The organism is Novosphingobium percolationis (assembly GCF_020179425.1).
GTDB classification, from domain to species: Bacteria; Pseudomonadota; Alphaproteobacteria; order Sphingomonadales; family Sphingomonadaceae; genus Novosphingobium; species Novosphingobium percolationis.
The window spans coordinates 340410-453580 of the sequence record NZ_JAILYM010000001.1; the positions used below are offsets into that span (position 1 = coordinate 340410).

Annotated in this window: 110 protein-coding genes, 3 tRNA genes and 1 riboswitch (2 of these 114 cut by a window edge); of the genes, 51 read left to right on the forward strand and 62 right to left on the reverse strand. The window is 66.5% G+C overall.

Annotated features, from left to right (window positions below; all coding sequences use genetic code 11):
• The 4 genes from K3A84_RS01480 to K3A84_RS01495 all read right to left on the reverse strand — a co-directional run.
• Positions 1–750 carry the 5' portion of a VOC family protein gene (locus K3A84_RS01480; protein WP_225007293.1) on the reverse strand. 321 nt of this gene lie to the left of the window's left edge, so 750 of the gene's 1071 nt are visible here — the first part of the coding sequence; the start codon lies at positions 748–750; the stop codon falls past the left edge of the window.
• Between the two features lie 107 nt (positions 751–857).
• Positions 858–1091, reverse strand: a complete 234-nt coding sequence (locus tag K3A84_RS01485) for a hypothetical protein (RefSeq protein WP_225007294.1) — start codon at positions 1089–1091, stop codon at positions 858–860.
• On the reverse strand, positions 1091–2677 hold the full coding sequence (locus K3A84_RS01490; RefSeq protein WP_263626073.1) for a phytoene desaturase family protein: 1587 nt from the start codon (positions 2675–2677) through the stop codon (positions 1091–1093). Before K3A84_RS01490 ends, K3A84_RS01485 begins: the two co-directional genes overlap by 1 nt.
• A gap of 1 nt (position 2678) precedes the next feature.
• On the reverse strand, positions 2679–3488 hold the full coding sequence (locus K3A84_RS01495) for an SDR family NAD(P)-dependent oxidoreductase (protein ID WP_225007295.1): 810 nt from the start codon (positions 3486–3488) through the stop codon (positions 2679–2681).
• Between the two features lie 106 nt (positions 3489–3594).
• Between K3A84_RS01495 and K3A84_RS01500 the strand changes: the two genes are divergently transcribed.
• A complete protein-coding gene (locus K3A84_RS01500; protein ID WP_225007296.1) occupies positions 3595–4050 on the forward strand; it encodes a winged helix-turn-helix transcriptional regulator in 456 nt (151 codons plus the stop codon).
• Here the strand turns inward: K3A84_RS01500 and K3A84_RS01505 are convergent.
• From K3A84_RS01505 to K3A84_RS01515, 3 genes are read right to left on the reverse strand one after another with little or no spacing between them, the layout of a single operon-like run.
• The gene (locus K3A84_RS01505; protein ID WP_225007297.1) at positions 4035–5015 is read right to left on the reverse strand and encodes a LysR family transcriptional regulator; all 981 of its coding nucleotides are present in this window, start codon (positions 5013–5015) and stop codon (positions 4035–4037) included. The two genes, K3A84_RS01500 and K3A84_RS01505, sit on opposite strands and share 16 nt — an antisense overlap.
• 25 nt (positions 5016–5040) lie before the next feature.
• Positions 5041–5958: an NAD-dependent epimerase/dehydratase family protein gene (locus tag K3A84_RS01510; RefSeq protein WP_225007298.1), complete on the reverse strand. Its 918-nt coding sequence runs from the start codon at positions 5956–5958 to the stop codon at positions 5041–5043.
• Between the two features lie 14 nt (positions 5959–5972).
• The gene (locus tag K3A84_RS01515; RefSeq protein WP_225007299.1) at positions 5973–8369 is read right to left on the reverse strand and encodes a TonB-dependent receptor; all 2397 of its coding nucleotides are present in this window, start codon (positions 8367–8369) and stop codon (positions 5973–5975) included.
• 149 nt (positions 8370–8518) lie between these two features.
• On the opposite strand from K3A84_RS01515, the gene K3A84_RS01520 reads away from it, so the two are divergent.
• From K3A84_RS01520 to K3A84_RS01565, 10 genes are all read left to right on the forward strand, one after another.
• Positions 8519–9658: an FAD-dependent monooxygenase gene (locus K3A84_RS01520; protein ID WP_225007300.1), complete on the forward strand. Its 1140-nt coding sequence runs from the start codon at positions 8519–8521 to the stop codon at positions 9656–9658.
• A 98-nt stretch (positions 9659–9756) separates the two neighbouring features.
• A complete protein-coding gene (locus K3A84_RS01525; protein ID WP_225007301.1) occupies positions 9757–10413 on the forward strand; it encodes a GntR family transcriptional regulator in 657 nt (218 codons plus the stop codon).
• 50 nt (positions 10414–10463) lie between these two features.
• Positions 10464–12194, forward strand: a complete 1731-nt coding sequence (locus tag K3A84_RS01530) for an N-acyl-D-amino-acid deacylase family protein (protein WP_225007302.1) — start codon at positions 10464–10466, stop codon at positions 12192–12194.
• A 103-nt stretch (positions 12195–12297) separates the two neighbouring features.
• Entirely contained in the window at positions 12298–13719 is a 1422-nt protein-coding gene (locus tag K3A84_RS01535) for an aromatic ring-hydroxylating oxygenase subunit alpha (RefSeq protein ID WP_225007303.1), read from the forward strand.
• A 3-nt stretch (positions 13720–13722) separates the two neighbouring features.
• Complete coding sequence (locus K3A84_RS01540; RefSeq protein WP_225007304.1) at positions 13723–14241, forward strand: nuclear transport factor 2 family protein; 519 nt, start codon at positions 13723–13725, stop codon at positions 14239–14241.
• A gap of 85 nt (positions 14242–14326) precedes the next feature.
• Positions 14327–15016 carry a TetR/AcrR family transcriptional regulator gene (locus K3A84_RS01545; RefSeq protein WP_225007305.1) on the forward strand — a complete coding sequence of 230 codons (690 nt, stop codon included), beginning with the start codon at positions 14327–14329 and terminating at the stop codon, positions 15014–15016.
• Positions 15017–15124: 108 nt separating this feature from the next.
• Entirely contained in the window at positions 15125–17344 is a 2220-nt protein-coding gene (locus K3A84_RS01550) for a TonB-dependent receptor (protein ID WP_225007306.1), read from the forward strand.
• Between the two features lie 66 nt (positions 17345–17410).
• Positions 17411–17860 carry a nuclear transport factor 2 family protein gene (locus K3A84_RS01555; RefSeq protein WP_225007307.1) on the forward strand — a complete coding sequence of 150 codons (450 nt, stop codon included), beginning with the start codon at positions 17411–17413 and terminating at the stop codon, positions 17858–17860.
• 30 nt (positions 17861–17890) lie between these two features.
• Positions 17891–19228 carry an aromatic ring-hydroxylating oxygenase subunit alpha gene (locus tag K3A84_RS01560; protein WP_225007308.1) on the forward strand — a complete coding sequence of 446 codons (1338 nt, stop codon included), beginning with the start codon at positions 17891–17893 and terminating at the stop codon, positions 19226–19228.
• Between the two features lie 26 nt (positions 19229–19254).
• On the forward strand, positions 19255–20013 hold the full coding sequence (locus K3A84_RS01565; RefSeq protein WP_225007309.1) for an SDR family oxidoreductase: 759 nt from the start codon (positions 19255–19257) through the stop codon (positions 20011–20013).
• A 41-nt stretch (positions 20014–20054) separates the two neighbouring features.
• On the opposite strand, the gene K3A84_RS01570 is transcribed toward K3A84_RS01565, so the two are convergent.
• The 7 genes from K3A84_RS01570 to K3A84_RS01600 form a co-directional block, all read right to left on the reverse strand.
• The gene (locus K3A84_RS01570) at positions 20055–21734 is read right to left on the reverse strand and encodes an N-acyl-D-amino-acid deacylase family protein (protein WP_225007310.1); all 1680 of its coding nucleotides are present in this window, start codon (positions 21732–21734) and stop codon (positions 20055–20057) included.
• Between the two features lie 21 nt (positions 21735–21755).
• On the reverse strand, positions 21756–22001 hold the full coding sequence (locus K3A84_RS01575; protein WP_225007311.1) for a hypothetical protein: 246 nt from the start codon (positions 21999–22001) through the stop codon (positions 21756–21758).
• A gap of 4 nt (positions 22002–22005) precedes the next feature.
• Positions 22006–22245 carry a hypothetical protein gene (locus tag K3A84_RS01580; protein WP_225007312.1) on the reverse strand — a complete coding sequence of 80 codons (240 nt, stop codon included), beginning with the start codon at positions 22243–22245 and terminating at the stop codon, positions 22006–22008.
• A 135-nt stretch (positions 22246–22380) separates the two neighbouring features.
• Complete coding sequence (locus K3A84_RS01585) at positions 22381–23778, reverse strand: efflux transporter outer membrane subunit (RefSeq protein ID WP_225007313.1); 1398 nt, start codon at positions 23776–23778, stop codon at positions 22381–22383.
• On the reverse strand, positions 23775–24770 hold the full coding sequence (locus K3A84_RS01590) for an HlyD family efflux transporter periplasmic adaptor subunit (protein ID WP_225007314.1): 996 nt from the start codon (positions 24768–24770) through the stop codon (positions 23775–23777). The genes K3A84_RS01585 and K3A84_RS01590 overlap by 4 nt, the downstream gene beginning before the upstream one ends.
• Positions 24767–24988 (reverse strand): DUF1656 domain-containing protein, encoded by a 222-nt coding sequence (locus tag K3A84_RS01595; RefSeq protein ID WP_225007315.1) that lies wholly within the window; start codon positions 24986–24988, stop codon positions 24767–24769. The genes K3A84_RS01590 and K3A84_RS01595 overlap by 4 nt, the downstream gene beginning before the upstream one ends.
• Positions 24985–26940, reverse strand: coding sequence for an FUSC family protein (locus K3A84_RS01600; RefSeq protein WP_225007316.1), 1956 nt, complete (start codon positions 26938–26940; stop codon positions 24985–24987). The genes K3A84_RS01595 and K3A84_RS01600 overlap by 4 nt, the downstream gene beginning before the upstream one ends.
• Positions 26941–27058: 118 nt before the next feature.
• Here K3A84_RS01600 and K3A84_RS01605 point away from each other — a divergent pair, with 118 nt between their 5' ends.
• A complete protein-coding gene (locus tag K3A84_RS01605) occupies positions 27059–27949 on the forward strand; it encodes a LysR family transcriptional regulator (RefSeq protein ID WP_225007317.1) in 891 nt (296 codons plus the stop codon).
• A gap of 1 nt (position 27950) precedes the next feature.
• Here the strand turns inward: K3A84_RS01605 and K3A84_RS01610 are convergent, their stop codons facing one another.
• From K3A84_RS01610 to K3A84_RS01675, 14 genes are all read right to left on the reverse strand, one after another.
• A complete protein-coding gene (locus K3A84_RS01610; protein ID WP_225007318.1) occupies positions 27951–29675 on the reverse strand; it encodes a flavin-containing monooxygenase in 1725 nt (574 codons plus the stop codon).
• 89 nt (positions 29676–29764) lie between these two features.
• The gene (locus tag K3A84_RS01615) at positions 29765–31417 is read right to left on the reverse strand and encodes a GMC family oxidoreductase (protein ID WP_225007319.1); all 1653 of its coding nucleotides are present in this window, start codon (positions 31415–31417) and stop codon (positions 29765–29767) included.
• A gap of 98 nt (positions 31418–31515) precedes the next feature.
• Entirely contained in the window at positions 31516–32376 is an 861-nt protein-coding gene (locus K3A84_RS01620; protein ID WP_225007320.1) for a LysR family transcriptional regulator, read from the reverse strand.
• 1 nt (position 32377) lies between these two features.
• The gene (locus K3A84_RS01625; protein ID WP_225007321.1) at positions 32378–32821 is read right to left on the reverse strand and encodes a hypothetical protein; all 444 of its coding nucleotides are present in this window, start codon (positions 32819–32821) and stop codon (positions 32378–32380) included.
• A 121-nt stretch (positions 32822–32942) separates the two neighbouring features.
• Complete coding sequence (locus K3A84_RS01630) at positions 32943–33455, reverse strand: helix-turn-helix transcriptional regulator (RefSeq protein WP_225007322.1); 513 nt, start codon at positions 33453–33455, stop codon at positions 32943–32945.
• 10 nt (positions 33456–33465) lie between these two features.
• Positions 33466–34095 carry a cytochrome b/b6 domain-containing protein gene (locus tag K3A84_RS01635; RefSeq protein ID WP_225007323.1) on the reverse strand — a complete coding sequence of 210 codons (630 nt, stop codon included), beginning with the start codon at positions 34093–34095 and terminating at the stop codon, positions 33466–33468.
• 152 nt (positions 34096–34247) lie between these two features.
• On the reverse strand, positions 34248–35081 hold the full coding sequence (locus tag K3A84_RS01640) for an AIM24 family protein (protein ID WP_225007324.1): 834 nt from the start codon (positions 35079–35081) through the stop codon (positions 34248–34250).
• A 69-nt stretch (positions 35082–35150) separates the two neighbouring features.
• The gene (locus K3A84_RS01645) at positions 35151–37160 is read right to left on the reverse strand and encodes a putative bifunctional diguanylate cyclase/phosphodiesterase (protein WP_225007325.1); all 2010 of its coding nucleotides are present in this window, start codon (positions 37158–37160) and stop codon (positions 35151–35153) included.
• Positions 37157–37696, reverse strand: a complete 540-nt coding sequence (locus K3A84_RS01650; RefSeq protein ID WP_225007326.1) for a heme NO-binding domain-containing protein — start codon at positions 37694–37696, stop codon at positions 37157–37159. Before K3A84_RS01650 ends, K3A84_RS01645 begins: the two co-directional genes overlap by 4 nt.
• Before the next feature lie 104 nt (positions 37697–37800).
• Entirely contained in the window at positions 37801–38511 is a 711-nt protein-coding gene (locus tag K3A84_RS01655) for a TetR/AcrR family transcriptional regulator (RefSeq protein ID WP_225007327.1), read from the reverse strand.
• Positions 38465–38653, reverse strand: a complete 189-nt coding sequence (locus K3A84_RS01660) for a hypothetical protein (protein WP_225007328.1) — start codon at positions 38651–38653, stop codon at positions 38465–38467. Before K3A84_RS01660 ends, K3A84_RS01655 begins: the two co-directional genes overlap by 47 nt.
• Before the next feature lie 128 nt (positions 38654–38781).
• Positions 38782–40218 carry an efflux transporter outer membrane subunit gene (locus K3A84_RS01665; protein ID WP_225007329.1) on the reverse strand — a complete coding sequence of 479 codons (1437 nt, stop codon included), beginning with the start codon at positions 40216–40218 and terminating at the stop codon, positions 38782–38784.
• The gene (locus K3A84_RS01670; protein WP_225007330.1) at positions 40218–41807 is read right to left on the reverse strand and encodes an MDR family MFS transporter; all 1590 of its coding nucleotides are present in this window, start codon (positions 41805–41807) and stop codon (positions 40218–40220) included. The genes K3A84_RS01665 and K3A84_RS01670 overlap by 1 nt, the downstream gene beginning before the upstream one ends.
• A complete protein-coding gene (locus K3A84_RS01675; RefSeq protein WP_225007331.1) occupies positions 41804–42955 on the reverse strand; it encodes an HlyD family secretion protein in 1152 nt (383 codons plus the stop codon). The genes K3A84_RS01670 and K3A84_RS01675 overlap by 4 nt, the downstream gene beginning before the upstream one ends.
• A 338-nt stretch (positions 42956–43293) precedes the next feature.
• Here K3A84_RS01675 and ahpC point away from each other — a divergent pair, with 338 nt between their 5' ends.
• The 13 genes from ahpC to K3A84_RS01740 all read left to right on the forward strand — a co-directional run bounded on the left by ahpC (position 43294) and on the right by K3A84_RS01740 (position 58042).
• Complete coding sequence (ahpC, locus tag K3A84_RS01680; protein ID WP_225007332.1) at positions 43294–43857, forward strand: alkyl hydroperoxide reductase subunit C; 564 nt, start codon at positions 43294–43296, stop codon at positions 43855–43857.
• Positions 43858–44038: 181 nt separating this feature from the next.
• Entirely contained in the window at positions 44039–45598 is a 1560-nt protein-coding gene (gene ahpF, locus K3A84_RS01685; RefSeq protein WP_225007333.1) for an alkyl hydroperoxide reductase subunit F, read from the forward strand.
• Positions 45599–45741: 143 nt separating this feature from the next.
• Positions 45742–47679 (forward strand): glycoside hydrolase family 3 protein, encoded by a 1938-nt coding sequence (locus tag K3A84_RS01690; protein WP_225007334.1) that lies wholly within the window; start codon positions 45742–45744, stop codon positions 47677–47679.
• Between the two features lie 81 nt (positions 47680–47760).
• Positions 47761–49230, forward strand: coding sequence for a helicase HerA domain-containing protein (locus K3A84_RS01695; RefSeq protein WP_225007335.1), 1470 nt, complete (start codon positions 47761–47763; stop codon positions 49228–49230).
• A gap of 197 nt (positions 49231–49427) precedes the next feature.
• Positions 49428–49808, forward strand: a complete 381-nt coding sequence (locus K3A84_RS01700; RefSeq protein WP_225007336.1) for a c-type cytochrome — start codon at positions 49428–49430, stop codon at positions 49806–49808.
• A 99-nt stretch (positions 49809–49907) separates the two neighbouring features.
• The gene (locus K3A84_RS01705; protein WP_225007337.1) at positions 49908–51155 is read left to right on the forward strand and encodes a CaiB/BaiF CoA transferase family protein; all 1248 of its coding nucleotides are present in this window, start codon (positions 49908–49910) and stop codon (positions 51153–51155) included.
• Positions 51156–51316: 161 nt separating this feature from the next.
• Positions 51317–52765, forward strand: a complete 1449-nt coding sequence (gene zwf / locus K3A84_RS01710; RefSeq protein ID WP_225007338.1) for a glucose-6-phosphate dehydrogenase — start codon at positions 51317–51319, stop codon at positions 52763–52765.
• Positions 52758–53378 carry a 6-phosphogluconolactonase gene (locus tag K3A84_RS01715; protein ID WP_225007339.1) on the forward strand — a complete coding sequence of 207 codons (621 nt, stop codon included), beginning with the start codon at positions 52758–52760 and terminating at the stop codon, positions 53376–53378. The genes zwf and K3A84_RS01715 overlap by 8 nt, the downstream gene beginning before the upstream one ends.
• Complete coding sequence (gene edd, locus K3A84_RS01720; protein ID WP_225007340.1) at positions 53375–55198, forward strand: phosphogluconate dehydratase; 1824 nt, start codon at positions 53375–53377, stop codon at positions 55196–55198. The genes K3A84_RS01715 and edd overlap by 4 nt, the downstream gene beginning before the upstream one ends.
• Before the next feature lie 57 nt (positions 55199–55255).
• On the forward strand, positions 55256–56224 hold the full coding sequence (locus K3A84_RS01725) for a glucokinase (protein WP_225007341.1): 969 nt from the start codon (positions 55256–55258) through the stop codon (positions 56222–56224).
• An 89-nt stretch (positions 56225–56313) separates the two neighbouring features.
• Positions 56314–57105: an enoyl-CoA hydratase-related protein gene (locus K3A84_RS01730; RefSeq protein ID WP_225007342.1), complete on the forward strand. Its 792-nt coding sequence runs from the start codon at positions 56314–56316 to the stop codon at positions 57103–57105.
• Positions 57106–57201: 96 nt separating this feature from the next.
• Positions 57202–57573 carry a tRNA-binding protein gene (locus tag K3A84_RS01735; RefSeq protein WP_225007343.1) on the forward strand — a complete coding sequence of 124 codons (372 nt, stop codon included), beginning with the start codon at positions 57202–57204 and terminating at the stop codon, positions 57571–57573.
• A gap of 37 nt (positions 57574–57610) precedes the next feature.
• Positions 57611–58042, forward strand: coding sequence for a DUF488 domain-containing protein (locus K3A84_RS01740; protein ID WP_225008111.1), 432 nt, complete (start codon positions 57611–57613; stop codon positions 58040–58042).
• Here K3A84_RS01740 and aroB read toward each other — a convergent pair.
• Positions 58039–59145, reverse strand: coding sequence for a 3-dehydroquinate synthase (gene aroB / locus K3A84_RS01745; protein ID WP_225007344.1), 1107 nt, complete (start codon positions 59143–59145; stop codon positions 58039–58041). The genes K3A84_RS01740 and aroB overlap by 4 nt on opposite strands.
• Positions 59136–59741 (reverse strand): shikimate kinase, encoded by a 606-nt coding sequence (locus K3A84_RS01750; protein ID WP_225007345.1) that lies wholly within the window; start codon positions 59739–59741, stop codon positions 59136–59138. Before K3A84_RS01750 ends, aroB begins: the two co-directional genes overlap by 10 nt.
• Before the next feature lie 244 nt (positions 59742–59985).
• Between K3A84_RS01750 and K3A84_RS01755 the strand changes: the two genes are divergently transcribed.
• The 4 genes from K3A84_RS01755 to K3A84_RS01770 all read left to right on the forward strand — a co-directional run bounded on the left by K3A84_RS01755 (position 59986) and on the right by K3A84_RS01770 (position 65293).
• Positions 59986–61872 carry a hypothetical protein gene (locus tag K3A84_RS01755; protein ID WP_225008112.1) on the forward strand — a complete coding sequence of 629 codons (1887 nt, stop codon included), beginning with the start codon at positions 59986–59988 and terminating at the stop codon, positions 61870–61872.
• 10 nt (positions 61873–61882) lie between these two features.
• A complete protein-coding gene (locus tag K3A84_RS01760) occupies positions 61883–62761 on the forward strand; it encodes a tyrosine recombinase (protein WP_225007346.1) in 879 nt (292 codons plus the stop codon).
• Between the two features lie 32 nt (positions 62762–62793).
• The gene (locus tag K3A84_RS01765; protein WP_225007347.1) at positions 62794–63738 is read left to right on the forward strand and encodes an acetyl-CoA carboxylase carboxyltransferase subunit alpha; all 945 of its coding nucleotides are present in this window, start codon (positions 62794–62796) and stop codon (positions 63736–63738) included.
• 76 nt (positions 63739–63814) lie between these two features.
• Entirely contained in the window at positions 63815–65293 is a 1479-nt protein-coding gene (locus K3A84_RS01770) for a M48 family metalloprotease (RefSeq protein WP_404823101.1), read from the forward strand.
• Between the two features lie 102 nt (positions 65294–65395).
• On the opposite strand, the gene K3A84_RS01775 is transcribed toward K3A84_RS01770, so the two are convergent.
• The 4 genes from K3A84_RS01775 to K3A84_RS01790 all read right to left on the reverse strand — a co-directional run bounded on the left by K3A84_RS01775 (position 65396) and on the right by K3A84_RS01790 (position 66692).
• The gene (locus tag K3A84_RS01775) at positions 65396–65560 is read right to left on the reverse strand and encodes a Flp family type IVb pilin (protein WP_225007349.1); all 165 of its coding nucleotides are present in this window, start codon (positions 65558–65560) and stop codon (positions 65396–65398) included.
• A 275-nt stretch (positions 65561–65835) separates the two neighbouring features.
• Positions 65836–66000, reverse strand: a complete 165-nt coding sequence (locus K3A84_RS01780) for a Flp family type IVb pilin (RefSeq protein ID WP_225007350.1) — start codon at positions 65998–66000, stop codon at positions 65836–65838.
• 247 nt (positions 66001–66247) lie between these two features.
• Positions 66248–66412 carry a Flp family type IVb pilin gene (locus K3A84_RS01785; RefSeq protein WP_225007350.1) on the reverse strand — a complete coding sequence of 55 codons (165 nt, stop codon included), beginning with the start codon at positions 66410–66412 and terminating at the stop codon, positions 66248–66250.
• Between the two features lie 97 nt (positions 66413–66509).
• On the reverse strand, positions 66510–66692 hold the full coding sequence (locus tag K3A84_RS01790) for a Flp family type IVb pilin (protein WP_225007351.1): 183 nt from the start codon (positions 66690–66692) through the stop codon (positions 66510–66512).
• A 97-nt stretch (positions 66693–66789) separates the two neighbouring features.
• Here K3A84_RS01790 and K3A84_RS01795 point away from each other — a divergent pair, with 97 nt between their 5' ends.
• The 5 genes from K3A84_RS01795 (at position 66790) to K3A84_RS01815 (ending at position 70266) form a co-directional block, all read left to right on the forward strand.
• Positions 66790–67236: a (deoxy)nucleoside triphosphate pyrophosphohydrolase gene (locus K3A84_RS01795; protein WP_225007352.1), complete on the forward strand. Its 447-nt coding sequence runs from the start codon at positions 66790–66792 to the stop codon at positions 67234–67236.
• A gap of 47 nt (positions 67237–67283) precedes the next feature.
• A tRNA-Arg gene (locus K3A84_RS01800) sits at positions 67284–67360 on the forward strand.
• Between the two features lie 69 nt (positions 67361–67429).
• A tRNA-Arg gene (locus K3A84_RS01805) sits at positions 67430–67506 on the forward strand.
• Between the two features lie 269 nt (positions 67507–67775).
• Positions 67776–68903, forward strand: coding sequence for a pyruvate dehydrogenase (acetyl-transferring) E1 component subunit alpha (gene pdhA, locus K3A84_RS01810; protein ID WP_225007353.1), 1128 nt, complete (start codon positions 67776–67778; stop codon positions 68901–68903).
• A gap of 1 nt (position 68904) precedes the next feature.
• Positions 68905–70266, forward strand: coding sequence for a pyruvate dehydrogenase complex E1 component subunit beta (locus tag K3A84_RS01815; RefSeq protein ID WP_225007354.1), 1362 nt, complete (start codon positions 68905–68907; stop codon positions 70264–70266).
• 61 nt (positions 70267–70327) lie between these two features.
• Here K3A84_RS01815 and K3A84_RS01820 read toward each other — a convergent pair whose 3' ends face one another.
• The 6 genes from K3A84_RS01820 to K3A84_RS01845 all read right to left on the reverse strand — a co-directional run bounded on the left by K3A84_RS01820 (position 70328) and on the right by K3A84_RS01845 (position 75876).
• The gene (locus K3A84_RS01820) at positions 70328–71002 is read right to left on the reverse strand and encodes a TadE/TadG family type IV pilus assembly protein (RefSeq protein ID WP_225007355.1); all 675 of its coding nucleotides are present in this window, start codon (positions 71000–71002) and stop codon (positions 70328–70330) included.
• Complete coding sequence (locus K3A84_RS01825) at positions 70999–71586, reverse strand: TadE/TadG family type IV pilus assembly protein (protein WP_225007356.1); 588 nt, start codon at positions 71584–71586, stop codon at positions 70999–71001. Before K3A84_RS01825 ends, K3A84_RS01820 begins: the two co-directional genes overlap by 4 nt.
• Positions 71583–73532, reverse strand: coding sequence for a pilus assembly protein TadG-related protein (locus K3A84_RS01830; RefSeq protein ID WP_225007357.1), 1950 nt, complete (start codon positions 73530–73532; stop codon positions 71583–71585). The genes K3A84_RS01825 and K3A84_RS01830 overlap by 4 nt, the downstream gene beginning before the upstream one ends.
• A gap of 120 nt (positions 73533–73652) precedes the next feature.
• Positions 73653–74114 (reverse strand): TadE/TadG family type IV pilus assembly protein, encoded by a 462-nt coding sequence (locus tag K3A84_RS01835; protein WP_225007358.1) that lies wholly within the window; start codon positions 74112–74114, stop codon positions 73653–73655.
• Positions 74111–74575, reverse strand: coding sequence for a TadE/TadG family type IV pilus assembly protein (locus K3A84_RS01840; protein WP_225007359.1), 465 nt, complete (start codon positions 74573–74575; stop codon positions 74111–74113). The genes K3A84_RS01835 and K3A84_RS01840 overlap by 4 nt, the downstream gene beginning before the upstream one ends.
• Positions 74572–75876 (reverse strand): pilus assembly protein TadG-related protein, encoded by a 1305-nt coding sequence (locus tag K3A84_RS01845; protein ID WP_225007360.1) that lies wholly within the window; start codon positions 75874–75876, stop codon positions 74572–74574. The genes K3A84_RS01840 and K3A84_RS01845 overlap by 4 nt, the downstream gene beginning before the upstream one ends.
• A gap of 175 nt (positions 75877–76051) precedes the next feature.
• On the opposite strand from K3A84_RS01845, the gene K3A84_RS01850 reads away from it, so the two are divergent.
• Together K3A84_RS01850 and K3A84_RS01855 are read left to right on the forward strand one after the other, a co-directional pair.
• Positions 76052–76645: an isoprenoid biosynthesis enzyme family protein gene (locus K3A84_RS01850; RefSeq protein WP_225007361.1), complete on the forward strand. Its 594-nt coding sequence runs from the start codon at positions 76052–76054 to the stop codon at positions 76643–76645.
• Positions 76646–76722: 77 nt separating this feature from the next.
• On the forward strand, positions 76723–77193 hold the full coding sequence (locus tag K3A84_RS01855; protein ID WP_225007362.1) for an EF-hand domain-containing protein: 471 nt from the start codon (positions 76723–76725) through the stop codon (positions 77191–77193).
• A gap of 65 nt (positions 77194–77258) precedes the next feature.
• Here K3A84_RS01855 and trmFO read toward each other — a convergent pair whose 3' ends face one another.
• Entirely contained in the window at positions 77259–78626 is a 1368-nt protein-coding gene (gene trmFO / locus K3A84_RS01860) for a methylenetetrahydrofolate--tRNA-(uracil(54)-C(5))-methyltransferase (FADH(2)-oxidizing) TrmFO (protein ID WP_225007363.1), read from the reverse strand.
• Between the two features lie 70 nt (positions 78627–78696).
• Between trmFO and K3A84_RS01865 the strand changes: the two genes are divergently transcribed.
• The gene (locus K3A84_RS01865; protein WP_225007364.1) at positions 78697–79353 is read left to right on the forward strand and encodes a lysoplasmalogenase; all 657 of its coding nucleotides are present in this window, start codon (positions 78697–78699) and stop codon (positions 79351–79353) included.
• A gap of 1 nt (position 79354) precedes the next feature.
• On the opposite strand, the gene K3A84_RS01870 is transcribed toward K3A84_RS01865, so the two are convergent.
• Both K3A84_RS01870 and gyrA read right to left on the reverse strand, forming a co-directional pair.
• On the reverse strand, positions 79355–79708 hold the full coding sequence (locus tag K3A84_RS01870; RefSeq protein ID WP_225007365.1) for a DUF952 domain-containing protein: 354 nt from the start codon (positions 79706–79708) through the stop codon (positions 79355–79357).
• Complete coding sequence (gyrA, locus tag K3A84_RS01875; protein ID WP_225007366.1) at positions 79705–82458, reverse strand: DNA gyrase subunit A; 2754 nt, start codon at positions 82456–82458, stop codon at positions 79705–79707. Before gyrA ends, K3A84_RS01870 begins: the two co-directional genes overlap by 4 nt.
• 310 nt (positions 82459–82768) lie before the next feature.
• On the opposite strand from gyrA, the gene K3A84_RS01880 reads away from it, so the two are divergent.
• Positions 82769–84091: a hypothetical protein gene (locus K3A84_RS01880; RefSeq protein ID WP_225007367.1), complete on the forward strand. Its 1323-nt coding sequence runs from the start codon at positions 82769–82771 to the stop codon at positions 84089–84091.
• Positions 84092–84167: 76 nt separating this feature from the next.
• Here the strand turns inward: K3A84_RS01880 and K3A84_RS01885 are convergent, their stop codons facing one another.
• Positions 84168–84821, reverse strand: coding sequence for a carbonic anhydrase (locus K3A84_RS01885; RefSeq protein ID WP_225007368.1), 654 nt, complete (start codon positions 84819–84821; stop codon positions 84168–84170).
• Between the two features lie 67 nt (positions 84822–84888).
• Between K3A84_RS01885 and lipA the strand changes: the two genes are divergently transcribed.
• The gene (lipA, locus tag K3A84_RS01890; RefSeq protein ID WP_225007369.1) at positions 84889–85830 is read left to right on the forward strand and encodes a lipoyl synthase; all 942 of its coding nucleotides are present in this window, start codon (positions 84889–84891) and stop codon (positions 85828–85830) included.
• A gap of 7 nt (positions 85831–85837) precedes the next feature.
• Complete coding sequence (locus K3A84_RS01895) at positions 85838–86287, forward strand: type II toxin-antitoxin system RatA family toxin (protein WP_225007370.1); 450 nt, start codon at positions 85838–85840, stop codon at positions 86285–86287.
• Between the two features lie 3 nt (positions 86288–86290).
• On the opposite strand, the gene K3A84_RS01900 is transcribed toward K3A84_RS01895, so the two are convergent.
• From K3A84_RS01900 to K3A84_RS01910, 3 genes are read right to left on the reverse strand one after another with little or no spacing between them, the layout of a single operon-like run.
• Positions 86291–86803, reverse strand: coding sequence for a CinA family protein (locus K3A84_RS01900; RefSeq protein WP_225007371.1), 513 nt, complete (start codon positions 86801–86803; stop codon positions 86291–86293).
• An 8-nt stretch (positions 86804–86811) separates the two neighbouring features.
• Positions 86812–87366 carry a hypothetical protein gene (locus K3A84_RS01905; RefSeq protein WP_225007372.1) on the reverse strand — a complete coding sequence of 185 codons (555 nt, stop codon included), beginning with the start codon at positions 87364–87366 and terminating at the stop codon, positions 86812–86814.
• Positions 87363–88562 carry a bifunctional 2-C-methyl-D-erythritol 4-phosphate cytidylyltransferase/2-C-methyl-D-erythritol 2,4-cyclodiphosphate synthase gene (locus K3A84_RS01910; RefSeq protein WP_225007373.1) on the reverse strand — a complete coding sequence of 400 codons (1200 nt, stop codon included), beginning with the start codon at positions 88560–88562 and terminating at the stop codon, positions 87363–87365. The genes K3A84_RS01905 and K3A84_RS01910 overlap by 4 nt, the downstream gene beginning before the upstream one ends.
• A gap of 111 nt (positions 88563–88673) precedes the next feature.
• Here K3A84_RS01910 and dusB point away from each other — a divergent pair, with 111 nt between their 5' ends.
• The 7 genes from dusB to hflX all read left to right on the forward strand — a co-directional run bounded on the left by dusB (position 88674) and on the right by hflX (position 98166).
• A complete protein-coding gene (dusB, locus tag K3A84_RS01915) occupies positions 88674–89711 on the forward strand; it encodes a tRNA dihydrouridine synthase DusB (protein ID WP_225007374.1) in 1038 nt (345 codons plus the stop codon).
• A complete protein-coding gene (locus tag K3A84_RS01920) occupies positions 89674–90864 on the forward strand; it encodes a two-component system sensor histidine kinase NtrB (RefSeq protein WP_225007375.1) in 1191 nt (396 codons plus the stop codon). Before dusB ends, K3A84_RS01920 begins: the two co-directional genes overlap by 38 nt.
• A complete protein-coding gene (locus K3A84_RS01925) occupies positions 90861–92291 on the forward strand; it encodes a sigma-54-dependent transcriptional regulator (protein WP_225007376.1) in 1431 nt (476 codons plus the stop codon). The genes K3A84_RS01920 and K3A84_RS01925 overlap by 4 nt, the downstream gene beginning before the upstream one ends.
• Positions 92292–92365: 74 nt before the next feature.
• Positions 92366–94597: a sensor histidine kinase gene (locus K3A84_RS01930; protein WP_225007377.1), complete on the forward strand. Its 2232-nt coding sequence runs from the start codon at positions 92366–92368 to the stop codon at positions 94595–94597.
• Between the two features lie 24 nt (positions 94598–94621).
• Positions 94622–96013 (forward strand): nitrogen assimilation response regulator NtrX, encoded by a 1392-nt coding sequence (ntrX, locus tag K3A84_RS01935; RefSeq protein ID WP_225007378.1) that lies wholly within the window; start codon positions 94622–94624, stop codon positions 96011–96013.
• Positions 96014–96186: 173 nt separating this feature from the next.
• Entirely contained in the window at positions 96187–96798 is a 612-nt protein-coding gene (hfq, locus tag K3A84_RS01940) for an RNA chaperone Hfq (RefSeq protein ID WP_225007380.1), read from the forward strand.
• 3 nt (positions 96799–96801) lie between these two features.
• Positions 96802–98166 carry a GTPase HflX gene (gene hflX, locus K3A84_RS01945; protein ID WP_225007382.1) on the forward strand — a complete coding sequence of 455 codons (1365 nt, stop codon included), beginning with the start codon at positions 96802–96804 and terminating at the stop codon, positions 98164–98166.
• Here the strand turns inward: hflX and mazG are convergent.
• The 10 genes from mazG to K3A84_RS01995 all read right to left on the reverse strand — a co-directional run bounded on the left by mazG (position 98163) and on the right by K3A84_RS01995 (position 107025).
• A complete protein-coding gene (gene mazG / locus K3A84_RS01950; RefSeq protein ID WP_225007383.1) occupies positions 98163–98963 on the reverse strand; it encodes a nucleoside triphosphate pyrophosphohydrolase in 801 nt (266 codons plus the stop codon). The genes hflX and mazG overlap by 4 nt on opposite strands.
• 35 nt (positions 98964–98998) lie before the next feature.
• A complete protein-coding gene (locus K3A84_RS01955) occupies positions 98999–99178 on the reverse strand; it encodes a hypothetical protein (RefSeq protein ID WP_225007384.1) in 180 nt (59 codons plus the stop codon).
• Entirely contained in the window at positions 99175–99942 is a 768-nt protein-coding gene (locus K3A84_RS01960) for an MBL fold metallo-hydrolase (protein ID WP_225007386.1), read from the reverse strand. The genes K3A84_RS01955 and K3A84_RS01960 overlap by 4 nt, the downstream gene beginning before the upstream one ends.
• Positions 99939–100715, reverse strand: a complete 777-nt coding sequence (locus K3A84_RS01965) for a TatD family hydrolase (protein WP_225007387.1) — start codon at positions 100713–100715, stop codon at positions 99939–99941. Before K3A84_RS01965 ends, K3A84_RS01960 begins: the two co-directional genes overlap by 4 nt.
• Positions 100715–102277 carry a methionine--tRNA ligase gene (gene metG, locus K3A84_RS01970; protein ID WP_225008113.1) on the reverse strand — a complete coding sequence of 521 codons (1563 nt, stop codon included), beginning with the start codon at positions 102275–102277 and terminating at the stop codon, positions 100715–100717. Before metG ends, K3A84_RS01965 begins: the two co-directional genes overlap by 1 nt.
• A 36-nt stretch (positions 102278–102313) precedes the next feature.
• A complete protein-coding gene (locus K3A84_RS01975; RefSeq protein ID WP_225008114.1) occupies positions 102314–103270 on the reverse strand; it encodes a DNA polymerase III subunit delta' in 957 nt (318 codons plus the stop codon).
• Positions 103271–103275: 5 nt separating this feature from the next.
• Positions 103276–103899: a dTMP kinase gene (gene tmk, locus K3A84_RS01980; protein WP_225007389.1), complete on the reverse strand. Its 624-nt coding sequence runs from the start codon at positions 103897–103899 to the stop codon at positions 103276–103278.
• Positions 103896–105002, reverse strand: a complete 1107-nt coding sequence (locus K3A84_RS01985) for a D-alanyl-D-alanine carboxypeptidase family protein (protein ID WP_225007391.1) — start codon at positions 105000–105002, stop codon at positions 103896–103898. The genes tmk and K3A84_RS01985 overlap by 4 nt, the downstream gene beginning before the upstream one ends.
• 84 nt (positions 105003–105086) lie before the next feature.
• Positions 105087–105980, reverse strand: a complete 894-nt coding sequence (locus K3A84_RS01990; protein WP_225007393.1) for an SPOR domain-containing protein — start codon at positions 105978–105980, stop codon at positions 105087–105089.
• Positions 105964–107025, reverse strand: a complete 1062-nt coding sequence (locus K3A84_RS01995) for a lytic murein transglycosylase (protein WP_225007394.1) — start codon at positions 107023–107025, stop codon at positions 105964–105966. The genes K3A84_RS01990 and K3A84_RS01995 overlap by 17 nt, the downstream gene beginning before the upstream one ends.
• 100 nt (positions 107026–107125) lie before the next feature.
• On the opposite strand from K3A84_RS01995, the gene K3A84_RS02000 reads away from it, so the two are divergent.
• Positions 107126–107215 (forward strand) — tRNA-Ser (locus K3A84_RS02000).
• 26 nt (positions 107216–107241) lie between these two features.
• On the opposite strand, the gene K3A84_RS02005 is transcribed toward K3A84_RS02000, so the two are convergent.
• Together K3A84_RS02005 and K3A84_RS02010 are read right to left on the reverse strand one after the other, a co-directional pair.
• Positions 107242–107712: a glycine zipper 2TM domain-containing protein gene (locus tag K3A84_RS02005; RefSeq protein WP_225007395.1), complete on the reverse strand. Its 471-nt coding sequence runs from the start codon at positions 107710–107712 to the stop codon at positions 107242–107244.
• A gap of 107 nt (positions 107713–107819) precedes the next feature.
• Positions 107820–108236, reverse strand: coding sequence for a nuclear transport factor 2 family protein (locus K3A84_RS02010; protein WP_225007396.1), 417 nt, complete (start codon positions 108234–108236; stop codon positions 107820–107822).
• A 195-nt stretch (positions 108237–108431) separates the two neighbouring features.
• Here K3A84_RS02010 and K3A84_RS02015 point away from each other — a divergent pair, with 195 nt between their 5' ends.
• A complete protein-coding gene (locus K3A84_RS02015; RefSeq protein ID WP_225007397.1) occupies positions 108432–108896 on the forward strand; it encodes a YaiI/YqxD family protein in 465 nt (154 codons plus the stop codon).
• Between the two features lie 79 nt (positions 108897–108975).
• Positions 108976–109110: a hypothetical protein gene (locus tag K3A84_RS20310; protein WP_263626075.1), complete on the forward strand. Its 135-nt coding sequence runs from the start codon at positions 108976–108978 to the stop codon at positions 109108–109110.
• A 21-nt stretch (positions 109111–109131) separates the two neighbouring features.
• Here K3A84_RS20310 and K3A84_RS02020 read toward each other — a convergent pair whose 3' ends face one another.
• From K3A84_RS02020 to thiC, 3 genes are all read right to left on the reverse strand, one after another.
• Entirely contained in the window at positions 109132–109533 is a 402-nt protein-coding gene (locus tag K3A84_RS02020) for a type II toxin-antitoxin system death-on-curing family toxin (RefSeq protein WP_225007398.1), read from the reverse strand.
• Between the two features lie 6 nt (positions 109534–109539).
• A complete protein-coding gene (locus K3A84_RS02025; protein ID WP_225007399.1) occupies positions 109540–109767 on the reverse strand; it encodes an AbrB/MazE/SpoVT family DNA-binding domain-containing protein in 228 nt (75 codons plus the stop codon).
• A gap of 97 nt (positions 109768–109864) precedes the next feature.
• Positions 109865–111745: a phosphomethylpyrimidine synthase ThiC gene (gene thiC, locus K3A84_RS02030; protein WP_225007400.1), complete on the reverse strand. Its 1881-nt coding sequence runs from the start codon at positions 111743–111745 to the stop codon at positions 109865–109867.
• Positions 111746–111778: 33 nt separating this feature from the next.
• A riboswitch (TPP riboswitch) is annotated at positions 111779–111886 on the reverse strand.
• Positions 111887–112039: 153 nt separating this feature from the next.
• Here thiC and K3A84_RS02035 point away from each other — a divergent pair.
• Positions 112040–113171, forward strand: the 5' portion of a protein-coding gene (locus tag K3A84_RS02035; RefSeq protein WP_225007402.1) for a cytochrome P450. 104 nt of this gene lie beyond the right edge of the window; only the first 1132 of its 1236 coding nucleotides appear in the window; its start codon is at positions 112040–112042; its stop codon lies beyond the right edge, outside the window.

Genomic DNA, 113171 nt, shown 5'->3' on the forward strand with positions numbered 1-113171 from the left:
GCTGGTGTTCATCGTGGTGTTCTTCCAGCCGCGATTGTCCATGATGTTCGCACCCAGCATCACCTCGTCGATGTCGTCGCAGCCAAAGGCGATGTGCATGAACTTGAAGTGGTCGGGCGCGATCGGCAGGTCGCAGTTCACCCAGAAGATCGAATGGTGCTCGAACGTGCCGGGCGCGCGTGCGAAGATGCCGGTGCCCTTCGAATGGTCGGCATAGCGGAAGCCCATGTGGCGTTCGTAGAATTCGAAGCTGCCCACGTAGTCGGGGCTGAAGAAGACCACGTGGTTGATCGTCTTGGGCATCGCGCGCTTGCGCCAGATGCGGTGCTGGTTGAAGCGCGGCCACTGGGCGGGCGTGTTGACCGGGCTAGTTTCCGACACCACGGCGCGCTTGTTCCACACGCGCAGGGCGATGGGCTGGCCATCCGGGCACACGCAGCGCACGGTGCCATCGACATCGCGCGTGACGCAAACTTCAGTCGCGAGACTGGCGGCGATGCGGTCGAGGCTTTCCGCCGTATCGACGCCCCACACGGTTTCCTTCACCCCGTCGCCCGCGAACGGGTCGGGGCTGGGCAGGCGCCGATCGCCGTGGAGGCGCACGATCACCGTGCTGCCCGACATCAGCCGGAACACGGTTTCGGTGTCGCTGCTGCTTTCCAGCGGCAGGCCGAAATCGCTCCAGAAACGGGTGTGTTCGGCCAGGTCAGCCACGCCGAAGACAACGCTTTCAACGCCAAGGACAGTCATGATTGCTCCCGCATTCTCTCACAGGAGATCGCTATGCCCCGCGCGGTCGCGGCCCGGAAACGCATGATTCCGGACCGTGCCTATCGACCGTGGCGATGCGTGGCCCATCACCTGCGGAACAGCAGCGTCAGCAGGAACAGCACCGTCCGCAGATCGAGCAGCTTCAGTGCCGCGCGGGCCTCCGCCGGGGTCAGCCTGGCGACCATCGGCATCGCGCCGAAGATCTTGCCGCGGATCACCAGCGTGTTGCCGTCGCGATCGAACTTGCGGATCGCCATCAATTCCTTGTCGTTGGCGTCGAGGATCTTTGCCACCGGCACCTTGTTGCGTTGGTTGCCCATCAGATCACCCTCCCGCAGACCTTGTCGTAATCGATCCCCATGTCGTCCATCATCTGGATTGCGGTGGCACGCCCTGCGCCGAACACGCCGCCGCCTGGATGCATGAACGGTCCCACCAGATAGAGCCCCTCAATCTCGGGCACGCGCAGCGAGCCGAGATCGGGCGTCGGGCGATGCCCTGCCGACTGGTAGAAGAACGGCGCGCAGCCGTGGATGTCGCCGCGCACGAAACTGGCCGGGCTGTCTCGCTCGTGATCGATGGGCGATCGGATCAGGCGGCCCGTTATGTTCTCGTCGGTCAGGTTCGCATAGAACTTGCGGTACTGCGCCAGTGCCCTGTCAGCGACGTGCTCCTTGCGCTCGTCCCACGATTGCGGGCCGTCGGGATAGAGGTTGTAGGGCGCGAAGTTCACGCCATAGAACACGCCTGCACCTTGGGGCGCGCGGGAGGGATCGAAGATCGTGTTGTCGCCACCCGCGATCAGCCGCTCGCTCACTTCGCCGCGCCGGAGCTTGTCATATTCGAGGCACATTTCGCGCACCGAATAGAAGTCCATCAGCTCGGTCATCATCGCGTTGCAGTCGTTGCCGACCTTGAGCTTCAGCCGCTCCTTCAGCGTCAGGTGCGTCAGGTTGATCGAGAAGGTCGACTGCGTGACCCGTTCGGCGCGTTCCAGCACCGGTTCGGGCGTTTCGGCCACGAACTTGCGCAGCACGTGCGGATGGATCGCGCCGATCACGCCATCCTTGGCCATGAACGTCTCGCCATCGCTCAGTTCGAGGCCGACCGCCTTGCCGCCCGACACGATCACGCGGGCGACTTCCGCATTGCAGCGCACTTCGCCGCCGAAATGCTCGATCGCGCGCACCAGCGCCTTGGACAGCTGGCCCGACCCGCCCCTGGGCATGGAACAGCCGAAGGTGTGGACGATCCCCGGCATCACGAACGCGCCCATGCCGGTGCCCAGTTCATCGGGCATCTGCAGGTTTTCGGTGACCATGCGCACGATGTGCAGCTTCAGCAGGTCGCTTTCGAAATAGGCGTCAACGATGTCGAGCGCGGTGCGCTGCATCAGGTCGAGCAGGAAGCGCCCTTCGTCCGACTGGTCCATCATCGCAACGAACGCGCCCAAGGGGAAGGGCGGGGCGTACATCCCGCTCATCAGCATGGGCAGCGCGGTCTGGCTCATCTGCACGAACTTGCGATAGGCCTCGGCATCCTTCGGCCCGGCCACGCGCGCCAGTTCCTCGCACGTGCGGTCGAGGTCCTTGTAACTGCGGATGACGGTGCCATCCTCCCAGATCGAAACGTGGACCAGATCGGGGTAGATGTATTCCAGCCCGAATTTGGATAGCAGGCCCAGCTCGTCCTCGCGCAGCATGGGGTTGCCTTGGATCATGATGTGCACGTTCGAATGTTCATCGTGCCAGAAGCCGGGGTGCAGCAATTCGCGCGTGGAAACGCCGCCGCCGAAATGGGGCTTGCGTTCCAGCACCAGCACCTTCTTTCCCGCCTTGGCCATGTAGGCGGCCGCGGTCAGGCCGTTGTGGCCCGCGCCCATCACCACGATGTCGTACTGGCTCATGTCACTGATCTCCTGCGAAGAAGGACCGGAAGCCGATCAGGCCCGGCACGTGGGATGCCCCGCCGCCATCGCAGACCAGCACTTGCCCGGTAATGTTGCGCGCGGCCTCGCTGGCGAGGAACGCCGCCGCCTCGGCAATGTCTTCAGGATCGCCCAGCTGGTTGCGCAGGGTTTCGCCTTCGACCACGGCACGAAGCGGCGCCGGAAAAGCGTCGCGCAGCGCGGGCGTCATCGTCATGCCGGGCGCCAGCGCGTTGCAGCGTACGCCCGCCCTGCCGTGGCTGGCGGCAATGGCGCGCGTCATCTGGATCACCGCCGCCTTGCTGCTTGAATAGGCCGCCTGGATGATATGACCCTGCAGCGCCAGATTGCTGACGGTGTTGACGATATTGCCGCGCACTTCGCGCAGGAACGGCAGCGCCGTCCGGCACGCGATCATCGTGCCGCGCACGTTGACCGCATAGGTCCGGTCCCACAGCGCGGTGACCATATGCTCCACATCGCCGTCGGCCTGGGCGATATCCGGCCCCAGCAGCGCAGCATTATTGTGCAGCACGTCGATCCGCCCGAAATGCTGCGCCACAGTGCGCACCATGGCCTCGGTCGAAGCCTCGCTTTCCAGATCGAGCGCCACTGCAATCGCGCCGGGCAGTTGGTGGGCAAGTGCTTCGGCGCGCTCCAGCGCAATGTCGGCTACCGCCACTTGCGCCCCGCGCTGCGTCAGCAACCGTGCCGTCGCCGCGCCGATCCCGCCGGCCCCGCCGGTGACAATCACCACTTTTCCATCGAAGCGCGTGGCGTCTGTCGCCATCTCCGTCTCTCCCGCTTGATCGTTGTGTCCCATCGTCTAGACCGTTGGCGAAGGCGCGGAAGAAGGCACTTTTTTGTGCCTTGCCGGAGGGGGGAGAGCACGCGGAATGGAAGGTGCGGCGATCGATCTGACCGGCATCGACGCCGCCTTCCACGCTCCCGTCGATGCGCTCGCCCGCCAGATGGCGGCACACGGCACGCGCCGCGAAGAGCCGGTGCGCGCGACCTTCGGCCTGCTCGGCGATCGCTGGTCGACGCTGATCCTGCTGGTGCTGGGCATGGGCACCTGGCGCCATGCAGAGCTGCGCCGCGTACTCAGCCGCCTCGGCGCGGAGGAGGGCATTTCACAGCGCGTCCTGACGCTCAAGCTGCGCACGCTCGAACGCGAAGGCTTCGTGGCGCGGCACGTGGTGGAGAGCGTGCCGCCCAAGGTCAGCTATGCGCTCACGCCGCTGGGCGCGCAGTTGAAGGCCCAGGCGGAGCGCCTGATCGACTGGGTCAACGCCAACCGCGACGTCATTCTGGACGCGCGGGCGAGGTTCGACGCTCAGGACGCGGACTGATCGCCCACACGCCGTTCGGCCAGCGGCACCACGTTCGATGCCGACTTCTCCGCCGGCCGCACCGAAACTTCGGCCGCGAGCGCGATGCGCTCGATCACCCAGCGGATCGCGGCGTCGTTATTGTTCGAGATATGCCACTGCACCGCCTCGCGGATCGGCGGGACATCGAACGGCAGCTCGCGGACGGCAAGCGGGGCATAGCTGGCGATCTGCTGCGCCAGCCGGCGGTGCATCGTGGCGATGCGCATGGTCCCGACCAGCAGCCCCGGGACTGACAGGAATGAAGGCGCGACCACGTCGACCCGGCGCGGCTGCTTCATCCGCCGCATGAACGCATCCTCGAACGCGGGCACCCGCGTCTTGCCAAAGCGCGCCGTCACATGGCCCAGTTCGAAATACAGCTCGCGCGTCATCTCGCGCTGCAGCGCCGGGTTCTGGTCCCAACCGACCACGACATGGCCTTCTTCGAACAGGATGCGCGAGGGGTGGTCGCTGCTCATCGCGGTGTCGATGGTGACGAGCAGGTCCACAAGGTTGCGGTCAAGCGCCTCGACCGGCTGATCGTGCATCGGCTGGATCTCGAAGCGCATGCCCGGCGCGGCGCTTTCCATTTCGCGCAGCATCGCGGCCAGCAGCACTTCGGTGACATAGTCGGACGCCATGATGCGGATCTGGCGGTCGGATGTCGCAGGGTCGAATGCGGGGGCAACCGCGATGGTCGATCGGATCTGCTCCAGCACCGCGCGCACCGGCTCGATCAGGTCCTCGGCCCGTGCGGTCAGCACCATCGCCCGCCCGCGCACGACCATCAGTTCGTCGCCGAAATATTCGCGCAGCCGCGCCAGCGCGCTCGATGTCGCCGATTGCGAAAGGCACAGGCGGTCGGCGGCGAGGCTCACGCTACGCTCGGTCAGCAACGCGTCTAGCGCCACCAGCAGGTTGAGGTCGAGCCTCTCGAAACGCATCGCCATCTCCCGCGCGCCCCTTGTTCTAGATCGTGGAGAGAGCGCTGGCGACGAGCATAGCAAGATCACCGTCATGCGCAAAACCCGCCGCTTGCGCGGCCGGCGTGGCCAGCGGCGGCTGCGCCCCGAACGCGGCTTCCAGCGCGGCGTCGGGCGCGTAGCTGACAAGGGCTGAGGAAACCCCGCACTGGTGCGCGATCTCGTCGGCCAAGGCCCCCATCGTCACCCGCAGCGCGGGCAGGGTGACCGCGCGCGTCACCGGCAAGGTCGTGCTGTCCAGCGTCAGCGCATGGACGAAGTTGTCCGCACAGCGGCACACCGATTGCGCCCAGATCGTCGCCTCGGCCGAGACGGGGCAGGTGAACGCCTCGCCCGCTTTCAGCGCATGGAACAAGTCGCTCATGAACGCGGACTTCATCCCCGAAGGCCCCTTGGGCCGCGCGAGGATGCCAGGCAGGCGCACGGTCACGCCGTCGATCAGCCCGCGATTGCTGAACATGGCGACGGCGTGTTCCATCATCGCCTTGTGCCCGCCGTAGATCATGCGGGGCGACAGCGGCGTGGCATCGTCCACAAAGGCGGGCAGGGGATCGCCGAACACCGCGATCGAGCTGGCATAGACCACGCGCGGGCAGGTGCCGCTCGCGCTCGCTTCCAGCAGCAGGTCGTACATCGCATCCACGTTGATCCGGCGCGACGCGACAGGATCCGCCTCGGCCGCGCCGCCCGGCACGGTCGCCAGATGGACCAGCGCATCGCATCCCCCGGCAAGCGCTTCGGTCCGTACGGCCCCATCGCCCAGATCGCCCGCGATGGCCCGCGCGCCGGAGGGGATGCCCCCGGCGGCGGTGTCGATCCCGGTCACATCGTGTCCGGCCGCTAGCAGCCGCGCCACCAGTTCGCGCCCGACAAAGCCGCCCGCACCCGTGACCAGAACCTTCATGCCCTCTTTCCCCCTCAGAACCGATAGCTGACGCGTGCGCCGAAATAGCGGTGCGAATCCCGCGCAGGCTGGCCGATCACGTAGTTGCCGGGCGTGAAGCCCGCGAGCGTGGCCGTTCCCGTGGCCCCTGCGAAGAAATCCTCGGCATTGGTCAGGTAGAAGTGATCGGTCAGGTTGTTGACGAAGAACGTCACTTCGGCGCGCTCATCCTTGCTCTGGATGCCAACGCTCAGATCCACCAGCGCGAAGCCGGGCTGGCGCGTTTCGGGGTTCTGGTTACCCTGAAGCAGCGCGCCCGACCGGGCCGAGACGTTGCCGCCCAGCACCACGTTGAACGCGTCAAACGGAACCGTCTGTGCCACGTTGGCGCTGATCTTGAACTTCGGGCTGGCCGGCAGAGGCTTGCCCGAAAGGTCCTGCACGCCGCCTACGCACCCTTGCGCGGCGGTCTGGCCCGGCCAGCAGGTCGCGCCAGCGAACTTCTCGAACTTGGCGTCGATATACGCCGCCGAGATCATCGCGCGGGTGTTGCCCTTGACGTAGTTGAGGTCCGCTTCCACGCCCGCCGTGCGCGCGCCTGCGTTGGCCAGCACCAGCACGCCGACCACTTGCGAGGTATCGAACAACTGCGCCTGATAGCCGTTGTACTTGGTGTAGAACGCCGCCGCGTTGAAGGTCAGGTGGCGGTCCAGCAACGAGGACTTGAAGCCCAATTCGAAGCTGTTGATGTGCTCCTGATCGGTGGCCTTGGTGAACGGCTTGTCGGTGGCAGCGGGCGCAGATTGCAGCGAATTGAAATCGTGGACGGTGTTGAAAGCCTTGGGCTTGTAGCCGCGCGTGTACGAGGCATAGACCATCGTGTCCGGGCTGGGGCGGAACTGCAGCGCAACGTCGCCCACCACCGCGTCGGACTTGTCATGCAGATCCCACTGGCACGGGAACGCGCCAGTCGGCGGGCTGGCCTGCCCGTTGAACAGGCAGCCCTGGAACACACCATTGGCAGGATCGAAGAACTGGCTGACGTTCCAGCCGATCTTGTCGTGGTTGTAGCGCAGGCCGCCGACCACTGTGACCTTATCCGCCAGCCTGGCCGTCACGCGCGCATAGACCGCGATGTTCTCGGTGGTGGAGATGTTGCGCTTGTTCTGCGCGTTCGCCACCCAGTTGCGCGCAACGAGCTGGTCGACCTTGGTGTCCGAATAGAATGCACCCGCGAGGAAATTGACCGGGTTTGCCGGGTTCGACGCGATCTTGAACTCCTGCGTGGTCTGCTTGACCTTGCCGCTCGCCTCCTGGAAATTGCCGAAGTGGGGCGCATGTCCGCCGGTCAGGACGTCGAAGAAATAGACGTTCGACATGAACACGTCCTGCGACTGGTACTGCTTCTCCTCGAAGTACGAGGTCAGCGAGCTGAGCGTCAGGTCGCCCAGATGGTAGTTCAGCTGCAGCGAACCGTCGGCATCCTCATACCGCGAGCGCATTTCCACCGGCGAGGCGTACTTGGTGTTGCCAAACTTGATCGCATAGCCGGGGAAGGCGACGTCCTGCGGGATGCCGAAGGCGGTTGGAACGCCATGTTCATCGAAGGCCGAAGGGATGAACGGGAACAGCGTCGCGCCGAGCGTGAAATACTGCGGCGTGAAATTCTCCCCGCGCGAAGTGGCCAGCGCATAGTGGCCCATCACGGTCGCGTCGAAATTCTCGCCCAGCTCGAACTTCAGCTTGCCGCGCAGGCCCCAGTTTTCCGCAGCGCTCTTCTCGTCGCGGGTCAGGTTCTTAACCGGGTAGGGGGTGTGCCCGCCGAACGCGGTCAGGCTGAACTGCACGCCCTGCGCGATCGGGCCGCTGATCGCCGCTTCGCCCCGATATTCGCCGTCATCCGTGATCGAGCCGTTGAGGTGGCCACGAAAATCCTCGGTCGGGCCGTTGGTAACGAAGTTGATGACGCCCGCCGACGCGGTGCGCCCGCCCAAAGTCGCCTGCGGACCCTTCAGCACTTCGAGCTGCGCCACGTCGGCCACGTTGTTGGCGGCAAAGCTGTCCGCCGGCACCGGCACGCCGTCGATCTGGATGTTGACGCCCGATGTCAGGCCGATCGCGCCTTCGTTGGCATTGGTCGAAATGCCGCGCAGGCCGTAGGGCACGCGGCCGTTGAAGGTTCCCTTGATCTCGACCGAGGGGACCACGCGGTTGATGTCCGACAGGTCGGTAACGTGGGCCTGCTCGACCAGCTTGTTGCTGAGAACGGCGGCGGCGACCGGAATGTCCTGCAGCTTTTCGGTACGCTTCTGCGCGGTGACGATGATCTCGGCGGTATCGTTGCCGGTCGTAGGCGCGGCATCCTCGGCGAAAGCAGGCGTGGCCAGAACGGCGACGACGGACGCGGACGACAGCAGAAGCAGCTTGCGCATGGTTTTCCCTCCCCATGTTTATTGCGTGCACGAATGTGCTTGGCATTGCGGATACCGCCGCCATTGCCGCGCGTCCTTCCGATTGTGTGGATAGCCTTCATCCATCTTACCGATTTGTGTGCTGGCGGCCTGTCACGCAGGGAAGCGGCATGACTGGGGAGAGCATCAGCAGCATCGCGCGGGCGTTGATCGTCGGCGGCGGTATCGGTGGCATGGCGAGCGCGATCAGCCTCGCCGAACGGGGCGTGGAGGTCGATCTGATCGACCTTGATCCGCACTGGCGTGTCTATGGCGCGGGGATCACCATCACGGGGCCGACCTTGCGCGCCTACAAGCATCTCGGCCTGCTGGAAGAAATCAAGCAGCAGGGCGCGATCACCAGCAAGACGCGCCTGTTCCGATACGACGGCACGCATATTCTCGATCTCGACGAGCCTGTGATCGAGGAAGGCCTGCCTGCCACGGGCGGCATCATGCGCCCCATCCTGCACCACATCATGCAAAAGCGCGTGCGCGAACTGGAAATCCCGGTGCGGCTCGGCCTGACCGTCACCGCACTCGAAAACCGCGCCGATGGCGTCGATGTCCGCTTCTCCGACGAGACTTCGGGTCGCTACGACCTCGTCGTGGGGGCCGACAGCGTCTATTCCACCGTGCGCGACATTGCCTTCCCGCACATGAGACCGGCCGTGCCGACCGGGCAGGGCTGCTGGCGCATCTCGATTGCCAAGCCACCTGGCCTTGAAATGGGCGAGTTCTTCCTCGGCCACGCCAACCCCTGCGGCATCACCGCCTGCGGACCGGACAGCGTCTATATGTGGATGCTCACCCCGCACGTCGAACGCGATACGCACATGAGCGAGGACGAACTGTTCGACACGCTCAAGGCGCTGCTGGCCGATTTCGGCGGCAATGCCGGGTGGATCCGCGACACCATGACGCGCGACGACTGGATCAACTACCGCCCGCTCGCCGCCGTGCTGCAACCGGGGCCGTGGTACAATGGCCGCATCGTGCTGCTGGGCGATGCCGTCCACGCCACCACGCCGCACTTGGCCTCGGGCGCGGGCATGGCGGTGGAAAGCGGGATCGTGCTCGCCGAGGAACTGGCGCGCGCCGACAGCGTGGAGCAGGGGCTGCAGGCCTATCAGGCCCGGCGCTTCGATCGCTGCCGCGATGTGATCGAAACCAGCGTTGCCGTGGGCAAGCTGCAACTCGCGCACGGCGATCCGCACGTCCATGCGGAAATGCTTGAAGGCGCACTGTCACGGCTGAACAAGCCGTTCTGATCGGCTGATTTTCTGGGGCCGGGAGGGCTGCGGCGCTCCCCGCCAACAGATTGTCGACAATCTGTTGGCAATCTTGCGCATTGGCGTATGGTCACGCCATGCCGAGTCCCACGACCATCGCCCAGAAGTCCGCCGCACTGCCCTCGTCGGAGGAGATCGCACGCGCGATCGTCCAGGGGCTCGAAGCCGGAGAGTTCGCACCCGGACAGCGTCTTGTCGAAGCGGACCTGTGCCTGCGCTTCGGCGTCGGGCGGCAAGCCGTGCGCGAGGCGTTGCAACGGCTCAAGATGGTCGGCGTGGTCGATATCGTGCCCAATCGCGGCGCGCATATCCTGCACATGACGCCCGAACAGGCGGCGCTGACGCTGGAAGTGACCGAACTGCTGTTCGGCCTCGCCGCGCGCACCGCCGCCCGACGTATCGCTGCCGGGTCAGGAACAGCGACGCTGGAACACGCTATCGGCGAACTGGACGCTTGCGCGGATGGCGCGGCGGCGGGCGACTATATGCGCGCGCGGCGGCACCTGTTCGGCGCGCTGGCGCAGATCGCCGACAACCCCGAATTGACTCGCCTGCTCGACCAGACCCGCGTCCACGTGCTGCGCGGGCAGTTCGGCTTTGCCGGCTTGCGGCAGGACCACGCGCGCGAGCTGGCGGCCATCGGCCGCCTCGTGCTGGCGGGCCAGTGCGCCGAAGCAGAAGCGCAGGCCCGCGCCCACGTCGAACGCATCCGGCTCCATCTGGAGCGCATCTGACAAGACCACGAAACCACAAGATCAACGATAAAGACCGGGAGAGTACGATCATGGAATACGACCTCGTCATTCGCGGCGGACTGGTGTGCGATGGCACCGGCGCCCCTGCCTTCCACGCCGACGTCGCGGTCAAGGATGGCCGCATCGCCAAGGTCGGCGATGTGACCGGACGCGGCGCGGAGGAGATCGAAGCCACCGGCAGGATCGTCACCCCCGGCTTCGTCGACATCCACACCCATTACGACGGGCAGGTCACGTGGGAGAACCGCGTCGCCCCGTCCTCCGCCCATGGCGTCACCACCGTGCTGATGGGCAATTGCGGCGTTGGCTTTGCCCCCTGCCGCCCGCACGAGCGCGAAATGCTGGTCAAGCTGATGGAAGGCGTGGAGGACATCCCCGAAGTGGTGATGACCGAAGGCCTGCCGTGGAACTGGGAGACGTTTCCCGAATACCTCGATGCGCTGGAAAAGCGCGAGCTGGACATCGACATCGCCACGCAGCTTCCTCATTCCGCGCTGCGCATCTTCGTGATGGGCGAGCGCGCCGCGCGGCAGGAAGCGCCGACGGCCGAGGATCTCGACAAGATGCGCGCGCTGGTGGCCGAAGCGATCAAGGCGGGCGCGTTCGGTGTCACCACGTCGCGCAACGTCATGCACCGTACCAAGGCGGGCGAGCTTGCGCCCAGTCTCTATTCGGACGTCGATGAGCTCTGCGCGCTGGCCGATGGGCTCAACCAGGCCGATGCGGGCGTGTTCCAGATGATCCCCGCGCCGTCCGGCCACTCAGAAGAGGAGTTCGCGGTGCTGCGCCAGATCGCCGAGCATGGCCGCCGCCCGGTCTCGTTCACGCTGCTCGATGTCGCCGGGCAGCCGGGCAAGGGCTGGCGCGGAATGCTCGAAGCGCTCGAACAGGCGCGCGCCGATGGCCTTGAAATGCGCGGGCAGGTCGCGCCGCGCCCGGTGGGGATGTTCTACGGCCTCGACCTCAGCCTCCACCCGTTCAGCTCGCATCCTTCGTACAAGGCGATCGCGCATCTGCCATTGGCCGAGCGCGTGGCGAAGATGCGCGATCCCGAATTCCGCGCGCAGCTGCTGTCCGAACAGCCCGAGGATACCAACCCGACCACGCTGGCGCTGATCGACGCCTTCCGCGCCACGCACGAATGGGACGGTCCGCGCCCCGACTACGAGCCGGTGCGCGACAATCGCATCGAACAGCGCGCGGAACGGGCAGGGCAGTCGTGGCCGGAATATGCCTACGACCTGCTGCTCAGGAACGAAGGGCGGCAAATGTTCTACCTGCCCGCTGCCAACTACACCGCGGGCAACCTCGACGCCGTGCGCGAAATGCTGGGCCATCCCGATACGCTGCTCGGCCTCGCCGATGGCGGCGCACACTACGGCCTGATCTGCGACGGCAGCTTCCCGACCTACTTCCTCCAGCGCTGGGCGCGCGATGCTTGCGACGACCAGCGCATCACCATCGAGGATGCCGTGGCCGAACTGACCTCGCGCCCTGCCGCTGCCGTGCGCATGACGGACCGGGGCCGCATCGCCGTGGGCATGAAGGCCGATCTCAACGTGATCGACCTCGACGCGCTCGACCTGCACCTGCCGTTCGTGGCTTACAACCTGCCCGCCGGGGGCAAGCGGATGCAGCAGGATGCCGATGGGTACGTCGCCACGGTGGTCTCGGGCGTGGTGATCCAGCGCAATGGCCAGCCCACCGGCGCGCTGCCGGGACGCCTCGTGCGGCGCGGGCGCGAACTGATGGCCGCCTGACCCTCTATCCATAGGGACAGGTTGCCACCTCTCCGACTCTTGCAGCATAAAACAGTCCGCGCGGATTGTTTTATGCTGCAACCGCACAGAACGGAGAGGACATATGCTCGATTCGATCCGCGAACACGGGTTGCCGCGTGCGCCCGCCAGCGATGAAGACCTCGCCACGATCCGCTGCCCGGCGCCGAGCGTGCAGGAAATCGTGGCCAAGGACCCGCTGCCGCCGCCCGCAGTGCTGACGTTCGAACAGCCTGCCTACCTCGGCAGTGCGCCGGTCTCGGTCGATCGCTATTTCGATCCCGCAATCTTCGCCGCCGAAATCGAGAAGATCTGGAAGAAGACCTGGCAGTGGGTCTGCCGCGAGGATCACATCCCCGAACCGGGCGACTTCTACACCTACGAAGTCGCGCACCTGTCCTACGTCGTCGTGCGCCAGCAGGACATGAGCGTGAAGGGCTTCGTCAATTCCTGCCTGCACCGCTCGACCAAGTTCAAGAAGGGCGAAGGCATCGGCGCGGGCAACGACCTGCGCTGCCCCTACCACGGCTGGACGTGGAACAACGACGGCACACTCAAGTCCGTGCCCTGCGCCTGGGACTTTGCGCATCTTGATCCGGCCAAGACCAACCTTCCCGAGGTGCGCGTCGGCCACTGGGGCGGGTTCATCTTCATCAACCCCGCGCAGGACGGACCGAGCCTTGAAGAGTTTCTCGCGCCGCTGCCCGATCACTTCAAGGACTGGGCGATCGCCGACCGCTACGTCTCGGTCCACGTCGCCAAGGAACTGCCCTGCAACTGGAAGACCGCGCAAGAAGCCTTCCTCGAATCCTACCACGTGCTGGAAACGCACCCGCAGCTGCTCAAGGGCGTGGGCGATGCCAACGTGCAGTACGATTGCCATTCGGACCACGTCACGCGCTTCTATGCCGCCAGCGGCATCAATTCGCCGCACCTCGCCAGGCCGCTGACCGAGCAGGAACTGCTATCGACCATGATCCTGGGCGACAAGGATTCGCGCGGGGACAGCCTGACCGTGGGCGAGGGCGAAACCGCGCGCACCGTCATGGCACGCCACTTGCGCAAGGTGATGGGCGAACAGTACCAGACCGATCTTTCGACCGTTTCCGACAGCGAGATGATCGATACCATCGAATACCATGTGTTCCCCAACATGGTGCTGTTCCCGGGGCTTTCGCTGCCGATGGTCTATCGCTTCCGCCCGATCGGCAGCGATCCCAACCGCACGCTGTTCGAGATCCTGTTCCTGCGTCCCAAGCCCGCCAATGGCGAAGCGCCGGAACCGCCCGAGCCGTACCACGTCGCCGAAATGGAGAGTTATGCGTCGGCGCCCGGCTTCGATGCGGCGATGGGCGCGGTCTATGATCAGGACACCGACAACCTGCGATCACAGCAGGACGGCTTCCGCGCCAGCGCGACGGGCGTGCAGCACCTCGGCAACTATCAGGAGTCGCGCATTCGACACTTCCAGATGGTGGTCGACAAGTACCTCGCGGCGGAGGGTTGAGCCATGGCATTCGATCTCGAAGCCGAAGTCCGCGACCTTGCCGCGCGGCGCGACATCAACGACGCCCTGTGCCGCTACATGCGCGGTCAGGACCGGCTCGATCCGGTTCTGCACCGGTCTGCCTTCCACGATGACGCCTGGGTCGACTGCGGGCTGATGAACGGCACGGCGGATGAATTCGTCGCCTTCGCGCAAGGGTTCCTGGCCGATATCGAGAGCAGCCAGCACATCATCGGGCAGGTGCAGCTTTCGGTGAATGGCGACAAGGCTAGCGGCGAAGTCTACTTCTACGCCTACCACCGCATCGCCGAGGATGGCATGCCCAAGGACCTGATCGTGGCGGGGCGCTACATCGACGAATACGCCTGCCGCAATGGCGACTGGCGCATCGTGCGGCGCAAGGAACTGATCGACTGGGCGCGCACCGATCCGGCCGCCGACGCGTTCCTGCGCGAGAACGACCTGCCGCGCGGTGGGCGGCGCGGCGCGGACTTCGGCCAGACGCGCGCCTGGCCTGCGTAACCCGGTGCGGGCCCGGATGCATCCGGGCCCGCACCTGTCCTCTTTCGCTCTTGCGGCGGCGCGGCGAGGTCATATGACCGGTGCCATGACCGATACTGCCCCTGTCGCCCCCAAGAAGCTCACGTCGAAGGGCCAGCGCACCCGAGACGCCATTCTCGATGCCGCCGAGCGGCAGTTTGCGGAACGCGGCTTCGAAGGCGTATCGCTGCGCCAGATCATGGACGAAGCGCAGGTGCAGATGGGCCAGATCCAGTACTACTTCCCTAGCAAGGAGGATGTCTTCGCCTCGGTGCTGGAGCGCCGGCTCGATGACGTCTGCGCAGGCTATGCAGCTGCGGTCGCGGATCTCGATGCCCTGGCGGCTGCGGGCAGGGCCGATCTTGCCGCCACGGTCCGCGCCGTCACCGCCATCTCGCGTGCGTGGCTTTCTTCCGACGACACCGGGCGGCACCGCTACCTGCGGATGCTGGCGCTCAGCACGATGAGCTTCGACCAGCCCGACTATGTGCGTCGCCACGGCGAGGCCTTCCGGCCGCTCAACGAGCGCGTGGTCGCCGCCATGGCGGCATGCTTTCCGCACGCCTCCGAAGCGCGCATTCGCGCCGCCTACCACCTGATCGAAACCAACCTGCTGTCGCTGTACGTCAACGTCGACGCCATGTTGCGCCGGTCGGGCATCGCGCGTTCGGCACAGTCCGTCGGCGCGCTCTACGACGATCTGGAGCAATTTCTGCGCGGCGGGGTTGAGCGGCTGATCGGCACCGCCGCTCCCTAATCAAAACAGCAGCTTCGCCTCCCCCTGAAAATAGTGCAATTGCACCATTAGAGCGTCACAGCGGCGCCGCGCACTCCGGCGCGGGCCGGACGCCTGAGGGAGAGACTGATGAAGGGCACACGTGCGTTCGCGCGCGTCGCGCTGATGGCGTCGACGGCAATTCTGGCAACTACCAGCGCTCACGCGCAGGATGCGGCGCAGCCCGCCAGCAGCGGCGGCGTTGAGGAAATCGTCGTCACCGCGCAGAAGCGCGCCGAAAACATGCAGAAGGTGCCGATCGCGGTCACCTCGGTCAGCGGCGCGGCGCTGGAACGCGCGCAGGTCAAGGACATCCAGGGCCTCGCCAACTCGATCCCTAACGTCCAGATTAACTCGTTCTCGAACTCGCCGGATTCGGCCGTGTTCACCATCCGTGGCGTCGGCGTGAACGATGCTGACCCCTATGTCGGCACCACCGTGTCGGTCGTGGTCGATGGCGTGCCCGTGGGCGTCAACACCGGCGCGCTGCTTTCGCTGTTCGACATCGAGCGCGTGGAAATCCTGCGGGGGCCGCAGGGCACGCTGTTCGGCGCGAACACCACCGGCGGCGTCGTCAACGTGGTGACCAAGCAGCCCACCGGCCAGTTCGGCGGCGAGGCGCAGGTCGTCTATGGTAACTACAACCGGCTCGACCTGAACGCGGCGGTGAACTTCCCGATCGCCGAAGGCCTCGCGGGCAAGGTCAGCGTGCTGCACACCGGCTCGGATGGGTTCTTCCGCAGCTATTCGGACGGCCATCGCCTCGGCAAGCGCGACATGACCGCGCTGCGCGGCTACCTCAAGTACAACTCGGGCGGCTATGACGCGACGCTGATCGGCGAATACGACCGCACCCGCAACGGCGGGCAGACGGGCGTGCTGATCGCCGGGCCGGACGAACTGTTCTACCAGCCGGGCGAGACCGGATCGGGCTTCAACTTCAAGCGCGGCATGAGCAGCGACCAGCCCGATTACAACAACCGCAACAGCTACAGCGTCACGCTGACGCAGAATCTCGACACGGGCGTGGGCAAGCTGGTTTCGATCAGCAGCTATCGCAAGTACGACAACGATCTCTACAGCGATGACGACGCCGTCACCGCCGTGCTGCTGCAGACGCATCGCGTGTCGAACCAGCACCAGTTCTCGCAGGAACTGCGCCTTCACACCGACCTCAGCGACCGCGTCAAGATGGTGCTGGGCGGCTTCTACTTCGATCAGGAATACGATCTCCAGCAAGGGACCAAGCTCGACGGGTTCCTCAAGGGCCTCGGCCAGCCGCAGAGCCAGCACCAGAAGAACTGGTCGATCTCGGGCTTTGCCCAGCTTTACGGTCAGATCACCGACACCCTGCGCATCCAGGGCGGCATCCGCTTCAGCCATGAAAAGACCACTGCGGTTTCCACCACCGCGAACTCGTTCACAACCGTCGAGGGCGGCTATTCGAACTTCGGCGATCCGGTCATTCCCGATTCGTATATCATCGCCAAGGGCGCCAAGGCGTGGGATAACGTGGGCTACAAGGTCGGCATCGACTGGCAGGCAACGCCGAACGTGATGCTCTATGGCTACTATGCGCGCGGCTTCAAGTCGGGTGGCTTCACCGGGCGCATCGCGCGTGCGGAAGATATCGGGCCGTTCAACCCCGAACACCTCGACACCTTCGAAGCGGGCGTGAAGGCCGACCTTCTCGACCGTCACCTGCGCCTCAACCTCGCCGGGTTCTACAACGTCTACAAGGACATGCAGGTCACGCAGAACCTGACGTACCTCGATGGCAAGAACTCGGCGGCCATCCGCAACGCAGGCGGCGCGCGGACCAAGGGCTTCGAGCTGGAAGCCACCGTGGTTCCGGTCGAAGGCGTCACGCTGAACGGCGCGGTCGCGTATCTCGATGCCTACTACACCAAGTACGACACGTTCGTGCTCGATGCGAGCGGCAACACCGTTGCCGTCAGCTATGCCGGCAACCGTCTGATGAACGCGCCCAAGTGGAATGCTTCGGCCGGCTTCACGGTCAAGCAGCCGGTGGGTTCGGGCAATGTCACCGCGACGGGCCAGTACACCTACACCAGCGGCAAGTTCACCGCCTTCACCGACCGCCCCACCGAGTTCGTCACGCCGGTCAACCTCGTCAACGCCACCCTGTCGTGGGCGCCTGAGGGTGAGGCCTGGTCGATCGGCGTGTGGGGCCGCAACCTGTTCAACGAAAAGTACTATGGCCAGAAGCTGACGCTCGTCGGCATCGGCACGCTGGCCTCGGTCGGGAACCCGCGTGAATACGGGCTCGACTTCAAGGTGCGCTGGTAACGGCGCGGGCCGGCCGATCCCTCCCATGACGGCCGGCCCAATTCCTCTTTTCAAGGATTTACCAACATGATCGCGATTCCGCTTGAAGAGCGCATTGCGCTCCAGGACCTGATGACCGCCTATTGCTATGCGGTCGACAAGCTTGCCGATGTTGACGGGCTGCTCGACCTTTTCACCGAAGACGCGGTGCTCGATTTCAGCCGAATCGGCCTGCCGCTGATGAACGGGCGCGCCGAGATCAAGGCCTTCTTCGACGGCGTCTTTGCCGACATGAGCCACCACGCGCACTACATCACCAACTTCCGCCCGATCGCCTATGACGGCCAGACGGGCGCGATGACCGCCTATGTCATCGGCCTCGGCAAGTCGAAGGACGGCAACAGCGTCGAGGTGAACGTGCAGTACACCTTCGAGGCGGTGAAGCAGGCCGACGGGGCGTGGAAGTGCCAGCGCTATTCGATGTTCTCGATGATGCCGCTGCCCGGTTCGCTCGCCCAGATCCACGGCGAGCGTTGATTTTCAGGCGCTGATCTTCAGGAGCTTCCAATGACCCAGACCGCCGACGCCCGCCCGACTTATCCCGTCCACCCCGACGCGCAGGTGCCCGCCGCCCGTGGCGACGCCATCACCGGCGACCGCTACTGGTCGAAGGACTTCGCTGCCCGTGAATGGGAACACATGTGGAAGAAGGTCTGGCACGTCGGCGGCCGGGTCAACCAACTGGAAGAAGCGGGCGATTTCATCGTCCACGATTTCCTGCATGAATCCGTGATCATGGTGAAACAGCAGGATGGCTCGATCCGCGCCTTCTTCAACGTCTGCATGCACCGCGGCAACCGCCTCGTCAGCGTGACCGAAGGCGGCGTGAACGGCGCGTTCACCTGCGCCTATCACGGCTGGAAATGGAACATCGACGGCGGCCTCGACGCGGTGCAGGACCCCGAGGACTTCGCCCAGGGCAACCCGTGCGGCAAGCTGAAGCTGAAGGAACTGCGGTGCGAGACGTGGGGCGGCTTCATCTTCTGGAGCTTCGATCCCGACGCCAAGCCGTTGCTCGAATACCTCGATCCCATCCCCACGCTGTTCGCCAACCGCGATCTTGAAAGCTACACCCGCGTCGTGTGGCGGACGCTGCGCGTGAAGACCAACTGGAAGTTCGCCTCCGACAATTTCAACGAGGCCTACCACGTGCCCGTCGTCCATCCGCAATTCCAGCCGATGATCGACGATCACTATTCCACCACGATCTTCGAGATGTACCCGAACGGGCACAACCGCATGATCGAAAAGCTGCAGCCTTCCAGCCGCTATCCCGATGCGCAGCAGATGAAGCCGCTGTGGGCCGAGGTGCTCAAGGAATGGGACCTCGATCCCGCGGACTTCGACGGTCGCGCGCAGGAAGGTCGCCTCGCGCTCCAGCAGGCCCGGCGCAAGCTCGGCCCGGCGCGCGGCTATGCCTATTTCGACAAGCTCACCGATGACGAGCTGACCGATCAGATGCACCACACCTGCTTCCCGAACCTGACGCTGACGCTGACCGCCGAAGGCCTGCACGTGTTCCGCACCGAGCCCGACGCCGAAGATCCCAATTGGTCGACCTTCGACTACTGGTATCTCGTGCCGCACGTCGAAGGCGCCACCGAAGTCGCCACGCTCTACGGGATGCGGCCTTACGAGGAAGCAGACCACGAAGCCGGTTCTTTCGGCGATTACCAGACCACGATCGCGCAGGGGGATTTCCTCGCGCAGGATCTGGAACTTGCCGAAACGCAGCAGAAGGGCCTGCGCTCCATGGCATTTACCGACGCTTATCTTGCCGGGCAGGAAACGCGCGTGCGCCGCTTCCACGAAGTCATCAACGATTACCTCGAAGGGCGCCGTTGAGCGCCACAATAACGGGAGAGACGATTATGGGTCGCCTTGAAGGCAAAGTTGCGTTGATTACGGGCGGGGCCTCGGGCCTGGGTGCCGAAGACGCGCGGATGATGGCGCGCGAAGGCGCCAAGGTCGTCATCACCGACGTGCAGGACGATCTGGGCGCGCAGGTCGCCGCCGAAATTCCCGGCGCGCTCTACCTTAACCACGACGTGCGCAGCGAAAGCCGCTGGGCCGAAGTGGTCGCCGAAACGATCCGCGCGTTCGGAAGGCTCGACGTGCTGGTCAACAATGCCGGGCTGGTGCGCTTCGCGACCGTCGAGGACATGAGCTACGCCGACTACAAGCTGCAGGTCGACGTCATGCTCGATGGTACGTTCCTCGGCTGCAAGGCGGCGATTCCGCACATGACCAAGGCGGCGGACGGCACGTGCAGCGGCTCGATCATCAACATGGCGTCGATCGGCGGCATGAAGGGCATCAGCGCCATTCCCGCCTACGCGGGGGCCAAGGGCGGGATCATCGCCATGACCCGCTCGATCGCGGTCCACTGCCAGGAACAGGGCTACGGCATCCGCTGCAACTCGATAGCGCCGGGCGGCATCGTAACGCCGATGACCGCACAGGCCGTCGCCTCGCTCGATGCCGACGATCCGGGCCTCAAGCAGAACCGCGATCTGGGGATGGGGCAGCCTTCCGATATCGGCCACCTCGTGGTGTTTCTGGCTTCGGATGAATCGCGCCATATCACCGGCACGAACATGGTCGTCGACAACGCCGAGACCATCCGCTGACGGGGAAGGGGGCTGCCGTCCGTCGGCAGCCCCTGCCTTGATCAGGCCGCGACCAGCTCGCCCGGCAGGATCGCCCCGCGCGCATCGTCGGTGTACCCGTCCGCTGCGCTCCACGCGATACCGCCCGCAACGATCACGGTGTCGACGCCGTGGGCATCCCGCACGTAGCGGCTGCCATCGCCCGGCACGTCCTGCACGTAGACTTCCTGCCCGCGATCGATCTGTTCCGGATCGAACACCACGATATCGGCCACGAGGCCGGGCCGCAGCAGACCGCGATCGGGAATACCCCAGATCGCCGCGGTGTCCGAAGTGACCTTCTTGACCGCCTGTTCCAGCGTCAGCAGGCCTTCGTCACGCACGAAGTGGCCGAACAGGTAGCCCGTATCGCCATAGGTCGAGAACGAGAGGATGTGCGCGCCTCCGTCACTCGCGCCGATGTGAACGCGCGGGTGACGCAGCAGCGCGCCGACGTGTTCGTCCTGGTTGTGGCCCATGCTTTCCGACAGGAAGTGTGCGTCCAGCTTTTCCTCGACTGACAGGTCGATCATCGCCTCAAGCGGCGAGACGCCGCGCAGCTGGCCGATTTCCGCCAGCGTCTTGCCCACGTACTGGCGGTTCGCGTCGCCGGCGACATGGCGCAGGCGCAGCGAAGCCCACAGGTCCATCTGCGACATGGCTTCGGCCACCAGCTTGCCCCGGCTTTCCGGCTCGCTGAACGCGGCGATGATCTCGTCCGGCGTGCCGAAGCGCATCACGTTGTACCAGCCCGGCAGGCGGATGAAGAGCAGGCTCGGCACCGCGAAGCTGAAGCTGATGTCGATCGGGCGGGTCTGAACTTGCGGCCAGACGCGCGCGCCACGTGCGAACTGTTCATCCACGCGCGCCATCACTCGCTCCACCGCCGCGACATTGTCCGCGCTGACGAACAGGGGCGAGAACGTGGTCGGGATCGCATACTTCAGCGAAAGCTCGGCCAGCTGGTCAAGCCGCGCGATGGTGAGGTCGGGATCGTAGAATTCGGGCACGATCTGAAGCACGCGGCCATATTCGCTCAAGACGCTCGCCAGCGCATCGACTTCTCCCGCATCGGCATAGCGGCTCGGCACCGGCTTCAGCGTCTCGTCCATGTCGACATAGCTGGTCGAAAGCCCGATCGCGCCTGCATCGAGGCATTCGCGCAGCAGGTCCTGCATCGCGCCGATTTCCTGTTCGGTCGCGGTGCGCTCCATCGCCGCTTCGCCCATCACCCACAGGCGCAGCACGCTGTGCCCGACCAGCTGGCCGACGTTGATCGCCAGCCCCTTGCGGATGCGGTTGAGGTATTCCGAAAAGCTCTCCCAGTCCCACACCACGCCTTCCTTGAAGGCCTTGAGCGGCATTTCCTCGATCTGGTTGAACATGCCCACCAGCTTCATGCGGTGTTCGGCCTTCAGCGGCGCAAGCGACAACGAGCAGTTGCCCGCCACGACCGTGGTCACCCCATGCGACAGCGCGGGCTTGGCATAGCCATCCCACAGCAGCTGCGCGTCGAAGTGCGTGTGCGGGTCGATGAAGCCGGGCGCGACCACCTTGCCGCTGGCGTCGATCACGCGGCGGGCAGGTTCGTCGACGCGGCCGATGCGCGCGATGCGCCCGTCCTTGACCGCGACGTCGGCATTGAAGGCAGGCATTCCCGAGCCGTCGACGACGCGCCCGTTGCGGATGACCAGATCGTACATCACGTTATCTCCCAGATCTTTTTATGCAGATTGTTTGGCAAAGCGACTGGACGCGGCAACCAGCGCATCGCGCACATGGCGCCAGTCCGCGCCAATCAGCGCGTCGGCGCTTTGCGCCCCGCTCGACGCCATCAGCGCGCGCGTGGCATATTCATCCAGCGTCACCAGCGATTGGCCGCCGTTCGGAAAGGCCAGCGTGACGAGCAGTTCCGCCTCGCCATCGTGCGCGGCGGCGATACGCACCTGGCTGATGGTCGCGCCGCTCACGCGATCACGCTTGCGGCGCTTCGACGAAGATCACGTCGCTGGGCAGGATGGGGTTGTCGCTGCGCAGGCGACCGACGCCGCCCGCCGCGCGCATGAACACGTGCAGGTTCCAGCTCTGCAGCGCCGCAACGGCATCGGCTGCCGCCATCCCGGGCAGTTCGCGCGCGGCGATGGTTTCCCAGGTATCGCCGCCTTGCGGCAGGATCGACTTTCGCACGCGGGACAGTTGCGCAGTGGCGGACATGATCTCTCTCCTCTTTGCGCGCGGTTCCATCTGCCGGACTCGAACCGGCAATTCGCGCTTATCACGCGATATAGAATGCACGATTCGCGCGGCGGCGCAAACGGAAAGGGATCTCTGGGCAATCCGCTGGGGGTTCTACCACCCGCCTCCAAGCGCGAGGAACAGGTCCACCTGGCTCTGCGCCACGGCATCGCGCGCGGCGCGCTCGCGGTCGCGCGCCTCGATCAGCCGCGCCTGTCCGCCAAGGTCGGCCTGCAAGTCCGCCTTGCCCGCCTGGTGCAAGCGGCGCTGCTGCGCGGCGAGCAGTTCGGCCTGCGCGCGCGCTTCGCCCAGCGTCACCGCGCGGTTGTGGTTCTCGCGATACCAGGTCAGCGCCGTCTCGGTCTCGCGCAGCGCGCGCAGCACCGTGCCGTCGAAATCGGCGAGCGCGCGCTGTTCGCCCGCCTTGCCTGCCGCCACCTTCGCGCGCGCGGTCCGGCTGGGGAAAGCCCAGCTGATCATCCCGCCGAATGCCCAGCGCCCGGACATCGCCGTCAGCAGGTCGCCCACAAGGCCCGTCGTGCCCCCGCCAAGCCCGATGCCCACGTGCGGATAGAGATCGGCCCGCGCCACGTTGGTCGCCGCGCTTGATGCCGCCAGCAGCCGCTCGGCGGCGCGCACGTCGGGCCGCCGCGCCAGCAGCATGGCCGCATCGCCCACGGGCAGGGGCCGCGCCAGTTGCGGCACGGTGTGGCACTGCTCGGCCTCGCGCGGATACTCGGCCGGCGCGCGCCCGGTGAGGAAAGCGAGGCGATACAGCTCGGCCTGTACTCGTGCGTGCGCCGCGGGCAGTTGCGCCTGCGTATCGAGCAGCGCCGCCTCCGCGCGCGTCACCTCGACCGCGCCGATCTTGCCCGCGGCGTGGAGCCGCCGCGCGGCATCGGCCATGCGCTCCTGCGCGGCGACGGCCTCCTCGGCCAGATCGAGCGCCTCGTTGCCGCCGCACACCGCGACATAGGCCCGGGCGACTTCCGCCGCGACCGACACTTGCACCACTTCCACCAGCGCCTCGGTCGCCTCGTGATCGGCGCGCGCCTCTTCCACCCGCCGCTTGATCTGACCGAACAGGTCGACCTGGTAGCTCAGTTCCGCCCCACCTTCGCCCAGCGTGGCGACCGGGATCGTCTCGAATTTGAGGAAGCTCTCGCCCGAAATGCGCGCCCGCTGCACGGCGGCATCGACCGCCAGTTGCGGATCGCCCGCGCCCTGTACCGCGCGCACCATCGCCGCCGAGCGCGCAAGGTTCGCGCCCGCCACGCGCAGGTCCGTGTTCGCGGCCAACGCTTGCTCCTCCAGCCGCGCCAGCACCGGATCGTCATAGAGCGCCCACCAGCGCGCGGGCAGGGGGTCGGCGGCGGTCAGCCCACCCGTGCCCGAAAGCGCGCCCTTGCTCGCAGGGCGGTTGATCTCCGCCTGATCGGGCAGGTGGTAGTCCGGCCCGACCGTGCATCCAGCCAGTGCCAGAACCGAAGCGAACGCTGCAAGCCGCTTCACTTGGCCTTCTCCTTGCGATCGCTGTCCCCTTTGGCCATGTCGAGCGCGACCGAAACGGTGCGCCCGGCGATCAATGCGACCTCACGCGGCGGCGCATCGAGCCGGATGCGCACCGGCACGCGCTGGGGCAGGCGCACCCAGCTGAACGAAGGGTTCACTTCAGGCAGCAGGTTGCTGCCCGCCTTGCGGTCGTGGTCCTCGATCGCGGCGGCAATGGCGATGACGTGGCCGTGCAGCGGCTTGTCCTCACCCATTACGCGGATCGTGGCGCGCTGGCCAATGCGGATGTTGGGCAGCTTGGTTTCCTCGAAATAGCCCTCGACACGCAGGCTGGAGGTATCGACCAGCGCCATCACCGGGCTGCCCGCGCTCACATAGTTCCCCACGCGCAGCGCCACGTCCGACAGCGTGCCGTCCACCGGCGCCACCACCTTGGTCCGCGCCAGGTTCAGCCGCGCAAGGTCCACCGCATCGTGTGCGGCCGAAAGCCGGGCCTCGGCCTGCGCGATCGCCGCACCCGCTTCGGCAGCGGCGGCCACCCCTTCGCGCGCCTTGCTCTCGCTCTGCTCGGTGGTCTCGCTGGCGACGAGTTCGCCAAGCCCCCGGTTGCGCACCGCCTCACGCCTTGCTTCGCTCACCCGCGCCTGCGCCCCGGCCAGCCCGGCGCGCGCCGCCGCCAGATCGGCCTCGGCCTGCCGCACGCCGGTTTCGGCCTCGGTCAGCGCGATGCGATAGCGTGACGGGTCGATCTCGAACAGCACGTCGCCCTTGTGGACGGGCTGGTCGTGGTCGAAATGAACCGCTGTTACCAGCCCCGAAACGTCTGCCGCCACGCGCACCACATCGGCGCGGATGCGCCCGTCGCGCGTCCACGGATCGTCCTGGTAGTAGTTGAACAGCGCGAGGCCCGCCCAGATCGCGACGAGCACCAGCACGCCGGTTAGCCCAGCCCCGATGGCCTGGCGAGCACGCGAATGGGAGGGCAGCGTCATGGGATCAATCCTGGAAACAGCGAGGGAAGGGTGAGGACCAGCAGGGCCCAGATCACGACGAACAGGGCCGTATCGAACAGCACCGGATGCCAGACCCAGCGATAGAAGCGGAACGCCGCCAGCACGCGGTGCACCACAAAGGCCACCGCCAGCGCGATGCAGCCATCGATCGGCGCGGCGGCGACGAGGATGTTGCCGATCAGGTAGTCCGCGATCATGCTGGGGTCTCCGCCACAAAGTCCGGCGCATCGGGGAACAGGTTGCGCCGCAGCGCGACGAGCGCAGCCAGACCCTCGCTGGGGCTGCCGGTCAGGATGTCCTCGCCCGGAATATCCCAGCTCTCGGGGTTTGCGATCATGAGCCGCATCGCGGTGTCCAGCCGTGGCAGCAGGCGCGGCGGCATCTGCCTGTCGCTGCGCTCGAAGCCGGTGGCCACGTCGCGCAACACGCGTTCCAGCGCCAGCCGCAGCTTGCGCTCCACGTGCGGGCGGACATGCTGCAAGGTCACGATGTTCATCGCCACGCGCACCTCGTGCAGCCCGAGCGCGGCCCCGTCGGTCCCGTCTGCCTCGTCGCCCAGCCGCTGCGTGATCAGCGCCAGCCGATCGGTCGCCCGCCCCAGCACGCCCACCCTGTCGGGCGGTGATCCGGCCCGCGCCAGCCCCACCAGATCGCGCCGCAGGCGCCCGTTGAGGCGGGCAATCGCCGCGTCCGCGCCGATCGTGCGGATCGAGGCTGTCACGCCCACCGCGACCATCAAGCCAAGCACCTGGCCAAGGTTGGCGTTGAAGAAACGCGCGAAATCGGCCTGAAACGTTTCCTGCAACGCCAGCGCATTGGCAAACCCCATCATCGCCGCCGCGCCGACCGGGCCGTGGCGCGGGTGCGCCATGATCAGCCCGGCAACCAGGGTGGCGGGCAGCAGCAGCAGCGCCAGCGCGACAAACCCGTCGACCGCAGGCAGCAGCACGAACAAGTACAGCGCCGCCACCGGCAACGCGCCCATCATCGCCCCGCCAAAGCGCAACATCATCGGCACCGGGTTGTCCATCGCCGCGAACAGCGCGCAAAACACCCCGGCCATCAGCGCGGCCACGCCGCCGTCTGCCCATCCGGTCAGGATCCAGATCGCGCAACACAGCAGGATGCTGATCGTCGCGGCCAGACCCGACAGCAGCGCGAAGCCCACGTCGGCGTGGAGCGTGATCGGGCGTGCGCGCTCGGCCGCCGTCATCGGCGTCGGCAGCGCGGGGTCGTCGATATGCGCCAGCAGTGCCTCGCATTCGTCGAGAACGCGTGCCGCCTGCCGCGCGCGCACCGCATGGCTTTCCCGCAGTAGCGCGGCCCACACGCCATCGGGTGCGCCTTGCGCGGCCCGTTCGTCCAGCGCCGCACGCCGGTCGGACAGGCCCGACAGCAACGGCAGCAGCAGCAGCATCCGGCGCAGCAGCGCCTGGACCGAGGCGCTGGCCTCGCGCCAGTGAGAGGTATCGAACGGCACGTGTGTCGCCAGGATGGCGCAATCCATAGCGTCGACCGCCAGCGCGCGCCGCGCCCGCTCGGTTGCCTGTGGACCGGCACCGTGCAGGGCATTCTCGCGCCATGCTTGCGCATCGGCCAGCCAGGCGCGCAAGCGGGGGGCCAGCGCCGCGCCGACCGATTGCGGCCACAGCAGGCTATGCGCCAGCGTGGCGCAGGTAATTCCCAGCACGATCTCGGTCACGCGCGCCGCGCCGATGTCGAACACCGCCTCGGGCCGGTCGATCGCGGGTACGCCCACCATCAGTGCACTATAGCCCGCCAGCATCATCGTGTAAGCGCGCGGCGACCGATCGAGCAGCGACACCGCCAGCGCCCCACCCGACCACAACGCCAGCGCCAGCGACAGCAGCAGCGGCCATTCCACCAGCGCAGGCACCAGCGCCACGGCCACTGCGGCGCCGATCACCGTGCCGATCACGCGATAGATCGCCTTGGACCGGGTCGCGCCCGACAACGGGCTGGCGACGATGAACGTGGTGGTCATCGCCCAATAGGGCATAGGCAGGCCGACCCACATCGCCACCCACAACGCCAGCAATGCCGCCAGCGCGGTGCGGGCGGCAAAGCCCAGCGCCATCCAGCGCGCGCGCGTCATCGGCGCGGGCCACAGCACGGGCGCATCCGGCATCGCGGGAACGGAGAGGGCGCAGGGGTGAGCATGGAAGAATCCCGCCTACACGCGAAACCACGCCACCACCTCTAACACATTTTGCGCGAACCCATCATTTAGTTTATGGCTTCACACCATGTCGCTGCTGCAACTGCGCACCTTCGTCGAAGTCTATCGCCAACGCTCGCTCAGCAGCGCCGCGCGGGTGCTCGGCCTGACCCAGCCCGCCGTATCACAGCATATTGCCGCGCTCGAAGCGGCGATCGGCAAACCGCTGTTCGAACGCCACGCCCGCGGGGTAGAGCCCACCGCCACCGCCAGCGAACTTGCCGCCAGCCTCGGCGACCGGCTTGAAACCGCCGAGGCCGCGCTGGCGCAAGTGCGCGCGCGCTCGCCCGACCTGACCGGCATGGTGCGGATCATGGGCCACGGCGATTTCATGGCCGAACTCGTCGTGCCGCGGCTGCTGCCGCTGCTGCAAAGCGGAATGCGCGTGCGCCTCGTCACCGGCGACCGCGAGGATATCCGCTCAGCACTGCTCTCCAACGAATGCGATTTGGCGGTCTCGGCCTACCCGCTCATCGACCGCCGCCTGCGCAGCGAACTGGTACACGAAGAGAAGCTCCACGCCGTTGCCGCTCCGCAAGTGGCGGCACGCCTGTGCGCCGCGCCCGACCTTGCCGATGCGCTGGAGCATGAGCCGGTGCTGGCCTACGATTTCGAACAGCAGTTGGTCGATGAATGGCTCACCACCAACCGCCTGGCGCGCGGGCCGTTGCAGGCCGCGATGATCGGGCAGGACTTGCGCTCGCTGCGCCGCCTGCTGGCGCGCGGGTTCGGCTGGTCGACGCTGCCCGACTACTTGTGCCGCGAACAGTTGGCGAGCGGCGAGCTGGTGGAAATCCCCGCGCCCGTCGCCTGCCCGACCAACCGTTACTACCTCGTCTGGTCGCCGGCCGCCCTGCGCGAACCGCGCGTGGCCGTCGCCAGGAAAGCGCTGCGGGCGCTGCTGGAAACGCTGGGCTAGCTTACGCGACGATCCCTTCGTACCGCGCTTTCAGCTGCATCCCCAGCAGGCGGCAATAGAACCGCGCCTGCGACAGATTGCCGCCCATGAACCACAGGCCATCCTGCGCCGTGGGCTTCCACATGTTGCGCAGCTCGCCTTCCCACGGCCCGGGATCACCCTTGAAGCCCGATCCATAGCCCCAGCAGCGGCCGACCTTCTGCGCCACGTCCTCGCCGATGAGCCGCGCGACCCATTCCTCCATCGAGCCGAAGCCCGTGGCATAGACGATCACGTCGGCGGGCAGGTGGGTGCCGTCCGCCATCTGGACGCCGTCAGCCGTCAGCCGCTCGATCTCGACGCCCGATTTCACCGCCACGCGCCCGTCGGCGATCATCTCGCACGCGCCAACGTCGATATAGTACCCCGACGCGGAGCGCAGGTACTTGGCCGCGATCCCCGCGCCATCCTCGGCAAAGTCGAGCTGGAAGCCGACCTTTTCGAGCCGGGCATAGAACTCGGCGTCCATCTCGCGCAGCGTCTCCCACAGTTGCCGCGCGCCGATCTCCATCAGCCGCAGCGGGGCCGATGCGACCATCAGGTCGGCAAAGTCGCTGGTGACGCCCGCATCGGAGGCTTCCTGCGAGAACAGCGGCCGCATCATCATGTCCGCCATCGTGCTCTGGCGGATGATGTGCGTGGAAGACCGCTGGATCATGGTCGGATGCGCGCCATGTTCGACCAGATCGGCGCAGATGTCGTGCGCCGAATTGTTCGCGCCGATCACCACCACGTTCTTGCCCGCAAGCCCTTCGCCGCCGGGATGCTGGCTCGAATGGCACTGCACGCCCTGGAAGACGTCCTGCCCCTCGATCTCGGGCACGCGCGCGAAGCCCGCATTGCCCAGCGCCATGACGAGATGCGTCGGCCGCAGCACGATGTCCTCGCCCCCGCGCCGCACCGTCGCTTCCCATGCCCCCGCCGCGTCGTCGCGCTTGGCCGAAACCAGCTCCGTCTCGTTCCAGACGTTCAGTTCCATCGCGCCGGCATAGAACTCCAACCAGTCGCCCATCTTGTCCTTGGGCGTGTACATCGGCCAGTGTTCGGGGAAGGGCAGGTACGGCATGTGATCGTACCAGACCGGATCGTGCAACGTCAGCGACTTGTAGCGCGACCGCCACTGGTCACCGATGCGCTTGTGCTTGTCGACCAGCAGGTGCGGCACGCCCAGCAGTCGCAGCGTCGCACCGATGGCAAGGCCCGCTTGCCCTGCGCCCACCACCAGCACGTAAGGCTGCTCGGTCACGCCCATCGCCGCGCGTTCGGCCTGCAGCAGATCGTTCCAGTTGCGCCCCTGCGGATCGTGGATCTCGCCACTCGGACGCCGCTTGCCGAAGGGGAATTCGTGCCCGCGCAGATCGCGCAGCACCGTCAGCAGCGACAGCGCCTTGCCCTCGACCAGCCGGACATAGCCCTGCGCCTCGCCCTGCGCGGTCTCGAACGCGATCACGCCTTCGGTGGCGCCCGGCGCAGCCTCGGTCCGCCACCCGCGCGCGACCGTTTCGGCGCCCCGCCGTGCGGCAAAGGCGGCAATCGCCTCGGTGCCTTCATGGGTCGCCAGCGTCCAGTCGAATGCCAGAAAGTCGCGCCACAAACCGTTGGGCAGGAACAGGCCTGCCACTGCATCGGCATCGCCCGCCACCAGCGCGCGATAAAGGCTGGCGATCCAGCCGCTTACATCCTGCACGTCTCTGCTCTCCCGTCCCGGCGTCGCGGCCATGGCTCTTGAATCAGAGGCATAGCCCTGTGCGCCGGGCGGGCACAACCGCGATAATGCTAGGCGGCGACGGCCTTCCGTTCGGCAAGGATGATGTCCGCCGCGCGCCAGCCCAGCGCCATCGCGGGCGCATTGGTATTGCCGGTGATCAGGTCGGGCATCACCGAGCAGTCTGCGACGCGCAACCCCGTCACGCCGCGCACGCGCAAGCTGGGATCGACCACCGCGCGCTCGTCCGCGCCCATGCGGCACGTGCCCGTGCCGTGCAGGCCGCTGGTCGCGTTGCGGCGGAAGTTGTCGAGGATGTCCTCGTCACTCTCCACGCCTGCGCCCGGTTGCAATTCTTCGCCCATCACGTCGGCCAGCGCGGGCTGTGCCGCGATCTGGCGCATCAACCGCACCGACTTGATCGCCGCGTCGCGATCGTATTCGGTCGAAAGCCAGTTGGGGATGATGCTGGGATTGTCGCCCGCTTCGGTCGTGCGCACATGGACCGAGCCTTCGCTGGTTGGGCGCAGAAGCTGGCCATAGACCGACAGGCCCGGCTTGGGATCGATCACCCCCAGCGAAACCGGATGGTTGTCATCCGACAGCGCGAACACATAGCCGCCCATGTAGACCTGAAGATCGGTGCGCCCATCGGGATGCGCGGCGTTGCAGAACGCGCCCACTTCGAACGGGCCATAGGCCATCGCCCCGGTGCGGGTCAGGTAGTAGCGCAGCACTTCGCGTACGAGGCCGAGGCCAAGGAATTTCCGGTTGATCCCGACATTGCGCGTCAAGCGAAAGGCGAGCGCGTAGGACAGGTGCTCGCGCATCCGCTTGCCCACGTCGGGGCTATCCACCAGAGTCTCGATCCCCACGCCGCGCAGCACCGCGCCATCGCCGATGCCGGAACGCTCCAGCACCTGTGGACTTTCCATCGTGCCGGCGCAGACGATCACTTCGCCTGCCACGCGCTCGATCCAGCGCGCACCGTCCTTGTCGACCAGCTCGATCCCGGTCACGCGGCCCTGTTCGATCACCACACGGCGCACCAGCGTGTGCGTCATCGCGTGGAAATTGGCGCGCTTCCTCGCCTTCTTCACGAAAGCCTGCGCGCCGCTGTCGCGCCGTCCCCGGCGAATGTTGTGCGAATAATAGCCCACGCGGTCGCCGACCATGGAATTGAGGTCGTCGGTTTCGGCAAAGCCCATCTGGCGCCCCGCCGCGATCATCGCTTCGGCCAGCGGATAGCGCTGCGTGCCCGGCGTGATCCGCACCGCGCCGCCCTTGCCGCGCATGTCGCTTTCGCCCAGCGCGTGGTCCTCGATCGCCTTGAACGCAGCGGTCATGCTGCCGCCGTTCCAACCGGTGCAGCCATGGTCGCGCCCCCAGATGTCATAGTCCTCAGGCTCGCCCCGGCTCCAGATCATGCCGTTGATCGAGGACGATCCGCCCATGCCCTTGCCGCGGATCCACACCTCGGGAACATTGCTGCCCGGCGTGCGCGGTTGTTCCACCTGATAGGCCCAGATGTGCGCTGGGCTCTGCACCAGCTTGACGATGCCCTTGGGCATATGGATCAGCGGACTGGTATCTGGGCCGCCGGCCTCGACCAGCAACACCTTGTGCGCAGGGTCGCGCGACAGCCGCTCGGCCAGCACCGACCCGGTCGAGCCTGCGCCGACGATCACATAGTCCCACGTCGCCTGTCCGCGTTCGCCCGTCATCGCACTCTCCTGTTCGCGCCCTCACGCTCTCTGGTTGAGCGGGCATCTTCAGTCTCAGGAGGTATGCGACAGGCGTTTCACACGAAAGCTGGCGATTGTCAGAGTGTCTCGCCCAGCGTCGCCCCGGCCGCAGCGCGCAGGCCTTCGCGCAGGCAGACCATAACGCCATCGGGCAGGCGCGCGCCGTGGACCAGATGCGCGGGGTAGGGGAACTCGGGCATGTCGGGCACCAGTTGCAAGGCCCCGCGTATCAGCCAGGGACGCAGGAACCCGCGGCGGAACCATGCGCTGCCGCCGTGCGCCAGCAAGTGGTCGAGCGCCAGCGGGCCATAGCTGATGGCCACCATCGGCTCGCCGAAATCCGGAAACGCGGCGCGAAAGCGCGCGTCGAAATCCGCGCCCCAGTCGATCGCGACATGGCTCGCCGGGTCCAGCGGCGCGATCTCCGGCCCGGTGCGCACCAGCACCAGCCGCTCCTCCATCAGCAGTTCCGCGGCCAGCCCCGGCTGCTGCGGCGCGCCATAGACCACCGCCGCATCGAGCGTCCCCTCGGCCACCTGTTCGACCAGCGTCGTCGCCGGGCCGATGCGCACGCGCAAGGCGAAATCGGGATGGGTCTGCCGCATGCCGTGCAGCCAATGCGCCGCCAGCGGGTTCCACAGGCTCGCCTCGAAGCCCAGCGCGATCACGGTCGTGCTGCCTGCAGGCGACGCGAGCGAGCGGCGCGCATTGTCCCACGCAAAGACCATGTCGCTGGCAAAGCGTTGAAAGCGTTCGCCCGCCAGCGTCAGGCTCGCCCCGCTCTTGCTGCGCACGAACAACTGGTGACCCAGCTGCTCCTCCAGCACGCGGATGCGCGCGCTCACCGCCGTCTGCGTCAGGTTGAGCGCGGCGGCGGCGTTGACGAAGCTGCCGGTGCGGACGATCTCCATGAACGTCCGCGCGGTAGCGATATCCATGTCAGGAACGCTGCTCCGTCGATCGCGCCATCGCGACCGACCGAACCTTGCCGTCCGCAATGCTCAACGTCATGTCCCAGGTGGCGTAGGTCCGCAGGTACTGCTCGGCGCCGATCGTCTCGCGATAGTAGCACCCCACTGCCTCGGGATGCCGGTCCGGCGACTGGCACGAAGCACCCGCCGCGCGCAGCATCGCGACCGCTACGCGCGCGTCAGTCCCGGCCGGAATGGCCTCGCGCACCTGCGCCGCGCCGCTCTCCACCTGTCCCGTCCGTGCCAGATCGGCTTCGAACAAGTGAAAATCGAGCGGCGCGGGCAGGGCCGGGGAGGAGGGGGGCAGGGAGGAGGGGGGCGTCGTCATCGCGCCTGCCATTGCCGGCGAAGCGAGCAGCAGCGCGCCCGAAAGGATCGTTCCAGCGAAATTCTTCCCAGCAAGATTCTTCATTGCCGTGCTCCACAAGCTTCGGACCAGTCGAAGTATGCCCGTGCTTTCGTGCAGAGATAGGCCGATCCTCATGTGGTGCAATGTCAATTTGTTGAATGCATCCAGCAAGAACTTTGCTGGATCACGCGTCCCCGGGGCCTTCCTGAACGGGGTCGATCAGGTCTTCGAGGAACAGCGCGACCAGCGCTGTCTGTGATGCCACGCCCGCCTTGGCGTAGATCCGCGTCAGCTGCGCCCGCACGGTGCCGGCCGCCGCGCCGCGTAGGGCTGCGATCTGGGCTACGTCGCAGCCCTTCAGCGCGAACAGCGCCACGTCGGCCTCTGCCGGGGTCAACTTCCATTCGGCGAAGCGCCGCCGCGCCAGGTCGGCCGCCGCGCCCCGCGCCAGCGCGACCGCCGTCTCGTCCGCGCGCGCCGACAGGACCAGCGCACGCACCTGGAATGCGCCCAGCACCACTGCGACGGCCAGCGCAACGACAGCCGCGGCCTCGGCGGCAAGATGTGCGCCCATCCCGTCGGCGATAATGTCGGCTGCAAGGTCTAGTGCAAAGAACAGCGCCGCAATGGCCTGCAAGGCCACCAGCACGGTCAGTGCGGCAGCCTTGCGTTGCAACTGGCGATGACGGTCCTGCATCGCGGCGGGGTTAGCGGTTGCCCGGCACCATCGCCAGCACAACATCGCGCCCGTTGCGCCGTGTCTCGAACGCCACCCCGGCGATGTGCAGCACGATCAGCAGATAGAGCAGGTTCACCGCCGACTCGTGCACTTCGCCCAGGGGACTTTCCTTGCCACCTTCACCCTCCTCGCCATCTTCGCGCTCGACGGAGGCCGCCGCTACGGTTTCGCGCAGTTCCGCCCCTTCGCGGGGCTGGTTGGGCAGTCCGGCCATGGCGATCCCCGTCGCGATGATCACGCCAAGGCAGCTCCAGATCGCATAGACCATCAGCGCGCCCAACGGGTTGTGCGAGGCGTGATGGCTCGCTTTCCCGCTGCCGATGTCCCGAATATGCGCCAGGGCGCGGCGCGGGCTTGGCGGAAAGGCGGTGAAGCGCGCCTCGGCTGGGCCGATCAGGCCCCACAGCAGCCGCAGCACCAGGACTGCGGCGAGCGCGTAGCCCACCCAGACATGCGCCGAAGATCCCTCCTCGGTCGCAAGCGCGTTGGCCAGAATAGCCGCCACGACGGACCAGTGTGTCAGCTTTACCACCGGATCCCAGTTACGACGGCGGGGAGGGTAGGCAGGGGGAAGGCGGGTGTCCAAGGTGGTCGTCATCGGCAGGCTCCTCGATCGGATCGATGCCGATCGGGATGCCTGCCGACAGACGCGGCGGCCATGGGTTTGCTGCTTATGTCGGGACGTGTAAGCGGTCGCTTACGTGCCCCTTGACCCATGCCAGGTGACGTTCTGCCCCCGTCAGGTACTGTTCAGCGATTGCCGTCGATCCAGTCTCCGAACATGCCCAGCGCCGAGCCTTCGCCCCGGTTCTGGCCGCCGCCCGGCATCGCCGCCGCCATCATCCGCCCGGCGAGGCGGGCAAAGGGCAGCGACTGAATCCACACCTTTCCGGGGCCGGTCAGCCGCGCAAAGAACACCCCTTCGCCGCCGAACAGCATCGACTTGACCCCGCCCACGCCGACCAGGTCGAAATCGACCGACGGCGTCATCGCGGCAAGGCAGCCGGTGTCGATGTGGAGTTGTTCGCCCGGTGCCAGTTCGCGCTCGATCACCATGCCGCCCATCTGCACGAAGACCCAGCCATCGCCTTCGAGCCGCTGCATGATGAAGCCTTCGCCGCCGAACAGCCCGGTCATGACCTTGCGCTGAAAGGCGATGCCGATCGACACCCCGCGCGCGGCGGCAAGGAAAGCGTCCTTCTGGCAGATCAGCGTGCCGCCGACGTCGGACAAGCGGATCGGCAGGATCGCGCCCGGCGTGGGCGCGGCAAAGGCGACGCGCGCCTTGCCCGTGCCATTGTGGGTGAACACGGTGGTGAACAAGCTTTCGCCCGTCAGCAGACGCTTGCCCGCGCCCATCAGCTTGCCCATGAAGCCGCCGCCGTTGTCGCCCGAACCATCGCCGAACACGGTGGTCATGCCGATGCTGGCGTCCTTCCACACGAAGGCGCCCGCTTCGGCGACGGCACTTTCGCCCGGGTCCAGTTCGATCTCGAGGAACTGGAGTTCCTGCCCCTTGATCTCGAAATCGACGTCATCGGCAATGCTGGGGCTGCGGCTGTGCTGCCAGGGACTTTGCGCCACGGATGGTCCTCCTCAGGTGGTATGACCCGAGAATAGCGCCCCGCCGATGAAGGAAAAGTGACGCCCGACTTACGCCGCGCGCCGTTCGTCGACGAGCGCGAACGCGGCTTTTTCATCGAGCGGCACGCCCAGGTGGAAGCCCTGTCCGTATTCGCAACCCATCTCGATCAGCGTCCGCCCCTGATCCTGCGATTCGATGCCCTCGGCGACCACCGACAGGTTCAGGCTCCCGGCCAGATCGAGGATCGCGCGCACAATGTTGCGGCTCTTGGGATCGTCGATCGAAGCGACGAACGAGCGGTCGATCTTGAGCGTGTCGAACGGCAGGTTCTGGAGGTAAGACAGCGAGGAATAGCCGGTGCCGAAATCATCGAGGCTTGTGCGCACGCCCCAGTCGCGGATTTCCTCCAGCACCTGCCGGGTGCGGTCGGCGTCGATGATCGCCACGCCCTCGGTCACTTCCAGACGTACGCAATCGGGTGGCACGCCGGTTTCGGCCAGTACGCGCTGGATCTGCTGGGCGAAGCTGGGCTGAAGGAACTGCTGCGGCGCAATGTTGATCGAGATGAACGGCGGTTCGCCAGATCCCTTCGGCATGCGCGCGTGAAGCCGGGCGAGGGCGGTACAGGCCTGCCGCAGCACCCAGTCGCCGATGAACACGATCAGTCCGCTTTCCTCGGCCGCCGGGAGGAACGCCCCCGGATCGATCAGCCCGCGCGTGGGATGCTGCCAGCGGATCAGCGCTTCGTAGCCCATCAGCCGGCGGTCGCCGCCCAGCGCGAAGATCGGCTGGTAGAACAGCACGAACTGCTTGTCGCGGATCGCCTCGCGCAGTTCGCGTTCGAGCGCCATGCGGTTGCGCGCCTCGGTGCCGAGCGCGTCTGTAAAGGTGACGGTCCGCCCGGATCCTTCGCCCTTCGCTTCGTACATGGCGAGGTCAGCATCGCGACGGATCTGCTCGACATCGTCATAGACCGGCCCGGAGTAGGCAATGCCGATCGATGCACCTGCGTTGACGAGATCGTTGTCCACTTGTGTGGGGGCCCGCAACACGTCGTGCAGCAGCGCTGCAAGTCGCTCCGCCGCTTCCGGATCTGGCAGGCCATCGAGCAGCACGACGAATTCGTCGCCCCCCACGCGCGCCAGCGTCGCGTGACCGGCCCGGCCCGACGACTGCTGGAAGGCAACGATCGCGGCTTCGAACCGGCCCGTCACGTCGACCAGCAGGGCATCGCCCGCGTGGTGGCCGTACTTGTCGTTGATCGCCTTGAAGCCGTCGAGGTCGATGACCATGATCGCCAGGCCCGTGCGATCCGCAGGCAGGTGCTGGAACGCCGCGCGGCAGCGTTCATCGAGCAGGACACGGTTGGGCAGGCCCGTCATGGCATCGTGCAGGGCATCATGCAGCAGGGCGGCACGGGCGCGTTCGCGTTCGATGACCCGCCCCACCTGCGTCCCGGCCTGCGTGATCGTCAGGAGTATGTTGTCCTTGTCGACCATCGGCTTGCTCGAGAAGAACTCGATGATCGCGACCATTTCCTCGCCCACGCTGATCGGGAAGGCGCATGCCGAGAGCAGCTTGGCCTGCAACGCTTCACGCCTGCGGTGGAACCACGCCTCGTCGGCGATATCGTCGATCCAGTGCGGATGGTCGTCGCGCAGGACGCGGCCCGGCAGGCCTTCACCGCGGGGGACGGTGAATTCGCGCGAAACTTCCACGAAAGGAAACAGTCGCTTCGGATCGGCCGCATACCACGTGTTGCAGGCCACGGCCTCCCGGCCACCTTCGGCAACCCTGATGGCATTGGCGAAGTCCCAGCCCATGTGAACGCAGATTTCCTTGAGCGCCATGTCCAGAACGGCCCCGAAATCATTGGACTGGTTGGCAAAATCCGTGATGCGCTGAAGCAGTGCAAGGCGCACCTGGCTTTCGTACAGTTCGCGCAGGCCGCGCTCGGCAATGGCTTCGGCATCGCGGCGCGCCCGCCGTTCCTGTTCCAGCAAGCGGCGCAGCTTCTCGACGGTCTGCGCATCGGCGGGCGTCGCATCGAGCGGGAGGGGAAATGCCTCGTGCTTCATCCGTGCCACCCCAGCGCGAGACGGCAGACCGGGTCGCCATGGTGCGTGCATGCGAGGTGATCGACGGTGATGGCCTCGCCATAATGCGCGGCCGCGCCATCGATGAAACCATGCGCCAGATGGCACAGCTGGCGACGCGACTGGTAGGCCATGGCGAGGCGGCCGTCGTCGGTATCGTGAAAATGGAAGCGCGGACAGGCTGCTCCGGCATAGAGCTTGCGCACTTCGGGATGGATCATGTCGTTCACGCTGAGGATGAACGAGCGCGCCGACTTGTGATGACCGAACAGCGGGGGGAACCGCTCGGCAAGCAACGGAATGGCGCGCTGCCCGAACCAGCGCAGGATCTGCGCCGGTGGTGCCGCAAGCATGATCGAGGCGTGATCGACAATGGCCAGCAGTTCAGCGTCGGGATAGGAGCCGAGCGAGAAATAGCTGCCGTCCAGCGCGGCGAGGTCGAGGAGATCGGCCCAGGCTTCCGCGCCGTGCTCGGCCGAAACCGCATCTTCCAGCAGGTTGAAGATCACGCCCTTCATGTTGCCCTTCACGTCCCCACGACCGGCACGACGATGGATAACAATGCTGCGAAAGCGATGAAGGCGGGCCCCCGGTCGGACCACCGGGGACCGATCAGCTTTTGCTAACCATGATCCCGCATGGCCGCCAAGCCGCGAAAGAAGAACGCGACATAATCGCGCGCCCAGGCCTCGCTTTCGGCAAGTCCCTCCTTGCCTTGGCTGCTGGCGAGGCGGGCGTGACCTAGCAGCCCTTCGAGCCAGAACCGCGCCGCCAGATCGACATCGGCGATGGCGGTTTGCCCTGCGGCGTTGGTAGCCTCGAATTCGGCAGCGATGGATTGCAGCGCGCTACGATAGACTTCGCCGCGTCCGTTGCCGGCCCCCGCCTCCTGATCAACCCAGTCAATCAGCCGTTCCATCAGCACCCCATCGGGCGAGAACAGCACTTCCAGCACGCGGCGCGCGCGCAAAGTGAAGGCCTCTTGCGGCGCAAGCGCGCTGCTTTCGGACAGAATCTCGCTGCGCTGGCGCTCCATGCGCCAGGCGAGCAACGCCTGCATCAGGTCGGTCTTGCCCGCAAAGCGCGAATAGATCGTCGCCTTGCCGATATGGGCGTGGCGCGCGACGCGGTCGAACGTGAAGTTTTCGAAGCCGTGAGCGAGCAGGACCTGCCAGCTCGCCTCCAGAATCTTGTCGGACAGCATCCGCGCCTCGGCAACCGAAGGACGACCACGCCGCGGCGGGGCACCGTCAAGAGGCTGGTCGCGCGATGCGCTGCCGAAGTCGTCAGTGGCGGACGGCGGTGCTTTGCTGGAGGGCGACATGGACATCATGCTGTCTCATGTCGATGTGGCAAGGCGACTGGTTCGCCTCGGGATCGCTTTCGCAGATCACGCGGTGCATGGGGCAGCTCATCGCCAGCCCGTCGGTATATGCCTGCCAGAATCGGCGACCCATGTCCGAAATCCAGTCCATCTCTCTTCCCGTTCATTCGCCTTTGCGGCGTTCTGATAGGAAATGAGAGTGATACAGAATCGATCCGCTGAAAAGACGGAATATCGAGACGGTTCAGGTCCATTTTCGCGCCTCCCTCCGCCTTCCGTTCAGGCCCCGGTCCAGCCAAGGCCCAGCGCCTTTTCGACCGCGATGAAACTGTTGGTCAGGTCCGCCCGTGCCGAAACGGTGGCAAGCCCGGCCTGCAGGGCCTGACGCTGGGCGGTCAGCGCTTCGCTGCGGCCGATCGTGCCGGCGGCGGCGCGCTGGTTCTGCAAGGCTGCGGCACGGTCTGCCTGCGCCGCGCCGATAGCAGACTGCGCGAAAGCCACGCGCTGGCCGCCGAAACGCGTGAGGGACCCTTCGGCATCCTGCAGCGCGCCCAGCACCCTGGCGCGATAGTTGGCCTCGGCCTCGGCTTTTGCACCCTTCGCGTTGCTGATCTGCGCCTTCGCGCGGCCCCCGTCGAACAGGTTCCACTTGAGCTGGGGCAGGGCGAGGCCGATGATCTTCGATGGATCGAACACGTCGCCGATGTTCGAACCACCCAGCCCGAGCAGGCCGAGAAACGAAAGCTTGGGAAAGCGATTGGCGATCTGCACGCCGACATCGGCATTGGCGGCGGCAAGCTGACGCTCGGCCATGCGCACGTCGGGGCGGCTGCGCAGCAGTCGCGCCGGATCGCCCACCGCGACGCTTTCGGGCGGCAGCGGAATCGGGGCAGGGGCGGTGAGCGTCGCATCGAGCGCGCCGGGTTCGCGGCCCGTCAGCACGGCGAGCTGATCCAGCAGCACGTTGGTCTCGGCGCGCGCCTTGGCGCGGTCGCCTTCGGTCTGGGCACGCTGGGCGCGCATCTGGTTCAGCGGCTGTTCGGGTGCCGTGCCGCCGGTGAAGCGGGCTTGCGCCAGCGCGACCAGTGCATCGTCTATCTGCGCCTGCCGGTCGAGCAGCGCGAGGCCCTGCTGGCGTGCGCGCAGCGCGACATACGCACGCGCGACTTCAGCCGAAAGGGTCACTTGCGCATCGGCAAGTCCTGCGTCGGCGGCCTCGGCGCGGGCAGAGGCGGCCTCGATCTTGCGGCGGGTGCCGCCGAACAGATCGACTTCCCACGAAGCGTCGAAGCCTAGGTTGTAGGCGTTGATCGAATCGCGCCCGCCGGTCTCGCCATTGGTGCTGAGCAGCCCGCCCGGCACGTTGATGTAGGGCGCCGCGCCCGACACGTTGAAGGTGGGCAGCACCGCGGTCTTGTTCGCAGCCAGCCCGGCGCGCGCCTGTGCGATACGGGCGTTGGCGATAGCGACGTTGGGCGAATCCTTGAGCGCATCGGCCACCAGCTGATCGAGCACCGGATCACCCAGCGCGGTCCACCACTGCGCCGCGGGAGCGTCGGGGTTGGCCACCCCATCGGCGCGCAGGAAGCCGCTGCGCGCGGCGGCGTTCGCTGCGACCTCGGGCGGGCCCTTGTAGTCGGGACCGACGGTGCAGGCCGACAGCAGCAGGCCAGCGGTGAGCGCGGGGGCGAGGGAGAGAAGGGTCTTGCGTCGCATCAGTGCATCGCCATCTTGAAGCGGCCCTTGGGAAGCGGCCGGAGAAGGAAAACAAGCGGAACCACCACCACGATCGCGGCCACCAGCGCGATGAATTCATCGCTGAAGGCCATGACCATCGCCTGTTGCAGCACCGTCCCGTCGATCGAGCGGATCGCGGCGGCAAGGCCTTCGGGCCCGCCGCCAAAGCCGGCGGCCTGGTTCGAGATCCAGTCCTGCACGCCGACATCATTGGCACCGAGGGCCGAGTGCAGCGTCCAGTGGTGGAAATCGAGGCGGCGTTCCTGCAGCGTCGCCAGCAGGGCAAGGCCGATCGAGCCGCCAAGGTTGCGCGCGGCGTTGAACAGGCCCGAAGCGTCGCCCGCATCATCGGCATCCACGCTGGCAAGCGCCGCCTGATTGAGGAATAGCATGCACAGCGCCTGGCCCAGTCCACGCAGCAGTTGCGAAACCACGAAGTCCGAACCGTCGGAGGTCAGCGTCAGCGTGGTGTCAAGCCAGCAAGAGGTCGCCATGATCAGCATCCCCGCGCCGACCGCCACGCGCAAATCGATGCGCGTGATCAGCAGCGGGAACAGCGGCATCATCATCGCCGCCGGAATGCCCGACAGGAACACGATCCCGCCAGACTGATAGGCATTATAGCCCGCGATCGCGGCAAGGAACTGCGGGATCACGTAGCTGGTGCCATAAAGCACCGCGCCGATCAGCAACCCCAGCACGAACACGGCGGCAAAGGCACGGTTACGCAGCAGCGCCAGCTTCACCACCGGGCGGCGCGCGGTCAGCTGGCCGATGGCGATGAACGCGAAGCCGAGCAGCGTCACCGCCGAAAGCTGCCAGATCAGCGTGGACTGGAACCACTGTTCGCGGTTGCCTTCCTCCAGCACCACGGTCAGCCCGCCAAGGCCCAGTGCCATGCCCGCAATGCCCAGCCAGTCGGCGCTCCACAGCTCGTCCAGCCGCGCCTTCGCGCCCTTCAGCCCCACCAGCAGGAAAACCATCAGGATCAGGCAGACCGGCAGGTTGATGAAGAAGGCGTAGTGCCACGACAGGTTCTCGGTCAGCCACCCGCCAGCCAGCGGCCCCAGCACGGGCCCCAGGATCAGCGTTGAACCGAATAGCGCGGTGCCGACCGGCTGCTGGTGGCGCGGCAGGCGCGTGGCGATGATGGTCATGCCGGTGGGGATCATCGCCCCGCCGGTGAAGCCCTGTCCGATGCGCCCGATGATCATCATCGTCAGCGAGGTGGAAAGCCCGCACACGATCGAGAACGCGGTGAACAGCGTCGCCGCGATCAGCAGGAAGCGACGCAGGCCAAACACGCGTTCAAGCCAGCCGGTCAGCGGGATGATCACGATCTCGGCGACGAGGTAGCTGGTGGCGATCCAAGTGCCTTCGCTCGCCGAAGCGCCGATCTCGCCCTGGATGGTGGGCAGCGAGGAGTTGACGATCGAGATGTCGAGCGTCGCCATCAGCGCGCCGATCGCGCCCGCGAAAACCGCCAGCCAGGCCGACAGGTCCGCCTTCTGTTGTACGGGCGCGGGTGCGGGCGCTGTGCCCGCTGGAAGGGTGGCCGCGCCGCTCATCGGGCCGGGTGCGCCCGGTCCTGCTCGGCCTGGATCGCATCAATCGCGCCCTTGGCCGAGGTGGTGTCCACCTCGACGCTCAACGACAGGCCGGGCACCAGCACCTTGCGCGATTCCGCGCCTGCATTGATGCGGATGCGCACGGGCACGCGCTGGACGATCTTGGTGAAGTTGCCGGTCGCGTTCTGCGGCGGGATCAGCGAGAAGTTCGCGCCCGTGCCCGGCGTGATGCTCTCGACCACGCCGTGGAATTCGACGTCGGGCAGGGCATCGACCTTGATCTTCACCGGCTGGCCGGGGCGCATCAGGCCGATCTGCGTTTCCTTGAAGTTGGCCTCTACATAGATCTTGTCCGTAGGAACGATCGTCATCAGACGCTGGCCGGGTTGCACGAACTGGCCAAGCCGGACGCCCGACGACGCGACCTTGCCGGAGACCGGCGCGACAAGGCGCGTGATCGCAAGATCGTTCTGCGCGGCGGCCTGCTGGGTGCGGGCGGCCTCGATCTGCGCGGCCGATTGCCCGGCCTGGGCGCGCACCGATTCCACCTTGCTGCGCGCGGCCGCCAGCGCGGACTGCTGGGCACGCACTTGCGCGGCGGCCTTGTCGCGGTGCGAAACCAGTTGGTCGAGCGCCTGCTTCGGCTCCGCGCCGCTCGCCACGAGCGGACGATAGCGGGCGACTTCGCCGTTGAGGTAGGCGAGATCGCGCTGCGCGGCAGAGAGCGCGGCGCTGGCTTGTCCGACGCCTGCCTCGGCCTCGCCGATGCCCGCCAGCGTGGCAGTCTGGGTGGCGCGGGCGACGTTCACCTGCGCGACCGCCTGATCGAGCCGGGTGCGGTAGTCGGTGGGATCGACCTGCAGCAGCAAAGTGCCTGCCGTCACCGCCTGGTTGTCGGCCACCGCCACCTGGCGGACATAGCCCGCCAGCTTCGAGCTGATCGCCACGCCATCGGCGCGCACGTAGGCGTCCTCGGTTTCCTGAAAGTAGCGCCCGTTCATGCGGTAGTCGGCATAGGCATAGACGCCATAGACCGCGCCTACCACCAGCGCGCCAAGCGCGATGCGGCCGATCAGGCGCCGTTTGCCGGGTTGCGGGGCGGACGCTTCGGGGGCGGCGGAATCTTGCGGGGCAGTGGGCTCGCTCATCGGGGGATCCTGTTAATGAAACGAGAACGTTTCGTTTTATGAGCCGCAATTGGCGGCGCTGTCAAAAGGTTTCAAGTGCAAATAAGCGGGAGGGGCTTGCGCTTTTCGCAACCGCAACATCCATCAGCCGCAACACGCATCGCGCGGGGTAACATTTGACATTGCCTGCGGTTCCGAACGAGAGCGGCTTCATTGATCGACGTTTTCAATCAATCTGGCCGGAATAGATCATTGGAAATTGAAACACGCCGGGTCTAGCTCATGCCCTGCAGCGGCACTGCGCCGTTTCAACCGTTCACAAACCCAAGCCTTCAACCAACGACTGCAAAGGATATCGCATGTCTCTCGTCGGAACCTCGATCAAGCCGTTCGCCACGACCGCCTATGTGCAGGGCAAGTTCGTGGACGTCAGCGATGCCGACCTCAAGGGCAAGTGGGCGGTGTTCTTCTTCTACCCCGCCGACTTCACCTTCGTGTGCCCGACCGAGCTGGAAGACCTCGCCGACAAGTACGAGGAACTGAAGAGCCTCGGCGTGGAAGTGTACTCGGTTTCGACCGACACCCACTTCAGCCACAAGGCCTGGCACGACAGCTCGCCCGCCATCGGCAAGATCAACTACTACATGCTCGGCGATGCCACCGGCACGATCACGCGCAACTTCGACGTGATGCGTGAAGGCCAAGGCTTGGCGGATCGCGGCACTTTCGTCGTCGATCCGGACGGCGTGATCCAGATCATGGAAACGACCTGCGAAGGCGTCGGCCGCAATGCCGAGGAACTGCTCCGCAAGATCAAGGCCGCGATCTACGTCCGCGAACACCCCGGCCAGGTCTGCCCGGCCAAGTGGGAAGCCGGCGCCGAAACGCTTGCCCCGTCGATCGACCTCGTCGGCAAGATCTAAAAAATATTGTTCGGGAGCAATCCCGACCCCGCCGGGCGGCTTTACCATTTCGGCCGCCCGGCCCCTTGTTCCCAAAATGTTTCCCCGGGGAAACATTTTCGCCCCCCGCGATCCCCTGTTCGTTCTTCCCCGCCCGGCTCTCGCCGTGGCGCGCCTGTTGTCCTGCCGTTAGGAAACCGTCATGCCCATTCTCGATGCCGCCACCACCGCCCAGCTGAAGGCCTACCTCGGCAACCTGCGCCGGCCGATCGAGCTGGTCGCCTCATTGGACGACAGCGCCAAGTCCGCCGAAACTCGCGCGCTGGTCGAGGAAATCGCCGCGCAATCGGACAAGGTCACCGCCCGCTTCGACGGCACCGACGCCCGCAAGCCCAGCTTCGCCATCCGCGCGGATGAAGGCCGAGCGCAGGCCGTGTTCGCAGGCCTGCCGATGGGCCACGAGTTCACCTCGCTGATCCTCGCGCTGCTCCACGTCGGCGGCCACCCGCCCAAGGAGGAGGCAGACCTGCTCGACGCCGTGCGCGCGCTGGAAGGCCCGCTGCACTTCGAGACGTTCTTCTCGCTCACCTGCCAGAACTGCCCCGACGTGGTGCAGGCGCTCAACATCATGGCCGCGCTCAACCCGAACGTGACGCACGTCGCCATCGACGGCGCGCTGTTCCAGGACGAGGTGGAGCGCCGCAAGGTCATGGCCGTACCGATGGTGTTCCTGAACGGCGAAGTCTTCGAGCAGGGCCGCATGGACCTCGCGCAGATCATGGCCAAGGTGGATACCGGGGCGGTTGCCCGCGCGGCAGAGAAGATCGCGGGCAAGGAGCCGTTCGACGTGCTCGTCGTCGGCGGTGGCCCGGCCGGGGCTGCGGCAGCGATCTATGCCGCGCGCAAGGGAATCCGCACCGGCGTGGTCGCCGAACGCTTCGGCGGGCAGGTGCTTGATACCATGGGGATCGAGAACTTCATCTCGGTGTCGCACACCGAGGGGCCGAAGCTGGCCGCACAGCTGGAACAGCACGTGAAGGACTACGAGGTCGACGTGATGAACCTGCAGGTCGCCAGCGCGCTGAAGCCGGCCGGCGACGACGGGCTGACCACGATCGAACTGGCCAGCGGGGCGAGCCTGAAGGCGAAGACCGTGATCCTCTCCACCGGCGCGCGCTGGCGACAGATGGGCGTGCCCGGCGAAGACCAGTACCGCAACAAGGGCGTCGCCTATTGCCCGCACTGCGACGGCCCGCTGTTCAAGGGCAAGCGCACGGCGGTGATCGGCGGTGGCAATTCGGGCGTGGAAGCCGCGATCGATCTGGCAGGGATCGTCGCCCACGTCACGTTGATCGAATTCGACGCCGTGCTGCGCGCCGATGCCGTGTTGCAGGACAAGCTGCGCAGCCTGCCCAATGTCACGATCATCACCTCGGCGCTGACGACCGAAGTGCTGGGCGATGGCGAGAAGGTGACGGGTCTCGTCTACCGCAACCGCGAGACCGAGGAGCTTCACGAAGTCCCGCTCGAAGGCATCTTCGTGCAGATCGGCCTCGTGCCCAATACCGAATGGCTCAAAGGCTCGGTCGGCCTCAGCCCGCGCGGCGAGATCGAGATCGACGCCCGTGGGGCGACGGACGTGCCCGGCGTGTACGCGGCGGGCGACTGCACCACGGTGCCCTACAAGCAGATCGTGATCGCCATGGGCGAAGGCTCCAAGGCCGCGCTTTCCGCATTCGATCACCTGATCCGGCACGGCTGATATCCCCACAGCCCTTCCGGTCGCAGGACGGCGGCGTGTCCCAACGGGGGCGCGCCGCCGTTTGCTTTTGTCGGCACAAGGCGATAGGCCGCTGACATTGTACTGCGCTGTCAAAAACAGGCGCGGGGGATGGGAGAGCATGCATGAAGCGGGTAATGGGCTGGGGTCTGGCAGGCGCGGCGCTGGCGGTTCTGGGCACCACGATGGCGCCCGCGCGCGTCCCGGCAAGGCCGGCCGTGCGCGAGGCCTTCCGCGATCTCAACCACAATGGCCGCCTCGATCCTTACGAGGATGCGCGCCTGCCGTTGGCGAAGCGAGTCGATGATCTCGTCCGCCGCATGACGCTGGCGGAAAAGGTGGGCCTGATGCTTCACGGCACGCTGCCCGGCGCGGGCGGCATGGTGCTGGGCATGGGCGAAGGCTATGATCAGGCCGCCGCCAAGGCGCTGCTCGAAAGGGGCGTCAACAGCTTCATCACGCGCCTTTCCGCCGATCCCGCGACCTTCGCCGCGCAGAACAACGCGGTACAGAAGCTGGCCGAGGCCACGCGGCTGGGCATTCCCGTCACCATCAGCACCGATCCGCGCAACCATTTCCAGGTCGTGGTCGGCGCAAGCTCGGCCAATCGCGGGTTTTCGCAGTGGCCCGAACCGCTGGGCTTTGCCGCGATCGGCGATGAAAAGCTGGTCGAACGCTTCGGCCAGCTCGCGGCGGCAGAGTACCGCGCGGTGGGCATCCACATGGCGCTTTCGCCGCAGGCCGACCTCTACACCGAACCGCGCTGGCCTCGCGGCAATGCCACGTTCGGGTCTGATCCGGCGGCGGTGTCGCGCCTAGCGGGCGCCTATGTGCGCGGCTTTCAGGGCAGTGCCACCGGGCTGACGAAGGGCGGGGTCGCCACTGTGGTCAAGCACTGGGTCGGCTATGGCGCGGAGCCTGAAGGCTTCGACGGCCACAACTACTATGGCCGCACCGGCAAGCTCGACGACACAAGCTTCGCGCTCCACGTCCGCGCCTTCGACGATGCGCTGGCGGCAGGCTCGGCAGGCGTGATGCCGACCTACATCATCCCCGAAGGCGTGACGTATCAGGGCCTGCCGCTGCCGCGCGTCGGCGGCGGGTTCAACAAGCCGCTGATCGACGGGCTGCTGCGCCGCGACCACGGCTTCAAGGGGCTGGTCGTGTCCGACTGGGCGATCACCAACGACTGCCCCGCCGCCTGTCGCGCACCGACGCATGACGCGCCGCAGGGATATGCCATCGCAATGCCGTGGGGCGTGGAGGATCTGCCCGAAAGCGACCGCTTCGCACTGGGCGCGAACGCCGGGATCGACCAGTTCGGCGGCGTGAACGATCCGGCACCGCTGATGGCGGCAGTGAAGGCAGGCAAGGTGTCGCCAACGCGGGTCGATGAAGCGGCGCGCCGGGTGCTGACGTTGAAGTTCGAACTGGGCTTGTTCGACAACCCCTACGTCGATGAACAAGCTGCCGCGAAGGTCGTCGGCAACCCCGCCACGCAGGCCGAAGCCGATGCGGCGCAACGCGCGGCACAAGTGCTGCTGGAAGCGCGCGCCGGAATCCTGCCGCTGGCCCCCACGCGCCGGGTGTGGCTCTCGGGCGTTTCAGCCGATGCCGCGCGTGCGGCGGGACTGGTCCCGGTCGACAGCCTCGACCAAGCCGAAGTCGCGCTGGTGCGCGTTCAGACCCCGCACGAAATGGTCCACCCCGACCACTTCTTCGGCAGCCGCCAGAACGAAGGCCGCCTCGATTTCCGCCCAGGCGATCCCGCGACGGAGACCATCGCGCGGGCCGCGGCCAAAGTGCCCACGATCGTCGCAGTCGATCTCGACCGTCCCGCCGTGCTTACCGCGATCCGGGGCAAGGCCGCCGCGCTTTACGGCCTGTTCGGCGCGAGCGATGCCGTTCTGCTCGACCTCGTGACCGGCAAGGCGAAGCCGCAAGGCCACCTGCCGTTCGAACTGCCGTCCTCGGCGGCGGCTGTGGCGGCGCAACATCCTGCCTATCCCGACGACAGCGCGGATCCGCTCTATCGCCGTGGGGCGGGGATCACCGGCAACTGATCGCATCAGCAGCGGAAAGGCCGGGGAAATCCGCCGCCCCGGCCTTGCCGATTCGGCCCTGCGCGGCCACAGACCATCGCCGTGAGCGCATCCATCGTCATCGGCGCAGAGCGCAGCGGCTCTCCCGTCCGGATCGACATCGAGGAACTTCTGGCGACCCGCCTGCTGGTGCAGGGCAATTCCGGGTCCGGCAAGTCGCACCTCCTGCGCCGCCTGCTCGAAGAAAGCGCCAGTCTGGTCCAGCAGGTGGTGATCGACCCGGAAGGCGATTTCGTGTCGCTGGCAGAGCCTTTCGGCCATGTGGTGGTCGATGGCGCAGCTTATGACCCGGCAGAGATCGCCAAGCTCGCCGCGCGCATCCGCAAGCATCGCGCCTCGGTGATCCTCGCGCTCGACGGGCTGGAAATGGAAGCGCAGATGCGCTGCGCGGCGGTGTTCCTCAACACGCTGTTCGATGCCCCGCGCGACGAATGGTATCCCGTGCTGGTCGTGGTCGATGAAGCACAGGTCTTTGCCCCCGCCGCTGCGGGCGACGTCACCGACGAAGTGCGCCGCCTGTCGCTGGGCGCGATGACCAACCTGATGTGCCGTGGCCGCAAGCGCGGCCTTGCGGGCGTGATCGCCACGCAGCGCCTCGCCAAGTTGGCCAAGAACGTTGCCGCTGAAGCGTCCAACTTCCTGATGGGGCGCACCTTTCTCGATATCGACATGGCCCGCGCTGCCGATCTGCTGGGCATGGAGCGGCGGCAGGCCGAACAGATCCGCGATCTGGAACGCGGCCATTTCCTCGGTCTCGGCCCTGCCATCGCGCGCCGTCCGGTCGGCGTGCGCATCGGCGATGTGCAGACCCGCGCGCGCAACGTGGTGCAGGGGCTGATGCCGCTTCCCAACGCAGGCGGTGCGGAGATGGAATCGCTGCTGCTGGCCGAGCCGCTGGCGATGGAACCCGTGCCGCGCGCGCCCGAGCCAGAAGCGCCGCCTGTCGACAGCAACGAACTGCTCGGCCAGATCGAAAGCACCGTACCTGTTTCCGAGCAAGTGGAAGCGCCCGTCGAACCCAGCCTGTTCGCGCAGGAGGAGACCGCCGCCGAAGTCGCTGCGATCCTCGCCGAAATGGCGCAGGAACCGGACTGCACCTTCCAGCCTGCCGCTCAGCTCTATCAGGATTTCACCGTGCGCTGCCGGATGCAGCGGCTTGCCAACACCGGCATCGACCTTGCCGCCTTCCGCCGCCGCTTTGCCCTCGCCGTGGCGGGCATTCCCGACGATGCCGAGCCGCGTTGGCAGGACGTGCTGCGCATCGCCCGCGCCGTGCCCGACGACCTGCTGGCGCCGTTCGGACTGCTGGCGGTGGCGGCCGTCGAAGGCGCGCCGTGCCCCGACGACGACCGCCTCGCCGAAGTCTATGGCACGCGCTCGCCCGGCCGCATCCGGCGGCTGCTGGAACACCTCGAAAAGAGCAACCTGATCGTTGTGCGCACCGACTACGGCGGCAGGCGCTCGGTCGGCATTCCCGAACTTGGCCTGGTCACGGCGCCAGTCGCGGCCTGACGCGCCGCCCCCACCCCCTACCGCTTGCGGGCGGGGAGCGAGACTTGCGCTGCCGAAGGCGGCACTAGTCGCCGTGGGGTGGGCTATGCCGAACCCGGTTTAAAGAAAAAGGGGTTTGCACGCGCGCGCCGATTTGTTCAGTGGCGCGAAAGCCCTCGCGCGCTAGAGCGACCGAGAATTGTTCAGGGGAGTTTGCGATGAAGTTCATGCCTTTGGTTCTTGTTGGCGCTGTTCTGGTCGCCGGTGCTTCGGCCGCCGATGCGCAGGCCGCTGGCGATCCGTCCAAGGGCAAGACCGTCTATGCCCGCTGCGCTGCCTGCCACGATCTTAACACCGGCGCGACGCGCCTCGGGCCGTCGATGAAGGGAATCATGGGGCGCAAGGCCGGTTCGGTCGCTGGCTTCGCCTATTCGCCAGCGATGAAGGCCAAGGGCATTACCTGGAACGCCCAGTCGCTCGATGCTTATCTGGCCGGGCCGGCCAAGTTCATTCCGGGCAACAAGATGCCGTTCGCCGGCTTGCCCAACCCGCAGGACCGCGCAGACCTGATCGCCTATCTCGCGCAGGCGGCCAAGTAAGCGTTTCGCTTTCAACCTGATGAAAGGCCACACCTGCTGCTTGAGCGGGTGTGGCCCGCTCCCTAGGACTGCCCTGCAAAGCCTCGGGAGACCCACCGCATGACCGCCAGCCCTGCCGCCGCCCTTGACGGCGTGCGCGTGCTCGATCTCTCGCGCGTGCTGGCTGGCCCTTGGGCCACACAGATCCTGGCTGACCTTGGTGCCGACGTGCTCAAGATCGAGCATCCGGGGCGAGGGGACGACACCCGCGCCTGGGGGCCGCCGTTCCTGTCGCTGCCCGATGGGGCGCAAGACCCGCAGGAAAGTGCCTATTACATCGCCTGCAACCGCAACAAGCGCTCGCTGGCGGTGGATATCGCGACACCGAAGGGCGCGGACCTGATCCGCCAACTGGCCGCCAAGGCCGATGTGCTGGTCGAAAACTTCAAGGTCGGCGGGCTCGCCCGCTACGGGCTCGATTACGCCAGCATCGCCAGCATCAACCCGCGCATCGTCTATTGCTCGGTCACGGGTTTCGGCCAGACCGGCCCCTATGCCGACCGGCCCGGCTATGACTTCGTGGCGCAGGGCATGGGCGGGTTCATGTCGGTAACGGGCGAAGAAGGCGGCGGGCCGCTCAGGGCAGGGGTGGCGATGGCCGACCTTTCCACTGGGATGTACGCCGCCGTCTCGATCCTCGCCGCGCTGCGCCATGCCGAACGCACGGGTGAGGGCCAGCAGATCGACCTGTCGCTGCTCGACACGCAGATCGCGATGATGGCCAACCAGGGATCGTCGTGGCTGGTGGGCGGGATCAATCCCGGCCGACTGGGGAACCGCCACCCCACCGTCGTCCCCTATCGCACGTTCCGAGTCGCCGATGGCGAGATCATCATTGCGGTGGGCAACGATGGCCAGTTTCGCACGCTCTGCGACCTGCTGGGCTGCCCCGAACTGGGCACCGATCCGCGCTTTGCCACCTCCGCCGCGCGGCAGGTCAACCGCGATGCGATCGAAGCGCTGATCCAGAGCAAGGTCGCGCACGAGACCGGCCTTGCCCTGATCGACCGGCTGGTGGCTGCCAATGTTCCCGCAGGGCCGGTCAACACGCTCAAGGACGTCTTCGCCGATCCCTTCGTCGAGGCGCGCGGCACGGTGCAGACTTTCGCCCGCGAAGACGGCGCGACGATCCCGACAGTAGCCTTCCCGGCGAAGCTTTCGGCCACCCCCGCCACTTATCGCAGCGCCCCGCCGCGCGTGGGCGAACAGACGCGCGACGGCCTTGCCGCGTGGCTGTCGCTCGCAGGCGATGACCTCGATGCGCTGGAAGCTGCCGGCGCGATCGTGCAAGGAACTTCCGTCCCTTAAGCCGGATTGCAGCACCCGCAATGCAGTGCAAAAGTATGCGCGGTTGGCGGTGACGCCGCTTGCATACTTATGCAGTCTGGACCCCGCTCGAAACGGGTCTAGGGCTGCTGCTGGCGATATCGGCCGGGCTCGCCCCGGCGTGCCGAGGGAGATCCGTTTCGATGGCCGAGACCAGCTGTTCCGCTCTGCTTCTGTTCGGAGCGACCGGCGACCTTTCGCGGCGGATGCTGCTGCCCTCGCTCTATGCCCTGCACGAAGACGGCCTGATCGACCCCACGCTGCGCATCGTCGGCACTGCGCGATCGGAACATGATGACGCGGGCTTCCGCGATTTTGCCAAGGCCGCGCTGGAAGAGTTCCTGCCCGCCGACCGCAAGGACGACGCCAAGCTGGGCACCTTCCTCGCCCGGCTCGAATACCAGACGCTGGATGCCTCGGACATCGACTCGTTCGGCGCGCTGGCGACAAAGCTCGGCGATACCAGCTGCGGGTTGTCGATCTTCCTGTCGACCGCGCCCGCGCTTTTCGAACCGACGATCGAAGGCTTGCGCCGCGCCGGGCTCGCCCATGCCAACGTGCGCATCGGCCTGGAAAAGCCGCTAGGCAACGACCTGGAATCGAGCCGCCGCATCAACGATGCCGTCGCCGCAGGCTTTGCCGAACAGCAGATCTTCCGCATCGACCACTATCTCGGCAAGGAGACGGTGCAGAACCTGATGGCACTGCGCTTTGCCAACATGATGTTCGAACCGCTCTGGAACAGCGCGGGGATCGACCACGTGCAGATCACGGTCAGCGAGACGGTAGGCCTCGAAGGCCGCAAGGGCTTCTACGACGATACCGGCGCTTTGCGTGACATGGTGCAGAACCACATGCTCCAGTTGCTCGCGCTCACCGCGATGGAACCGCCGCGCGATTACGATGCAACCTCGATCCGCGACGAAAAGGTCAAGGTGCTCCGCGCGCTGCGGCCTGTTAAGCCCGAGGAGATGGTGCGCGGCCAGTACCGTGCAGGCGCGGTGAAGGGTGAAAGCGTCCACGGTTACCTCGACGATCTCGGGCAGGATTCCGACACCGAGACCTTCGTCGCGATCAAGACCCACATCGACAACTGGCGCTGGCAGGGCGTGCCGTTCTACCTGCGCCACGGCAAGCGGCTGGCCGAACGGCGCAGCGAGATCGTCGTCGAATTCAAGCAGGTGCCGCACAACATCTTTTCCGAACGCGGCGGCAAGCTGCGCGCCAACCGCCTCGTCATCCGCCTCCAGCCCGAGGAATACGTGCGGCTTCAGGTGATGGCCAAGGAGCCGGGCCTTGATCGCGGCGGCATCGTCCTGCGCGAAGTGAACCTCGACCTGTCGCTCGCTGCGGCTTTTGCCAAGGCGCGCAAGCGGATCGCCTACGAACGCCTGTTGCTCGACCTGATCGAAGGCGAACAGACCCTGTTCGTGCGCCGCGACGAGGTTGAAGCGCAGTGGAAGTGGACTGACGCCATTCGCGAAGTCTGGGCCAAGGGCGACATGGAAGTGAAGCCCTATGCCGCAGGCTCGTGGGGGCCGAACGCGGGCATTGCCCTGACCGAGCGCGACGGGAGAAGCTGGAATGACTGAGCAGGTCCAGGTCCGCTGGGCGCAGCCGGGCGACGCGGCGGCGGTCGCCGACCGCATCGCGACCGAACTCGCCAAGCCCGGCCAAAAGCGCATCGCCTTCACCGGCGGGTCGACCCCGATCAAGGTGCTGGCGCTGCTGCAGGGCCGCCCGCTCGACTGGTCGCAGGTGACCATCGCGCTGACCGACGACCGCCGGGTTCCCGACGATCATCCGGCATCGAACTTCGGCAAGATCCACGCCGCGCTGGGGGATACCGGCGCTCGGTTCGAGCGGCTGGAAGAGGGCATGGCAGTCGCGCCGTTCGATCTCGTCTGGCTCGGCATGGGCGAGGACGGCCACGTCGCCTCGCTGTTTCCGCACATGAACGCGCTGGTCCGTCCCGGCCCGACGGTGATCGCCACCACGCCGATCCCGCTGCCCCCGGAAGCGCCGTTCGATCGTTTGAGCCTGAACAAGAAGGCGCTGAAGGCGTGCGGCGAGATCATCCTCGTCGTCACCGGCGCATCGAAGAAGGCGCTGCTCGACCGCGTACTGGCCGGTGACGACCGTTACCCGGTCTCCGATTTCCTGCGCGGCTACGGCCCGCCCGTCACGATCTACTGGAGCGAATGATGACCCTTCATCCCGTGGTCGCCAAGGTGACCGACCGCATCGTCCAGCGGTCCAAGGACAGCCGCGCCGCCTATCTCGACCTGATCGCGCGCCAGCGCGATGCCGGGCTCAACCGCCCGCAGCTGTCGTGCGGCAACCTCGCGCACGGCTTTGCCGCCTCGGGCGAGGACAAGGCCGTGCTGCGCGGCGGCAAGGCGATGAACATCGGCATCATCACCGCCTACAACGACATGCTCTCGGCGCATCAGCCCTATGGCCGCTACCCCGAGCAGATTAAGCTGTTCGCGCGCGAGAAGGGCGCCACCGCGCAAGTGGCGGGCGGCGTTCCGGCGATGTGCGACGGCGTGACCCAAGGTCAGGATTCGATGGAGCTGTCGCTGTTCAGCCGCGACACCATCGCCATGGCCACCGCCGTGGGCCTGTCCCACGCGATGTTCGAAAGCACGCTGCTGCTGGGCATCTGCGACAAGATCGTGCCCGGCCTGCTGATCGGCAGCTTGCGGTTCGGCCACCTGCCGACGATCCTCGTCCCGGCAGGGCCGATGCCTTCGGGCCTTGCCAACAAGGAGAAGGTGCGCATCCGCCAGCTCTATGCCGAAGGCAAGGTGGGGCGCGACGAACTGCTGGAAAGCGAAAGCGCGAGCTATCATTCGGCGGGCACCTGCACGTTCTATGGCACGGCCAATTCCAACCAGATGATGATGGAGATGATGGGGCTGCACATGCCCGGCTCCAGCTTCGTCCTGCCCGGCACCAAGCTGCGCCAGGAACTGACCCGCGCCGCCGTCCATCGCGCCACCGAGATCGGCTGGGATGGCGACGATTATCGCCCGCTGGGTCGCTGCGTCGATGAAAAGGCCATCATCAATGCCATCGTCGGCCTGCTGGCGACGGGCGGTTCGACCAACCACGTCATCCACTTGCCGGCCATCGCGCGCGCGGCGGGCGTGCAGATCGACTGGGACGACATGGACGAGCTGTCGCGCGCCGTGCCGCTGATCGCCAGCGTCTATCCCAATGGCGCGGGCGACGTGAACTACTTCCACGCGGCGGGCGGGATGCCCTACGTGATCAAGGAACTGGTCGGCGCTGGGCTGGCGCATGGCGACATCCTCACCGTCTATGGCGACGGGCTGGGCGAGGGCGCGCAGGAACCGTTCATGGACGGCGATACGCTGCGCTGGAAGCCCGCTCCGGAAAAGAGCGGCGACGATGCCATGCTGCGCCCCGTGTCCGCGCCGTTCCAGCCCGAAGGCGGGTTGCGCCTGCTCGGCGGCAACCTCGGGCGCGGCACGATCAAGGTCAGCGCGGTCGACAAGTCGCGCTGGACGATCGAAGCGCCCTGCCGCGTGTTCTCCGACCAGAACGAAGTGCTGGCCGCGTTCAAGGCGGGCGAACTGGAACGCGATGTCGTCGTCGTCGTCCGCTTCCAGGGCCCTGCCGCCAACGGGATGCCCGAACTGCACAAGCTGACCCCACCGCTGGGCGTCCTCCAGGATCGCGGTTTCAAGGTCGCGCTCGTCACCGACGGGCGCATGTCGGGCGCTTCGGGCAAGGTTCCCGCCGCGATCCACGTCTCGCCCGAAGCCAAGCTGGGCGGCGCGCTCGCCAAGCTGCGCGATGGCGACGTGGTGCGCGTCTGCGCCGAAACCGGCACGCTTGACACCGTTGTCAATCCGGAAGAATGGGCGACACGCGAACACGCGGTCGCGCCCGCTGAAACCATGGGCGTGGGCCGCGAACTGTTCGCATTGATGCGCCATCATTCCGATCCGGCCGAGCGTGGCGGATCGGCCATGCTGGCCGCCGCCGGGCTTTGACCGGCGGACAAGATACCCCGCCGGGATCTGACCGGCGGCTGGGGGAGGGGTAGTACAATGCAGCTCGTTGCCGTCGATATCGGCGGAACCCATGCGCGTTTCGCGCTGGCCGAAGTGGAGACCGGGCGCGTCGTTTCGCTGGGTGAAGCCGTCACGCTCAAGACCGCCGATCACGCCAGCTTCCAGCTCGCGTGGGAAGAATATGGCCGCCATGTGGGCACGCCGTTGCCCAAGGCAACCGCCATCGCCGTCGCGGGCCCGGTCGGTGGCGAGATCATCAAGTTCACCAACAACCCGTGGATCATCCGGCCTGCGATGATCCCTGAAAAGCTCGGCGCGGACGACTACATCGTCGTGAACGACTTTGCCGCCGTGGCCCATGCCGTGGCGCAGGCTGGCCCTGTACACTTCCAGCACTTGACCGGCCCCGACGAGGCGCTGCCGGAAACCGGCACGATCAGCGTCGTCGGCCCCGGCACGGGCCTTGGCGTCGCGCAGCTGTGGCGCGATGGCGGACGCTATCGCGTGCAGCCGACCGAAGGCGGCCATATCGACTACGCCCCGCTCGACGCGATCGAGGACGCGATCCTCGCGCGCCTGCGCAAGCGCCACCGCCGCGTTTCGGCCGAGCGCGTGGTCGCGGGCCCCGGCATCGTCGATATCTACGAAACGCTCGCCGGGATCGAAGGCCATCCCTTCACCCCGCGCGAGGACAAGGAGCTGTGGACGCTGGGCGCTAGTGGCGAGGACAGCCTTGCCGCCGCCGCGGTCGATCGCTTCTGCCTGTCGCTCGGCAGCGTCGCGGGCGATCTGGCGCTGGCGCACGGCGCCTCCGCGCTGGTGATGGCGGGCGGGCTGGGCCTGCGGATCAAGGACACGCTGCTGCGCTCCGGCTTTGCCGACCGCTTCCGGGCCAAGGGCCGCTTCGAAGGCCTGATGGCCGCGATGCCGGTCAAGCTGATCACCCATCCGCAGCCCGGCCTGTTCGGCGCGGCGGCGGCCTTCGCGCAAGCGCACCACATCTGAGAGGTGCATGGCGCTTGGCGCTTGCCAAGCGTGCGCGGGTATCTTAGCTCCTGAGTTAATCATTCGATTAATTCAGGAGAGGGTGCCCCATGGAATTCGAAACCATCCGTCTGGAGCGCTTCGGCGCGGTCGCCAAGCTTGTGCTCAACCGCCCCGAGCGGCTCAATGCCTGCCCGCCGCACATGGCGGTTGAAATCGCCGACGCGCTGACGCTGATGGGCAAGGACGTGCGCGCGCTGGTCATCACCGGCGAAGGTCGCGCGTTCTGCTCGGGCGCAGACCTTGCCGCGCGCGGTGATCGCCCTTCGCCCATCACCGGCGGCGCGGGCAGCTACAAGGCGCTGACCGAAGCCTACAACCCGATGGTGGCCAAGCTGGCGAAGCTGGGCGTGCCGATCATCACCGCCGTCAACGGCCCGGCCGCAGGCGTGGGCTGCTCGATCGCGCTCGCGGGCGATTTCGTGATCGCCGGGCGCAGCGCCTATTTCCTGCAGGCCTTCGTCAACATCGGCCTTGTGCCCGACGGCGGGTCGAGCTGGATCCTGCCGCGCCTGATCGGCAAGGCGCGCGCCACGCAGATGATGATGCTGGGTGAGAAGATCGGCGCCGAACAGGCTGAAAACTGGGGCATGATCTACAAGGCTGTCGACGACGACAAGCTGCAGGACGAGGCGATGGCGCTGGCCGAGCGGCTGGCGAAGGGGCCGACGGTCGCGCTCGGCCAGATGCGCCAGAACCTTTTGAAGGCGCTGGAATGCGACCTGTCGAGCGCGCTCCTCGCCGAAGCCGAAGGCCAGCAGAAGGCCGGCGACAGCGAAGATTCACGCGAAGGCGTCCTCGCCTTCCTCGAAAAGCGCAAGACCCAGTTCCAGGGGAAGTAAGGCAGCACATTTCCCCCCTCCCGTTTGCGGGAGGGGTTGGGGGGGGCGCGCAAAAACGCAATTGCATCGGGCCAGCACCCATGCTCACGATGCGCGATGCACCTCGATCTCGCCGCTGACGCCCCCGCCGCCGATCCCATCGCCTTCGACGATTTTCTCAAGGTCGATATCCGCATCGGCACCATCCTGCGCGCCGAACCGTACCCTGAAGCCCGCAAGCCCAGCCTCAAGCTGGAAATCGATTTTGGCCCGACCATCGGCGTCAAGAAAAGCAGCGCGCAGATCGCGACGCTCTATGCGCCCGAAGACCTGACCGGCCGCCAGATCGCCGCCGTGGTCAACTTCCCGCCGCGCCAGATCGGCAAGTTCATGTCCGAAGTGCTGACGCTCGGCTTCGCCGACGAGGAGGGCCGTGTCGTGCTGTTCGCGGCCGATCGGCCGGTCCCCAACGGATCGCGCCTTTTCTGAACCTTGCGCCGACAAGTTCAGGCCCCACATGAACGCCATGACAATCTGGACCATCGGCTACGAGCAGAGCACCATCCCCGCGCTGATTGCCGCGCTCCAGGGGGCAGGGGTGGAGGTGCTGGCGGACGTCCGCGCCCTGCCGCTCTCGCGCCGACCCGGCTTTTCCAAGTCGGCACTGGCGGCGAACCTTGCCGATGCGGGCATCGAATATCGGCATTTCAAGGCGCTCGGCACCCCGGCGGACGGCCGCGCTGCCGCGCGCGCCAACGATCACGCCACGCTCGAACGTGTCTATGCCGGGCAACTCGAACTGCCGGAGGCCATGGTCGCGGGCGCGCAACTGGCCGAACTCGCGCGTGAAAAGCGCACAGCCCTGTTGTGCTACGAACGCCAGGCCTGTGGCTGCCACCGCACCCTGCTACGCAAGGCCGTGCTGGCCGATTTCGACGCGGTCGACCTGCTGCCTTAAGGAGCCAGTTCGTCGTCCAGAAATGCTGCAACGTCGCCCAGATCGACATTCTTTGCCAGGAAGGTCTGTCCGATCCCGCGCATCAGCAGGAAGGGCAGGGTGCCTGCGTCCATCTTCTTGTCGTGCAGCATGTGGTCGGCAAGCCGGCGCCCGTCGCAATCCAGCCCCAGCGCCTTGAGCGAGGCGGGCAGGCCCACAGCGCCGATATGGCGCACCACGCGCTCTGCGTCCTGCCCGGCCATCAATCCCTGCCGCACCGAGAAGCGCGCGGCCAGAACCATGCCCAGCGCCACGCCTTCGCCGTGCAGCAGCCGGTCGGAAAAGCCGGTCTCGGCTTCCAGCGCATGGCCAAAGGTGTGGCCAAGATTGAGCAGCGCGCGAACGCCGGTGGTTTCCTTCTCGTCCTCGGCGACGATCCGCGCCTTGGCCGCCACCGAACGGGCAATCGCGGTCTCGCGTGCCTCGGCGTCACCGGCCAAAAGCTTTTCGCCGTTGGCTTCGCACCATTCGAAGAAGTCGGCGTCGTCGATCAGCCCGTACTTCACGACTTCGGCATAGCCCGCGCGCGTATCGCGCAAAGGGAGCGTGTCGAGCGCCAGCGGGTCGGCCAGCACCAGCGAAGGCTGGTGGAACGCCCCGACCAGGTTCTTGCCCATCGCGGTGTTGATCGCGGTCTTGCCGCCCACGCTCGAATCGACCTGCGCCAGCAGCGTCGTCGGCATCTGGATGAAGCCACAGCCGCGCTTGACCATCGAGGCTGCAAAGCCCGTCAGGTCGCCGATCACGCCGCCGCCCAGCGCGATCACATTGTCCTTGCGCTCTACTTCCTGCGCCAGCAGGAAATCGACCGTCTCGGCCAGATACTGCCACGACTTGGTGCTCTCGCCCGAAGGCAGCACCAGCCATTCCGAGGTGATGCCCTCGGCGGCAAGCGAAGATTCGACCACGCCGCGCCACGTCGCCGCGACATTGACATCGGTCACCACCGCAACGCTGTTCTTGCGGATGAACGGGCGACAATGCCGGCCCGCTTCGGTCAAGATGCCTGCCGCAATTCGGACTTCGTAAGGGGCGCCAGCGATGGCGACGGGAATCACAGCCATGAATCAATCGCCTTCAGGATCGTGTTTGCGGTGACCGAATGCGGCTGCTGGCCGCTGACGATATGGATCGCAGCCTGCTCGTAGTGCGGGCGGCGTTCTTCGCGCAGGCGCGCCAGGATCTCGCGCGGGTTGCCCTGCTTCAGCAGCGGGCGATTGTCCTTGCGCCCCACGCGCTCCACCAGCGTATCGACGTCGCTGTCGAGCCATACCGAAATCGCGCGCTCAAGGATCAGCCGCCGCGTCTCGGGATCGACGAAGGCACCGCCCCCCGTTGCCAGCACCTTGCGATCAGCGCTTGCGCCAGCGCCAACCAGGCGGGCGATCACCCGGCGCTCGCCATCACGGAAATAGGGTTCGCCAAACTGGGCGAAGATCTCGGGGATCGGCATCTGGGCCGCCTTCTCGATTTCCTCGTCGGCGTCCACGAACGGCAGGTCGAGCATCGCGGCCAGCCTGCGGCCAACGGTCGTCTTGCCCACGCCCATCATGCCCACCAGCACGATCGGCCGGTCGATGCGGCGGGCGATGCGCGCGATTTCCGCCGCAGCGAGCCCGGCAGGTCCGGCGTGGGGAAGAGGCGTCGCTTCGTGGTCCATTGCGGCGCCGCCTATACTTGCGCTACTGCCCAGTGCAAGCGCCACGGCGGGCGGGGCGGTTCCCGCAGGAAAACGGGTGAGCCGGAAAATTGATGAGGTCGCGTGAACAAACGTATCCTGGCGGCAGTCATCGCGTTTGCGGTCCTGCTCGCAGTTCTGGTGGTGGCATGGATGATGGGTGGGACGAGACCGAGGGGTTGGATCGAAACGCCCGTGGCCGCGCCCGCCGGGATGCATTGACGTGATGCGCAAGAGCCACTGGCTTCTCGCCTGCGCCGCCATCGCCGGGATCACCGGCATGGCCGGCGCGCAACAGTCGCTGCTGCCGCCCGGCTTCGACGACAAGCCCGCTCCGCAACCGAGCCGCGCGTCCACGCCGCGCCCCGCCCCCTCGGCCAGCCCGCGCGCCGCAGCCTCTCCCGCCCCACGTCCGGCAAGTACCGCACCAGCGCCGCAGCCGGTCGCGACAACGGCAACCCCGGTGGTCCAGCCTCTGCCGACCGGCCCGGTCGTGGCGGCCCCGGTCGCGCCTGCGGCTGATCCGCTCGCCGGGATCGACCCCGTGCTGATCGACGAACTGGTCGACAAGGTGCGGCCCAAATACGACATTCCGCCCAATGCCCAGCGCAGCCTGTCGCGTGTCGGCCTGATCGCCGAAGCCGATGGCGGCCTGCCTGCCGTCTCCAGCCACTATCTCAACGGTCCCTTCGTCGAAGGCGTCGTCAATGGCATCAAGGGGCCGCTGGTCTCGCGCTGGGGCCACATCCTGTTGCGCCGCGCGCTGGCGAGCCGACTCGACACGCCCGTTGGCATGAACGGTGCGGACTGGGCCGCGATCCGTGCGCAACTGCTGCTGCGCATGGGTGAGGCCGACGCCGCGCGCGCGCTGGTCCAGCAGGTCGATAGTGGCTTCTTCACGCGCAGCCTCGAAGATGCAGCGATGGGCAGCTTCCTTGCGACGGCAGACCCGGTGGGCCTGTGCCCGATCAGTGCGCTGACCGCCGCCGGGCGCAGCGAATGGCAGTGGGCGCTTTCCCGCGCGATCTGTTCGGCCTTCACCGGCGATGGCCCGCCCGCGATGGCGCAGCTCGATCTTGCCATGCGCCGCCGCGGCGGCTCGGCCCCGAGCGGCGACAAGATCGACATCTTCCTCGCGCAGAAGTTCGCAGGATCGGGCACCAATGCCCGCCGCGCGGTGCAGATCGAATGGAAGGACGTCGACAGCCTCACCCCGTGGCGCACCGGCCTCGCCTTCGCCACCGGGCTCGAACCGTCCGAAGCACTGCGCAAGCAGGCAGGCGGCGCCTATGCCATGATGGCCGTGCGCGCGCCGATGCTGCCGCTCGCCGCCCGCGCTGACGCCGCCGACTACGCCGCAGGGCGCGGCGTGCTTTCCAGCGCGGCGATGGTGGACTTGTGGTCGCAGATCGCCGCGATCGAGGATGGCGACGCCACCTGGGGCCCGCTCGCCGGGGAACTGCGCACCGCCTACGTGGCAGAGGACGCCGCCGACCGCCTCGCCGCGATCAAGGGGCTGTGGGGCGATGGCGGCGATCCCGACAAGGCCTATTCGCGCCTCGTCCTCACCGCCTACGCCGCCGCGCGCGTGGTTCCGGGCGAGGGCATGGCCGACGATGCCGCGCCGCTCATTTCCTCGATGCTCACCGCCGGGCTCGATCGCAACGTGGCGCGCTGGGCGCCCTTCGTGCCTGTGGGCAGCGAGGCCTGGGGCCTGATCGCGCTATCCGCCCCCGCCAAGCTCGCCGCCGTCAGCGGCGATGCGTTGGGCAGCTTCCAGGATGGCGATTCGAGCGAAGGCGCGATCCGCTCGCGCTTCCTCCTCGCCGGGCTGATGGGGCTGGGCCGCGTCGATGACCAGACGGCGCAGGGCTTCGCCAAGAAGCTCACGCTCGATATCAACCGCCAGACGCGCTGGACCCGCGCCATCGATGCGGCGGCGGATTCGAACAACCCCGCGCTCGTCGCGCTGCTCGCCGGTTTCGGGATGCAGGGCGCCAGCTGGGACAAGATGACCCCGGTCCATCTCTACCACATCGTTTCGGCCCTGCGCCGCGTCGGCCTCGAAGGGGAAGCGCGGATGATCGCGGCCGAGGCGGTCTCGCGCGTCTGAGGGAAACGGCGTGGCGCAGGACGCTGTCGGGGCGTTCCTCGCCATGCTGGCTGCCGAACGCGGCGCTGCGGCCAACACGCTCTCCGCCTATCGCCGCGACCTGACGGGCGCGGGCGAGGTGATCGGCGACCTGCTGCGCGCAGACAAGGCCGACCTTGCACGCCTCGCCAGCGCCTGGGCTGATCTTGCGCCCGCCAGCCTCGCGCGCAAATCTTCGGCGCTGCGCCAGTTCTACGGCTTCTGCGTCGACGAAGGCCTGCGCGACGACGATCCGTCCCCGGCGCTGCCCCGGCCCAAGGCGCGCCGCCCCCTGCCGCGCGTCCTCTCGCACCAGGAAGTCGCCGCGCTGTTCACGCTGGCCGAAACCGAAGCGGCAGCTACGCCCGAAGGCGCACGGATGCTCGCCCTGCTCGAACTGCTCTATGGCTCGGGCCTGCGCGCCACCGAGCTTGTCTCGCTTCCGCTGATGGCCGTGCCGCGCGACGCCCCGTTCGTCACCATCACCGGCAAGGGCGGGCAGCAGCGCATGGTTCCCGTCGGGGGCAGGGCGCAGGCTGCCCTGTCGCAATGGCTGCGCGCGCGGGGCGGGGGCGGGCGCTTCGTCTTTCCGTCGCCCCGTGGCGGACACCTCTCGCGCGTGCGGCTGTTCCAGCTTCTGCGCGATCTCGCGTTGCGCGCCGGGCTGGACCCGGAAAAGGTCAGCCCGCACGTGCTGCGCCACGCCTTCGCCACGCACCTGCTCGAAGGCGGGGCGGATCTGCGCGTCCTGCAGACGTTGCTCGGCCATGCCGACATCGCCACCACGCAGATCTACACGCACGTCGATTCGGCGCGCCTCGTGGCGCTTGTGAATGCCCGCCATCCGCTGGGAAATGTCGGTTCCCGTTGACCGACGCGCGAAGCGCCCGTAGCGCATCCTTCATGATTTCCTATCTCGAATTCGAAAAGCCGGTCGCCGCCCTCGAAGCCCGCATTGCCGAGCTGCGCGAGACCGCCGAGAGCGGCGAACTCGACATCGCCTCCGAAATCCGCCGGCTCGAAGCCAAGAGCGCGGAGCTGCTGGCCAGCACCTACAAGGCGCTGACGCCCTGGCAGAAGACGCAGGTCGCCCGGCACCCGGCGCGCCCGCACTTCAGGGATTTCGTCGCGACCGCGTTCAGCGACTTCATGCCGCTTGGCGGCGATCGCCTCTATGGCGAGGATCAGGCCATCGTCGGCGGTTTCGCCACGCTCGATGGGCGCAAGGTCATGCTGATCGGCCACGAAAAGGGCAACGATACGCAAAGCCGCATCCGCCACAACTTTGGCATGGGCAAGCCCGAAGGCTATCGCAAGGCGGTCCGCCTGATGGAAATGGCGAGCCGCTTCGGCCTGCCGGTCGTCACGCTGGTCGATACTTCGGGTGCGTTTCCGGGCGTCGAGGCCGAGGAACGCGGGCAAGCCGAAGCCATCGCGCGCTCGACCGAGGCCTGCCTTGCGCTCGGCGTGCCGATGGTCGCCACGATCGTCGGTGAGGGCGGTTCGGGCGGCGCGGTCGCGCTCGCCAGCGCGGAACGCGTGCTGATGCTCGAACACGCGGTCTATTCGGTAATCTCGCCCGAGGGCTGCGCCTCGATCCTGTGGCGCACCTCGGAAAAGGCGCCCGAAGCCGCCGAGGCGATGAAGGTGACCGCGCAGGATCTGCTCGGCCTTGGCGTGATCGACCGCATCGTGCGCGAACCGGTCGGCGGGGCGCATCGCGATCCTGCCGGCACCGCGCTGGCGCTGGGCAAGGCCATCGGCGAGGAACTGGACGCGCTGGCGGGCAAGGCGCCCGACGCGCTGCGCGCGCTGCGTGCCGAACGCTTCCTCAAGATCGGCGCCTGATTCGTTCAGCCATTCGCGGTCGGGAACCGCAGCCCATGCTGATCGGTTCGACCCGCGAAACCCCGGGGAGACCATGATGCGCCGTCGCCTGTTCCTGTCTTTTGCCTCGCTGGCCACCGTCGCGGCCGGTGGAATCGCGTTCCAGCAAAGCGCCGCGCAAGGGACCGTCAACGCCATCAGCGCCGCCGACAAGGCACAGGGGGCCAAGGCCAACCCGCAGCTGCTGCAGGAATTCGGCGGCGCGATGAAGGGGCCTCAGGCGACATATGTCGAGCAGGTCGGCAAGACCATCGCCGTGCAATCGGGCCTGTCGAATGCGCGCGGCGACTTCACCGTCGCGCTGCTCAATTCCCCGGTCAACAATGCCTTCGCCATCCCCGGCGGCTACATCTACGTCACCCGCCAGCTCGTTGGACTGATGAACAACGAGGCCGAACTGGCGGGCGTGCTCGGCCACGAAGTCGGCCACGTCGCCGCCCGCCACGCCGCCAAGCGCGAAAGCGCGGCCACCCGCAACGCCATCCTCGGCGTGCTGGGCACGGTGCTGTCGGGTGCGATCTTCGGCAACACCGCGCTAGGGCAGGTGGGGCAGCAGATCTTCTCGACCGGCAGCCAGCTTCTCACGCTCAAATATTCGCGCGGGCAGGAAACCGAGGCCGATAACCTCGGCGTACTCTACTTGCGCCGCGCGGGGTACGATCCGCGCGCGATGTCGAGCGTGCTGCAAAGCCTCGCCGCGCAGACCGCGCTCGATTCTCAGATCAGCGGCAGCGGCGACCGGATGCCCGAATGGGCCAGCACCCACCCCGATCCCGCCTCGCGCGTACGCGCCGCTCTGGCCCAAGCCGGGCAGGCGAGGGGCCTGACCAACCGCGACGTGTTCCTCAGCCGCATTGACGGGCTGACCTATGGCGACGATCCCGCGCAAGGCGTTGTCGAAGGACGCAACTTCGTGCACCCCGGCTTCCGCATGGCGTTTTCCGCCCCGCCGGGATTCTATCTGGTCAACGGCACCAAGTCAGTCGCCATTTCCGGCCAGTCGGCCAAGGGCGAGCTGGCGACTGCTCCCTACAACGGCGATCTTGGCGCCTATGTGCGTACAGCATTCTCCGCGCTCACCGAAGGGCAGGCCACGGTGCAGGACGTGCGTAGCACCACCGTCAACGGCATTCCGGCAGCCTATGCCACGCGCCGCATGACCAGCGGCGGCAACCCTGTCGATGTCACGGTCTTCGCCTACGCCTGGGGGCCGCAACAGGCCTTCCACTTCGCCACGATCACACAGGCGGGCACGCAAGTCGGCACCGATTCGCAAAGCCGCCCCGCGTTCGATGCAATGTTCGGTTCGATGCGGCGAATCAGTGCCGAGGAAGCCGCCGCGATTCGTCCGCGTAAGATTGCTATCGCCACCGTTACCGCGCGCGACACCGTGCGGTCGCTTGCCGCACGCATGGCGTATACCGACCGCCCGCTCGACCGCTTCCTCGTGCTCAACGGCCTTTCCGCCAATGCCCGTCTCGTGCCCGGGCAGAAGGTTAAGCTAATCGTCCATTAAGGACAGCGTTCAACCTTGGTTGCGCCCCTGATGCGACCGCGGCACAAACGAAAACGGGCGGGGAAGCCCCGCCCGTCACACACCCCGAAAGGGAGTTCGCGTTTACTTGTTAACCGTCGTCGCGACCGTGTTGAAGGTGCCCGACAGGTTCGTGCCCAGGGTGGTCATCGCCGAAATGGCGGCCACTGCGATCAGGGCAGCGATCAGACCGTATTCGATCGCGGTGGCGCCGTCTTCGTTGCGAACGATGTCACGGAAAAGCTTCATGGTCAGTCTCCAGAATGGTTCACTGCAAAGTCTTGTTTGTCCCCCCGCCCGGAGCGTTCCCCCCCGAGTGAGCGACTGTGTTTCTACGCAGTAATCCTTAAAATCATATTATCGCCGCACCCATCGGAAGAACCATTATGGACTTCAGTTGGGTCATCGACTTCCATTCGATAGTTTACAGGACCTTTCGGCCGGTTCGTGACGACGGCGGCGCGCCAAACGAAAACGGGCGGGGGAACCCCCCGCCCGTCGGAAAACCGATCTGGCGCTCGGTCTTACTTGGCAACCGTGGTGGCGACCTTGTTGAAGGTGCCCGACAGGTTCGTGCCCAGGGTGGTCATCGCCGAGATGGCGGCCACGGCGATCAGGGCAGCGATCAGGCCGTATTCGATCGCGGTGGCGCCGTCTTCGTTGCGAACGATGTCACGGAAAAGCTTCATGGTCAGTCTCCTGTTGATGTCTTCGTATTCCCGGCCCGCTCCAATTTGTCCCCGGAGCTTGCATTCGTGGTTCTACGCAGCAATTCTTAAGACCGACTTATCAGCCGACCGACTTTTTCATCGGTAGCGCCTCACCGGAACAAAATTTTGCGCGGCGGCAATCCGGCGAGGCCGGAAATCTTGCGCGCAAACGAAAACGGGCGGGGGAAACCCCCGCCCGTCGGAAAGCTGGTAAGGCCTTGTGGTCTTACTTGGCAACCGTCGTCGCGACCTTGTTGAAGGTGCCCGACAGGTTCGTGCCCAGGGTGGTCATCGCCGAGATGGCGGCCACGGCGATCAGGGCAGCGATCAGGCCGTATTCGATCGCGGTGGCGCCGTCTTCGTTGCGAACGATGTCACGGAAAAGCTTCATGGTCAGTCTCCTGTTGATGTCTTCGTATTCCCGGCCCGCTCCAATTTGTCCCCGGAGCGTGCATTCGTGGTTATGCGTACAAGTTCCTAAGAACCGATTAATGCATAGTCATCGCCGCGACGCCCTTCTCTTCGACGAGCGACCACAGCCCGCCAGAGCCTGTGGCGACGGCCTTGATGCCGAAGATCACGAAAGTGGAGAACACCGCGAGCAGCAGGCCATATTCGATGACCGTGGCTCCGGATTGATCCCGCAGCAGTTTGCGCATGGTTTGCTTCACCGTCGTTTCCCGTTCATTTCGGCACCGTCACAGATAAAGCGCCTATGCTAACAAATCCTTTCCTAAACCCGACGCCGAGAAGGTGATTCGCACCGCCATGAATCTTCCCCTGCTGGTGGTCGCGGCCGCCCTGATCGACGAGCGCGCGCGCGTGCTGGTGCAGCGTCGGCCCGATGCCAAGGAGCATGGCGGGCTTTGGGAGTTTCCCGGCGGCAAGGTCGAACGCGGCGAAACGCCCGACGCAGCCCTTGCGCGCGAACTGGCCGAGGAGCTGGGCATCGACGTCGCTCCGCAGCACCTCGAACCCGTGACCTTCGCCGCGAGCGGGGCAGCGGCGCAACGTGCGGTCGTGCTGCTGCTCTACGCCTGTCGCGACTGGACCGGCACGCCGCTCGTGCCCGCGTGTGATGCCGGCGAGGGCGCCGCGATCGCCTGGCATGATGCGCAAAGCCTGTCCTCGCTGGCGCTGGCGCCGGGCACGATGCCCCCGCTCGACGTACCGCTCGCAAATGCTGTCGTCACAATGTTGAAATCTCTGGGCTGAAAACTCTTGCCAAGCCGGAATCGCCCCCGTAAAGGCGCGTCTCCCAAGCACCCGTAGCTCAGCTGGATAGAGCATCAGACTACGAATCTGAGGGTCGGACGTTCGAATCGTTCCGGGTGCGCCACCTCCCTTTGCAGGGCGGTGCAGGGATGCCGCAGAGGTCTTCCGGCCTCGCGCGGCGCGACATGGTTATGCACCCGTAGCTCAGCTGGATAGAGCATCAGACTACGAATCTGAGGGTCGGACGTTCGAATCGTTCCGGGTGCGCCATTCGCCGCTTTCAGCAACAACGCTGTCCCCGACCATCGTCGACCGCCACTCCCACGTAGCAGGCGTGCACCTTTGCGAGACATTTCGGTTCTCGCCTTTTCTAATATTCACCGCATAGGTTTTATGACGCCTGCCGTGACCGAATAGGTATCCACGCGGCCCACGCTGATGCGCCTCGACATTGCAGAATGCTCGTCCCGACGCCTATAGGGGCAGGGACTTTCGCAATGTGATGCGAAGCGAGGCTGCCAGAAAAGGATACCCCAGACTTGGCCAAACCTGCCAGGCCGCGCGCCGCCAGAACCCCCAAGACCGCTCCTGCCGCCGCCACCCCGGTTGTGCAGTCCAGCGACGCCATCGCCGCCGAAGACGACGCCGCCTTCGCGCTGCGCAGCCTTCAGCAGGCGCACGCCAACAACAAACGCTTCGAGGCGAGCGACGAGGAACTGCTCAAGTTCTACGAGCAGATGGTCCTGATCCGCCGCTTCGAGGAAAAGGCGGGGCAGCTTTACGGCCTCGGCCTGATCGGCGGCTTCTGCCACCTCTACATCGGCCAGGAAGCGGTCGCGGTCGGTCTGCAGTCGGCGCTCAAGGAAGGCCACGACAGCGTCATCACCGGCTATCGCGATCACGGCCACATGCTCGCCTACGGCATCGATCCCAAGGTGATCATGGCCGAGCTGACCGGGCGCGGCGCGGGCATTTCGCGCGGCAAGGGTGGCTCGATGCATATGTTCAGCACCGAGCACAAGTTCTATGGCGGCCACGGCATCGTCGGCGCGCAAGTGCCGCTGGGGGCGGGGCTGGCCTTTGCGCACAAGTACCGCGACGATGGCGGCGTGTGCATGGCCTACTTCGGCGATGGCGCCTCGAATCAGGGCCAGGTCTACGAAACCTTCAACATGGCGGCGCTGTGGAAGCTGCCTATCGTGTTCGTGGTCGAAAACAACGGCTACGCCATGGGCACCGCGGTGAAGCGCGGCTCGGCCGAGACGCACTTCTACCGTCGCGGCACCGCGTTCCGCATTCCCGGCATGGACGTGAACGGCATGGACGTTCTGGAAGTCCGCCAGGCCGCCGAAGTCGCGCTCGAATACGTGCGCGCGGGCAATGGTCCGGTGCTGATGGAGCTGAACACCTACCGCTATCGCGGCCACTCCATGTCCGACCCCGCCAAGTATCGCAGCCGCGAGGAAGTGCAGGAAATGCGCGACAAACACGATCCGATCGAAGGCGCCAAGCAGGAACTGCTCAAGCGCGGCGTGACCGAAGAGCGCATCAAGGACATCGACAAGAAGATCCGCCAGCAGGTGGCCGAATCCGCCGACTTCGCCGAAAGCTCGCCCGAGCCGCAGGCGCACGAACTGTACACCGACGTCCTGGTGGAGACCTACTGAGATGGCGATCGACCTCAAGATGCCCGCCCTCTCCCCGACGATGGAAGAGGGCACCCTCGCCAGATGGCTGGTCAAGCCCGGCGACACCGTGAAATCCGGCGACATCCTCGCCGAGATCGAGACCGACAAGGCGACGATGGAATTCGAAGCCATCGACGAAGGCACCGTGGCCGAACTGCTCGTGGCCGAAGGCACCGAAGGCGTGAAGGTCGGCACCGTCATCGCGCGCATCGCGGGTGAGGGCGAGGACGCCGCCGCGCCGGCCCCTGTCGCCGCTCCGGCCCCGGCACCCGTTGCAGCGCCCCCTGCGCCGGCCGCCGCCGCTGCTGTCACGGCTACACCGGCCCCCGCGCGCGATCCCGAAGTGCCCGCTGGCACCACGATGGTCGCCACCACGGTCCGCGAAGCCCTGCGCGACGCCATGGCCGAGGAAATGCGCGCCGACGATCGCATCTTCGTGATGGGCGAGGAAGTGGCCGAATACCAAGGCGCCTACAAGGTCACGCAAGGGCTGCTCGAAGAGTTCGGCCCCAAGCGCGTGATCGACACGCCGATCACCGAATACGGCTTTGCCGGGATCGGCGCGGGCGCGGCGATGGGCGGCCTGCGTCCGATCGTCGAGTTCATGACGTTCAACTTCGCCATGCAGGCGATCGACCACATCATCAACTCGGCCGCCAAGACCAACTACATGTCGGGTGGCCAGATGCGCTGCCCGATCGTGTTCCGTGGCCCCAACGGCGCGGCCAGCCGCGTCGGCGCGCAGCACAGCCAGAACTACGGCCCGTGGTACGCCGCCGTGCCCGGCCTCGTCGTCATCGCGCCGTATGACAGCGCCGATGCCAAAGGCTTGCTCAAGGCCGCGATCCGCAGCCAGGATCCGGTCGTGTTCCTCGAAAACGAGCTGGTCTACGGCAAGAGCTTCGACGTGCCCCAGACCGACGATTTCGTCCTGCCTATCGGCAAGGCGCGCGTGGTCCGCGAAGGCAAGGACGTGACGATCGTGTCCTATTCGATCGGCGTCGGCTTCGCGCTGGAAGCCGCCGAAACGCTCGCTGCCGAAGGCATCGACGCCGAAGTGGTGGACCTGCGCACGCTGCGTCCGCTCGACAAGGCCACCGTGCTGGCCTCGCTCGCCAAGACCAACCGCATGGTCGTGGCCGAGGAAGGCTTCCCGGTCTGCTCGATCGCCTCGGAAATCATCGCCATCGCGATGGAAGACGGCTTCGACCACCTCGATGCCCCAGTCCTGCGCGTGTGCGACGAGGACGTGCCGCTGCCTTATGCCGCCAATCTCGAAAAGGCCGCACTGATCGATGCGGGCAAGATCGCCGCCGCCGTGCGCAAGGTCTGCTATCGCTGATCGCGCAAGACTGCTGCGAAACCGAAGGGCCGCTTCCCGCAGGGAGCGGTCCTTTCGCGTTTCAGGTGGTATACGTCAGGCAACTCGCCACGCCGTCCGTCACGTTGCGCACATAGATCTGCGTCAGGTCACGGTCGTCGCGGACGTTGAAGGCGGCGGTGGCCTTGATCGTGTTCGATTGCGATCCGCCGGTGAACAGGTTCGAGATCAGCGGCTGATAATCGTACGTCAGTTCGACGAACATCACCGCATCGCCCGCGCTGGCCTTGGCTTCCTCGCCCACGGGGCCCAGGCCCACCAGCGAGCCGTCGGCCCCCTTGCCTTCCACGCCATAGGCGCTGACCACGGACTTCTTGCCCCGGCACCGCTGCCAGTGGATGTACTGCGTGCTCGTCGTGCCGGGCAGCACTTCCAGGCTGCTGATGATCACCCGCCCGTTGGCATAGAGGTTGAGCGCGCCCGCCTGCACGCCCGCGCCCGCCAGCAGGTCGGTCACGTCGCTTTCATAGATCTTGCGGCTCGACAGCACCGACTGGTCGCCGATGCGCGAGGCGTTGTCGGCGATCTGCATCGCCAGCTGCGACAGCCGCATCCGCACCATCGTCTGGTTGGCGAGTTCGGTGCCCCACATGCCCACGGTCAGCAGCAGCGGCAGCGACAGCGCGAATTCCGATGCCGCCACGCCCGATCGGGCGCGCCACAGCGCGCGCCAACGAGCCTTGAGCCCCCGCTTCACTTGCAATTCCCCACCTTGGTCGATGCTTCCTGCAGCTTGAACGGCTGGTTGCGCAGCACCGTCGTCGCCGTGGTCGATACGGTTGAGGACAGCCCCACCAGCGCCGCCATCGGGAACGCGCGCGGATAGCTCATCGTCGCGCTGTAAAGTACCGCATCGCGCGCCCCGCCAAGGCCCGTCACGCCGCGGTCGGCATCCCACACGCCATTGCCGTTGGCATCTTCGAACGCCTCGTCATTGTCGCACGCCCCGTTGGCGTTGGTATCGGTATAGTCCTCGGGCGTGCTGACGTTGCTGAAGTTGGTGTAGGCCTTGCGCTTGAACGCCAGCGTCGCCGAAGGCACCAGTTGCTGCACCCGCGCCGTCACCTTGGCATCAATCGTCGCGGTCTGCCCGCTGGCGCTTTCCAGCGTAGAGGCGCGTGCGGCCTGCTGCACCGCGCCCTGCAGGATGGTAGTGGCCCACATGTTGTAGCCCATGTCGAACATGCCCATCAGCACGCTCACCAACACCGGCAGAACCAGCGCGAACTCAGCGGCGGTGGCCGCCTCCCGCGCGCGCCAGAGCGTATGCAGCGCCCTCATTGCGAAAGCCTCAGGTCGCCGATCGAGCGCGCGATCTTGGCAAAGGCGGCATCCAGCTCGGTGGAATTGGATGCAGAGAAATAGTGCCCGGCCCCTGCGCACTCGGTCATGATCGGGTTGAGGTCGGTCCCGAAGGCGATGAACCACACCGTGATGTTGCGGTTCTTCACCTGCTCGCACGCGAACGAGAACCGCTTTTCCACCGTCTGCGTCAGCGTCAGCGCCGAAGACGGCCCCCACCGCCGCCGCGCGAGCGGTTCCACGCCATAGGCGCCATAGGTGAGGTCATAGGACGAGGTCTGGCCATCGGTCAGGAAGATCACGTGACGGCTCGTCGGGCGGGTCGCCGTCACGTTGGCGTTCTCGCTCGCGAACAGCCCCGTGGGCGATATCAGCCGCCCGGCCCAGATCATGCCGATGTCGTGATAGGTGCTACCGCCCGCCTTCAGGCTGTCGATGTAGGTCGCGAGCGAACTCGTCGTCCAGGTCTGCAGCTTCTTGGCCATCGCGGGGCAATCGGCAAACCCGCCATAATAGGGCGAGATGTATTCGTTCTGCGTCGTCACCTCGCTGGTCGACCAGTTGCCCGTGCCGTTCCACAGCAGCGCCCGGTTATAGATCACCGCCGGATAGTGCGGTCGCCACTGCGTCGCCGCCATCCCGGCGGTGGGCACCGTGTCGATATCGAGATCCAGCGCCTTGGTCAGGTCGACATTGGTATAGTCGGTAATCTCGTACGTGCCGCGTTCCTCGATGCAGCCGTCCGAGCCCGTGCGCCAGCCGCTCACATCCTTGGTCACGTCCTTGTACCACCACTGGCTGCCGCTGCCGAGCTTGGGCTCGGTGATAGTGTCGTATTGCAGCGTGTAGTTGGTATAGGTCGTCTTCGTCGTCGAACACGTCGTGCCCGAACGCGTCACCGTGCCATAGTTCGCGCCATTGTAGACGATCTGGTAGGTCGTCACTGTGCGCGTGCCCGCCGGCGGCCCGGTCACGGCCGTCTGGGTAGAGGATATCTTGTTGGTCTTGCTGCTCAACGTGTTCGCGGGCGCGGAGCAGGTATAGGTCCCGAACCACGTTTTGGTGGCGGCGAACGTGTACGTGCTGTCCCACGCCGTGCCGGAAACAAGATCGGTGCCGGTGTCGTAGGTATAAGTCCCGTTCGCCGACCCCGTGCCGACCAGCGTGCGCGAAGGGTAGGCCCAGCTCTTCACCATCCAGTCGTCCGCCAGCAACGAGCCGACGTTCACGTTCGAGGAATAGGGCACGAAGCCATAGCGGATGCGGCTGCCCGGCTGCTTCACGCCTTCCATCGTGGCATAAAAGTTCTTCACCACGGTCTTCAGGATCGCGATCTTGGGGCTGGTGTCGCCGTTGTTGATCTCGTTCATCGAGCCCGTGACGTCGAGCGCCATCATGATGTCGGTGTTGGGCGCGTTGAGCTGGGCGGTGCAGGTCGCAGTCATCGCCACCGGCTGGGCGGAGAACATCTGCATGATCGTCATCGGTACGCTGGTCGTCGCGGTCCCCGCGATCGACTGATCGTCCTGGATCACCATGGCAAAGTTCCGCCCGGTCGAACCATACGTGCCGGACGAGAAGTTGACGTTGAACATCCGCGATCCGCGATCGACCACCTTGGCCGTATCGGTTGCGGCGTTGAAATTCGTGATCGCGCCCATCTGCTTGCGCGCGGCCAGCACGCCCGCATCGCAGGCCTGCTGCAACCGCGACTGGATCAGATAGAGCCGCCCCGCGTCGACGCCGCCGCCCACCAGCGCCATCAGCGGCAGCAGCGCGCCGGCAATGATCATCGCGGTATTGCCCGCCCGATCTCGGGCGAGGCGGGTCAGGAAACCGTCCTCGACGCCCGGGCTGGCAGGCACGCGCATCGCGCGAGCGCGCGCACCGAACACCGAACCGAGCAGGGCAAGCAGAACCTTCACCCCGGCAGGACTAGCGCCAGGTCTGGAAAGATCAGGTTAATGTCGCCGACCGAATTGCATCGAAACCGAACGCCCCGGCCGGACATTCCCGCCATCCCGCGCGCGCGCCATGGTTAAGGCTCAGACCTTGAGGAAGATCGATCGGGTATAGGTGGTGGAGAATGTCAGAGAGGTGATCCACACCACCACCGGGGCCTGGTACGTCATCGTCAGGGTATATTCCGATGCCCCCGCCACGCGCGATGTCGATACCGGATCGACCCGAACCAGCGTCAACTGGTCTGCCCTGATGAAATAGGGCGCCGACGATGCCACCGCGATGGCCGTATCGCGCATCTGCGCCGTGGTCAGCTTGTTGCCAGTCTGCCCCTGCGTCACCACCTGCCGCTGCACGTCCGCCGCCGCGCAGCCCAGCGCCGCATAGGCCTGCATCACGATGGAGAACTGGAAGATGCCCAGCATCAACAGGATGAACATCGGCCCGATCAGTGCAAACTCGACCGTGGCCGAACCTTCCTGCCGTTGCCGCAACCGGCGCAGGATCGAGGCCATGCGCTCGACCACGAGAGCTGCCCCCCTCACGAGATCTGCACCGTGCGCTGCATCGTCGTCGTGATCGGCGCGCCGATGCCGAAATCGGTCCACATGGGCGTGAAGGTATCGGTCACCTGCAAGCGCAGGTACTTGGCGATCTCGCCCGTCACCGGGCAATAACCGGGCAGCGACACATAGGCCGTGTCCACCCCGCAACGATAGACCGTGGTGATCGCAATGTTCGCCACCGGAACGCCGGTCGTCGTTGAAAGAACACCCTTCATCGTTGTCAGCTTGGCGTCGTTGTCGGGCACGGCGGCCAGCACGATCTGCACGGCTTCGCTCATCGCACCCTGCAACTGGGTGCGCCGCGCCACCAGGCGGGTCACGTCCACCGTGCCCAGACCCAGCAGCGCCAGCAGCGGGGCGACGAACGCGAACTCGATCACCACCGAACCGTCGCCCGATCCGGTCAGATGCCCCAGCAGACCGCGCAGCCGTCCGATCATGATACCAGGATCACGCTGGGCGCATCGGTGCCCACAGACGTCGTCGTCGTCAGGCCGACGGGGCAGAAACTGGTCATGTTCACGTTGCCCTGGATCGAGATCATGTTGGCGGTGATCTGCAGGCAGCGACTGGTGACGCGCGCGGTGCCGCCAAAGGCCAGCGTCGACTTGGGGAAATAGACGGTGCCGTTGATGATCGAATCCGAATTGCCGTTCAGCGTCGAGATATTGCCCGCGCTGTTGCGATCCTCGAAGATCAGCATTCCTTCCAGCTTGGCCGCTTCGGTCGAGGAAACGCCCGCACTGACCAGCTGCGCCTGCGTCATCGCCGTCAGGTTGATCGACGAGCCGCCGTTCAGCTTGAAATAGGCGCCGTTCTTCAGCACGAACATTACGCCGTTGGCCGTGACCGCATCTTGCGCGCGGATCGTCACGCCACCGCCGTTGATCACATAGACCCCCGGATTGAGCACCGTGTTACAGGCTGTGGTGATGTTGGTGTAGGTGCCGGGGTTGAGCGTTGCGACGGTCGTGTTGCCCGACTTCACGCAGGCATAGGTCGTGCCGGTTGCGGTGTTGTTGGGCGGCGTCAGGTTGACGAAGGGGTCCGACAGCGTGGTCATGTATTCCTTGACCACGTCGTCGGTGTGCGTGTCGAACCAGTCGTCGATGCCGCCCGCCGACATCAGGTAGTTGACGTCGATCTCGGGATTGCCCGACACGCGGATCGAATTGGTCGAATTGGACAGGGCGGCAAGGCCACAGCCCGATTTCAGCACCGCGCTACCACCGATGGTGATCGCGCCATCGGCAGACTGGTTCGTCGCAATCATGCAACTGGTATAGGTCGCACCCTTGGCGAAGCTCGCTTGTGCCGAAACCGAGACCGTCGTGGTCTGCCCGGTCACGAAGCCGAAGAACGGCAACTGGCGCGTGGCCGAGGCATTGACCTGGATCGCGTTCGACGTGCCATTATTGTAGTTGACCAGCGACACCGTGGGGGTCGCGGCAAAGTCCGTCGTCACCGCCAGGTTCGCGGCGAATTCCTGCTGGGCGTGTGTGGTATAGGCCGTCTTGCTGATGCCCTTGGCCAGTGACCATGCGCCGCCGATCGCGGCCTGATCCGCCGCATACTGCAACTCTCGCCGCCACAGGAACCATTGCGCTGTATCGATGGCATATCCCGCGGCAGAGACCAGCACCGGCGCCGACATGGCGATCAGGACCGTGGCATTGCCCGATTTGCACGCGGCAAGCGCCTGCATGAGACCGCGCTTGCGCGTGCGCCAATTGCGAACCATGGAGCCGATCCTGCCGAGCATGTTTCCGTTCCTGTTGCGGACCGATGCGGCGCTTGCGAGAAGCGATCCCTGCTTCCCTGGTGCCAAATACGGTCCGTTGGTTAGGGGATGTGCAACCGATGCCGTTAATTCGCGGTTACCGTCACACCGAATTCACAAGGATTGCGACCCGATCATGCAAAGCGTTGATGCCGGGGACGAACTTGGTCCCGACGACGGGCTCGACCCGATCGAACGGCTCGCCGTGGCCTATGCGCCCGGCACGGTTCGGCCCGCCTGGCGCGGCTTTCTCGCCTTCGACCGCCGCCTTGCCGATGCCGCGCGCGAAGGCCGCGATCCGATCATGATCCAGTTGCGCCTTGCCTGGTGGCGCGATCGCATGGCCGAGCCCGCCGCGCGCTGGCCTGCCGGCGAGCCACTGCTCGCCATGCTCACGGCATGGGACGCCGAACGGTCTGCACTTTCCGCCATGGTCGATGGCTGGGAAGCCCGCAACGTCGGCTCGGACGGCGGCGCCGCGTTGCGCAGCGCGCGCATTGCCGCGCTCGAAGCGCTGGCCCGCATCGGCGGCGCGCGCGACGGTGCGGTGCTGGCTGATGTCCGCCGCGCCGCTGCCGAATGGCTGGACAGGAGTGGGGCGGGGACCATCCGTCTGCCCCGCGCCATGCGCCCGCTCGTCGTGCTGCGCGGCATGGCCTTGCGCGGAGAGGAAGGCCCGCCGCTCCGCCGCTTCCTCACGCTGCTGCGGCTGGGGATGCTGGGCCGCTAAAATGGAGGCAGTTGGCGTTGGTTGCCGCGCTTTCGCTCAGTAGTTTCCCCGAGAGACGGGGTAAGGAGCGCAGAGCGGTGAACCGGGTGCTGATCGGCGCGATGGCGACGCTGCTGCTCGTTACCTCGGGCGTGTTCTGGTGGGAAGGCCGCGCCGCCGACGAACGCAATGCGCCAGCACCGCGCCTCGCGCTCGCCACCGATGCGAGTGCGGAGGCAGAGGACGAACTGCCCGAAGCCGATGCGGGCGATGCGATCGGTCCGGCCTTGCCACAGGCGAGCGAACAGAGCCGCGAACAGCGCCGCTTCGACCGGCTCGACAAGGACCGCGACAGCCGCATCACCCGCAACGAGATGCTCAGTCCCCGCGTGAAGGATTTCCGCAAGCTCGATGCCGACGGCAACAACCTCCTGACCTTCGAGGAGTGGGCCACGGCCACCTCAAACAAGTTCAAGGGGGCCGATGCCAACGGCGACGGCGTGTTGGACAGGGCCGAATACGCCACCACCAAGGCCAAGCCAAAAAAGCCCGCCTGCAAGTGCCGCTAGGCACCCCGTCGGTGGGCCTGTGGGGGCGTCGGGTGTCGTTCTGCCCCCTTTAGGTGTCGTTCAGATCACGGCAGTTTCGGCAGCCATTCGGCCAGGTCCGCCTTGCCCCGTTCGGTATAGGCTTCCTTGCGCTGCTTCTTCTTCACGTCCGTAAGGGGCGGAAAAAGCCCGAAATTCACGTTCATCGGCTGATAGCTCTCAGCCTCGGCATCGCCCGTGATATGCGACAACAGCGCGCCGAGCGCACTCGTCCGCGGCGGCGCCACCCAATCGCGCCCGGCAATCTCCGCAGCGGCCATCAGGCCCGCCAGCATCCCCACCGAGGCGCTTTCGACATAGCCTTCGCAGCCCGTGATCTGGCCCGCAAAGCGGATGTGCGGCGCCGATTTCAGCCGCAGCTGGCGGTCGAGCAGCGTCGGCGAATTGAGGAAAGTGTTGCGGTGCAGACCGCCCAGCCGCGCGAACTCGGCGTTCTCAAGCCCCGGAATTGTCCGGAAAATGCGCACCTGCTCGGCATATTTCAGCTTGGTCTGGAAGCCGACCATGTTCCACAGCGTGCCCAGCTTGTTGTCCTGCCGCAGCTGCACCACGGCATAGGGCCAGCGCCCGTTGGGATGCTCCGGCGTCGCCCAGTGCGGATTGTCGAGCCCGACCGGCTTCATCGGCCCGAACCGCAAGGTTTCCAGCCCCCGCGCGGCCATCACCTCGATCGGCATGCAGCCATCGAAATAGGGCGTGTTCGCCTCCCATTCGCGGAACTCGGTCTTCTCGCCTGCCTGCAATTCTTCCCAGAAAGCAAGGTATTGCTCCTTGGTCATCGGGCAATTGATGTAATCGCGCCCATCGCCGCCCAGCGCCAGCGAAGCCTCGGCCCCCTTGTCCCAGCGCGAGGCCATCCACGCCACGTCCATGTCGATGGACTCGCGATAGACGATCGGCGCAATCGCATCGAAGAAGGCGAGCGAATCCGCGCCCGTCGCCGCCCCGATGGAACCGGCGAGGGCAGGGGCCGTCAGCGGCCCCGTGGCCACGATGGTCAGCCCGGATTCGGGAAGGATATCAACGCGTTCGCGCACGATCTCCAGCGTGGGCTGCGCCGCCAGCGCTTCCTCGACCGCCGCCGAAAAGACCTCGCGATCCACCGCCAGCGCCGACCCTGCCGGCACCCGCGCCTTTTCGGCAGCGGCCATCAGCAGGCTGTCGCAGCGGCGCATTTCCTGGTGGAGCAGGCCGACCGCGTTCTTCTCGTGATCGTCAGAGCGGAACGAATTGGAACACACCAGTTCGGCAAGGCCTGTGCCCTGATGCGCCGGGGTGCTATCGCCACCGCCGCGCATTTCGGACAATTTCACGCGAATTCCGCGCCTTGCAAGCTGCCACGCGGCCTCGCTGCCAGCCATGCCGCCGCCGATGATGTGTACCTGATGTGCCATGCCTTCGCATTGGCATTGCATCGCAGCGTCGACAACCCCAAGAGGAACGGGCTGGAAGGGAAGGGGAGCCATGGCGGCAGGAGCACTCGCGGATCGCAGGCCGTGGCTGGCGCTGAGCCTCGTCTTCGGCATCAGCTACTGGCTGGCCGATCACTCGCACGTTCCCGGCCTCTACGAAATCGCGTGGAAGGGCGGCGGCGTGGCGCTGCTGGCGGCCTACGCGTGGTCGCACCATCCGACGAAGGACGCGCACCGGATCGCGCTGGTCATGGCCTTCGGCGCGCTGGGCGACATGGTGCTGGAGATCAATTTCACGCTGGGCGCGATCGCGTTCCTCTTGGGTCATCTGGAAGCGATCTCGCTCTATGTGCGGCATCGCCGCGCCACGCCGAGCCCCAGCCAGAAGGCGCTGGGCGTGGCGACGCTGATCGGCGTGCCGTTGATTTCGTTTGAGCTTTCCGGCCAGTTCCCGGTTGCGTTCTACGCGCTGGGCTTGGGCGGCATGGCCGCCGCGGCATGGCTCAGCGACTTCCCGCGCTATCGTGTCGGGCTGGGTGCGATGATGTTCGCGGCCTCTGACCTGCTGATCTTCGCGCGCATGGGACCACTGGCGCAAAGCCCGCTGCCGCACCTGCTGATCTGGCCGCTGTACTACTTCGGGCAGCTGCTGATCTGCACCGGCGTGATCGGCGCGCTGAAGGCGCGCGGCGAGTTCCGGGCGGAGTAGCTCAGCCCGCCACCGGCAGCACGATCGCGCCCGTTTCGTCGCGGTGGAGCGGGCCATAGGCCAGCACCGCGCTCAACGGCAGGTCGGCGTAGATGTGCGGGAACAGCGCGCCGCCGCGCGACACTTCCCACTTCACCGCATCGCCCAGCACGGCGAGGTCGACGGTGACGATGTGCAGGTCGTCCTGCCCGGCGAAATGCTTGTCGACCGTTTCAGCAAGTTGCGCGGCGGTCGAGAGGTGGATGTAGCCATCCGCCCGGTCGACCGGCGCGCCCTTGAACACCGCCTGCGCCTCAAGATCCGCCATCTGGGCGGCGGTCAGGACCTTGTAGGCGACCTGCGGTGTCTCGCTCATTCACCCTGCTCGCTGCTTTCCTGGATGCCCGCATTCTCGGTGGGCACGTCCGCAACGGCCTCGTCGTCGCCGCCGTCATCGGCAAGACGCACGGCGCTGACCACATGTTCCTCGCCAGCGACGTTGAACAGGCGCACGCCCGCCGAACCGCGCCCGATCACGCGCAGCGTGGTGAGCGGCAGGCGGATCAGCTTGGCCTGGTCGGTGACGAGCATGAGCTGGTCGGCCTGCACCGCCGCGAAGCTGGCCACGACCGGCCCGTTGCGCGCGATGTTGTCGATGTTGGTGATGCCCTGGCCGCCGCGCCCGGTGCGGCGATATTCGTAGGCCGAAGACAGCTTGCCATAGCCGTTGGCACAGACGGTGAGGATGAACTGTTCCTTTGCGGCCAGTTCGGCATAGCGTTCCGCGCTCATCTGCGGTTCGCCTTCCTTTTCCGCCTTCCACGGAGCGAAGCGCAGGTAGTCCTCGCGCTCGTCCGAATCCTTCACGCCGACACGGTGGAGGATCGACAGCGAGATCACCTCGTCGTCGGCCTTCAGCGTCATGCCGCGCACGCCGGTCGAGGTGCGGCTCTGGAATTCGCGCACGTCGTCCGCCGGGAAGCGGATGGCCTTGCCAGCACGGCTCGCCAGCAGCACGTCGTCCCCTTCGGACAGCAGAGCGACGCCGATCAGGCGGTCCTCGCTGCCTTCATCGAAGCGCATGGCGAACTTGCCGTTCGACGGAATATTGGCGAACAGATCCATCGCGTTGCGCCGCACGTTGCCCTTGGCTGTCGCGAACATGACGTGGAGCTTGCCCCATTCGCCTTCGTCCTCGGGCAGCGGTAGCACCGCCGCGATCGTTTCGTCCTTGTCGAGCGCGGGCAGGAGGTTGACCACCGGGCGGCCACGGGTGGTCGGCCCGCCTTCGGGCAGGCGCCACACCTTGAGCCGATAGACCTTGCCCGCGGTCGAGAAGAACAGCACCGGCGTGTGGGTGGAGGCCACGAACATGGTGCCCACGGCATCCTCGTCCTTGGTCGCCATGCCGCTGCGGCCCTTGCCGCCGCGCGCCTGCGCGCGGAAAGTCGAGAGCGGGGTGCGCTTGATGTAGCCGTCGAGAGTGACGGTGACGACCATGTCCTCGCGCTCGATCAGGTCTTCATCATCGATGCCATCGGCGGCGGGTGCTATCTGCGACAGGCGCGGGGTGGCGAAGGCCGAGCGCACCGCGACCAGTTCCTCGCGCATCACGGCATAGAGCTTGATGCGATCGGCGAGGATAGACAGGTATTCCTCGATCGCCTTGGCCAGAACGCCCAGTTCGTCGCCGATTTCGTCGCGACCGAGCGCCGTCAGACGGTGCAGGCGCAGGTCGAGGATCGCGCGGACCTGGATTTCAGACAGCCGGTAGGGCTTGCCCGAACCGTCGTCGGCGTCGTTCTCGATGGCTTCGACAAGGCGCAGGTAAGGCGCGATCTCGCCCACGGGCCATTCGCGCGCGAGCAGGGTTTCGCGGGCCAGCGCCGGGTTGGCCGAGCCGCGGATGATCTTCACCACTTCGTCGAGGTTGGTCACCGCGACGACGAGGCCGAGCAGGATATGGGCGCGATCGCGCGCCTTGTTCAGCTCGAACTTGGTGCGGCGGGTGATGACCTCTTCGCGGAAGCGGACGAAAGCCTCGATGATGTCCTTGAGGCTCAACGTTTCCGGACGGCCACCACGGATGGCGAGCATGTTGGCCGGGAAGTTCGACTGCGCGGGCGTGTTGCGCCACAGCTGGTTGAGCACGACTTCGGGCGTGGCGTCACGCTTGAGATCGATGACCACGCGCACGCCTTCGCGGTTGGATTCATCGCGGATGTCCGAGATGCCCTCGATCCGCTTGTCCTTGGCCGCTTCGGCGATCTTCTCTACCAGGCTGTTCTTGCCGACCTGGTAGGGGATGCTGGTCAGCACGATCGAGCGGCGGTCGCCCTTGCCTTCCTCGATCTTGTGCTGGGCGCGCATGATGATCGATCCGCGCCCTTCGTGGTACGCCTTGCGCGCGCCAGCCGTGCCGAGGATCATCGGCGCGGTGGGGAAGTCTGGCCCGGGAATGATCTCGATCAGCTCGTCGATCGAGATCAGCGGGTTGTCCATGTAGGCAAGGCAGCCGTCGATCACTTCGCCGAGGTTGTGCGGCGGAATGTTGGTAGCCATGCCCACCGCGATGCCACCAGCGCCGTTGACCAGCAGGTTGGGGAAGCGCGCGGGCAGGACGGTCGGCTCCTGCCGCGACCCGTCGTAGTTGTCGGCGAAATCGACCGTGTCCTTGTCGAGATCGTCGAGCAGGAAGTTGGCCACGCGGGCAAGGCGCGCCTCGGTATAGCGCATCGAGGCCGGCGGATCGGGGTCCATCGAGCCGAAGTTGCCCTGGCCGTCGATCAGCGGCACGCGCATCGACCAGTCCTGCGTCATGCGCGCAAGGGCATCGTAGATCGCACTGTCGCCGTGCGGGTGGTAGTTGCCCATCACGTCGCCAACGATCTTGGCGCTCTTGCGATAGGGGCGCCCGGCGACGAAGCCGCCTTCCTGACTGGCGAAGAGGATGCGGCGGTGGACCGGCTTCAACCCGTCGCGCACGTCAGGCAGCGCGCGGGACACGATCACGCTCATCGCGTAATCGAGATAGCTGGTCTTCATCTCGTCGACGATGTCGATCCGCTGGAATTCGCCTTCGCCGCCAAGGGCTGCGGGGTCGATGGTCTGGGTGTCGTCGCTCACGTGATGATCCGCGTTATCGCTTTTGATTTATGGGAAGGTTCCGGCACTAGGCCATCACGCGCGCGAAGGCCAGCAATGCGCGACCGTTCGGTGCTTTTCCCGAGGACTTTTCCACACATGCGGCCAGTTGCCTGAACGGCGGGACAAACTGCCGTTCAAAGCGCGTTCAGCGCACGCCTTCTAACGCTTCAACCCGTTGCAAAGGGCGCAATTCCGCGCCAGTAGCGCAAGGCGACCATGGAGAGGAACCGCAAGGGCGATGACGCCTGCGGGACAGACACAGGTCCGGGTCGAACAGGAGATCATGAAGATGCGGGGTTCTTTCGGGAAATTCGGCAAGTCGGCCGTGGCGCGCGCAGCGCTGGGCGTGGCGCTGGCAACCGGCGTTGCGGCGGGCGGCTTCGTTTCGACCGCTGCCGTTGCCAAGGAAAAGGAAGCCAAGGGCGGCAAGGTCAGCAACTCGCCCGAGTTCGTGAAGGCGGCGCAGGCTTTCCAGCCTGCGTTCAATGCCGCGCAGGCGCTGAAGGGCGACGAGCAGAAGGCCGCCGGCCAGGCGCTGGTGCCGCAGCTCGCCGCGATCGCCCCCAACGTCAAGACGCCCGCAGACCAGATCATCTTCGGCCAATGGCAGCAGTCGGTCGGCAACTGGACCGGCGACAACGCGCTCGTCCGTACCGGCCTTCAGGCGATGCTCGATTCCGGCCAGCTTCCCGCGGACAAGGTCAGCCTCGTGCAGTTCTTCATCGGCGCCAAGGCCTATGAAGCCAAGGACTACGCCGGCGCGGTCAAGGCGCTGCAGCCGGTCGTCGCAGCCAACTACAGCGATGACGTCGCTGCCGAAATGCTCGCCGAAAGCTATGCCCAGACCGGCAATCCCAAGGGTGGCCTCGATGCGCTGAAGCAGGCGATCGCCGCGCGCAAGGCCGCTGGCGGCGCCGCTCCGGAAAGCTGGTACAGCCGCGCCAACCGCGTTGCCTATACAGCCAAGCTGAATGCGGAATCGGCCGAATGGGGCGCATTGCTCGCCGAAGCCTATCCCACGCCGATGAACTGGCTGGGCGCGATCCAACTGGTGCGCAACGCCAGCGCCTTCACCGCGCAGGAAAACCTCGACCTCGGTCGCCTGATGGACCGTTCGGGCGCGCTCAAGTCCGACCCGCGCTACACCGAGCGTGAATACGTCGACTACATCCAGGCCGCCGACGCCCGCCGCAACCCCGGCGAAGTGCTGCGCGTGGCGCAGGACGGCCTGACCTTCGGCGCGCTCAAGCCGACCGACACCTTCGTCACTGACGCGATGACGCAGGCCAAGGGCCGCATCGCGGCGGACAAGGCCTCGCTGCCGGGTCTGGCCAAGGATGCCGCCGCCGCCGCCAACGGCGTGACCGCCAATGCCGCCGGCGACGCCTTCCTGCAGTACGGCGACGCGGCCAAGGCCGAGGAGTTCTACAAGATGGCGCTGTCCAAGGGCGGCATCGACAAGGACCGCGCGCTGACCCGCCTCGGCATTGCCCAGGCTGACCAGGCCAAGTGGGCCGACGCCAAGGCGAGCTTCGCGCAGGTCACCGGCCTGCGCGCACCGATGGCCCGCCTGTGGACCGTCTGGGTCGACCAGAAGGCCGCCGGCAAGTAAGCCTTTCGGGCTTCGGCACAAACAGAAAGGGCGGCTCCTTGCAGGGCCGCCCTTTTCGATTCGGGGGGATGGTTGATCAGGAAACCGGGCTGAACGCGCCGGTTTCCTCGTCCAGCACGTGTAGCAGCCCGTCGGAGATCGCGAAGAACGCCCCGCGCAGGCGCAGTTCGCCGTTGCGCTCCTTGGAACGCACGCAGGGGAAGGTGCGCAGGTTCTTGAGGCTGACCTTGACGGCGGCCTGCTCCATCGCGCGCTCGGCCGCGCGGCCGGTGGTGCCGTGCTCGTGCGCGACCGGCTCGCGCGCTTCGTCGAGCAGGCCGATCCAGTCGGCGATGAAGCCGCCTTCGCCCGGCTCGGCGCCCTTGAGGTCCTGCGTCAGTGCGGCCTTGCAGCCACCGCACATGCCGTGGCCCATGACCACGATTTCCTTGACCTTGAGCACCTGCACCGCGAATTCCAGCGCGGCCGAAACGCCGTGGTGGCCGGGATTGGTCTCGAACGGCGGGACCATCGCGGCGACGTTGCGCACCACGAACATCTCTCCGGGATCGGTGTCGAATATCTGCGCTGGGTCCACGCGGCTGTCGGAACAGGCGATGATCATCACCTGCGGTTCCTGCCCTTCGCGCAGTTCCTTCCAGCGTTCGAGACGGGGGGTCCAGCCATGTTCACGGAAACGGCGGTAGCCGGCGATGAGCTGGTCCAGCTCGGGGGATCTGTCGGTTGCCATGAACCAAGGCCTTTGCAGGGTTAGATTGAGTCTTTCAAGTCCGCGTCGATGCTCCTATCTGGGCGCCATGACCGACGTCGCCAAGATCGAGACCGAACAGAGCCCCGCCCGCCAGCGCAAGCCCGACTGGATCCGCGTGAAAGCGCCCGGCAGCAAGGGCTATGGCGAGACGCGCCAGCTGATGCGCGATCTCAAGCTCAACACCGTATGCGAGGAAGCGGCTTGCCCCAACATCGGGGAATGCTGGACCAAGAAGCACGCCACGGTGATGATCCTGGGCGATGTCTGCACCCGCGCCTGCGCATTCTGCAACGTCAAGACCGGCATGCCGCGCGCCGTCGACGCATCCGAGCCAGGCCACGTGGCCGAAGCGGCAGCGAAGATGGGGCTTGAGCACATTGTGATCACCTCGGTCGACCGCGACGACCTGCCCGACGGTGGCGCAGGCCAGTTCGTGAAGGTGATCAAGGCCCTGCGCGAGCAGACCCCGAACACAACCATCGAGATCCTGACACCCGATTTCCGCGGCAAGATGGCCGCCTCCGTCGCCGCGATTGTCGAGGCGGGGCCGGACGTCTACAACCACAACCTCGAAACGGTGCCCCGCCTGTACCCGACGATCCGCCCCGGTGCGCGCTACTACGCCTCGCTGCGGCTGCTGGAGGAAGTAAAGCGCCATAATCCGCTGATCTTCACCAAGAGCGGCGTGATGCTGGGGCTGGGCGAAGAACGGCTCGAAGTCCACCAGGTAATGGACGACATGCGCAGCGCGCAGATCGACTTCCTGACCATGGGCCAGTACCTGCAACCCACGCCCAAGCACGCCAAGGTGATCGAGTTCGTCACGCCGAAGGCCTTCGACGCCTATGGCGCGATCGCGCGGGCCAAGGGCTTCCTGCAGGTAGCATCGAGCCCGCTGACGCGATCGAGCTATCACGCGGGCGACGATTTCCAGCAGATGCGCGCCACGCGTGAGGCGCAGCTCGCCAAGGCCGCGCTGAAGGGCTGACGCCGACGTGCCGCATATTTCCGAACAGCGCCGGATGCCGTGGTCGCCCGAACAGATGTTCGACCTCGTCGCCGACGTGAAGCGCTATGCCGAGTTCCTGCCCTGGGTCGTCGCGACGCGGATCAAGTCGGACAGCGAGGGCGAGATGGTGGCCGACATGCTCGTCGGCTTCAACGCGCTGCGCGAAAAGTTCACGTCGCGCGTGAAGAAGGACCGCCCGCGCCGGATCGAGGTCGAATACCTCGACGGGCCGATGAAGAACCTGTCCAATTCGTGGGAGTTCGCGCCCGACGGGCAGGGCGGCTGCGTGATCGACTTCTGCGTCGATTTCACCTTCCGCAACGCGATCTTCGAAAAGCTGGCCGGCCAATATCTCGACCGCGCCTTCCGCAAAATGGTGACCGCGTTCGAAACGCGCGCCGAAAAACTCTACGGCCTGCCGCAGACCGCGTCCTGAAGCCTATTCTGCCGCAGGCAGCAGCAGTTCCAGCGCGCAGATCGCGGCTTCGCGCCGCACTTCGGACCGCGTGCGCGCGTTCTCGAAGAACTTCAGCTCCGCATTCACCGCTTCGGGATCTTCGCCGCGTTCGGCACGGGCGAAAACGACGGTGCCGACCGGCTTGTTGTCCGATCCGCCACCAGGGCCCGCCACGCCGGTAATGGCGACGGCCACGTCCGCGCCCGAATGCTTGAGCGCGCCCTGCGCCATCGACCAGGCGACCGCGATCGAAACCGCACCGAAGGTGTCGATCACGTCCATCGAAACGCCGAGCAATTCGTGCTTGGATTCGTTCGAATAGGTAACGAAGCCCCGATCGAGCACGGCGGAACTTCCCGCGATCTCGGTCAGCGCAGCGGCGACGAGGCCGCCCGTGCAGCTTTCGGCAACCGCGAGGGTCCGGCCGCGCGCGGCGTTCTCCTCGATCACGCGGCGGGCCAGATCGACGATGTCGGCGGGAAGAAGGCTGTCCATGGCTGGGCTCAATTCGACTTTGCTGATTCGGCCGGGCACAGCGGCAGCGCCGCCTTCTTGCCGGGTCGGGGCTTGTCCGCAAGGCCGACGATGAAGGTCAGCAGCTCGGCGGTGTTCTCTGGCGGCAGGGGCGAGAGCAGGCGCGTCGCCCGTTCGATCGCCACGCACTGGTCGGGCTTGATGCCCTCGGTCACCATCTGCGCCACCATGCCTTCGGCAAAAGGCTGGAGCGCGCTGTCGGGCAGGCCTGCCACCATCGCCTTCATGCCTGCGTCCTTGGTATCGCCGATCTTGAGCAGCGCCGCCTTGGCCAGCGGCCAGGCCTGCTGCTTGCGCTCGGCATAGCGCTGGATCAGCGCCGGACCTTGCGTGGCGAAATAGCCCTGCGGCGACAGGCTGGGGCGGCACGCCTTCATCGCGCCGTCCATCACCACGGGCAGTGCATAAGTCACCATGCCGGTCAGTTCGGGCCGGGTCAGGCAATCCTGCGCGACGGCGGCCTGCGCCGAGGCAAGGCCGGACAAGGCGGCAAGGGCACCGACGATCTTGCGGGTTGTGCTCATGGCCTGTCTCCGTTCTGAACCGGGACCACCGTGGCCACGGCCTGCGCCGCTATACCTTCGCCGCGTCCCGTGGTTCCGAGCTTTTCGGTGGTGGTCGCCTTCACGCTCACCTGCTCGCTCGCCACGGCCATGATCTGTGCAAGACGCGCGCGCATCGCCGCCTTGTGCGGACCGATCTTGGGGGCTTCACAGATGATCGTGACATCGACATTGCCGACATCGTAGCCCTTCGCACGCACCAGCGCGACGGCATGGGCAAGAAAGCGATCGGAAGAGGCCCCCTTCCACTGCGGGTCGGACGGCGGGAAGTGATCGCCGATGTCGCCCGCGCCGATCGCGCCCAGCAATGCATCGACCAGGGCGTGGATTGCGACGTCGGCGTCGCTGTGCCCGGAAAGGCCCTTCGCGTGCGGCACCTTCACGCCGCACAGCCACAAGTCCTCGCCTTCGACGAGGCGGTGCACGTCGAAGCCCATGCCGGTGCGGGGGAAGGGGTTGGCCACGGCGTTCTCCTCAAGATCGGCGGCGAAAGTGACCTTGCGCAAGCGTTCGTCGCCCACGACCAGCGCGACGGGCAGGCCAGCAGCTTCCGCCACTTCGGCATCGTCGCCTGCATCCGGCGCTCCCTGCCAGCCCCGGTGCGCGGCAAGGATATCGGCAAAGCGGAAGGCCTGCGGGGTCTGCACGCGGTAGAGGCCATCGCGGCTGACGGCGCTGCGACGCAGGCCCTCGGCCCCGCGCACCACGCTGTCGACCACCGGAAGCACGGGAATGGCGCCCGGCCGATCCGCCAGCGCGGCAACCAGCGCGGCGATCACCCGCTGCGGCAGGTCGGGCCGCGCGGCGTCGTGGATCAGCACCGCGTCAGGCGCATGCCCGGCCAGCGCTTCGAGCGCGCGGCGGACCGAGCCTTGCCGCGTTGCATCGCCATGGACGAAGCGCACGTCGGCGATGCCCTCCAGCACCTGCGCTGCCGTATCGTCCCAGCCATCCGGGATGGCGACCACGATCGGTGTCACACCAGCCGCCGCCAGCGCCTCGGCGCTGTGGCGCAGCAGCGGCTTGCCACGGAACGGCACGAACTGCTTGGGCACGTCGCCTCCCGCGCGTAGCCCCTTTCCTGCCGCGACGATCACGGCGGCGACGTGCATCGCTGCGACTCCGGTGCTGGCGTTGAAGGGGAAGGGCGCGGTCATGCGGGCGGGCCTCTACCACCTTGGGCGGGGCAGGCAAGCCGACAAAACCTTGCCCGGACGGGCCAGATCGCGTAAGGACTGCCTGTTTTTTAGGCAGAACCTCCCAAAACGATGACTTCGCTCCCCACCCCGCCCAAGCTGGCGCCGCTTTCCGTTGGCCCCGTCACCGTGGGTTGCCCGGTCGTGCTCGCGCCGATGACCGGCGTGTCCGACCTGCCGTTCCGCACGATGGTGCGCCGCTATGGCTCGGGCCTCAACGTCACCGAGATGATCGCCAGCCCCGCCGCGATCCGCGAGACGCGCCAGTCGATCCAGAAGGCGATGTGGCATCCGACCGAAGAGCCGGTGTCGATGCAACTCGTCGGCTGCGAACCCGAACAGATGGGCGAGGCGGCGAAGTTGCAGGAAGACCGCGGCGCGGCGATCATCGACATCAACATGGGCTGCCCGGTGCGCAAGGTCGTCAACGGCGATGCAGGCTCGGCGCTGATGCGCGACATTCCGCTCGCCACCCGGCTGATCGAGGCGACGGTGAAGGCGGTTTCGGTGCCGGTGACGGTCAAGATGCGCATGGGCTGGTGCCATGACAGCCTGAACGCCCCCGAACTGGCGCGCATCGCGCAGGATATCGGCGCGAAGATGATCACCGTCCACGGGCGCACCCGCAACCAGATGTACAAGGGCCAAGCCGACTGGGCCTTCGTGCGCAGCGTGAAGGAAGCGGTCGACATTCCGGTGATCGTCAACGGCGACATCTGCACCATAGAAGACGTGGCCACGGCGATCGACCAGAGCGGCGCGGACGGCGTGATGATCGGGCGCGGCGCTTATGGCAGGCCGTGGCTGCTGGGCCAGATGATGCACTGGCTCGAAACGGGCGAACAGCGGCCCGATCCGGCCCTGGCGGAACAGTACGCCGTGCTGATCGAACACTACCACGCCATGCTCGAACACTATGGGCCCGTCACCGGCGTCGCCATGGCGCGCAAGCATCTGGGCTGGTATACCAAGGGCCTGCCCGGCTCCGCCGAATTCCGCAATCGCGTCAACTTCATCGATGATGCCAAGGCCGTGCTGGAAAGCCTCGCCGGGTTCTACGGACGCCTGCTGGATGCAGACCATGGAAGCGACAGGCGTGCCGCCGCATGAGCCTGGCGACGGCGTGAGCGCAGCGGGGGAGGGACGGCGCGCCGATGCGCAGCGCCCCGATCCCAAACGCCTCGTCGCCAGCTTGCCGGTCGCGCTGTTCCTGCTGGGACCGGACCTGCACGTTGCCTCGGTCAACCCTGCGGCAGAGCAACTCGTCGGGCAGGGCGCACGCCGCCTTGTCGGCCGCCCCGTGGCCGAGATATTCGAATTCGACGAGCCGCTGATCCTCGGCCGACTGGGCGAGGGCGAGGCGCAGCTCTTCGCGCGCGATGCACACGTGCGCGTGCTCGGACGGGCGGCGCGGCGGCTCGACGTGATGACCTCGCCCGTGACGCATTCGCCGGGGTGGCAGATGTTGATCCTGCACGAAGCGATCCGGGTCGAGGCGCTGACCGGCGACGGCGGTGGCTCGGGCGGGGGCGAGGGCGTGGCCCTGCGCGCGCCGGAAGTTCTGGCGCACGAGATCAAGAACCCGCTCGCAGGCATTCGCGGCGCGGCGCAATTGCTCGACCGCAAGCTGGAAGGCGCGGACAAGGCGCTGACCGGCCTGATCACCACCGAGGTCGACCGCATCGCCAAGCTGATCGACCAGATGCAATCGCTCTCGCGCCGCAGCCAGGAGCCGGTTGCGCCGTGCAACCTGCACGAAGCGGTCCGCCACGCGCAGGCCATCGTCGCCGCATCGAAGCCGGGCGAAGTGGTGTTCGAAGAGGAGTTCGACCCCTCGCTGCCGCCGATCATGGCCAATCCCGATGCCCTGGTGCAGGTCGTGCTCAACCTGATGACCAACGCGCGCGAGGCCTGCGAAGGGCGCAAGGGCGCGCGCATTGCGGTGCGCACGCGCTTTGCCAGCGGCATCCAGCTCCACGCCGGACCGGGCGGCAAGCCGCTGCGCCTGCCGATCGAACTGCGCGTCAGCGACAATGGTCCCGGCATCGACCCCGCACTGCGCGATCACATCTTCGAGCCCTTCGTAACCGCCAAAAAAAGCGGACAGGGCCTCGGTCTGGCGCTGGTGCAAAAGCTGGTGCGAGAGATGCATGGGCGCATCTCACACGATCGCGACGAGGCCAAGGGCTGGACCCATTTCCGCCTGCACCTGCCCGTGGCCGGGACGGTCCCACTGGAAACGAACAAGGAAGACACCCGGTGAAGCGGTCCATCCTGCTGGTGGAGGACGACGCCTCCATCGCCATGGTCATTACCGCCGCGCTCGAGGCGGACGGTTTCGGCGTCGACCGCTGCGATTCGATCGCCGAGCGCGACCGGCTATTGGCGGGTAAGACCTATGGCCTGATGCTGACCGACGTGATGCTGACCGATGGTGATGGCATCGAGACCCTCGGCCGCGTGCGCGAAGCCTTTCCGCAGATGCAGGTGATCATCCTCAGCGCGCAGAACACGCTCGATACGGCGGTACGTGCCAGCGACACCGGCGCGTTCGAATATTTCCCCAAGCCCTTCGACCTTGAAGAACTGGTGCGCACCGTCCGCCAGGCCATCGGTTCAAGCGGAAGCGGCGATGCGCCCGAGGGGCCGGAGGAGGTGGCGCAAGGGCTGCCGCTGGTGGGACGCAGCCCGGCCATGCAGGCGGTCTACCGCATGATCACGCGCGTGCTGCGCAATGACCTGACCGTGCTGATCCTGGGTGAATCCGGCACCGGCAAGGAACTGGTGGCCGAAGCGATCCACCAGTTGGGCAACCGCGCCGCCGGGCCCTTCATCGCCGTGAACACCGCCGCCATTCCCGCCGAGCTGATCGAAAGCGAGCTGTTCGGCCATGAAAAGGGCGCCTTCACCGGCGCGCACGCCCGCCACATCGGCAAGTTCGAGCAGGCCAGCGGCGGCACGCTGTTCCTCGACGAGATCGGCGACATGCCGATGCAGGCGCAGACCCGGCTGCTGCGCGCGCTGCAATCGGGGCGCATCCGTCGCGTCGGCGGCACGGAAGAGATCACGCTAGATTGCCGGATCGTCGCGGCGACCAATCGCGACCTCGTGCCGATGATCGCGGCAGGCCAGTTCCGCGAAGACCTGTACTACCGCATCGCCGTAGTGCCGATCGCGCTGCCGCCCTTGCGCGAGCGGGCCGACGACATCGAGGCGCTGTCGCGTCACTTCCTCGCCCGCGCCGCCGCCGAAGGCCTGCCACGCCGCCAGCTCTCCCCGGCGGGTGCGGCGCTGCTCGCCCGCCAGCCCTGGCGCGGCAATGTCCGGGAACTGCGCAACTTCGTCTATCGCCTCGCGCTGCTGGCGCGCGACGAAGTGATCGATGCCGCCACCATCGAGCCGCTGCTGGCGGGCGAGGGCGCAGCCCCCCGCGCTGCCGAAACGGACGAGGGCCCCGCCGATTTTGCCGCCACGCTCGAACGCTGGCTGGGCGAGGCCAATCCCGCGCCCGGCACGCTCTACGACGCCGCGCTCGCCGCGTTCGAGCGGCCGCTGTTCCTCCACGCGCTCGCCACCACCGGCGGCAACCAGCTGCGCGCGGCGCAACTGCTGGGGATCAACCGCAACACCTTGCGCAAGCGCCTCGCCGAGCTGGAGATCGCGCCGGAGTCAGTTCTCCATAAGAACTAAGGGCATCGCCCCAGCAGGCGGGTAGCACGAAACTTCTTGCAAAGCCGCAACAGGGGTGTTGTTGTTCTGCAACGATGCCTGTTCCGCCCCGCGCCGAGTCCCGCCGTTCGCCCCGTTGGTGGCGTCGCCTGCTCGTGACCTTGCGGCGGGCAAACGTCTTTCTGCTGCTCGAACTGGCCGCAGCGCTGCTGCTCGCGGTAGCCTTGTGGGCAAGCTGGGCGGCGGTCAGCGCCAACAACGCGGCCAACCAGCTCCTTCCCTCGCGACAGACATCCAGCCTGCTGATCGGCACGCTCGTTCCGGCGATGGCGCTGATCGTCCTGCTCGGCCGCCGCATGGCGCTGCGCCGCGCCTCCAAGGGCGTGCTGGGTGGCAGCGGGCGGTTGCACTTGCGCCTCGTGTGGCTGTTCTCGCTGATCGCTGCGATCCCTACGCTGCTGGTGGTGGTCTTCGCATCGCTGCTGTTCCAGTCGGGCGTCGAGTTCTGGTTCTCGGACAATTCACGCGGGATGCTGGAAAACGCCAACAACCTCGCGCGCGGCTATTATGCCGACAAGCTGCGCGACGTGGGCAACGAAAGCGTCGCCATGGCGGGCGACTTGCGCGATTATCTGGCGCAGGCCCCGATCACCAGCCAGGATTTCGCCGAGGGCTATTCCTGGCAGGTCATCAACCGCAAGCTCAATGAATCCGCGTTGGTGGAACGCGGCGCCGATGGCAGCTTGCGCACCGCCGCGATCGTCGATCCCAATTCCAACGACAACCGCCAGCGCATCACGCTGGCCGAACTGCGCCGCATCGACGCGGGCGAGCCGGTGGTGGTCAACGCCTCGGCCGAACGGATCGAGGCCGTCACCGCGGTCGATCGCACGCGCGGCATCTACCTCTACGTCGCGCGCAATTCCGATGCGCTCGCGCTCAACCAGTGGCAGCGCGCGCAGTCGGTGCTCAAGGCCTACGACATTCTCACCCGCCGCGCTCGCGCCCTGCAGTTGCGCTTCAACCTTGCGCTGTTCGGCATCAGTCTTGCGCTGGTGGCGCTGGCGGTGTGGGTGGCGCTGCGCTTTGCCGACAGGCAGGTGGCCCCGCTGGTCGAGCTGGTCTCGGCCGCGCGCAACGTCGGCAGCGGCAATTTCGCAATGCGCGTGACGCCGGGCAGCGGTACCGATGAAGTCGGCCTGCTCGCCCGCGCCTTCAACCGCATGACCGCGCAACTCGAAGGCCAGACGCAGGCCCTGGTCAGCGCCAATGCCCAGCTCGAAGTGCGCCGCGCCTTCATCGAGGCCGTGCTGGAATCGATCACCGCGGGCATTCTCTCGGTCGATCGCGAGGACCGCATCCGCCTGATCAACAGCTCTGCACAGAAGCTGCTGCGCCAGCAGGACGCGCCCGAGCTGGTGGGGATGACGCTGGCCCACGTCGCGCCCCAGCTGGCTCAGCTGATCGCCGAGGACCAGTCGAGCGGCCTTGTCCACTATGCCAAGAACGGCGACCTGCTGACGCTGGCGGTAAAGGTCACGCACGATGCCAACGGCCATGTCATCACTTTCGAGGACATCACCCGCCAGCTGCTCGACCAGCGCCGCGCGGCGTGGTCGGACGTCGCGCGCCGCATCGCGCACGAGATCAAGAACCCGCTGACGCCGATCCAGCTCGCCACCGAACGGTTGAAGCGCCGCTATCGCCGCCAGATCGAGACCGATCCCGAACTGTTCGAGGAACTGACCGCCACGATCATCCGCCAGGTCGGCGACCTGCGGAAGATGGTCGACGAGTTCTCCTCGTTCGCGCGCCTGCCCAAGCCGATGTTCCGCCGCGAGGACGCCAGCGATCTGGTGCGGCAGGCGCTGTTCCTGCAGGAAGTGGCGCATTCCGAGATCGACTTCGGGTTCACGGGTGAGGGGGCAATGCCTTTCGAAGCCGACCGCCACCAGTTCGGCCAGGCCATGACCAACGTGCTCAAGAACGCGGTCGAGGCGATCGAGACGCGCGCGAGAGCCGAGGACATCGACTTCAAGGGCCGGATCGCGGTGACTCTGACCGGGGACGCGCATTCGGTCACCGTCACCGTGGCGGACAACGGGGTCGGCCTTCCCGCAGAGCGAGACCGCATTCTCGAACCCTACATGACCACGCGCGAGAAGGGCACCGGCCTCGGCCTCGCGATCGTCAACAAGATCGTCGAGGAACACGGCGGCGAAATGCAGTTTGCACCCGAACCGGGCGGCGGCACGCGCATGACCATGCGCTTTGCCCGCAATCCCTCGGCCTCCTATTCCTCCGAAACGGCTTCGGCCAACTCGTAATCAAGCAGCAGGACTTTATTCAAGATGGCACTCGACATCCTGATCGTCGACGATGAACGGGACATCCGCGAACTGGTCGCCGGCGTGCTCAGCGACGAAGGCTATGGCTGCCGCACCGCAGGCGACAGCACCGCCGCGCTGGCCGCGATCGACGAGCGGCGCCCCAGCCTCGTGCTGCTCGACGTGTGGCTGCACGGCAGCCCGATGGACGGGCTCGAAGTGCTCGACGAAATCAAGAAGCGCGAGCCCGAACTGCCGGTGCTGATCTTCTCGGGCCACGGCAACATCGACACCGCCGTCTCGGCCATCAGCCGGGGCGCGATGGACTTCATCGAAAAGCCGTTCGAGGCCGAGCGCCTGCTGCTGCTGGTCGAACGCGCCACCGAGACCGAGCGCCTGCGCCGCGAGAACCAGCGCCTGCGCGAAGGCTTCGCCATGGCCGACGAGTTCACCGGCAACAGCCCGTCGATCAACCAGGTCCGCGCCACGCTGAAGCGCGTTGCCAATACCGGTAGCCGCCTGCTGATCACGGGCCCTGCGGGCGCGGGCAAGGAAGTGGCCGCGCGGCTGCTCCATTCGTGGAGCCCACGCGCGCAGAGCGCCTTCGTCACAGTCAGCGCCGCGCGCATCACCCCCGAACGCTTCGAGCAGGAGCTGTTCGGCGAAGAGGCCGACGGCAAGCTGGTGCGGGCAGGGCTGCTCGAAATGGCCGATGGCGGCACGCTGTTCCTCGATGAAGTGGCCGACATGCCAGCCTCCAGCCAAGCGCGGATCCTGCGCGTGCTGACCGATCAGGCCTTCGTGCGCGTGGGCGGTAATCGCCAGATCCGCGTCGACGTGCGCGTGGTCTCGTCGTCCTCGCGCCCACTCGAAAAGGAAATTACCGAGCGCCGGTTTCGCGAGGATCTGTACTACAGGCTCAACGTGGTGCCTGTCTCGATCCCGCCGCTGACGGAACGGCGCGACGACATCCCGTCGCTGGTCGACCACTTCTTCACCCGCTACGCCAGCGAACAGGGCATCGCGCCCCCCGCGATCTCGCCCGAGGCGATGGCCGCGTTGCAGGCCTACGACTGGCCGGGCAACGTCCGCCAGCTGCGCAATGTGGTCGAACGTACGATCATCCTCGCCCCGCGTGACCGGCTGGCACGTATCGAGGCCGACATGCTGCCTTCGGAGATCGTCAGCACGCGGATCGGCGGGGATAGCTCGACCTCGGCGCTGATGGGCGTTCCCTTGCGCGAGGCGCGGGAGAACTTCGAGCGCGAATATCTCAAAGTGCAAATCCGCCGCTTTTCGGGCAATATCTCCAAGACCGCGACGTTCATCGGGATGGAGCGCTCGGCGCTTCACCGCAAGCTAAAGCTGCTGGGCATGGTCGACCGGCGCGAGGACGAAGAGGACGAGGGCGAATAGCTATCCGGTCCCGCATGGGGAACCGCAGCACAACTTCCCGGTTTACGCGCGAGGGATCGGGTCATAAGTTGTCATCGAACCCGGCCAAGGTGTTCCGAACGGATTCGGACCACACCGAGGCCAGATCGCGACGGTGAGCAAAAGCACCGCGCCAATACAAAGGAGTCACAAGAATGACCGGACGGACCCTGTCTGCGCGCCCGCGCTCGAAGCCCGTGGAAACCCCTGCCGATGCAGAAGCAGCGCCCGCCGCTGCCGCACCTGCCGCATCGGCCGCGCCCAGCCCCTCGGGCGGCCCCTCCGGTGGCAAGGGCCAGAACCTGCAGGACCTTTTCCTCAATCACCTGCGCAAGAACAAGATCCCTGTCACCATGTTCCTGGTGAAGGGCGTGAAGCTGCAGGGCATCGTCACCTGGTTCGACAACTTCTCGATCCTGCTGCGCCGCGATGGCCAGTCGCAGCTGGTCTACAAGCATGCGATCAGCACGATCATGCCGGGCCAGCAGCTCTCGGTCGCCCACTTCCAGGGCGGTGGCGACGACAACGGCAAGAAGCGCCTGCTTCAGGAAGTGTTCCTGTCGAGCGTGCGCGATGCCGGAGTGCAGGTGACGATGTTCCTCGTCAACGGCGTCATGCTCCAGGGCAAGGTCGCCTCGTACGACCTGTTCTGCATGCTGCTCGAACGCGAAGGCTACGTCCAGCTGGCCTACAAGCACGCCGTCTCCACCATCCAGCCCGCCGGTCACGTCGACCTGTCGGGTGACTGGGACGGGGAGGGCGCCTGACCTTTGAGCACGTTCGAATTTGGCCGCGACGAGGGTGATCTCGAAGGTGAGGTCACCCGAGGCGCGCGCGCCATCGTCGTGCTGCCAGACATCCGCCAGAAGGGCAGAGGCCAGAAGGGCGCAGCCCTGGGCGACGACGCCGAAACCCGGCTGGAGGAAGGCAAGGGCCTTGCCCGCGCGATCGGCATCGAAGTGGTCGATGCCTTCGTCCTGCCGATCCGCGCGGTTCGGCCCGCCACGCTGTTCGGCGAAGGCCAGGTCGAACGGATCGGCGTGGCGCTTGCGCAGAACGAGGCCGAGCTGGTCATCATCGACGGCTCGCTCTCGGCGATCCAGCAGCGCAATCTCGAAGAAAAGCTCAAGCACAAGGTCATCGACCGCACCGGGCTTATCCTCGAAATCTTCGGCGAGCGCGCCGCCACCGCCGAAGGACGGCTTCAGGTCGAACTCGCACACCTCGATTATCAGGCGGGGCGTCTGGTGCGGTCGTGGACCCACCTCGAACGCCAGCGCGGCGGCTTCGGCTTCCTTGGTGGCCCCGGCGAAACCCAGATCGAGGCCGACCGCCGGATGATCCGCAACCGCATGGCGCGGCTGCGGCGCGAACTCGAACAGGTGCGCCGTACGCGCGGACTGCACCGCGACCGGCGCCAGCGCGCGCCCTGGCCGATCATCGCGCTGGTGGGCTACACCAACGCGGGCAAGTCCACGCTCTTCAACCGCCTGACCGGCGCGGACGTGATGGCCGAGGACCTGCTGTTCGCCACGCTCGACCCGACCATGCGCGCGATCCGGCTGCCGGGCGTCGAAAAGGCGATCCTGTCGGACACGGTGGGCTTCATCTCGGACCTGCCGACGCAGCTTGTCGCCGCCTTCCGCGCCACGCTGGAAGAAGTGACCGCCGCCGACGTGATCGTCCACGTGCGCGACATCTCCAATCCCGCCACCGCGCAGCAGAAGATCGAAGTGGAGGAGATCCTCGCCGACCTTGGCGTGATCGGCGAGGACGGCTCCTCGGTCCCGATCATCGAGGCGTGGAACAAGTGGGACCTGCTCACCCCCGACGAGCGTGAAATGCGCCACGACCTGATCGCGCATGGCGTGCCCGAAGTGCCGGTCGTGCCCATTTCGGCGGCGACGGGGGAAGGGGTGTCCGACCTGCTTGACCGCCTGTCGATACTGCTGACCGGCGGCGCGCAGGAACTGGAGCTGACCGTGCCGCTTTCCGATGGCCAGCGCCTCGCATGGCTTCACGCGCATGGCGAAGTGCTGTCGGAACGCGAAGTCGAGGATGAGGCAGGCGTTCCGGCGCTGCGGCTGAACGTGCGGTTGAGCCCCAAGGAACTGGGGCGCTTCACCCGGATCTAGGCGTTCCTCTCGGTCGCCTTGACCTGCTGCCAGAGCGCTTCCTGCGCATCGAGATCGAGCGAGGCGAAAGCACCGTCGGCCAGCGCTTCCATGCCCCGGAAGCGGCGCTCGAACTTGATGTTGGCGAAGCGCAGCGCCTCTTCGGGTGCGATGCCATAGCTGCGCACGACGTTCACGGCGGAGAACAGCAGGTCGCCCGCTTCGTCCAGACGTTCTTCATCCGTTTCTGCCGCAGCCAGTTCGGCGACTTCCTCGGCCAGCTTGGCCACCGGACCGTCGGTATCCGGCCACTCGAAGCCGACGCGCGCGGCGCGCTTCTGCAGCTTGTCGGCGCGCATCAGCGCGGGCAGCGCCTGGGCCACGCCATCCAGCGCGCTGGTCGCGCCCTTGGCCGCGCGCTCGGCTTCCTTGGCGGCTTCCCAGCGTTCGGCGCGGGCATGATCGGTGCCAGCGGCGGTCCCGAAGATGTGCGGATGGCGCGCTTCCATCTTGTCGGCGATGGCGGTGGCGACATCGTCGAAGGCGAAGGCTCCGGCTTCCTCTGCGATGCGAGAATGGAACACCACCTGGAGCAGCAGGTCGCCGAGTTCCTCGCGCAAGCCGTCAATGTCGTGGCGCTCGATCGCGTCGGCGACTTCGTAGGCTTCCTCGATCGTGTACGGCGCGATCGTGGCGAAAGTCTGCGCCTTGTCCCAATCGCAGCCTCGCTGCGGATCGCGCAAGGTGGCCATGATCGCCAGCAGGCGGTCGAGAGGGGGTTTTGTTGATGAAGTGCCTGCAGGGGGGCCGTTTTCCACCTTCAACAAACTCCAGTTCGATAATAATGATTATGTTAAATAAACGACGGATGGACGACGGTGAACGCCAGCGCGACGGCCACGATGATGGCCAGCCAGATCGCGGCCACGACGAACATCCGCTTGCGTGGCAGACGCCGCAGTCCGCCGTTCGCGCTGACGAGCACCAGCGCCATGATCACGCCCGCGATGGCCACGAGCGTGTCGCCGCTCACAGGTCGATCACCATGCCGTCGTAGCCCGGCTCGACGTGCGGCGGGATTTCATCCAGCAGCGTGCGGTAATCCATCGACTTGTCGAGATGCGACAGCACGCCGCGCCCGGCGCGACATGCCTCCACCAGTTCCAGCGCCATGCCGAGATGCGCGTGCGTGGGATGCGGCTGGCGGCGCAAGGCATCGACGACGAGCACGTCGACCTTGTCGAACAGCGCAACCATGTCGGCATTTATCTCGCTGAAATCAGTGGCATAGCCGATGGACTTTCCACCTTGATCGAAGCGAAACGCGGTCGATTGCGCAGGCCCATGCAGCATCTGGCAATGGCTGACGCCGATCCCGGCGATCATCCGCACGCGATCGAGATTGTCGAGATTGCAGATCGTGGGATAGCCGTGCTGGCCTGCGAAGACATAGCCGAAGCGCTGGCGCAGGCGGCGCACGGTTTCATCGGCGGCGTAACCCGGGATCGGCGCGCCACGGCCCATGCGCAAGGGGCGCAGATCATCGATACCGTGGGTGTGATCGGCATGATCGTGCGTCCATACCACGCCGTCGATCCGGTCGATACCGGTAGACAGCAACTGGTGGCGCAAGTCGGTGGGCGTATCGACCAGCACCCGCGCGCCGTCGTAGCCTTCGACCGCGATCGCCACGCGCGTGCGCCGGTTGCGCGGTTCGGCGGGATCGCATTCGCCCCAGTCGTTGCCGATGCGCGGCACGCCAGTGGACGTGCCCGACCCCAGGACGATCAGCTTCACACCGCCGCCTTTGCAAACAGCTTGAAGAAGTTGGCCCCGGTCAATTCAGCCAGTGTCTCAGGTTCGATCCCGCGCAAGGCCGCGACGAAACGCAGCGTGTCGGCCACGAACGCCGGCTCGCACGTTTTACCGCGATGCGGGATCGGTGCGAGGAACGGCGCATCGGTTTCGACCAGCAGGCGATCTTCCGGTATTTCCGTAGCGAACGCCTGCAAGTCCTTGGCATTCTTGAATGTCACGATGCCCGAAAGCGAGATCGTCAAGCCGAGATCGAGGACCGCGCGGCCGAAATCGGGCGTGGCCGTGAAACAGTGGATCAGCGCCGGGAAGGCCCCCTTCCCCATTTCGTCGGTCAGGATGCGCAAGGTGTCGTCCTCGGCATCTCGGGTGTGGATGATCAGCGGCAGGCCGGTGTCGCGCGAAACCTGAATGTGTACGCGGAACAGGTCCTGCTGCACCTGCCGGTCGGAGTGGTCGTAATAGTAATCGAGCCCGGTCTCGCCGATAGCCACGACCCTCGCGTCAGCCGTAGCCTCGCGCAGCACCGCCTCGCCCAGATCGGCGTGGCCATCCGCCTCGTGCGGATGGATGCCGACGCTGGCCCATACATCGGGCGAACGATGCGCCGTGGCGACGACATCGGCCCATTCGCGCTGGCGGGTGGAGATGTTGAGGAAGCCCCTGACGCCAGCGGCGCGGGCGCGGTCGAGGACGCTGTCCTGCTCCTCGACCAGCCCTTTGTAGTTGAGATGGCAGTGGGAATCGATCAGCATCAGGCCGCGTCGTCCTCAGGCAGGTCGAGACGCGGGAAAGCCCCGACCGGCGCGGCCAGCTTCTCGCCGCTGTTCACGCGGTCCATGAACCAGTCCGCATGGCCCAGATCCGCAATCCCGCGCCTGTCCGAGGGGATCCCGAGCTGGTCGAGCACCTTGTCGGCCGCGCCCGGCACGACCGGACGGATGGCGATGGTCAGGTCGCGGATGGCCATGAACAGACAAAGCAGCACGGCGCGCATGCGTTCCGGGTCAGTCTTGCGCAGGGTCCAGGGCGCCTGTTCATCGACATAGGCATTGCAGGCGAAGACCGCGCGCATCCACGCGTCGATGCCGGCGGAGAAGTTCAGGGCCTCGAACTCGCGCGGCAGTTCAGCCGCGCAGGCCTGATGCACTTGCGCCAGCAGGGCATCGTCGGCGTCGGTGCTCGAAAAGGTCGAAAGTTCGCCATCCATGTTCTTGAAGATCATGGACAGCGTGCGCTGCACCAGATTGCCGTAGCTGTTGGCCAGTTCGGCGTTGCAGCGGGTGACGATGGCCTCGGGCGAATAGGAGCCGTCCTGCCCGAAGGCGACTTCGCGCATCAGGAAATAGCGCAGCGCATCGACCCCGAAGCGCCCGGCCAGTTCGATCGGATCGGTGACGTTGCCGAGGCTCTTCGATTCCTTCTGCCCGCGGTTGAGCAGGAAGCCATGGCCGAACACCTGGCGCGGCAGCGGCAGCTGGGCGCTCATCAGGAAGGCCGGCCAGTAGATCGTGTGGAAGCGGACGATGTCCTTTCCGATCAGGTGGAGGTTTGCGGGCCAATACTTTGCAAAGGCTTCGGTTTCCTCAGGGAAGCCGAGGCCGGTCAGGTAGTTGGTCAGCGCATCGACCCAAACGTACATCACGTGGTTCTCGCTGCCGGGCACCTTGACACCCCAGTCGAAGCTGGTGCGCGAGACCGACAGGTCGCGCAGGCCTTGCGAAACGAAGGCGATCATCTCGTTGCGGCGGCTGTCGGGCTGGATGAAGTCCGGGTTCTGTTCGTAGAGCGCCAGCAGCTTGTCGCCATAGGCCGACAGACGGAAGAACCACGATTCCTCGACGGTCCATTCGACCGGCGTGCCCTGCGGCGAGAGCTTTTCGCCGCCGTCGCCCGCGACCAGTTCGCTCTCGTCGTAGTAGGCTTCGTCGCGGACCGAGTACCAGCCTTCGTAGCGATCGAGATAGAGATCGCCATTGGCTTCCATCCGCCGCCAGATTTCCTGCGTGGCGGCGTGGTGACGTTCCTCGGTGGTGCGCAGGAAGACATCATAGTTGATGTTCAGAGCCGCGCACATATCGATGAAATGCTGTGACATTTCATCGGCGAGTTCCTTGGGCGTCTTGCCCAGGTCGCGCGCCTTCTGCGCCATCTTCAGGCCATGTTCGTCGGTGCCGGTCTGGAAGCGCACGTCACGCCCCATCGCCTTCTCGAAGCGCGCGATGACATCGGCGGCGATCGCTTCGTAGGCGTGGCCGATGTGTGGCTTGCCATTGGGATAGGAAATGGCGGTGGTGATGTAATAGGGTTCGCCCATCGGGACGGTCACTTCCTCTGGAATGTACGCAAGGCTTCAGCTTGCGCCTTCCCTAGTCCGCGCAGCCGATGCCAGCAACCCGCCGATTTCCAGCACGAGCAGTCCGGCATCGTAGTTGTAGGTGGGCGCTTGTGCCGCGAGCGTGACCAGCTTGGCATGGGCCTCGGCGATCCTGAGCCGAGTGCGGTCGTCGCTCGATGCCAAGGCCTGCACCAGCACCATGCGCGCGGCCTCGAGCGCGGCGAGCTGGCGTTCGCGATCAGGGCGAGCGCCCATCGCCTCGGCCAGACGACCGCGCAGGGCGAAATCGGGATCGCCGTCGTGCGCCAGCTGGCGCATGACGTGGAACACCATGCCGAGATCCTGCTCCGCAAAGGACAGCGCCGCGCCGGGCGATCCCGCCGCAACGGCGATGGCGGCACTGCGGGTCTGGTCGTCGAGTTCGGGGGCCAGCTGACCGAGCGCGCGGGCCATCTGGTCCACTTCGAGCGGGTGGAAGCGCACCACGAGGCAGCGCGAGCGGATGGTCGGCAGGAGGCGGCCGGGCTGGTGCGCGACGAGCAGGAAGAATGTGCCCTGCGGCGGCTCCTCGAGGCTTTTCAGCAGGGCGTTGACCGCGCTTTTTTCGAGCTGGTCGGCGCAATCGATGATCACCGCGCGGCGCGCGCCCAGCGTCGGGCGGGTAACCAGCCGCCGCTGCATCGCGCGGATCTGGTCGACGCTGATGCTGCGCTTCTTCTGGTAGGGCTTGCCGTCGTCCTTCTTCTTCGCCTCGTCATCGTTGTTCGGCAGCGGGATCAGCACGTGGATGTCGGGGTGATGTTCGGGCGCCGGCTGTGACACGCCGGGTTCGGCGACGAGTTCGGCGGCGGCGGCGACGGCGAAGCTCGCCTTGCCCAGCCCCTCGCGCCCGGCGAGCAGCCAGGCGTGGTGCATACGCCCCCCCGCCATCGCGGCGCGCCAGGCGGCCCACGCCTGTTCGTGGCCGATCATGTCGCTCACGCCACGCGCTCGACCGCGGCCAGCACGCGGGCGTGGACCTGCGCCGGATCTCCGGCAGCGTCGATACGGGCGAAACGTTGCGGCTCGGCGGCGGCGAAGCGCTCGAACGCCTTGGCCACGCGGGCGTGATAGGCAGCGTCGCGCCCGCCAATGCGGTCGGACTGGCCCTGATCACGCAGGGCGAGGCGATGCGCGGCCTCGTCGGGGGCGAGTGTCAGCAGTACGGTGAGATCGGGCAGCAGACCTTCGCTGCCGATGGCGTGGAGCGCCAGCACATCTTCGTCGGAAACGCCGCCGCCGCCGCCCTGATAGGCACGACTCGAATCGAGAAAGCGATCGCAGATGACGATGGCCCCGCGCGCCAGCGTCGGGCGGATCAGGCGCTCGACGTGATCGGCGCGCGCAGCGGCGAACAACAGCGCCTCGGCGCGCGGGCCCCAGCCTTCGCCCTCGGTGCTGAGCAGAAGCGCACGGATCGCCTCGGCCCCGGCGGTGCCGCCGGGTTCGCGGGTGAGCACGACATCGCGCCCTTGCGCGCGCAAGGCTTCGGCAAGGAGGCGCGCCTGGGTGGACTTGCCCGCCCCTTCCCCGCCTTCGAAGGCTATGAACAGCCCGGTCATCGGCCGACCAGCGCGAGCATACCGTCGCGCAGACGGGCGACCACGCCGCCTTCGGGCACGTCCTCGGCGGCAGCGAGCGGCAGGGCCTCTTCGGGTTGCCCCGGCGTCCTGACAAGAAGCGTGGCGACCTGCTGGCCCTTCGCGATGGGCGCGCGCAGCGGCCCCTTGTAGCGGATCGACAGCGTGGGCTTGGCTGAAACGCCCGCGGGCAGCGTCAGCGCCAGATCGTGCGGCGCGACGAGTCCGACGCTGCGCGCCTCGCCCCCCTGCACCTGCGCCTCGCCCAGATGCGCGCCGGCGCGATAGAGCGGCTTCGCAGCCCATGCGGCAAAGCCCCATTCGATCAGCGCGCGCGACTGTTGGGCCCGGTCGTTGGGCCGGTCATAGCCGCCGACCACCATCATCAACCGCCGTCCGTCGCGCATCGCCGTGCCGACGAGTCCGTACCCGGCCTCGTTGGTGAAGCCGGTCTTGACGCCGTCCGCGCCTTCGGTGTGGCCGTAAAGCGGGTTGTGGTTGTTCTGGGTGATGCCGCCCAGCGTGGCGTGGGGGTGGCCGTAGAACGTCTTGTAGAGCACAGGATGGCGCGTGATCAGGGCCATCGACAGCTTGGCGAGGTCGGCGGCGGAGACCCAGGTCTGGCCCTCGTCCATCCACCCGTTGGGCGTATTGTAATGCGTATCGCGCATGCCGAGCTTGCGCGCCTCGGCGTTCATCATCGCGGTGAAGCCGGGGACCGACCCAGCGACACCTTCGGCCAGAACGACGCAGCCGTCATTGGCGGACACGGTGACGATGCCTTCGAGCAGGTCGGCGACGGTGGTCTGGCTGTTGTTGCCCAGGAACATCGTGCTGCCCACGCCGTGCCACTTGCGAAATGTCTCGGGCTTCATCGTGAACTTCTGGTCAAGCCGCAGCTTGCCCTGCTCGATCAGTTCGAACGCGACATAACTGGTCATGATCTTGGTCAACGAAGCGGGCACGAAACGGCGATGCGACTGGCGCTCGAACAGCACGCGGCCCGAATTGACGTCGATCAGCAGGCCGATCGGCGCGGTGATCTGGGGCATCTCGGTCGGAACGATAGGCGCCGCAGCGCGCACGGGCGCTGAAGCGAGAGCGAACGCGGCGGCAAGGGCAATCGGTCGGTGCAAGCAGAACCCCACAAGTGGCGGGCCCTTTGCGCCTTACTTTTCGGTCAGGACCCGCGCGTCGGCATAGCCCGCCCGGCGCGCCTTCGCCAGAGCCGCCTGCGCCTGCGCGGTGGACGACGCGCCGATGCGCACGCGCCAGAGGTTCCCCGAGGGCGTGACGGTGCCGCCGACCTGCCTGGCCGCGGCCTCTGCCCGCGCACGGGTGGAAAACGCGCCGACCTGGACATGGCGCGAGACGGTCGCCGTGGCGGACGAGGTGGGATGCGCCAACGGAGTGTGCCGCGCGAGTGGCCTGGGTTGCGCTGCGGGCTGGGGCTTCGCCGCAGCAGGCTTGGTCACCACCGCTGCCACGACCGGAACCGAAGGCGGCAGATCCACCAGCGCGGGCGCTGGGGGCGCGATGCCCAGCTTGCGCTTCAACGCGGCGAGCAGGCCCGGCGGCGTGTCCATCCGCGCTGGCACCTGCTGCCCGGTGCGCAGCAGCGCGCGTTCGGGTTCGGGCGGGTTGACGCGACGCACGCGCACGGCGGCGCGCTGCCCGGGAGCAAGGCCGAGTTGTGCGCGCGCCATCGGGGTCAGCTCGATCAGTCCGTCGCCGGCCATCGGGCCGCGCCGGTCGATGCGCACCAGCGCGGTCCTGCCCGAATCGAGCGCGGTGACTTCGACATAGGAAGGAAAGGGCAAGGTGCGGTGCCCGCCCGCCACGCCGGCGCCCTCGGTTTCGGCGGCATAGCCGACGGCATCGTAGTTCATCGTATCGAGCGGGGTATAGGTCTGGCCGTCGACGGTGAACGGATCGCCCACCGTGACCGGATAATCCCCCGCCGGACCAAGGCGATCGACAGGTGGCGGCGGGCTCGCGCCCAGCAGCGCGATGGCAAGCAGCGGGGCAGCGATCAGGGTCGGTAGCCTAACGGGCAATCTCATCGGCAAGCAATCCCACGGACAGGGCATAAAAGTTCGAGCAGTTGTAATCGAGGATGACTCGATAATTTCCGGTTAGCAGGTAACCGGTCCGCCCTTGTCCGTCGGGTTCGATGAGAGTGGCCTGAACGTCGTCAGCGAGGCCCGCGCCTTGCCCTGCCCCCTGCGGCGTCACGCCCAGCGCGCGCCATTCACGCATCGTGCGCCAGGCCGAATGCCGCGCGAAGACCTGCGGACAGCGCGGGCTGACGAGGCTGGTGCCAAGGCTGGCGCGATCGAGCGCGGGCGGAACGTCCACCGCGACGCCCCAGGGCTGCCCCGGCCGCCAGCCCGCATCGCGAAAGTAGTTGGCGATGGAGGACAGCGTATCGGGCTTGCTGGACCAGATGTCGGCCAGCCCGTCGCCATCGGCATCCTGCGCCACGCGGAGATAGACGCTGGGCAGGAACTGCGGATTGCCGAAGGCCCCGGCCCAGCTGCCGACCAGCTTGCTGCGCGGCACGCCGCGGTCGATCATCTTGAGCACGGCGACGAATTCCTCGGCGAACAGTTCGCGCCGCCGCCCTTCGTAGGCCAGCGTCGCCAGCGAGCGGGCGAGGTCGAAATCGCCGGTATAGCGGCCGTAGTTGCTCTCGTGCCCCCAGATCGCCAGCACAACCTTGCCCGGTACGCCATAGCGCCGCTCTATCTGCCCCAGCAGGGCGGCGTTGGCGGCATACTCGCGCTGCCCCCCGGCGATCCGGGCGGCATCGACGTGCATCCGGCGATAAGGCGCGAAGGCGGGGATGGCGGAGGATGGCCCCCCGCCGGGCTGGCTGCGATCGAGCTGGATCACCCGCGGACTGAACGTCAGCGTCGAAGTCACGCTGGAGATCGTCGATTCCCGCACCCCTTCGGCGCGAGCCCGCGCGGCGAGCAGCTGGAGATAGCCGGCGAAACCCGCCTCCTCGTCCGATTGCGCGCAGGCAACCGGGGCGAAGACGAGCGATGCGGCGCCACCGGCCAGCAGGGCGGCGCGCTTCAGAAAAGAACCAAAGGACAATGTCATCCGCCCGCTTGTCGCACAGGGCGCGCCGGTTTGGGAATCCCCTGCACGCACAATTCCCCTTTGCGACAGGCCGCACCGCCGCTATCGGCGACGGCAGTGCGGACAGGTGGCCGAGTGGTTTAAGGCAGCGGTCTTGAAAACCGCCGTGGGTGCAAGCTCACCGTGGGTTCGAATCCCACCCTGTCCGCCACCGGCCTGCCCTGCGTTTTCCTGCGATCAGCGGCAGCGTACGTTGCTGCGACCGTTGCTGTCGACCGCGGCGCCCACCGCCGCGCCACCGATGGCGCCGATGATCGCGCCAAGCGGCTTGCTGTCGCCCTGCGCGATCAGCGCGCCTGCCGCAGCGCCTGCAAGGCCGCCGACGATCAGGCCGGTTGAACCATCCGAACGGCGGCAATAGTAGCGCCCGTCACGGCCGCGATAGACGCGGTCGTCATAGGTCAGGTTGCGTTCGCGATAGCGCGGGCTCTGGCGGTAATAGCGATCCGCATAATAGCCGCCGTAGCTAGGGTCGGGGTTGTTGTAATCGTACCGGCCATAACGATCGTAGGTGTTGCGATCGTAGTAGCCCCAATCGCCGGCGTAGTTGTCGCTGGCATAGCCGGGGCGATCGCCGTAGCCCATGTCGGTGCAGGCCGTCGTCAGCGTGGCGGCGGCCAAGGCGGAAAGCATCAGGGCCTTGTTCATGGGGCCTGCTCCTTGTGCGAGAGGTCGGGAGAACGCGCCGTGCGCGCCCCGCTCATAGCTGCAATGGTTCGCGGCGGCACAAGTTCCCGGGACGTTCTGGCACGCTGTCAGCCGAGCGTGACGAAGATCTCTGCCACGAGCCGCCAGACGCCTCCCGCCTCGCGCCACTTGGCGCTGTAGATGCCTTGTGCGATCGGTGCCTCGCTGCCCTGCGCCACGCCCTGCCAGCGGCCCTGCTCCATCGCAATCGGCTCCACCTGCGAGGCCGTTACGCTACCGGGCGTGCGCGTGTAGATCGTGCGCGGACGCGCGGAAAACTCACGTTTCCACGCGGCTAACTGCGCCTTGCGGCCCGCGATCACCGCGCTGTCGCTGCCGGTCACCAGGATCACGTCAGGCGTGAGTAACGCACCGATCGCGGCCAAGTCTGCGTCAGCCAACGCGCGGTTGAACGCGGCGCGGGCGGCACGGATGGCGATTTCGGCCGCCGGGTTGGCACTGGCGAGCGGGATGGTCGGGGTCATGGCTGACCCATGGCAAAGCGCATCGTCCTTGCCCACCCCGTAATCGTGCGTGCCGACCGTGCATATGCATGATGCAGGTACAATATGCAGGTGCAAGATGATCGCTGCATATCCAGGTTGCAGCCACATCGTGCATATGCAGCATTTGGGGCCAACGTGGTCGACGTGGCGCGCGCGGTGTGACAGGAGGCCCGCATGACGCCGACCGCCACTGCCGTACGCATCCTCGTCGATGCCGATGCCTGCCCGGTGAAGGAGGAGATCTACAAGGTCGCCTGGCGCCGTAACGTATCGGTCGCCGTGGTCAGCAATTCGCCCTTTCGCGTGCCGTTGCACCCGCTGGTGCGCCGGGTGGTGGTAAGCGATGGCTTCGACGCCGCCGACGACTGGATCGCCCAGGAAGCGGACGAACGCAGCGTGGTGGTGACGGCTGACATCCTGCTCGCCGAACGGTGCCTGAAGGCAGGCGCCACGGTGCTGTCGCCAACTGGCAAGCCGTTCACGACCAGTTCGATCGGTGGCCAGATAGCGACGCGGGCGATCATGGCGGACTTGCGCGCGGGCGGCGACGTGGTCGGCGGCCCGGCCCCATTTGCCAAGACCGACCGGTCGCGCTTCCTGCAGGCGCTGGACGAGGCGCTGGTGCGACTGGCGCGCTGACCGGCGGCAGATTGCGTTCGCTTTCGCCGGCGAGAGCGCCTAGCCCCGAAGGTGGGCAACCGCCCGCCGGAGAACGATCATGGCCAAGGGCCAGAAGAAGTCCAACAAGGAAGCGCGCAAGCCCAAGGCCGAGAAGCCGAAGAAGCTCAACGCTTCCAACCCTTCGATCAAGCCTGGCGTGGTCGCGGGGCTGGACAACATGAAGCGGACCTGAGGCGTAGGCCGGTCTGGGTGATCAGGCCGGGCGCGCGGCGATGCGCTGGCGGAACCAGTCCGCCAGTTCGTCTTCGGTGAGTTCGCCTGCGGCGAGGGCCTGAACCATCGCCAAGGCATCTTGCGGCAGAAAGCTGATTTCCACGCTGTTCAAGACGAGAAATGTACGCGCCAGAACCCAGGCCGTGCGTTTGTTGCCGTCGGTGAACGGGTGATTGCGAGCGACGCCGAAGGCGAACGCGGCAGCGAGCGCGGGCAAGTCGTCCTCGCCGTATTCCCACTGGTTGCGCGCGCGGGCGAGCGCCGATTCGAGCGCGCCGGGATCGCGCACACCCGAAGGGCCACCGTGTTCGGCCAATTGCCGGTCATGGATCGCGAGCGCGAGGCGCGCGTCGAGCGACACCGGCTCGAGACGGAGCGTCATGGCGAGCTACTTCGCAAGTTCGCGCAGGATGTCCCGGTCTTCGCGCATCACGCGCTCGGCGGCCGCCATCTTGTCGGCAAAGTCGGGATCGGCAGCGGTAATGCGGATGCCATCGGGCGATTCCGTTACGTACAGGGTATCGCCCACGCCTACCCTGAGCCGCGCCAGCAGCTCCTTGGGCAGGACGATTCCGGCCGAGTTGCCGATCTTCGCGATTTTGACGGCCGTGTTCATACAGGCGTTATAACGCCGGATGTGGCTGGATGCAACCTTGGCACTGTCGCGGCCACGCCCCACCTCCCTCCCACGAAGAGGAAGGAGGCGATGACGATCAGTCGTGTTCGCGGTTGCCGGCGCCGATGTACAGTTCGCGTCCGCCTTCGTTGTACTTTTCGCTCATCGCCTTCATGCCGGCTTCGGCCTCGGCTTCGTTGGCGACGAAGGTTTCGACGGCCGAGTTCTGCTTGGCGGCGAATTCGCGCACTTCCTGCGTGATCTTCATCGAGCAGAACTTCGGCCCGCACATCGAGCAGAAGTGGGCCGACTTGGCGCCTTCGGCGGGCAGCGTCTGGTCGTGGTACTGTTCCGCCGTTTCAGGATCGAGCGACAGGTTGAACTGGTCGCGCCAGCGGAATTCGAAGCGGGCGCGGCTGAGCGCATCGTCGCGCAGCTTGGCGGCGGGGTGGCCCTTGGCAAGATCGGCCGCGTGGGCGGCGAGCTTGTAGGTAACCACGCCAACCTTCACGTCGTCGCGGTCGGGCAGGCCCAGATGCTCCTTGGGCGTCACGTAACACAGCATCGCCGTGCCGAACCAGCCGATCATGGCCGCGCCGATGCCGCTGGTGATATGGTCGTAGCCCGGCGCGATGTCGGTGACGAGCGGCCCGAGCGTATAGAACGGCGCTTCACCACAGGCGGCGAGCTGCTTGTCCATGTTCTCCTTGACCTTGTGCATCGGCACGTGGCCGGGGCCTTCGATCATCACCTGAACGTCGTGTTCCCACGCGCGCTTGGTCAGTTCGCCCAAGGTGTAGAGTTCGGCGAACTGCGCTTCATCGTTGGCATCCGCGATCGAGCCGGGGCGCAGGCCATCGCCGAGGCTGTAGGCGATGTCGTACGCCTTCATGATCTCGGTGATGTCGTCGAAGTGTTCGTAGAGGAACGATTCCTTGTGATGCGCGAGGCACCACTTGGCCATGATCGAGCCGCCACGACTGACGATCCCGGTGACGCGCTTGGCGGTCATCGGGATGTAGGGCAGGCGCACGCCCGCGTGGATCGTGAAGTAGTCGACGCCCTGTTCGGCCTGTTCGATCAGCGTGTCGCGGAAGATTTCCCACGTCAGGTCCTCGGCCACGCCGCCGACCTTTTCCAGCGCCTGGTAGATCGGCACAGTGCCGATCGGCACGGGGCTGTTGCGCAGGATCCATTCGCGGGTGTCGTGGATGTTGCGGCCCGTGGACAGATCCATCACGGTGTCCGCGCCCCAGCGGATCGACCATACCATCTTGTCGACTTCGCTCGCCACGTCCGACGCCACGGCGGAATTGCCGATGTTGGCGTTGATCTTGACAAGGAAGTTGCGCCCGATCGCCATCGGTTCGCTTTCGGGGTGGTTGATGTTGTTGGGGATGATCGCCCGGCCGCGCGCGACTTCGTCACGCACGAATTCGGGCGTCACGTAATCGGGGATCGCCGCGCCCCAGTCCTGCCCATCGCGGATCAGCGCTTCCTTGGCCTTCTTGCGGCCGAGGTTTTCGCGGATGGCGACATATTCCATCTCGGGCGTGATGATGCCCTTGCGGGCGTAATGCATCTGGCTGACATTCTGGCCCGCCTTGGCGCGCAGGGGGCGGCGCTCCACGGCCGGGAACGCGGGCACCCCGGCGGAACGATCCGGGCCCTTCAGACCGTTGTCCTCGGGCTTCACCATACGTGCGTCGTAGGCCTCGACATCGCCGCGCCCCATGATCCAGTCGCGGCGCAGCTTGGGCAGGCCTGCGGCAATGTCGATGGCGACGGCCGGATCGCTGTAGGGGCCGGACGTATCGTAGACGCGCACCGGCGGTTCGCCCGACGAGGCTTCGAGCGCGATCTCGCGCATGGCGACGCGCACGTTGGGAAAGCGCACGCTTTCGACGTGGATCTTGCGGCTGCCACGGATCGGGCCGGTGGTGACGCCGATTTCCAGCTTGGAGTTGATGTCGGCCATGCGCATTCCTTCTGAGGCAAAAGGAACAGGGCGCGGATGTGGCCGGCCCTTCCCTCCGCCCGTGCTAACGGGTTCAGGTTCGACGGGTCGGGCTGCATGACCAGCCCCTCTCAGCCAGCACTGGCTCCCCGGGGTATGGTGCGAGGATTACCCGCGCTTTGCGGACGAGTCCAGCCGGTGTGCGCCGACCTGTCACTTTGCGCGAGTGTTCCACCGAACGGCGCTGGACTTTAAGCGGACGATTAAGGATAGTCCGGTCAAGACCGACCAGAATCGGATTTCGGGAGAACTGTCATGGCAACCGCATCCCTCACGCGGGACAAGGCGCTCAATCCTTACGACGTCAGCCTCAACGCGCTTTACACCGAGGACCGCTGGCGCGAGCCGTTCGCATGGCTGCGCGCCAACGCGCCGGTCAGCTACCGCGAGGAAAGCCCGTTCGGGCCATACTGGTCGGTCACCACGCTCGACCTGATCCAGAAAGTGGAGCTGGACACCGACACGTACTCCTCGTCGTGGGATCGCGGGAACATCACCATCGCGGATTCGGTCAACGAGACCGCGTTTCCCAACTTCATCGCGATGGACCCGCCCGTCCACACCGCCCAGCGCAAGGTGATCGCACCCGCGTTCGGCCCGAGCCAGATGGTCAAGCTGGAAAAGCTGGTGCGCGAGCGCGTGACCAGGCTGCTCGACGCCCTGCCCGAAGGCGAAACGTTCGACTGGGTGGAACAGGTCTCGATCCCGATGACCATCGGCATGCTGCTGATCCTGTTCGACATGCCGTTCGAGGAATGGCCTGACATCAAGCGCTGGTCCGACTGGGGCAGTGGCGTTTCGGAAGATGCGCTGAACGACGAGTACCGCGCCGAGTTCATGGTCCAGATGGGCCAGATGCTCGAACGCTTCGACCGCGAGCTGGAAGCGCGCCGCAACGAGCCGCCGCGCGACGACCTGCTGAGCCGGATGGTCCATTCCGAGGCGATGGGCCACCTCACCCCGCCCGAGCGCATCGCCAACATCGCGCTGCTGATCGTGGGCGGCAACGACACCACCCGCAATTCGATGAGCGGGCTGGTCGAAGCACTCGACAAGTATCCGGACCAGCTCGAAAAGCTGCGCGCCGATCCGTCGCTGGCGGTCAATGCCGCGCAGGAGATCATCCGCTGGCAATCACCCGTCACCCACATGCGCCGCACCACCACGCGCGATACCGAGCTGGCCGGGCAGTTCATCCCGGAAGGCTCGAAGGTGGTGCTGTGGTACATCTCGGGCAACCGTGACGAGACGGTGTTCCCCGATGCCGAACGCTTCGACGTGACGCGCGAGAACGCACGCCGCCACATCGCCTTCGGCCACGGCATCCACCGCTGCGTGGGCGCGCGGCTGGCCGAAGTGCAGATCACCGCAGTGATCGAGGAAATCG

Coding starts and splice junctions, on each gene's coding strand:
- K3A84_RS02020 (WP_225007398.1), bottom strand. CDS start 109,533: ATGACGCTCCGTCTCGAGCCGGTGTCGCTCGACGCGCGCCTCGCGCTC.
- K3A84_RS01990 (WP_225007393.1), bottom strand. CDS start 105,980: ATGAGATTGCCCGTTAGGCTACCGACCCTGATCGCTGCCCCGCTGCTT.
- K3A84_RS01670 (WP_225007330.1), bottom strand. CDS start 41,807: ATGAGCGGCGCGGCCACCCTTCCAGCGGGCACAGCGCCCGCACCCGCG.
- K3A84_RS01570 (WP_225007310.1), bottom strand. CDS start 21,734: ATGTACGATCTGGTCATCCGCAACGGGCGCGTCGTCGACGGCTCGGGA.
- lipA (WP_225007369.1), top strand. CDS start 84,889: ATGACCGACGTCGCCAAGATCGAGACCGAACAGAGCCCCGCCCGCCAG.
- metG (WP_225008113.1), bottom strand. CDS start 102,277: ATGGGCGAACCCTATTACATCACCACCGCCATTTCCTATCCCAATGGC.
- K3A84_RS01615 (WP_225007319.1), bottom strand. CDS start 31,417: ATGACGGGCGAACGCGGACAGGCGACGTGGGACTATGTGATCGTCGGC.
- K3A84_RS01495 (WP_225007295.1), bottom strand. CDS start 3,488: ATGGCGACAGACGCCACGCGCTTCGATGGAAAAGTGGTGATTGTCACC.
- K3A84_RS01630 (WP_225007322.1), bottom strand. CDS start 33,455: ATGCAGGACCGTCATCGCCAGTTGCAACGCAAGGCTGCCGCACTGACC.
- K3A84_RS01700 (WP_225007336.1), top strand. CDS start 49,428: ATGAAGTTCATGCCTTTGGTTCTTGTTGGCGCTGTTCTGGTCGCCGGT.
- K3A84_RS01740 (WP_225008111.1), top strand. CDS start 57,611: ATGACAATCTGGACCATCGGCTACGAGCAGAGCACCATCCCCGCGCTG.
- K3A84_RS01530 (WP_225007302.1), top strand. CDS start 10,464: ATGGAATACGACCTCGTCATTCGCGGCGGACTGGTGTGCGATGGCACC.
- K3A84_RS01590 (WP_225007314.1), bottom strand. CDS start 24,770: ATGACGCTGCCCTCCCATTCGCGTGCTCGCCAGGCCATCGGGGCTGGG.
- K3A84_RS01505 (WP_225007297.1), bottom strand. CDS start 5,015: ATGCGTTTCGAGAGGCTCGACCTCAACCTGCTGGTGGCGCTAGACGCG.
- K3A84_RS02005 (WP_225007395.1), bottom strand. CDS start 107,712: ATGAACAAGGCCCTGATGCTTTCCGCCTTGGCCGCCGCCACGCTGACG.
- K3A84_RS01540 (WP_225007304.1), top strand. CDS start 13,723: ATGGCATTCGATCTCGAAGCCGAAGTCCGCGACCTTGCCGCGCGGCGC.
- K3A84_RS01730 (WP_225007342.1), top strand. CDS start 56,314: ATGGAATTCGAAACCATCCGTCTGGAGCGCTTCGGCGCGGTCGCCAAG.
- K3A84_RS01880 (WP_225007367.1), top strand. CDS start 82,769: ATGCGGGGTTCTTTCGGGAAATTCGGCAAGTCGGCCGTGGCGCGCGCA.
- K3A84_RS01665 (WP_225007329.1), bottom strand. CDS start 40,218: ATGCGACGCAAGACCCTTCTCTCCCTCGCCCCCGCGCTCACCGCTGGC.
- K3A84_RS01825 (WP_225007356.1), bottom strand. CDS start 71,586: ATGAGGGCGCTGCATACGCTCTGGCGCGCGCGGGAGGCGGCCACCGCC.
- K3A84_RS01910 (WP_225007373.1), bottom strand. CDS start 88,562: ATGACCGCGCCCTTCCCCTTCAACGCCAGCACCGGAGTCGCAGCGATG.
- K3A84_RS01870 (WP_225007365.1), bottom strand. CDS start 79,708: ATGAGCGAGACACCGCAGGTCGCCTACAAGGTCCTGACCGCCGCCCAG.
- K3A84_RS01815 (WP_225007354.1), top strand. CDS start 68,905: ATGGCGATCGACCTCAAGATGCCCGCCCTCTCCCCGACGATGGAAGAG.
- K3A84_RS01545 (WP_225007305.1), top strand. CDS start 14,327: ATGACCGATACTGCCCCTGTCGCCCCCAAGAAGCTCACGTCGAAGGGC.
- K3A84_RS01510 (WP_225007298.1), bottom strand. CDS start 5,958: ATGAAGGTTCTGGTCACGGGTGCGGGCGGCTTTGTCGGGCGCGAACTG.
- K3A84_RS01525 (WP_225007301.1), top strand. CDS start 9,757: ATGCCGAGTCCCACGACCATCGCCCAGAAGTCCGCCGCACTGCCCTCG.
- K3A84_RS01725 (WP_225007341.1), top strand. CDS start 55,256: ATGCAGCTCGTTGCCGTCGATATCGGCGGAACCCATGCGCGTTTCGCG.
- K3A84_RS01930 (WP_225007377.1), top strand. CDS start 92,366: ATGCCTGTTCCGCCCCGCGCCGAGTCCCGCCGTTCGCCCCGTTGGTGG.
- hfq (WP_225007380.1), top strand. CDS start 96,187: ATGACCGGACGGACCCTGTCTGCGCGCCCGCGCTCGAAGCCCGTGGAA.
- K3A84_RS01975 (WP_225008114.1), bottom strand. CDS start 103,270: ATGATCGGCCACGAACAGGCGTGGGCCGCCTGGCGCGCCGCGATGGCG.
- K3A84_RS01500 (WP_225007296.1), top strand. CDS start 3,595: ATGGAAGGTGCGGCGATCGATCTGACCGGCATCGACGCCGCCTTCCAC.
- K3A84_RS01965 (WP_225007387.1), bottom strand. CDS start 100,715: ATGCTGATCGATTCCCACTGCCATCTCAACTACAAAGGGCTGGTCGAG.
- K3A84_RS01490 (WP_263626073.1), bottom strand. CDS start 2,677: ATGAGCCAGTACGACATCGTGGTGATGGGCGCGGGCCACAACGGCCTG.
- K3A84_RS01780 (WP_225007350.1), bottom strand. CDS start 66,000: ATGAAGCTTTTCCGTGACATCGTTCGCAACGAAGACGGCGCCACCGCG.
- K3A84_RS02025 (WP_225007399.1), bottom strand. CDS start 109,767: ATGAACACGGCCGTCAAAATCGCGAAGATCGGCAACTCGGCCGGAATC.
- K3A84_RS01645 (WP_225007325.1), bottom strand. CDS start 37,160: ATGAAGCACGAGGCATTTCCCCTCCCGCTCGATGCGACGCCCGCCGAT.
- dusB (WP_225007374.1), top strand. CDS start 88,674: ATGACTTCGCTCCCCACCCCGCCCAAGCTGGCGCCGCTTTCCGTTGGC.
- K3A84_RS01770 (WP_404823101.1), top strand. CDS start 63,815: ATGCGCCGTCGCCTGTTCCTGTCTTTTGCCTCGCTGGCCACCGTCGCG.
- K3A84_RS01840 (WP_225007359.1), bottom strand. CDS start 74,575: ATGATCGGACGGCTGCGCGGTCTGCTGGGGCATCTGACCGGATCGGGC.
- K3A84_RS01905 (WP_225007372.1), bottom strand. CDS start 87,366: ATGAGCACAACCCGCAAGATCGTCGGTGCCCTTGCCGCCTTGTCCGGC.
- K3A84_RS01775 (WP_225007349.1), bottom strand. CDS start 65,560: ATGAAGCTTTTCCGTGACATCGTTCGCAACGAAGACGGCGCCACCGCG.
- ntrX (WP_225007378.1), top strand. CDS start 94,622: ATGGCACTCGACATCCTGATCGTCGACGATGAACGGGACATCCGCGAA.
- K3A84_RS01765 (WP_225007347.1), top strand. CDS start 62,794: ATGATTTCCTATCTCGAATTCGAAAAGCCGGTCGCCGCCCTCGAAGCC.
- K3A84_RS01515 (WP_225007299.1), bottom strand. CDS start 8,369: ATGCGCAAGCTGCTTCTGCTGTCGTCCGCGTCCGTCGTCGCCGTTCTG.
- K3A84_RS01850 (WP_225007361.1), top strand. CDS start 76,052: ATGCAAAGCGTTGATGCCGGGGACGAACTTGGTCCCGACGACGGGCTC.
- K3A84_RS01845 (WP_225007360.1), bottom strand. CDS start 75,876: ATGGTTCGCAATTGGCGCACGCGCAAGCGCGGTCTCATGCAGGCGCTT.
- K3A84_RS01705 (WP_225007337.1), top strand. CDS start 49,908: ATGACCGCCAGCCCTGCCGCCGCCCTTGACGGCGTGCGCGTGCTCGAT.
- K3A84_RS01600 (WP_225007316.1), bottom strand. CDS start 26,940: ATGCCGGATGCGCCCGTGCTGTGGCCCGCGCCGATGACGCGCGCGCGC.
- K3A84_RS01565 (WP_225007309.1), top strand. CDS start 19,255: ATGGGTCGCCTTGAAGGCAAAGTTGCGTTGATTACGGGCGGGGCCTCG.
- K3A84_RS01795 (WP_225007352.1), top strand. CDS start 66,790: ATGAATCTTCCCCTGCTGGTGGTCGCGGCCGCCCTGATCGACGAGCGC.
- K3A84_RS01560 (WP_225007308.1), top strand. CDS start 17,891: ATGACCCAGACCGCCGACGCCCGCCCGACTTATCCCGTCCACCCCGAC.
- K3A84_RS01785 (WP_225007350.1), bottom strand. CDS start 66,412: ATGAAGCTTTTCCGTGACATCGTTCGCAACGAAGACGGCGCCACCGCG.
- K3A84_RS01690 (WP_225007334.1), top strand. CDS start 45,742: ATGAAGCGGGTAATGGGCTGGGGTCTGGCAGGCGCGGCGCTGGCGGTT.
- K3A84_RS02010 (WP_225007396.1), bottom strand. CDS start 108,236: ATGACCCCGACCATCCCGCTCGCCAGTGCCAACCCGGCGGCCGAAATC.
- K3A84_RS01900 (WP_225007371.1), bottom strand. CDS start 86,803: ATGGACAGCCTTCTTCCCGCCGACATCGTCGATCTGGCCCGCCGCGTG.
- trmFO (WP_225007363.1), bottom strand. CDS start 78,626: ATGGCACATCAGGTACACATCATCGGCGGCGGCATGGCTGGCAGCGAG.
- K3A84_RS01535 (WP_225007303.1), top strand. CDS start 12,298: ATGCTCGATTCGATCCGCGAACACGGGTTGCCGCGTGCGCCCGCCAGC.
- zwf (WP_225007338.1), top strand. CDS start 51,317: ATGGCCGAGACCAGCTGTTCCGCTCTGCTTCTGTTCGGAGCGACCGGC.
- K3A84_RS01485 (WP_225007294.1), bottom strand. CDS start 1,091: ATGGGCAACCAACGCAACAAGGTGCCGGTGGCAAAGATCCTCGACGCC.
- K3A84_RS01750 (WP_225007345.1), bottom strand. CDS start 59,741: ATGGACCACGAAGCGACGCCTCTTCCCCACGCCGGACCTGCCGGGCTC.
- ahpF (WP_225007333.1), top strand. CDS start 44,039: ATGCCCATTCTCGATGCCGCCACCACCGCCCAGCTGAAGGCCTACCTC.
- ahpC (WP_225007332.1), top strand. CDS start 43,294: ATGTCTCTCGTCGGAACCTCGATCAAGCCGTTCGCCACGACCGCCTAT.
- K3A84_RS01655 (WP_225007327.1), bottom strand. CDS start 38,511: ATGATGTCCATGTCGCCCTCCAGCAAAGCACCGCCGTCCGCCACTGAC.
- K3A84_RS01605 (WP_225007317.1), top strand. CDS start 27,059: ATGTCGCTGCTGCAACTGCGCACCTTCGTCGAAGTCTATCGCCAACGC.
- K3A84_RS01735 (WP_225007343.1), top strand. CDS start 57,202: ATGCACCTCGATCTCGCCGCTGACGCCCCCGCCGCCGATCCCATCGCC.
- K3A84_RS02015 (WP_225007397.1), top strand. CDS start 108,432: ATGACGCCGACCGCCACTGCCGTACGCATCCTCGTCGATGCCGATGCC.
- K3A84_RS01550 (WP_225007306.1), top strand. CDS start 15,125: ATGAAGGGCACACGTGCGTTCGCGCGCGTCGCGCTGATGGCGTCGACG.
- K3A84_RS01580 (WP_225007312.1), bottom strand. CDS start 22,245: ATGTCCGCCACTGCGCAACTGTCCCGCGTGCGAAAGTCGATCCTGCCG.
- K3A84_RS01555 (WP_225007307.1), top strand. CDS start 17,411: ATGATCGCGATTCCGCTTGAAGAGCGCATTGCGCTCCAGGACCTGATG.
- K3A84_RS01595 (WP_225007315.1), bottom strand. CDS start 24,988: ATGATCGCGGACTACCTGATCGGCAACATCCTCGTCGCCGCCGCGCCG.
- K3A84_RS01995 (WP_225007394.1), bottom strand. CDS start 107,025: ATGACATTGTCCTTTGGTTCTTTTCTGAAGCGCGCCGCCCTGCTGGCC.
- K3A84_RS01520 (WP_225007300.1), top strand. CDS start 8,519: ATGACTGGGGAGAGCATCAGCAGCATCGCGCGGGCGTTGATCGTCGGC.
- edd (WP_225007340.1), top strand. CDS start 53,375: ATGATGACCCTTCATCCCGTGGTCGCCAAGGTGACCGACCGCATCGTC.
- K3A84_RS01885 (WP_225007368.1), bottom strand. CDS start 84,821: ATGGCAACCGACAGATCCCCCGAGCTGGACCAGCTCATCGCCGGCTAC.
- K3A84_RS01620 (WP_225007320.1), bottom strand. CDS start 32,376: ATGGATATCGCTACCGCGCGGACGTTCATGGAGATCGTCCGCACCGGC.
- K3A84_RS01650 (WP_225007326.1), bottom strand. CDS start 37,696: ATGAAGGGCGTGATCTTCAACCTGCTGGAAGATGCGGTTTCGGCCGAG.
- aroB (WP_225007344.1), bottom strand. CDS start 59,145: ATGGCTGTGATTCCCGTCGCCATCGCTGGCGCCCCTTACGAAGTCCGA.
- K3A84_RS01865 (WP_225007364.1), top strand. CDS start 78,697: ATGGCGGCAGGAGCACTCGCGGATCGCAGGCCGTGGCTGGCGCTGAGC.
- K3A84_RS01675 (WP_225007331.1), bottom strand. CDS start 42,955: ATGAGCGAGCCCACTGCCCCGCAAGATTCCGCCGCCCCCGAAGCGTCC.
- K3A84_RS01755 (WP_225008112.1), top strand. CDS start 59,986: ATGCGCAAGAGCCACTGGCTTCTCGCCTGCGCCGCCATCGCCGGGATC.
- tmk (WP_225007389.1), bottom strand. CDS start 103,899: ATGACCGGGCTGTTCATAGCCTTCGAAGGCGGGGAAGGGGCGGGCAAG.
- K3A84_RS20310 (WP_263626075.1), top strand. CDS start 108,976: ATGGCCAAGGGCCAGAAGAAGTCCAACAAGGAAGCGCGCAAGCCCAAG.
- K3A84_RS01920 (WP_225007375.1), top strand. CDS start 89,674: ATGCAGACCATGGAAGCGACAGGCGTGCCGCCGCATGAGCCTGGCGAC.
- thiC (WP_225007400.1), bottom strand. CDS start 111,745: ATGGCCGACATCAACTCCAAGCTGGAAATCGGCGTCACCACCGGCCCG.
- K3A84_RS01635 (WP_225007323.1), bottom strand. CDS start 34,095: ATGACGACCACCTTGGACACCCGCCTTCCCCCTGCCTACCCTCCCCGC.
- K3A84_RS01715 (WP_225007339.1), top strand. CDS start 52,758: ATGACTGAGCAGGTCCAGGTCCGCTGGGCGCAGCCGGGCGACGCGGCG.
- K3A84_RS01625 (WP_225007321.1), bottom strand. CDS start 32,821: ATGAAGAATCTTGCTGGGAAGAATTTCGCTGGAACGATCCTTTCGGGC.
- K3A84_RS01660 (WP_225007328.1), bottom strand. CDS start 38,653: ATGGACTGGATTTCGGACATGGGTCGCCGATTCTGGCAGGCATATACC.